At 66.7% G+C, this 103,708-nt stretch carries 110 protein-coding genes and 1 pseudogene (1 of these 111 running past the window's edge); 57 read left to right on the top strand and 54 right to left on the bottom strand.

Features of this window, described 5'->3' with window-relative positions; genetic code table 11:
• Nucleotides 1-4 precede the first annotated feature (4 nt).
• From OXR00_RS08945 to OXR00_RS08920, 6 genes are all read left to right on the top strand, one after another.
• On the top strand, nt 5-1,120 hold the full coding sequence (locus OXR00_RS08945; RefSeq protein WP_267387929.1) for a peptidoglycan DD-metalloendopeptidase family protein: 1,116 nt from the start codon (nt 5-7) through the stop codon (nt 1,118-1,120).
• 124 nt (nt 1,121-1,244) lie between these two features.
• A complete protein-coding gene (locus tag OXR00_RS08940; RefSeq protein ID WP_267387891.1) occupies nt 1,245-2,585 on the top strand; it encodes a S41 family peptidase in 1,341 nt (446 codons plus the stop codon).
• Nucleotides 2,586-2,592: 7 nt separating this feature from the next.
• Nucleotides 2,593-3,078 carry a disulfide bond formation protein B gene (locus tag OXR00_RS08935; protein ID WP_267387890.1) on the top strand — a complete coding sequence of 162 codons (486 nt, stop codon included), beginning with the start codon at nt 2,593-2,595 and terminating at the stop codon, nt 3,076-3,078.
• Nucleotides 3,075-3,608 (top strand): demethoxyubiquinone hydroxylase family protein, encoded by a 534-nt coding sequence (locus OXR00_RS08930; RefSeq protein ID WP_242147936.1) that lies wholly within the window; start codon nt 3,075-3,077, stop codon nt 3,606-3,608. Before OXR00_RS08935 ends, OXR00_RS08930 begins: the two co-directional genes overlap by 4 nt.
• Before the next feature lie 29 nt (nt 3,609-3,637).
• Nucleotides 3,638-4,051 (top strand): hypothetical protein, encoded by a 414-nt coding sequence (locus tag OXR00_RS08925; RefSeq protein ID WP_267387889.1) that lies wholly within the window; start codon nt 3,638-3,640, stop codon nt 4,049-4,051.
• Between the two features lie 150 nt (nt 4,052-4,201).
• Nucleotides 4,202-5,662, top strand: a complete 1,461-nt coding sequence (locus OXR00_RS08920; protein WP_267387928.1) for a hypothetical protein — start codon at nt 4,202-4,204, stop codon at nt 5,660-5,662.
• Here the strand turns inward: OXR00_RS08920 and OXR00_RS08915 are convergent.
• The gene (locus OXR00_RS08915; protein ID WP_267387887.1) at nt 5,659-6,288 is read right to left on the bottom strand and encodes a DedA family protein; all 630 of its coding nucleotides are present in this window, start codon (nt 6,286-6,288) and stop codon (nt 5,659-5,661) included. The genes OXR00_RS08920 and OXR00_RS08915 overlap by 4 nt on opposite strands.
• 125 nt (nt 6,289-6,413) lie before the next feature.
• Here OXR00_RS08915 and rpiA point away from each other — a divergent pair, with 125 nt between their 5' ends.
• The 5 genes from rpiA (at nt 6,414) to OXR00_RS08890 (ending at nt 12,304) form a co-directional block, all read left to right on the top strand.
• The gene (rpiA, locus tag OXR00_RS08910) at nt 6,414-7,094 is read left to right on the top strand and encodes a ribose-5-phosphate isomerase RpiA (RefSeq protein WP_267387886.1); all 681 of its coding nucleotides are present in this window, start codon (nt 6,414-6,416) and stop codon (nt 7,092-7,094) included.
• A gap of 108 nt (nt 7,095-7,202) precedes the next feature.
• Nucleotides 7,203-9,290: a transketolase gene (gene tkt, locus OXR00_RS08905; RefSeq protein ID WP_267387885.1), complete on the top strand. Its 2,088-nt coding sequence runs from the start codon at nt 7,203-7,205 to the stop codon at nt 9,288-9,290.
• Nucleotides 9,290-10,414, top strand: coding sequence for a transaldolase (gene tal, locus OXR00_RS08900; RefSeq protein WP_267387884.1), 1,125 nt, complete (start codon nt 9,290-9,292; stop codon nt 10,412-10,414). The genes tkt and tal overlap by 1 nt, the downstream gene beginning before the upstream one ends.
• 94 nt (nt 10,415-10,508) lie before the next feature.
• Nucleotides 10,509-11,492 carry a phosphogluconate dehydrogenase (NAD(+)-dependent, decarboxylating) gene (gene gnd / locus OXR00_RS08895; RefSeq protein WP_267387883.1) on the top strand — a complete coding sequence of 328 codons (984 nt, stop codon included), beginning with the start codon at nt 10,509-10,511 and terminating at the stop codon, nt 11,490-11,492.
• Complete coding sequence (locus OXR00_RS08890; protein ID WP_267387881.1) at nt 11,489-12,304, top strand: Cof-type HAD-IIB family hydrolase; 816 nt, start codon at nt 11,489-11,491, stop codon at nt 12,302-12,304. The genes gnd and OXR00_RS08890 overlap by 4 nt, the downstream gene beginning before the upstream one ends.
• A gap of 96 nt (nt 12,305-12,400) precedes the next feature.
• Here the strand turns inward: OXR00_RS08890 and OXR00_RS08885 are convergent, their stop codons facing one another.
• Complete coding sequence (locus tag OXR00_RS08885) at nt 12,401-13,606, bottom strand: PQQ-dependent sugar dehydrogenase (protein ID WP_267387879.1); 1,206 nt, start codon at nt 13,604-13,606, stop codon at nt 12,401-12,403.
• Between the two features lie 165 nt (nt 13,607-13,771).
• On the opposite strand from OXR00_RS08885, the gene rimP reads away from it, so the two are divergent.
• The 13 genes from rimP (at nt 13,772) to OXR00_RS08820 (ending at nt 26,286) form a co-directional block, all read left to right on the top strand.
• On the top strand, nt 13,772-14,386 hold the full coding sequence (gene rimP / locus OXR00_RS08880) for a ribosome maturation protein RimP (RefSeq protein WP_267387877.1): 615 nt from the start codon (nt 13,772-13,774) through the stop codon (nt 14,384-14,386).
• Complete coding sequence (nusA, locus tag OXR00_RS08875; RefSeq protein ID WP_267387875.1) at nt 14,386-15,999, top strand: transcription termination factor NusA; 1,614 nt, start codon at nt 14,386-14,388, stop codon at nt 15,997-15,999. The genes rimP and nusA overlap by 1 nt, the downstream gene beginning before the upstream one ends.
• Nucleotides 16,000-16,004: 5 nt before the next feature.
• Nucleotides 16,005-16,250: a 4-oxalocrotonate tautomerase family protein gene (locus OXR00_RS08870; protein ID WP_242147915.1), complete on the top strand. Its 246-nt coding sequence runs from the start codon at nt 16,005-16,007 to the stop codon at nt 16,248-16,250.
• A complete protein-coding gene (locus OXR00_RS08865; RefSeq protein WP_267387873.1) occupies nt 16,231-17,034 on the top strand; it encodes a DUF448 domain-containing protein in 804 nt (267 codons plus the stop codon). The genes OXR00_RS08870 and OXR00_RS08865 overlap by 20 nt, the downstream gene beginning before the upstream one ends.
• Nucleotides 17,035-19,824, top strand: coding sequence for a translation initiation factor IF-2 (infB, locus tag OXR00_RS08860; RefSeq protein ID WP_267387872.1), 2,790 nt, complete (start codon nt 17,035-17,037; stop codon nt 19,822-19,824).
• Between the two features lie 134 nt (nt 19,825-19,958).
• Entirely contained in the window at nt 19,959-20,237 is a 279-nt protein-coding gene (locus OXR00_RS08855) for an HNH endonuclease (RefSeq protein WP_267387927.1), read from the top strand.
• Between the two features lie 4 nt (nt 20,238-20,241).
• Nucleotides 20,242-20,640, top strand: a complete 399-nt coding sequence (gene rbfA / locus OXR00_RS08850) for a 30S ribosome-binding factor RbfA (protein WP_267387871.1) — start codon at nt 20,242-20,244, stop codon at nt 20,638-20,640.
• A 17-nt stretch (nt 20,641-20,657) separates the two neighbouring features.
• Nucleotides 20,658-21,236: a thymidine kinase gene (locus tag OXR00_RS08845; RefSeq protein ID WP_267387870.1), complete on the top strand. Its 579-nt coding sequence runs from the start codon at nt 20,658-20,660 to the stop codon at nt 21,234-21,236.
• A 30-nt stretch (nt 21,237-21,266) separates the two neighbouring features.
• Nucleotides 21,267-21,689, top strand: coding sequence for a DUF6491 family protein (locus tag OXR00_RS08840; RefSeq protein ID WP_267387869.1), 423 nt, complete (start codon nt 21,267-21,269; stop codon nt 21,687-21,689).
• 31 nt (nt 21,690-21,720) lie between these two features.
• Nucleotides 21,721-22,614 carry a tRNA pseudouridine(55) synthase TruB gene (gene truB, locus OXR00_RS08835; protein WP_267387868.1) on the top strand — a complete coding sequence of 298 codons (894 nt, stop codon included), beginning with the start codon at nt 21,721-21,723 and terminating at the stop codon, nt 22,612-22,614.
• 19 nt (nt 22,615-22,633) lie between these two features.
• Nucleotides 22,634-22,903, top strand: a complete 270-nt coding sequence (rpsO, locus tag OXR00_RS08830) for a 30S ribosomal protein S15 (protein ID WP_242147901.1) — start codon at nt 22,634-22,636, stop codon at nt 22,901-22,903.
• Between the two features lie 253 nt (nt 22,904-23,156).
• Nucleotides 23,157-25,508, top strand: coding sequence for a polyribonucleotide nucleotidyltransferase (gene pnp, locus OXR00_RS08825; protein WP_267387867.1), 2,352 nt, complete (start codon nt 23,157-23,159; stop codon nt 25,506-25,508).
• Between the two features lie 202 nt (nt 25,509-25,710).
• Nucleotides 25,711-26,286 (top strand): hypothetical protein, encoded by a 576-nt coding sequence (locus OXR00_RS08820; RefSeq protein WP_267387866.1) that lies wholly within the window; start codon nt 25,711-25,713, stop codon nt 26,284-26,286.
• A 43-nt stretch (nt 26,287-26,329) separates the two neighbouring features.
• Here the strand turns inward: OXR00_RS08820 and OXR00_RS08815 are convergent, their stop codons facing one another.
• Genes OXR00_RS08815 through OXR00_RS08805 form a run of 3 tightly spaced genes read right to left on the bottom strand, consistent with a single transcriptional unit; the run spans nt 26,330 to nt 27,584 of the window.
• Nucleotides 26,330-26,776 carry a hypothetical protein gene (locus OXR00_RS08815; RefSeq protein ID WP_242147895.1) on the bottom strand — a complete coding sequence of 149 codons (447 nt, stop codon included), beginning with the start codon at nt 26,774-26,776 and terminating at the stop codon, nt 26,330-26,332.
• Nucleotides 26,773-27,150 (bottom strand): PaaI family thioesterase, encoded by a 378-nt coding sequence (locus OXR00_RS08810; protein ID WP_267387865.1) that lies wholly within the window; start codon nt 27,148-27,150, stop codon nt 26,773-26,775. The genes OXR00_RS08815 and OXR00_RS08810 overlap by 4 nt, the downstream gene beginning before the upstream one ends.
• Nucleotides 27,150-27,584 carry a PaaI family thioesterase gene (locus tag OXR00_RS08805; RefSeq protein ID WP_267387864.1) on the bottom strand — a complete coding sequence of 145 codons (435 nt, stop codon included), beginning with the start codon at nt 27,582-27,584 and terminating at the stop codon, nt 27,150-27,152. Before OXR00_RS08805 ends, OXR00_RS08810 begins: the two co-directional genes overlap by 1 nt.
• A gap of 124 nt (nt 27,585-27,708) precedes the next feature.
• Here OXR00_RS08805 and OXR00_RS08800 point away from each other — a divergent pair, with 124 nt between their 5' ends.
• The 4 genes from OXR00_RS08800 to OXR00_RS19765 are packed head-to-tail and all read left to right on the top strand — an operon-like array spanning nt 27,709 to nt 30,356.
• The gene (locus OXR00_RS08800; RefSeq protein WP_267387863.1) at nt 27,709-27,858 is read left to right on the top strand and encodes a hypothetical protein; all 150 of its coding nucleotides are present in this window, start codon (nt 27,709-27,711) and stop codon (nt 27,856-27,858) included.
• Nucleotides 27,858-28,793 carry a hypothetical protein gene (locus OXR00_RS08795; protein WP_267387862.1) on the top strand — a complete coding sequence of 312 codons (936 nt, stop codon included), beginning with the start codon at nt 27,858-27,860 and terminating at the stop codon, nt 28,791-28,793. The genes OXR00_RS08800 and OXR00_RS08795 overlap by 1 nt, the downstream gene beginning before the upstream one ends.
• Complete coding sequence (locus OXR00_RS08790; protein WP_267387860.1) at nt 28,781-29,704, top strand: transposase; 924 nt, start codon at nt 28,781-28,783, stop codon at nt 29,702-29,704. Before OXR00_RS08795 ends, OXR00_RS08790 begins: the two co-directional genes overlap by 13 nt.
• A gap of 43 nt (nt 29,705-29,747) precedes the next feature.
• Nucleotides 29,748-30,356 carry a winged helix-turn-helix domain-containing protein gene (locus OXR00_RS19765; RefSeq protein ID WP_267387859.1) on the top strand — a complete coding sequence of 203 codons (609 nt, stop codon included), beginning with the start codon at nt 29,748-29,750 and terminating at the stop codon, nt 30,354-30,356.
• A gap of 61 nt (nt 30,357-30,417) precedes the next feature.
• Here OXR00_RS19765 and OXR00_RS08780 read toward each other — a convergent pair whose 3' ends face one another.
• Complete coding sequence (locus tag OXR00_RS08780) at nt 30,418-31,821, bottom strand: DEAD/DEAH box helicase (protein WP_267387858.1); 1,404 nt, start codon at nt 31,819-31,821, stop codon at nt 30,418-30,420.
• Between the two features lie 271 nt (nt 31,822-32,092).
• On the opposite strand from OXR00_RS08780, the gene OXR00_RS08775 reads away from it, so the two are divergent.
• On the top strand, nt 32,093-32,449 hold the full coding sequence (locus OXR00_RS08775) for a response regulator (protein ID WP_267387857.1): 357 nt from the start codon (nt 32,093-32,095) through the stop codon (nt 32,447-32,449).
• A 3-nt stretch (nt 32,450-32,452) separates the two neighbouring features.
• Here OXR00_RS08775 and OXR00_RS08770 read toward each other — a convergent pair whose 3' ends face one another.
• Both OXR00_RS08770 and thiL read right to left on the bottom strand, forming a co-directional pair.
• Complete coding sequence (locus OXR00_RS08770; protein ID WP_267387856.1) at nt 32,453-34,570, bottom strand: sodium-translocating pyrophosphatase; 2,118 nt, start codon at nt 34,568-34,570, stop codon at nt 32,453-32,455.
• A 150-nt stretch (nt 34,571-34,720) separates the two neighbouring features.
• Complete coding sequence (gene thiL, locus OXR00_RS08765; RefSeq protein ID WP_267387855.1) at nt 34,721-35,635, bottom strand: thiamine-phosphate kinase; 915 nt, start codon at nt 35,633-35,635, stop codon at nt 34,721-34,723.
• Nucleotides 35,636-35,736: 101 nt separating this feature from the next.
• Here thiL and OXR00_RS08760 point away from each other — a divergent pair, with 101 nt between their 5' ends.
• Nucleotides 35,737-37,761: an EAL domain-containing protein gene (locus OXR00_RS08760; RefSeq protein ID WP_267387854.1), complete on the top strand. Its 2,025-nt coding sequence runs from the start codon at nt 35,737-35,739 to the stop codon at nt 37,759-37,761.
• Nucleotides 37,762-37,770: 9 nt separating this feature from the next.
• Here the strand turns inward: OXR00_RS08760 and nusB are convergent, their stop codons facing one another.
• From nusB to OXR00_RS08730, 6 genes are all read right to left on the bottom strand, one after another.
• Nucleotides 37,771-38,235 carry a transcription antitermination factor NusB gene (gene nusB, locus OXR00_RS08755; RefSeq protein WP_267387852.1) on the bottom strand — a complete coding sequence of 155 codons (465 nt, stop codon included), beginning with the start codon at nt 38,233-38,235 and terminating at the stop codon, nt 37,771-37,773.
• Nucleotides 38,236-38,282: 47 nt separating this feature from the next.
• A complete protein-coding gene (gene hisD, locus OXR00_RS08750) occupies nt 38,283-39,566 on the bottom strand; it encodes a histidinol dehydrogenase (RefSeq protein ID WP_267387850.1) in 1,284 nt (427 codons plus the stop codon).
• Nucleotides 39,563-40,225, bottom strand: coding sequence for an ATP phosphoribosyltransferase (gene hisG / locus OXR00_RS08745; protein WP_267387849.1), 663 nt, complete (start codon nt 40,223-40,225; stop codon nt 39,563-39,565). Before hisG ends, hisD begins: the two co-directional genes overlap by 4 nt.
• A gap of 58 nt (nt 40,226-40,283) precedes the next feature.
• Nucleotides 40,284-41,369 (bottom strand): class A beta-lactamase, encoded by a 1,086-nt coding sequence (gene bla / locus OXR00_RS08740; protein WP_267387847.1) that lies wholly within the window; start codon nt 41,367-41,369, stop codon nt 40,284-40,286.
• Nucleotides 41,370-41,505: 136 nt separating this feature from the next.
• Complete coding sequence (nadB, locus tag OXR00_RS08735) at nt 41,506-43,092, bottom strand: L-aspartate oxidase (protein WP_267387846.1); 1,587 nt, start codon at nt 43,090-43,092, stop codon at nt 41,506-41,508.
• 38 nt (nt 43,093-43,130) lie between these two features.
• Nucleotides 43,131-44,063, bottom strand: coding sequence for an ABC transporter ATP-binding protein (locus tag OXR00_RS08730; RefSeq protein ID WP_267387845.1), 933 nt, complete (start codon nt 44,061-44,063; stop codon nt 43,131-43,133).
• 103 nt (nt 44,064-44,166) lie between these two features.
• Here OXR00_RS08730 and OXR00_RS08725 point away from each other — a divergent pair, with 103 nt between their 5' ends.
• Entirely contained in the window at nt 44,167-44,400 is a 234-nt protein-coding gene (locus tag OXR00_RS08725; RefSeq protein ID WP_242148285.1) for a zinc-finger domain-containing protein, read from the top strand.
• Between the two features lie 51 nt (nt 44,401-44,451).
• Nucleotides 44,452-45,882, top strand: coding sequence for a metalloprotease TldD (gene tldD / locus OXR00_RS08720; protein WP_267387844.1), 1,431 nt, complete (start codon nt 44,452-44,454; stop codon nt 45,880-45,882).
• A 95-nt stretch (nt 45,883-45,977) separates the two neighbouring features.
• Here the strand turns inward: tldD and OXR00_RS08715 are convergent, their stop codons facing one another.
• The gene (locus OXR00_RS08715; protein WP_276592992.1) at nt 45,978-46,232 is read right to left on the bottom strand and encodes a CcdB family protein; all 255 of its coding nucleotides are present in this window, start codon (nt 46,230-46,232) and stop codon (nt 45,978-45,980) included.
• Between the two features lie 40 nt (nt 46,233-46,272).
• On the bottom strand, nt 46,273-46,524 hold the full coding sequence (locus OXR00_RS08710; RefSeq protein WP_267387843.1) for a type II toxin-antitoxin system CcdA family antitoxin: 252 nt from the start codon (nt 46,522-46,524) through the stop codon (nt 46,273-46,275).
• 41 nt (nt 46,525-46,565) lie between these two features.
• Here OXR00_RS08710 and OXR00_RS08705 point away from each other — a divergent pair, with 41 nt between their 5' ends.
• The 4 genes from OXR00_RS08705 to OXR00_RS08690 all read left to right on the top strand — a co-directional run bounded on the left by OXR00_RS08705 (nt 46,566) and on the right by OXR00_RS08690 (nt 49,523).
• Entirely contained in the window at nt 46,566-47,501 is a 936-nt protein-coding gene (locus tag OXR00_RS08705; protein WP_267387841.1) for a DUF5996 family protein, read from the top strand.
• Nucleotides 47,501-47,704 carry a DUF2007 domain-containing protein gene (locus OXR00_RS08700; protein ID WP_267387840.1) on the top strand — a complete coding sequence of 68 codons (204 nt, stop codon included), beginning with the start codon at nt 47,501-47,503 and terminating at the stop codon, nt 47,702-47,704. The genes OXR00_RS08705 and OXR00_RS08700 overlap by 1 nt, the downstream gene beginning before the upstream one ends.
• 143 nt (nt 47,705-47,847) lie before the next feature.
• Complete coding sequence (locus tag OXR00_RS08695) at nt 47,848-48,186, top strand: P-II family nitrogen regulator (protein ID WP_242147852.1); 339 nt, start codon at nt 47,848-47,850, stop codon at nt 48,184-48,186.
• 11 nt (nt 48,187-48,197) lie between these two features.
• The gene (locus tag OXR00_RS08690) at nt 48,198-49,523 is read left to right on the top strand and encodes an ammonium transporter (protein WP_267387838.1); all 1,326 of its coding nucleotides are present in this window, start codon (nt 48,198-48,200) and stop codon (nt 49,521-49,523) included.
• Between the two features lie 429 nt (nt 49,524-49,952).
• Here OXR00_RS08690 and OXR00_RS08685 read toward each other — a convergent pair whose 3' ends face one another.
• On the bottom strand, nt 49,953-51,302 hold the full coding sequence (locus OXR00_RS08685) for a nucleoside transporter C-terminal domain-containing protein (RefSeq protein ID WP_267387837.1): 1,350 nt from the start codon (nt 51,300-51,302) through the stop codon (nt 49,953-49,955).
• A 168-nt stretch (nt 51,303-51,470) separates the two neighbouring features.
• Here OXR00_RS08685 and OXR00_RS08680 point away from each other — a divergent pair, with 168 nt between their 5' ends.
• The 7 genes from OXR00_RS08680 (at nt 51,471) to OXR00_RS08650 (ending at nt 55,520) form a co-directional block, all read left to right on the top strand.
• Nucleotides 51,471-52,142, top strand: coding sequence for a queuosine precursor transporter (locus OXR00_RS08680; RefSeq protein WP_267387836.1), 672 nt, complete (start codon nt 51,471-51,473; stop codon nt 52,140-52,142).
• A 61-nt stretch (nt 52,143-52,203) separates the two neighbouring features.
• Nucleotides 52,204-53,103: an acetylglutamate kinase gene (argB, locus tag OXR00_RS08675; RefSeq protein ID WP_242147844.1), complete on the top strand. Its 900-nt coding sequence runs from the start codon at nt 52,204-52,206 to the stop codon at nt 53,101-53,103.
• Between the two features lie 60 nt (nt 53,104-53,163).
• Nucleotides 53,164-53,466 (top strand): YggT family protein, encoded by a 303-nt coding sequence (locus OXR00_RS08670; protein ID WP_267387835.1) that lies wholly within the window; start codon nt 53,164-53,166, stop codon nt 53,464-53,466.
• The gene (locus tag OXR00_RS08665) at nt 53,463-53,771 is read left to right on the top strand and encodes a DUF167 family protein (protein WP_267387834.1); all 309 of its coding nucleotides are present in this window, start codon (nt 53,463-53,465) and stop codon (nt 53,769-53,771) included. Before OXR00_RS08670 ends, OXR00_RS08665 begins: the two co-directional genes overlap by 4 nt.
• Complete coding sequence (gene folD / locus OXR00_RS08660; RefSeq protein WP_267387833.1) at nt 53,768-54,643, top strand: bifunctional methylenetetrahydrofolate dehydrogenase/methenyltetrahydrofolate cyclohydrolase FolD; 876 nt, start codon at nt 53,768-53,770, stop codon at nt 54,641-54,643. Before OXR00_RS08665 ends, folD begins: the two co-directional genes overlap by 4 nt.
• On the top strand, nt 54,640-54,903 hold the full coding sequence (locus tag OXR00_RS08655) for a hypothetical protein (protein WP_267387832.1): 264 nt from the start codon (nt 54,640-54,642) through the stop codon (nt 54,901-54,903). The genes folD and OXR00_RS08655 overlap by 4 nt, the downstream gene beginning before the upstream one ends.
• Entirely contained in the window at nt 54,900-55,520 is a 621-nt protein-coding gene (locus tag OXR00_RS08650; protein WP_267387831.1) for a MarC family protein, read from the top strand. The genes OXR00_RS08655 and OXR00_RS08650 overlap by 4 nt, the downstream gene beginning before the upstream one ends.
• Nucleotides 55,521-55,550: 30 nt before the next feature.
• Here the strand turns inward: OXR00_RS08650 and OXR00_RS08645 are convergent, their stop codons facing one another.
• A complete protein-coding gene (locus OXR00_RS08645; RefSeq protein ID WP_267387830.1) occupies nt 55,551-57,326 on the bottom strand; it encodes an AcrB/AcrD/AcrF family protein in 1,776 nt (591 codons plus the stop codon).
• Between the two features lie 65 nt (nt 57,327-57,391).
• On the opposite strand from OXR00_RS08645, the gene OXR00_RS08640 reads away from it, so the two are divergent.
• The 7 genes from OXR00_RS08640 (at nt 57,392) to OXR00_RS08610 (ending at nt 65,013) form a co-directional block, all read left to right on the top strand.
• Nucleotides 57,392-57,817 carry a GtrA family protein gene (locus OXR00_RS08640; protein WP_267387828.1) on the top strand — a complete coding sequence of 142 codons (426 nt, stop codon included), beginning with the start codon at nt 57,392-57,394 and terminating at the stop codon, nt 57,815-57,817.
• On the top strand, nt 57,817-58,545 hold the full coding sequence (locus tag OXR00_RS08635; RefSeq protein WP_267387827.1) for a class I SAM-dependent methyltransferase: 729 nt from the start codon (nt 57,817-57,819) through the stop codon (nt 58,543-58,545). The genes OXR00_RS08640 and OXR00_RS08635 overlap by 1 nt, the downstream gene beginning before the upstream one ends.
• A 69-nt stretch (nt 58,546-58,614) precedes the next feature.
• A complete protein-coding gene (gene era, locus OXR00_RS08630) occupies nt 58,615-59,511 on the top strand; it encodes a GTPase Era (RefSeq protein WP_267387825.1) in 897 nt (298 codons plus the stop codon).
• Nucleotides 59,512-59,564: 53 nt separating this feature from the next.
• Complete coding sequence (tgt, locus tag OXR00_RS08625) at nt 59,565-60,710, top strand: tRNA guanosine(34) transglycosylase Tgt (protein WP_267387824.1); 1,146 nt, start codon at nt 59,565-59,567, stop codon at nt 60,708-60,710.
• Nucleotides 60,707-60,898 (top strand): hypothetical protein, encoded by a 192-nt coding sequence (locus tag OXR00_RS08620; protein ID WP_242147822.1) that lies wholly within the window; start codon nt 60,707-60,709, stop codon nt 60,896-60,898. Before tgt ends, OXR00_RS08620 begins: the two co-directional genes overlap by 4 nt.
• A gap of 67 nt (nt 60,899-60,965) precedes the next feature.
• Nucleotides 60,966-63,815, top strand: coding sequence for a pitrilysin family protein (locus OXR00_RS08615; protein ID WP_267387823.1), 2,850 nt, complete (start codon nt 60,966-60,968; stop codon nt 63,813-63,815).
• 130 nt (nt 63,816-63,945) lie between these two features.
• Nucleotides 63,946-65,013 (top strand): cell wall hydrolase, encoded by a 1,068-nt coding sequence (locus tag OXR00_RS08610; protein WP_267387821.1) that lies wholly within the window; start codon nt 63,946-63,948, stop codon nt 65,011-65,013.
• 28 nt (nt 65,014-65,041) lie between these two features.
• On the opposite strand, the gene OXR00_RS08605 is transcribed toward OXR00_RS08610, so the two are convergent.
• The 10 genes from OXR00_RS08605 to OXR00_RS08560 form a co-directional block, all read right to left on the bottom strand.
• Entirely contained in the window at nt 65,042-65,725 is a 684-nt protein-coding gene (locus tag OXR00_RS08605; RefSeq protein ID WP_267387819.1) for an ATP12 family protein, read from the bottom strand.
• Nucleotides 65,722-65,913 (bottom strand): hypothetical protein, encoded by a 192-nt coding sequence (locus OXR00_RS08600; RefSeq protein ID WP_267387925.1) that lies wholly within the window; start codon nt 65,911-65,913, stop codon nt 65,722-65,724. The genes OXR00_RS08605 and OXR00_RS08600 overlap by 4 nt, the downstream gene beginning before the upstream one ends.
• A 23-nt stretch (nt 65,914-65,936) precedes the next feature.
• Nucleotides 65,937-66,593, bottom strand: coding sequence for an HAD-IA family hydrolase (locus tag OXR00_RS08595; RefSeq protein WP_267387818.1), 657 nt, complete (start codon nt 66,591-66,593; stop codon nt 65,937-65,939).
• 16 nt (nt 66,594-66,609) lie between these two features.
• Nucleotides 66,610-67,053 carry a MaoC/PaaZ C-terminal domain-containing protein gene (locus OXR00_RS08590; RefSeq protein ID WP_267387817.1) on the bottom strand — a complete coding sequence of 148 codons (444 nt, stop codon included), beginning with the start codon at nt 67,051-67,053 and terminating at the stop codon, nt 66,610-66,612.
• Nucleotides 67,050-68,174: an RluA family pseudouridine synthase gene (locus tag OXR00_RS08585; RefSeq protein WP_267387816.1), complete on the bottom strand. Its 1,125-nt coding sequence runs from the start codon at nt 68,172-68,174 to the stop codon at nt 67,050-67,052. Before OXR00_RS08585 ends, OXR00_RS08590 begins: the two co-directional genes overlap by 4 nt.
• Entirely contained in the window at nt 68,171-68,548 is a 378-nt protein-coding gene (gene crcB / locus OXR00_RS08580; RefSeq protein WP_267387815.1) for a fluoride efflux transporter CrcB, read from the bottom strand. The genes OXR00_RS08585 and crcB overlap by 4 nt, the downstream gene beginning before the upstream one ends.
• A gap of 57 nt (nt 68,549-68,605) precedes the next feature.
• Nucleotides 68,606-70,513 carry a S9 family peptidase gene (locus OXR00_RS08575; RefSeq protein WP_267387814.1) on the bottom strand — a complete coding sequence of 636 codons (1,908 nt, stop codon included), beginning with the start codon at nt 70,511-70,513 and terminating at the stop codon, nt 68,606-68,608.
• A 106-nt stretch (nt 70,514-70,619) separates the two neighbouring features.
• Nucleotides 70,620-74,792, bottom strand: a complete 4,173-nt coding sequence (locus tag OXR00_RS08570) for a translocation/assembly module TamB (RefSeq protein WP_267387813.1) — start codon at nt 74,790-74,792, stop codon at nt 70,620-70,622.
• Entirely contained in the window at nt 74,789-76,747 is a 1,959-nt protein-coding gene (locus OXR00_RS08565) for a BamA/TamA family outer membrane protein (protein ID WP_267387811.1), read from the bottom strand. The genes OXR00_RS08570 and OXR00_RS08565 overlap by 4 nt, the downstream gene beginning before the upstream one ends.
• Before the next feature lie 64 nt (nt 76,748-76,811).
• Nucleotides 76,812-77,024: a hypothetical protein gene (locus OXR00_RS08560; RefSeq protein ID WP_242147801.1), complete on the bottom strand. Its 213-nt coding sequence runs from the start codon at nt 77,022-77,024 to the stop codon at nt 76,812-76,814.
• On the opposite strand from OXR00_RS08560, the gene OXR00_RS08555 reads away from it, so the two are divergent.
• Nucleotides 77,009-77,374 carry a hypothetical protein gene (locus tag OXR00_RS08555; protein ID WP_267387810.1) on the top strand — a complete coding sequence of 122 codons (366 nt, stop codon included), beginning with the start codon at nt 77,009-77,011 and terminating at the stop codon, nt 77,372-77,374. The genes OXR00_RS08560 and OXR00_RS08555 overlap by 16 nt on opposite strands.
• Nucleotide 77,375: 1 nt before the next feature.
• Here OXR00_RS08555 and OXR00_RS08550 read toward each other — a convergent pair whose 3' ends face one another.
• Nucleotides 77,376-78,002, bottom strand: a complete 627-nt coding sequence (locus tag OXR00_RS08550) for a S24 family peptidase (RefSeq protein WP_267387809.1) — start codon at nt 78,000-78,002, stop codon at nt 77,376-77,378.
• Nucleotides 78,003-78,091: 89 nt separating this feature from the next.
• Here OXR00_RS08550 and OXR00_RS08545 point away from each other — a divergent pair, with 89 nt between their 5' ends.
• Nucleotides 78,092-78,271 carry a hypothetical protein gene (locus OXR00_RS08545; RefSeq protein ID WP_267387931.1) on the top strand — a complete coding sequence of 60 codons (180 nt, stop codon included), beginning with the start codon at nt 78,092-78,094 and terminating at the stop codon, nt 78,269-78,271.
• A complete protein-coding gene (locus tag OXR00_RS08540; protein WP_267387808.1) occupies nt 78,268-78,579 on the top strand; it encodes a hypothetical protein in 312 nt (103 codons plus the stop codon). Before OXR00_RS08545 ends, OXR00_RS08540 begins: the two co-directional genes overlap by 4 nt.
• Before the next feature lie 2 nt (nt 78,580-78,581).
• On the opposite strand, the gene OXR00_RS08535 is transcribed toward OXR00_RS08540, so the two are convergent.
• The 17 genes and pseudogenes from OXR00_RS08535 to OXR00_RS08455 all read right to left on the bottom strand — a co-directional run bounded on the left by OXR00_RS08535 (nt 78,582) and on the right by OXR00_RS08455 (nt 90,901).
• Nucleotides 78,582-79,034, bottom strand: a complete 453-nt coding sequence (locus tag OXR00_RS08535) for a hypothetical protein (RefSeq protein ID WP_267387807.1) — start codon at nt 79,032-79,034, stop codon at nt 78,582-78,584.
• 221 nt (nt 79,035-79,255) lie between these two features.
• A complete protein-coding gene (locus tag OXR00_RS08530; protein WP_267387924.1) occupies nt 79,256-80,587 on the bottom strand; it encodes a sorbosone dehydrogenase family protein in 1,332 nt (443 codons plus the stop codon).
• Nucleotides 80,588-80,671: 84 nt separating this feature from the next.
• Nucleotides 80,672-81,238, bottom strand: a pseudogene (locus OXR00_RS08525) (peroxidase family protein); the annotation flags it as partial.
• Between the two features lie 24 nt (nt 81,239-81,262).
• Nucleotides 81,263-82,231 (bottom strand): hemolysin family protein, encoded by a 969-nt coding sequence (locus tag OXR00_RS08520; RefSeq protein WP_267387806.1) that lies wholly within the window; start codon nt 82,229-82,231, stop codon nt 81,263-81,265.
• Between the two features lie 10 nt (nt 82,232-82,241).
• Nucleotides 82,242-82,751 (bottom strand): rRNA maturation RNase YbeY, encoded by a 510-nt coding sequence (gene ybeY, locus OXR00_RS08515; protein ID WP_267387804.1) that lies wholly within the window; start codon nt 82,749-82,751, stop codon nt 82,242-82,244.
• Complete coding sequence (locus tag OXR00_RS08510; RefSeq protein WP_267387803.1) at nt 82,751-83,752, bottom strand: PhoH family protein; 1,002 nt, start codon at nt 83,750-83,752, stop codon at nt 82,751-82,753. Before OXR00_RS08510 ends, ybeY begins: the two co-directional genes overlap by 1 nt.
• Nucleotides 83,753-83,970: 218 nt before the next feature.
• Entirely contained in the window at nt 83,971-84,165 is a 195-nt protein-coding gene (locus tag OXR00_RS08505; RefSeq protein WP_267387802.1) for a hypothetical protein, read from the bottom strand.
• Nucleotides 84,165-84,317 carry a hypothetical protein gene (locus OXR00_RS08500; protein ID WP_267387801.1) on the bottom strand — a complete coding sequence of 51 codons (153 nt, stop codon included), beginning with the start codon at nt 84,315-84,317 and terminating at the stop codon, nt 84,165-84,167. Before OXR00_RS08500 ends, OXR00_RS08505 begins: the two co-directional genes overlap by 1 nt.
• The gene (gene miaB, locus OXR00_RS08495; protein ID WP_267387799.1) at nt 84,304-85,665 is read right to left on the bottom strand and encodes a tRNA (N6-isopentenyl adenosine(37)-C2)-methylthiotransferase MiaB; all 1,362 of its coding nucleotides are present in this window, start codon (nt 85,663-85,665) and stop codon (nt 84,304-84,306) included. The genes OXR00_RS08500 and miaB overlap by 14 nt, the downstream gene beginning before the upstream one ends.
• 39 nt (nt 85,666-85,704) lie before the next feature.
• On the bottom strand, nt 85,705-86,472 hold the full coding sequence (locus tag OXR00_RS08490) for a lysophospholipid acyltransferase family protein (RefSeq protein ID WP_267387923.1): 768 nt from the start codon (nt 86,470-86,472) through the stop codon (nt 85,705-85,707).
• A 95-nt stretch (nt 86,473-86,567) separates the two neighbouring features.
• Nucleotides 86,568-86,990 carry a Fur family transcriptional regulator gene (locus OXR00_RS08485; RefSeq protein WP_242147781.1) on the bottom strand — a complete coding sequence of 141 codons (423 nt, stop codon included), beginning with the start codon at nt 86,988-86,990 and terminating at the stop codon, nt 86,568-86,570.
• A gap of 104 nt (nt 86,991-87,094) precedes the next feature.
• Nucleotides 87,095-87,517 (bottom strand): MucR family transcriptional regulator, encoded by a 423-nt coding sequence (locus OXR00_RS08480; protein WP_267387798.1) that lies wholly within the window; start codon nt 87,515-87,517, stop codon nt 87,095-87,097.
• 109 nt (nt 87,518-87,626) lie between these two features.
• Nucleotides 87,627-88,103, bottom strand: a complete 477-nt coding sequence (locus OXR00_RS08475) for a GNAT family N-acetyltransferase (protein ID WP_267387797.1) — start codon at nt 88,101-88,103, stop codon at nt 87,627-87,629.
• Nucleotides 88,100-88,717: a tRNA (adenosine(37)-N6)-threonylcarbamoyltransferase complex dimerization subunit type 1 TsaB gene (tsaB, locus tag OXR00_RS08470; RefSeq protein WP_267387795.1), complete on the bottom strand. Its 618-nt coding sequence runs from the start codon at nt 88,715-88,717 to the stop codon at nt 88,100-88,102. Before tsaB ends, OXR00_RS08475 begins: the two co-directional genes overlap by 4 nt.
• A 7-nt stretch (nt 88,718-88,724) precedes the next feature.
• Nucleotides 88,725-89,324: a malonic semialdehyde reductase gene (locus OXR00_RS08465; RefSeq protein WP_267387794.1), complete on the bottom strand. Its 600-nt coding sequence runs from the start codon at nt 89,322-89,324 to the stop codon at nt 88,725-88,727.
• Nucleotides 89,325-89,363: 39 nt separating this feature from the next.
• Nucleotides 89,364-89,936 carry a NifU family protein gene (locus OXR00_RS08460; RefSeq protein ID WP_267387922.1) on the bottom strand — a complete coding sequence of 191 codons (573 nt, stop codon included), beginning with the start codon at nt 89,934-89,936 and terminating at the stop codon, nt 89,364-89,366.
• Between the two features lie 83 nt (nt 89,937-90,019).
• The gene (locus OXR00_RS08455; RefSeq protein ID WP_267387793.1) at nt 90,020-90,901 is read right to left on the bottom strand and encodes an aspartyl/asparaginyl beta-hydroxylase domain-containing protein; all 882 of its coding nucleotides are present in this window, start codon (nt 90,899-90,901) and stop codon (nt 90,020-90,022) included.
• A gap of 159 nt (nt 90,902-91,060) precedes the next feature.
• Between OXR00_RS08455 and OXR00_RS08450 the strand changes: the two genes are divergently transcribed.
• Nucleotides 91,061-93,997: a M16 family metallopeptidase gene (locus OXR00_RS08450; protein ID WP_267387791.1), complete on the top strand. Its 2,937-nt coding sequence runs from the start codon at nt 91,061-91,063 to the stop codon at nt 93,995-93,997.
• Nucleotides 93,998-94,164: 167 nt separating this feature from the next.
• On the opposite strand, the gene OXR00_RS08445 is transcribed toward OXR00_RS08450, so the two are convergent.
• From OXR00_RS08445 to OXR00_RS08410, 8 genes are all read right to left on the bottom strand, one after another.
• Entirely contained in the window at nt 94,165-94,518 is a 354-nt protein-coding gene (locus tag OXR00_RS08445) for an iron-sulfur cluster assembly accessory protein (protein ID WP_267387790.1), read from the bottom strand.
• Nucleotides 94,518-94,979: an SUF system Fe-S cluster assembly protein gene (locus OXR00_RS08440; protein ID WP_267387789.1), complete on the bottom strand. Its 462-nt coding sequence runs from the start codon at nt 94,977-94,979 to the stop codon at nt 94,518-94,520. The genes OXR00_RS08445 and OXR00_RS08440 overlap by 1 nt, the downstream gene beginning before the upstream one ends.
• Before the next feature lie 10 nt (nt 94,980-94,989).
• Nucleotides 94,990-96,201, bottom strand: a complete 1,212-nt coding sequence (locus OXR00_RS08435) for a cysteine desulfurase (protein ID WP_267387788.1) — start codon at nt 96,199-96,201, stop codon at nt 94,990-94,992.
• Nucleotides 96,198-96,950 carry a SufD family Fe-S cluster assembly protein gene (locus OXR00_RS08430; protein ID WP_267387787.1) on the bottom strand — a complete coding sequence of 251 codons (753 nt, stop codon included), beginning with the start codon at nt 96,948-96,950 and terminating at the stop codon, nt 96,198-96,200. Before OXR00_RS08430 ends, OXR00_RS08435 begins: the two co-directional genes overlap by 4 nt.
• Nucleotides 96,950-97,693, bottom strand: coding sequence for a Fe-S cluster assembly ATPase SufC (sufC, locus tag OXR00_RS08425; RefSeq protein WP_267387786.1), 744 nt, complete (start codon nt 97,691-97,693; stop codon nt 96,950-96,952). Before sufC ends, OXR00_RS08430 begins: the two co-directional genes overlap by 1 nt.
• Nucleotides 97,694-97,762: 69 nt before the next feature.
• Entirely contained in the window at nt 97,763-98,053 is a 291-nt protein-coding gene (locus OXR00_RS08420) for a hypothetical protein (protein WP_267387785.1), read from the bottom strand.
• Nucleotides 98,050-99,522 carry a Fe-S cluster assembly protein SufB gene (sufB, locus tag OXR00_RS08415; RefSeq protein WP_267387783.1) on the bottom strand — a complete coding sequence of 491 codons (1,473 nt, stop codon included), beginning with the start codon at nt 99,520-99,522 and terminating at the stop codon, nt 98,050-98,052. Before sufB ends, OXR00_RS08420 begins: the two co-directional genes overlap by 4 nt.
• Nucleotides 99,522-99,986 carry an SUF system Fe-S cluster assembly regulator gene (locus OXR00_RS08410; protein WP_242148276.1) on the bottom strand — a complete coding sequence of 155 codons (465 nt, stop codon included), beginning with the start codon at nt 99,984-99,986 and terminating at the stop codon, nt 99,522-99,524. The genes sufB and OXR00_RS08410 overlap by 1 nt, the downstream gene beginning before the upstream one ends.
• A gap of 446 nt (nt 99,987-100,432) precedes the next feature.
• Here OXR00_RS08410 and OXR00_RS08405 point away from each other — a divergent pair, with 446 nt between their 5' ends.
• From OXR00_RS08405 to OXR00_RS08395, 3 genes are all read left to right on the top strand, one after another.
• Nucleotides 100,433-101,482, top strand: coding sequence for a quinone-dependent dihydroorotate dehydrogenase (locus OXR00_RS08405; protein WP_267387781.1), 1,050 nt, complete (start codon nt 100,433-100,435; stop codon nt 101,480-101,482).
• A 44-nt stretch (nt 101,483-101,526) separates the two neighbouring features.
• Nucleotides 101,527-103,275 carry a gamma-glutamyltransferase gene (gene ggt, locus OXR00_RS08400; RefSeq protein ID WP_267387780.1) on the top strand — a complete coding sequence of 583 codons (1,749 nt, stop codon included), beginning with the start codon at nt 101,527-101,529 and terminating at the stop codon, nt 103,273-103,275.
• Nucleotides 103,276-103,355: 80 nt separating this feature from the next.
• Nucleotides 103,356-103,708, top strand: partial view of an AMP-dependent synthetase/ligase gene (locus tag OXR00_RS08395; RefSeq protein ID WP_267387779.1) — the start only. 1,432 nt of this gene lie beyond the right edge of the window; the window shows 353 of its 1,785 coding nt (coding positions 1-353); it begins with the start codon at nt 103,356-103,358; its stop codon lies beyond the right edge, outside the window.

Below are 103,708 nucleotides of genomic sequence, written 5' to 3'. Positions count from 1 at the left end.
GACAGTGCCCGCCGATCAGGTTCGCCGGCTTGAGGAGGCCAAGGCGCAGTCCGCCGCCGCCGCCGCACGCTCGGCCGCGCTGGAGGCGCGCGCCGCCCACGAAAAGGACGAGGCCGCGCAGGCCAGCGCGCAGGAGGCGGCGGTGGCCGCGCGCGTCCAGCAGGCGCAGGCCGACATCGCAGCCGGGCAGGCGCGCGCCGCGATCACCGCTCGGCTGCTCGCGGACCAGCGCGCGCGCCTCGCGGTGCAGCAGGGGCCGATCGCGCGGCTGATCGCGGCGTTGCAATCGCTTGCCGCCCGCCCGGCGATGATCAGCCTCGTACAGCCCGGCTCGGTCGACGATCTCGTCCATGTCCGCGCGGTGCTGGCGAGCGCAATGCCGGTGGTGCGCGCCCGCACCGCCGCGCTCCGCACCGATCTCGACCGCACCCGCGCGCTTCAGGCCAGCGCCGCACTCGCCGCCACCGCCCTCGCCGAAAGCCGTACCCGACTCGAGACGCAGCGCCTTGCGCTCACCCGATTGGAGGCGGAGCACCGCCTAAAATCGCAGGCGCTCGGCCGTGATGCGCTGTTCGAATCGGACCGCGCCATCGCACTCGGCGAGCAGGCGCGCGACATCGTCGATCTGATGAGCAAGCTCGGCGACGCGGCGACTACCCGTGCGAGCCTGGCCGCGCTGCCCGGCCCGCTGCCGCGCCCGCCACGGCCCGGCGAAGTTGCCTCCGCGCTTGACGCGCCGGTCTGGTCCGCCGCATCGCCGCCATACAAGTTGCCGGTCGCGGGAAAGGTGGTGACCGGCCTTGGTGAACTGTCGGACGCCGGTGTGCGCTCGCGCGGGCTGACGTTCGCGGTCGCATCCGGCGCCAGCGTCGTCGCACCGGCGGCGGGCCGCGTCGCCTATGCGGGGCCTTTCCGCAGCTACGGCACGATCGTCATTCTCGATCACGGCGGCGGCTGGACCACCCTCGTCACCGGCCTCGGCGCGGCGTCGGTCGCGGTCGGCGCGCAAGTTCCGCAAGGTGCTGCGATCGGCGTGGCGGCGAAGCGCGACGATCCGCAAGTCACGATCGAACTGCGCCGTCGCGATCGCCCGGTCGATATGGTGCCGCTGATCGGGTGAGCATCGGCGTCGCGAACGCAACGCTCGCTCACCCGGCGTTCAGCCGCGAGCGCGCTATGATCGCGCTGGGAATCCCGCTACGGTGGGCGGTAGCCCCTTTGCGACCGATGGAATTGCCTGCCTGATGTCCCGTCTGTTTCCGCGTGCCCTGCTTCAAGCCACCGCAATCGCGGCCGTCCTCGCGATCGTGCCGATCGGCACCGGTGCGATGGCGGCGGTCGATACCGGCACCTACAAAGAAATCGCGATCTTCATGGACGTGTTCAACCGCGTGAAGGCCGAATATGTCGACAAGGTCGATGACAAGACGCTGGTAAAGGGCGCGATCGACGGGATGCTCGCCGCACTCGATCCGCACAGCAGCTACGAAACGGGGTTGGATTACGACAACCTCCGCATTCAGACCAGCGGCAGCTACGGCGGCCTCGGCCTCACCGTCACGATGGAGGACGGCGCGGTCAAGGTGATCGCCCCGCAGGAGGATACGCCGGGCTGGCGCGCTGGGATCAAGTCGGGCGATTACATCACGCATATCGACGGCAAGCTGATCTTCGGCATGACGCTGGACGAGGCGATCCAGCAGATGCGGGGCAAGCCCGGAAGCAAGATCACGCTGACGCTGCAGCGCCCCGGCGTGTCCGATCCGCTCGTCAAGACGATGGTGCGCGAGCAGATCGTGCAGAAGCCGGTCAAATGGTCGGTGAAGGGCAATGTCGGCATCATCAACATCAACACCTTCTCCGAACATACCGGCGACGCAGTGAATGCGGCGATCCGGGGTATCGACAAGCAGCTCGGGCATCTCCCGACCGGCTATGTCGTCGATCTGCGTGACAATGGCGGTGGTCTTCGCGACGAGGCGATCGCGGTCGCCGACAATTTCCTGTCATCGGGGGTGATCGTTTCGCAGCGCGGGCGCGACCGCTCGGACGTCGAGACCTTCTATGCGGAGAGCTACTTCAAGGGCGATCCGTCGCACGGCCTGCCGGTGATCGTGCTGAGCAACGCCGGCACCGCCTCCGCGTCCGAGATCGTCGCGGGCGCTTTGCAGGATCATCACCGCGCGCTCATCATGGGGGAGCGGTCGTTCGGCAAGGGTTCGGTGCAGACCGTGATCGACCTCGGCGACAACGCCGCGCTGCGGCTCACCACCTCGCGCTATTACACGCCGTCGGACCGATCGGTGCAGGAGGGCGGGATCGAGCCGGACGTGCTCGTGCCGCAGATTTCCGACGCCGATTACAAGAAGCGTCCCGTGTTCCGCGAGGACGATCTGCGCCGCCATCTCATCAACGAGATCAAGAACGACGATTCGGTTATCGAGTCGGACAGCAAGCCCGATCCGCGCTTCTCCGCCACCCCCGAGCAGTTGAAGGCGAAGGGGATCGACGATTTCCAGCTCGATTATGCGATAAAGACGCTCGCGCGGCTCGGCCCGGCAGCGCAAGTCGCTGCGAAGCGTTGAGGGGCACATGACCAACCAGACCCACCTCGCGCGCTGGATTGCGCTGATCGTTCCGCTCGCGCTGTTCGGCGGCGCACTCGGCTTCCAGTATATCGGCGGGCTGTATCCGTGTGAGATGTGCTGGTGGCAGCGCTATCCGCATATCGTCGCGATTCTGCTCGCGCTGGTCGCGTTCGTCTTTCCGGACCGGCGCTTCCGCAAGGCGCTGATCGCGTTCGCGGGCGTATCGATCATCGTCAGCGGACTGATCGGCGTCTATCACGCGGGTGTCGAATATCACTGGTGGGAAGGTATCACCGCGTGCAGCTCGACCATGAGCGGGCATGGCGGCTCGGCGAGCGACATGCTTGCCCGCATCATGAAGGCGCCGGTGGTGCGCTGCGACGTGCCGCAGTGGACGTTGTTCGGCATTTCGCTCGCCGGGTTCAACGCGCTGATCTCGATCCCCGCCGGGGTGATCGTACTGGCGCTGCTGCCGAAGGGACGCCGATGAGCTGGAAACCGGGTGACGCGCGGCGCGATACGCGCTCGATGGTGCGGGTCGATCAGGCCGGCGAATATGGCGCGACCCGCATCTACGCCGGGCAACTCGCGATTATGGGCGATCGCACCCCCGCCGCGCGCGCGATCGCCGGGATGGCAGGGCAGGAGGAGCGCCACCGCGCGTTCTTCGACGCGATGATGGCGGAGCGTCGCGTCCGCCCCACGCTGCTGCAACCGTTCTGGAACGTCGCGGGCTTCCTGCTGGGCGCCGGCACCGCGGCGCTCGGCCCCGAGGCGGCGATGGCGTGCACCGCCGCGGTCGAGACCGAGATCGACAAACATTACGAGGACCAGCTCGTCGCGCTTGGCGATAGCGATCCGGAACTGTCGGCAGCGATCCTCGATTTCCAGGCCGAGGAGGTCGAGCATCGCGAGACCGCGATGGCATCGGGGGCGGAATCGGCACCCGGCTACCTGCTGCTCAGCGGCGCGATCCGGCTCGGCTGCCGCGTCGTGATCGAGGCGGCGAAACGCATTTGAACCGGCTTGGCCGGGACAGGAGTAAGGCAATGAGGAAGCAGGTTTCGCAGGTCTTCATGGCGCTCGGCGCGGCGGCTGCGCTGCTGCCGGCCCCGGTGATGGCGCAGGGCAAGCAGGTGCCGACGCTGGTGATCTACGGCGAGCAGAAATGCCCGACCGATACCGACGGCAACGAGGTGGTCGTCTGCGTTCGCCGGCCGGCGAGCGAGCAATTCCGCATTCCCAAGGAACTGCGCGAATTCAAAGTGACGCCGGAGAACGAAAGCTGGGCGGCCAAGGTCGTCGCCAACGATCATGTCGCCGATACCGGGATCGGCAGTTGCAGCAACGTCGGCGCGGGCGGCGCGACCGGCTGCTTCCTGCAACAGTCGGAGATCAACCGTGCCACCAACAAGGAACGCGCCAAGGACCAGCGCGTGCTGCAATCTACGATCGATCAGTAAAGTCACGGCCGGGGGCGCTATGACGGGAACGACAGCGGCCGCGTGTCGGCCGGCACCGCTTGCCGGGGAGGCTTGTGAGACGGGGCTTGTGGTCGCGACAGCTGTGCAGCTGTCGTCAACGCGGTCGCTCGATCGCAGACTGTTCGGGTGATGCAGGGTAAGACGATGGTGCGCGGGCCACACGGCGTCGCGCTGGCGCTGTTCGCGCTGGTGTGGTTTTCCTGCGTGTGGTTCGGATCGTGGGAACTGAACCCCAACAATGCGACGCGTCTGTTCGCCGCCTTCGCCATCGCAGAGCGCGGCGAGGCGAAGATCGATCGGTACCAGTCGCTGACGATCGACAAGGCGCAGTTCGGCGACCATTATTACATGGACAAGGCGCCGGGCATGACGCTGATGGCGGTGCCGGCGGTCTGGGGGCTGGAAAAGCTCACCGGCGTGCGATCGAGCGATCAGGTGATCGACGCGACCAACCCGCGGCTCGCCAGCTTCATGCGGCTGCGGCTTCGCGTGGCGGTGGCAGTAGGGGCGGCGATCCTCACCGCCTTTGCCAGCGTGCTGCTGCTCGACATGGCGACCGGCGTGACCGGCAGCCCGGCGGCGGGGCTGTACGCGGCGCTGGCCTATGCGCTCGGCTCGATCGTGTGGGGCTGGTCGACGACGATGCTCGGCCACGCGCCCGTCGCCGCACTGCTGCTGATCGCGACCTGGGCGATCTGGCGTGGGACCAGCAGCCCGCGCGACCTCACGCGCTGGCGCTATCCGGTGATGGCGGGGCTGGCGCTCGGCTGGGCGGTGGTGATCGAGTTTCCGGCGGCGCTTGGCGGCGTGGCGCTCGGCGGGTGGGCGATCTGGCGGACGCGCGAGGTCGCCTGGAGTGCGCGCCGTAGCATCCTCGGGATCGCGCTGTGTGGCGGCGTAGCGGCGCTCTTGCCGCTGTTAGCCTATAACCTGTTCGCGTTCGGCACGCTGTTTCGGCTCGGATATCAGGGCGTCGTCGGCTTCAACGGCATGCAGCAAGGGCTGTTCGGCCTGACCTATCCAAAGCCCGCCGCGTTGTTCGGCATCCTGTTCGGGGTGCGACGCGGCTTGGTGTGGGTGTCGCCGGTCATATTGTTGGGTGCGTTCGGATTGATAAGGATGGTCCGCGCCCGCGAAACTCGCGACATCGGCATCGCGGCGGCAGTGGTGATCGCCATCGTGCTGACCGTCAACGCTTCCTACATCTATTGGGACGGCGGTGCCTCGATCGGCCCGCGCCACTCGGTGCCGGCGATCCCATTCCTGGCGCTCGGGCTTGCGGTGCTGTGGCGGCAGTGGGAGCGGCCGGGGCGGCGCATCGTGCTGGTGGCGCTGCTGACGGTCTCGGTCGCGATCAACCTGATGATCGCCTCCACCGACGTGTTTGGATCGGAGGCCTACGCCAATCCGCTTTGGCAACGCACCATCAAGGCGATGTTTTTGCCAGGAAACCTCAGCACGATCCCGAACGATTTCTTCGGCTGGTCGGCGTGGCGCGGATTGTTCCTGTACATCGACGTCGCGGTGCCGCTGCTGGTGCTGATGCTGGTGTGGACGCGCACGGCGGAGCGGCGGGTGCGATCGGCCTAGCGCTTCTTCATGCCGTGCATGCGGTGCCAGACGAAGAACGCCACCGCGACCAGCAACATGCCCGCGATCGCCACGTCCGCGCTGTGGAAGGCAGCCTTTACGCGCGGATCGCTATCCCATTTTTCGCCGAGCGTCATACCGAGCCACGCCAGCGCGAAGCACCACGGCCACGAGCCGAGGAACGTGTACAGGTGGAACGGCACCAGCGGCATCCGCGCCACGCCGGCGGGGAAGGCGATGAACGAGCGGATCAGCGGCAGCAACCGCGCGATCAGCACGGCCGGGCCACCGAAGCGGGCGAAGAAACGGTCGGCGGTATCGAGTTCGCCCGGCCCGACCAGCACATAGCGGCCCCAGCGTTCCGCGAGCGGGCGACCGCCGCGCTTGCCGACCTCGTAGGCGACGATCGAGCCGAGATTGCAGCCGATCGCGCCGGCGGTTGCCACCAGCAGCAGGTGAAGCTCGCCCTTCCACACGAGATACCCCGCAAATGGCATGATGATCTCCGACGGCAGCGGGATGCACGCCGATTCGATCGCCATCAGAAAAGCGATGCCGAGATAGCCGCCGCTGGAGATGATGTGGATGATGATGCCGGCGAGGACACTCAGTATCTTTTCGATCATCCGTGCGCTCTGCCCTGAACTGGCCGCAAATCACCAGAGCAAAAGCAGGCAAATACGATGCTACGCATGGAAAAGCGGTGGCTGTCGCCCTATTTCTATAAGGCATGAACTTCGGAAAGGCCGCGATGACCGCCGATGACGACAAACGCGCCGCCGCTCATGCCGCGGCTGAGGACGTGGCAGACGGGATGCTCGTCGGCCTCGGCACCGGATCGACCGCCGCGTTCCTGATCGCGCGGTTGGGCGAGCGCGTGCGATCCGGGTTGAAGATCCGCGCGGTCGCAACCTCGCAGCGGAGCGCCGATCTGGCGCGCGAGGTCGGCATCAAGGTGCTCGACTTCGCCGATGTCGCGGCGGTCGATCTCGTCATCGATGGCGCGGACGAGATCGACGACCGGCTTTATGCGATCAAGGGCGCGGGCGGGGCGATGCTGCGCGAGAAGATCGTCGCGGCGTCGGCGGCGCGGATGATCGTGATTGCCGACGGGTCCAAGCGCGTCGACCGGATCGGCGCGGCCAAGCTGCCGGTCGAGGTGTTGCCGTTCGCCTACCGTTTCGTGCGCCGTATGTTGGGTAATCTCGGCGCGGAGGTGGTGCTGCGTGGCGGCGCCGAGCTGCCGTATCGCACCGATCAAGGCAATCTCGTCCTCGATTGCCACTTCGGCGCGATTGCGGACCCGCAGGCCCTTGACGCCGCTCTGTCGGCAATACCCGGGGGGCTTGGCCACGGCCTCTTCCTTCGGGAAGTTGGTAGCGCTATCATCGCAGAGCACGGGCAGGTGACACGCGTCGACCGTCCCGTATAAAGAAGATCGTGACGCAGCTGCATCGTTTCCTGGTATTTTAGGACGGGTGCCACGCAACTACATCAGCGCGGTGGCGTTAGCCGTCGACGAGAAGAAAGGCCTTATTTCATGTCCGACGCCCCGACCATCAGCACCACGCCCGGCCTGCATGAGGACGGCTCGCCCGAGCGGTTGGCGATCGACACGATCCGCACGCTGTCGATGGATGCCGTGCAGGCCGCCAATTCGGGCCACCCCGGCACGCCGATGGCACTGGCCCCGGTCGGCCACACGCTTTGGACCAAGTTCCTGCGCTACGATCCGGCGACGCCCGATTGGCCGAACCGCGACCGCTTCGTGCTGTCGGTCGGCCATGCCTCGATGCTGCTGTATTCGCTGATCCACCTCGCCGGCATCGAGGAGATCGACAAGGACGGCAAGAAGAGCGGCAAGCCCGCGCTCAGCCTCGACGACCTCAAGGGTTTCCGTCAGCTGTCGTCCAAGACGCCGGGCCACCCGGAATATCGCCACACGACCGGCGTCGAGACCACCACCGGCCCGCTCGGCGCAGGCGTGAGCAACGCGGTCGGCATGGCGATCGCCGAGCGCTGGCTGGCGGCGCGCTACAACAAGCCGGGCTTCACGCTGTTCGACCATGACGTCTACGCGCTCGCCGGCGACGGTTGCATGATGGAAGGCGTGTCGTCGGAGGCTGCGTCGCTCGCCGGGCATCTCAAGCTCTCCAACCTGTGCTGGATCTACGACAGCAACCACATCTCGATCGAGGGCGACACCGCGCTCGCGTTCGACGAGGACGTGGGCAAGCGCTTCGAGGCGTATGGCTGGAACGTCATCCATGTGAACGACGCCAACGACACGGCAGCGCTCAGCGCCGCGTTCGACACGTTCCGCGCCACCACCGACAAGCCGACCTTCATCGTCGTCCATTCGATCATCGGCTGGGGTAGCCCGCGCGCCGGCAGCGAGAAGGCGCATGGCGAGCCGCTCGGCGAGGAGAACATCCGCCTCACCAAGCAGGCCTATGGCTGGCCGGAGGATGCCAAGTTCCTCGTGCCGGATGGCGTGGCCGAGCATTTCAAGAAGGCGATGACTGATCGCGGTGTGCCGCTGCGCGAGGCGTGGCAGGCGAACTTCGCGAAATATCACGACGCGCATCCCGAACTCGCCGCCGAACTCGACGATCTGTTCGCGAGCAAGCTGCCCAAGGGTTGGGAGGCGGCGCTGCCCACGTTCGACGCGGATCCCAAAGGCCTCGCCAGCCGCGATTCGGGTGGCAAGGTGCTCAACGCGCTTGCCAAGGAGATCCCGTGGCTAGTCGGCGGTGCCGCCGATCTTTCGCCGTCGACCAAGACCGACATCAAGGGCATGGCCTCGTTCGAGGCGGATAATTACGCCGGCAGCAACTTCCACTTTGGCGTGCGTGAGCACGGCATGGGCGGCGTGGTGAACGGCATGGCACTGTCGTACCTGCGTGCTTACGGTTCGACGTTCTTTGTCTTCACTGATTACATGCGCGCGCCGATCCGCCTCTCCGCGATCATGGAACTGGGTGTGGTGTGGGTGTTCACGCACGATTCGATCGGCGTCGGCGAGGACGGTCCGACCCATCAGCCGATCGAGCATCTCGCCATGCTGCGCGCAACGCCGGGGCTCGACACAATCCGACCGGGCGATGCCAATGAGGTGTCGGTAGCGTGGAAGGCTGCGCTGGAGTCCGGCAACAACCCGACCGCGCTGGTGCTGTCGCGTCAGGCCCTGCCGACGCTTGATCGCAGCAAATATGCGTCGGCCGAGGGGCTGATGAAGGGCGGTTATGTGATCGCCGATTCGGAAGGCGATCCCGAGCTGATCCTGATCGCCACCGGCAGCGAGCTGAGCCTCGCCATCGCCGCGCACGATAAGCTGGTCGAGCAGGGTGTCGCATCGCGTGTCGTCTCGCTGCCGAGCTGGCACCGTTACGAGATGCAGGACGCTGCCTATAAGGAGAGCGTGCTGCCCAAGGGCGTGCGCGCGCGCCTCGCGATCGAACAGGGCGGGGAGATCGGCTGGGATCGCTATGTCGGCCTTGATGGCGCGACAATCACCATGTCGACGTTCGGTGCATCGGCGCCGCTTGCCAAATTGCAGGACAAATACGGCTTCACCGTCGACAACGTCGTCAAGGTGTCGCGTGAATTGCTCGGAAAGGATGCATAATGAGTCTCCTCAAGGATCTCACCAGCCACGGTCAGGCGCTCTGGCTCGATTTCGTCGATCGCAAGTTTCTGGAGGCCGGCGGCCTTCAGAAACTGGTCGATGAGGACGGCCTGACGGGCGTGACCTCGAACCCGTCGATCTTCGAAAAGGCGATGGGCCACGGCGACGCCTATGACGAGACGCTCGCCGGCTATGACAAGGAGCATCCCGGCGCGGCGACGATGGACCGCTACGAGTATCTCGCGATCCAGGACATCAAGGCCGCGGCCGAGACGTTGGCGCCGGTATACGAGAAGCTCGATGCGAAGGACGGCTATGTCAGCCTCGAAGTGTCGCCGTATCTCGCCAACGATACCGACGCGACCATCGCCGAGGCGCAGAAGCTGTGGGACGCGGTCGACCGTTCCAACCTGATGATCAAGATCCCCGGCACCCCCGCCGGCGTGCCCGCGATTGCGGCGACGATCGCGGCAGGCATCAACGTCAACGTGACATTGCTGTTCTCGAACTCGGCCTATCAGGCGGTCGCGCTCGCCTATGTCGAGGGGCTGGAGCAGCGTGTCGCGCGCGGTGAACCGATCGACCGGATCGCCAGTGTGGCGAGCTTCTTCGTCAGCCGGATTGACAGCAAGATCGACGACAAGATCGACGCGCGCGTCAAGGACGGGGACCCCGAGAGCGAGGCGCTGAAGGCGATCCGCGGCAAGGTCGCGATCGCCAATGCCAAGCTCGCCTATGACTGGTTCCTGGAGTTTTCCAAGAGCGCACGCTGGCAGGCGCTTGCCGCCAAGGGCGCGCAGGTCCAGCGGCTGCTGTGGGCGTCGACCGGCGTGAAGAACCCGGATTATCGCGACACGCTGTATCTGGACGAGCTGATCGGGCCAGACACCGTCAACACCGTGCCGCCCAAGACGATGGACGCGTTCCGCGACCACGGCACGCCCGGCAACACGCTGGGCGAGGGCATTGCCGAGGCGCGGCATGTGCTATCGGAGACGGAGCGGCTCGGCCTCGACCTCGACGGCGTGACCGATGTTCTGGTCGAGGAGGCGGTCGCATCCTTCTCCAAGGCGTTCGACGATCTGCTCGGCGCGATTGCCGCGAAGCGGCCTGCAACCGCCTGACCGTTCGCCCGTTTCGTGTCGGCGATGTCGAGACACCTGAGCCAGTTACCGGCCCCTCGACGTCGCTCGGGCCGCAGCGCGTTGGAGGAATGACATGAAGATCGGTATCATCGGCCTTGGCCGGATGGGCGGCAACATCGCGCGGCGGCTGATGCGCGCGGGCCACGAGACGGTGGTGTTCGACCGGGACGAGAAGGCGGTGGCCGCGCTGGTTGGCGATGGCGCGGTGGGCGCGTCCTCGCTCGCGGACATGCAGGGCAAGCTCGCCGATCCGGCAATCTACTGGGTAATGCTGCCCGCAGGGGATCCGACCGAGCAGACCGTTGCCGCGATCGGCGAGCAGTGCGGCCCGGGCGGGATCATCATCGACGGCGGCAACAGTTTCTACAAGGACGATATCCGCCGTTCCAAGATGCTGGCGGAGAAGCAGGTTCATTACGTCGATGTCGGCACGTCGGGCGGCGTATGGGGCTTGGAGCGCGGCTATTGCATGATGGTCGGCGGCGACGACGCGACGATCAAGACGCTCGACCCGATCCTGGAGGCGCTCGCCCCCGGTCTCGGCACGATCCCGCGCACGCCCGGCCGCGATGGCGGTGGCATGGATTCGCGTGCGGAGCTGGGCTACATCCACGCCGGTCCGGCGGGTGCGGGCCACTTCGTCAAGATGGTGCACAACGGCATCGAGTATGGCCTGATGCAGGCCTATGCCGAGGGCTTCGATATCCTGAAAGGCAAGGCGTCTGAGCACGTCGCCGAGGACGAGCGGTTCGATCTCAACCTGACCGACATCGCCGAAGTATGGCGGCGTGGCAGCGTCATCTCGTCGTGGCTGCTCGACCTCACCGCGATCGGCCTGGCCAAGGATCAGATGCTCGAGCAGTTCTCCGGCAACGTCGCCGACTCGGGCGAGGGCCAGTGGACGATCGACGCGGCGATGGAGGAGAAGGTGCCGGCCAACGTCCTCACCGCCGCGCTGTATGCGCGCTATCGCAGCCGGGTCGAGCATACCTTTGGCGACAAGCTGCTGTCGGCGATGCGCTTCGGGTTCGGCGGCCACGTTGAAATGCCGCAATGAGCGCTGGTGCTAAGGGCGGTATCCGGCTGTTCATCTCCGATCTCGACGGCACGCTGGTCGACAAGAAGAAGCAGCTTACGCCCGGTACGATCGCGGCGGTGGCGCGGCTGAAGGCGGCGGGGATCGGCTTCACCGTGATCTCCGCGCGGCCGCGTTCGGGGGTGATGCCGATCGTCGAGACGCTGAAGCTGGACGTGCCGATCGGCGCGTTCAACGGCGGCACGATCTTCAAGCGCGACGGCACGGTGCTGAGCCAGCACCGCATCCCGCCCACCGTGGTGAAGGGCATCTTCGAAATGGCCAAGGGGCTTGAGGTGGCGCCGTGGCTGTTCGCGGACGATCGCTGGTTCGCGCTTGCCGAGGAAGGCCCGCATTTCGCCAGCGAGCGGGTGTCGTCGGATCAGGCGCCGGTCGTGGTGGAGGATTTTTCGGAATGGTACGACCATGCCGACAAGATCACCTTCGTCAGCGATGATCCGCCGGTGCTCGCCGGGCTGCTGGAGAAGGCGCAGGCGGCGTATGGCGATCAGGCGACGATCGGTCAGTCGCAGACCTATTATCTCGATGTGACCGCGACGTCCGCCAACAAGGGCGACGGGATTGTCGCACTGGCGGAGAGCTTCGGCGTGCCGCTCGACCAGGTCGCGGTGATCGGCGATCAGTTCAACGACTTGCCGATGTTTGCGCGTGCGGCGGTGTCGATCGCGATGGGGCAGGCGCCGGACGGCGTGAAGGCGAAGGCGCAGCACGTCACCGGCGCGAACGATGCGGACGGTGTAGCGCAGGCGATCGATTCGATCATCCTAGCCTGACATACTCCGGATTTTCAGCACTTCCCCACCGTTGCCGGTGGGGAAGTGCTGGCATCGGAGCATCACGCCGTGATGGGGATACCCCCGATAGCGCGGTCAGCGTGGCGTTAGTTTCATCAGCGCGCCGTCGTCCTGCAGCAGCCAGATCGCGCCGTCGGGGCCTTGCACTACGTCACGAATGCGCGTGTTCATCGGCCACTGGTCGGCCTTGGTCGCCTTGTCGCCGTCAAGTTTTACGCGGATCAGCGCCTCGCCCGACAGCGCGGCGATGAACGCCGAACCCTTCCACTGCGGGAACAGGTCGCCCGAATAGATCATCAACCCGCCGGGCGAGATCGACGGGTTCCAGAACGTCTTGGGTGGCTCGAAGCCGTCGCCGGGCTTGTGATCCGGAATATCGGTGCCGTCGTAATTGCTGCCGTTCGACGCCTTGGGCCAACCGTAGTTCTTGCCCGGCAGGATGACGTTCAGTTCGTCGCCACCCTTCGGCCCCATCTCGATCTCCCATAGGCGGCCACCTGTATCGAACGCGAGACCGTAAGGGTTGCGGTGGCCCATGCTCCAGATTTCCGCCGGAGCGGTGTTCGTGCCCTCGACAGCCTGCTGCGTGCCTTTCTCCTTTAACGCGGCGCCCGTGTTGTCGGGCGGATCGAACACGGTGACGGTCGGCGTGCCGACCTGCTGCGCGAAGGGGTTGCCCGGTGCGGGTTTGCCATCGAGCGTTAGGTGGAGGATCTTGCCGAGCTTCTGGTTGATATCCTGCGCTGGCGTGAAGCGCTGGCGCTCGCCCGAGGACAGGAACAGCGACTTGCCATCGGGCGCGAAGGCGATCACCGCGCCGAACTGCCCGCCCTTGCCGTTCGACCCCGACCGCCAGATGACGTTTAAGCCCTGCAACTGCGTACCCACCAGCGTGGCGCGGGCAAGCGCAAGTCCGACGCCGTTCGGGCGGTTTTCGGAATAGGTGAGGTAGAGCGCGTGGCTCGACGCGAAATCGGGCGCGAGCGCCACGCCAAGCAATCCGCCTTGTTCGACGTCGGCCACCTTAGGCACGCCGGCTACGTCGCGGATGTGGCCGCTCGGGTCGCGCAGCTTCAGCTTGCCGGCCTTCTCGGTGACGAGCAGGCTGCCATCCGGCAGGAACGCCATCGCGAAGGGCGAGTCGAACTGGCCCTGTTTTGTCGCCGTGAACGGCGGCCCGGACTGGGTGGACGCGACGCCGGTGCTGTTCCCTCCTGCGTTGGCGGAGGGAGGGGTGCAGGCCACGAGGGCGAGCAGCAACGCGGGGGCGAGGCGGATCATGCGAGCGATCCTAGCGTCATGGCCGCACCTGCCAAGCGCCAAATGCGGATATGCTTGCCAGCGTGCGGCTTTCGGCCTATATCCATGCCATATTCTCTACATCGTTATGGTGAAGAGGTCGGAGCCACCCGGTTCCGGCGGCAACCCTGCTTGTTTGGAGCAAAGATGGCGGACCCCGATCGGGCCAAGCTGACCGCATTGATCGAACCCGAGGCGAAGGCGCTTGGGTTCGACCTGGTGCGCGTGAAGCTGTTCGGCGGTTCGGGCGACCTGACGCTGCAGGTGATGGCCGAACGCCCCGATACGCGCCAGCTGACGATCGACGATTGCGCCGAACTGTCGCGTCGCATCTCGGAGCGGATGGACGAGCTGGAAGCGGAAGGCCGCGACCTGATCAACGAGGAATATCGCCTCGAAGTATCGTCGCCCGGCATTGACCGCCCGCTGACGCGGTTGCAGGATTTCACCGACTGGGCCGGGCATGACGCGCGTATCGTGCTGGCGCAGCCGGTCGAGGGTCGCAAGCAGATCACCGGTCCGATCAAGGGCGTCGATGGCGATCGCATCACCATCGAGGTGCGCAAGCAGGGCGACATGACGATCGGTTTCGCCGATGTGGGTGACGCCAAGCTGGTGTTCACCGACCGGCTGCTCGCTGCGACCCGGCCGCTTTCGATGGAAGGCGCCGACGAGGAAGAAGTGCTCGAAGACGATTCGGACGAAGACGTATCTGGCGAAGATGCGGCGCTGGAGAGCGCCAAGGATAAGGGACTGAACTGATGGCCACCGCCGTTTCCGCCAACAAGGCCGAGCTGATCGCGATCGCGAACTCGGTCGCCAGCGAGAAGATGATCGACAAGGGCATCGTCATCGAGGCGATGGAAGATGCAATCCAGCGCGCCGCCCGCGCGCGCTACGGCGCCGAGAACGACATTCGCGCCAAGCTCGACCCCAACAGCGGCGACCTGCGGCTGTGGCGCGTGGTCGAAGTGGTCGAGGCGGTCGACGATTTCTTCAAGCAGGTGAACCTCAAGGAAGCCGAGAAGCTCCAGAAGGGTGCTGAGATCGGCGACTATATCGTCGATCCGCTGCCCCCCATCGAGTTCGGCCGCATCGCCGCGCAGGCCGCCAAGCAGGTGATCTTCCAGAAGGTCCGCGATGCTGAGCGTGATCGCCAGTTCGAAGAGTTCAAAGATCGTCAGGGCGAGATCATCACCGGTGTGGTGAAGCGTGTCGAGTTCGGTCACGTCGTGGTCGATCTCGGCCGGGCGGAAGGCGTGATCCGCCGCGACCAGCAGATTCCGCGCGAAGTGGTGCGCGTCAACGACCGCATCCGTTCGCTGATCCTCAACGTGCGCCGTGAGAACCGCGGGCCGCAGATCTTCCTGAGCCGCGCGCATCCCGACTTCATGAAGAAGCTGTTCGCGCAGGAAGTGCCGGAAATCTATGACGGCATCATCGAGATCAAGGCAGCCGCGCGTGATCCGGGGTCGCGCGCGAAGATCGGCGTCATCAGCCACGATTCGAGCATCGACCCGGTCGGCGCGTGCGTCGGCATGAAGGGCAGCCGCGTGCAGGCCGTCGTGCAGGAGATGCAGGGCGAGAAGATCGATATCATCCCGTGGTCGCCCGATATCGCCACCTTCGTCGTCAACGCGCTGCAGCCGGCATCGGTCAGCCGCGTGGTGATCGACGAGGAAGAGGAGCGGATCGAGGTGGTCGTGCCCGACGATCAGCTGTCGCTGGCGATCGGCCGTCGCGGCCAGAACGTGCGGCTCGCCTCGCAGTTGACCGCCAAGGCGATCGACATTCTGACCGAGCAGGACGCATCCGAGAAGCGCCAGAAGGAATTCACCGAGCGGACCGAGATGTTCCAGGGTGAGCTCGACGTCGACGAGACGCTCGCGCAGTTGCTGGTCGCGGAGGGTTTCACCAATCTTGAGGAAGTCGCTTATGTCGAGGCGGACGAAATCGCCGCGATCGAGGGCTTCGACGAAGATCTCGCCGCCGAGCTGCAGAGCCGCGCGACCGAGGCGCTCGAGCGCCGTGAGGAAGCCAACCGGACGCTGCGCCGTGAACTCGGCGTCGAGGACGCTCTCGCGACGATGCCGTATCTGACCGAGGCGATGCTCGTCACGCTCGGCAAGGCGGGCATCAAGACGCTCGACGATCTCGCCGATCTCGCGACGGACGAACTGGTGCAGAAGAAGCGTCAGGAACAGCGCCGCCGCAATGAGGACGCGCCCAAGCGCGAAACCCGCAGCGAGGATCGTGCCGGCGTGCTCGGCGAATATGGTCTGTCGGACGAGCAGGGCAACGAGATCATCATGGCCGCCCGCGCGCACTGGTTCGATGATGAGCCTGCGGCGGACGCCACGAGCGAGGAAGCGTAAGCGCCGTGCCGTTCGTCAGCATCCGATTGGCCGGGTCCGCCACGCGCGAGCAGAAGGCGGGCGTCGTTGCCGACGTCACCGCCAGCCTCGTCGCGCGGCTCGGCAAGCCGGCGGCGGCGGTACAAGTGGTGATCGAGGAAGTCTCGACCGAGAACTACGGGGCCGGCGGTCAGTTGATCGCCGACCGGGACGCGGGCCAGAGTGTGCCCAAGCCAGTGCAGGAGGACGCGCATGCGGAATCCCCACGATGAGGCGCTAGGCTCGCCAACATCATCGGATCGTCGGGGCAAACGCGGAACCGCGTCTGCCGCCGATGAGCCCGTGCGGAAATGCATTCTGACCGGGGACCGGGCGCCGCGTGAGGCGTTGGTTAGGCTGGCGCTGTCTCCGGATGGCGCGGTGCTGCCCGATGTGCGTGCCAAGGCGCCGGGGCGGGGCGCTTGGGTCGGCGTGACGCGCGCCGAGCTTGAGACGGCGATCAAAAAGGGCAAGTTGAAGGGTGCGCTCGCGCGCGCCTTCAAGACCGGACCGATCGCGATCCCCGACGACCTGCCGGAGCGACTCGCCGATGCGCTGGAGCGCGCCGCGCTCGACCGGCTTGGGCTGGAGTCGCGATCGGGCACGTTGCTTACCGGTTCGGAAAAGATCGAGACGGCGGCGCGTTCCGGCCAGCTTCACCTGCTGCTCCACGCCTGCGATGCCGGCGCCGACGGAAACCGCAAGCTCGACCAGGCATGGCGCGTCGGGCGCGATGCCGAAGGCTCCGATCTCAGGGGCTTGGTTTTGCCGGTGCCGCGCACCATATTGGCCGTGGCGCTGGGACGGCAGAATGTGGTACATATCGGCCTGACGGAGCGTAATGCCGCTGCGCGCGTGGAAGAAGCGCTCCACCGCTGGCTGCATTTTCTCGGACCCGACCCCATCCTCTCGTCTTGCGAAACGGCCTCGCAGGGCGCATCGGCGTCGCAACACGACGCCGAGGCAGAGATTTCCGGGCCGGAGCCCGATGCCGATACGACGTTACGAGGAATTTGAGTGAGCGATACGGATAACGAAAAGCCGAAACTCGGCATGCGCCAACCTCTTGGGGTGAAGCGTACCGTCGAAACTGGCGTGGTCAAGCAGAGCTTCAGCCATGGGCGTTCGAACAACGTCGTGGTCGAGGTGAAGCGTGCGCGCACGTTGCGCCGCCCGGGTGAGCCCGAGCCGGCTGCCGCCGCGCCGGCACCCGCCACGCCGCCTGCTCCGGCGCCGAGCACGCCTGCACCGCAGGCGCGCGCGCCCGAGCCGCGTACCAGCCCGGTATCGCCAGCCAATTCGCTGCTGTCGCGGCAGGAGCTTCAGGCGAAGCTTCTGCGCGAGGCGGAAGAGGCGCGGATGACCGCGCTTGAAGAAAATCGCCGCCGTGACGAGCGCATCCGCCTCGACGCGATCGACGAGGAGCGCCGCCGCGCCGAGGAGCGCGCCCGCGCCGCCGAAGCGCCTGCACCCGCCCCCGAGCCTGCTCCGGCGCCTAAGCCGGAGCCGGTCGTCGAGGCACCGGCGCCCGCCGCTGCGCCGGTCGTCGAGGCGCCTGCTGCACCGGAACCGGTATCTGCGCCGACGCCAGCACCCGCTGTGGCGCCTGCCCCCGTACAGGCGAAGGCTCCGGTACGTGCGCCCGTCGCGCCGCCGGCACCGCCTGCTCCGCCGCCGCCGTTGACGATCACGCTCGATTCGAGCCTGCCCGCGCCGCGTCTGTTCACGCCGGTGCCGCGCCCCGAGCGGCCGCGTCCGGCCCCGGCACCCGCGCCGCCGCCCGCCGCCGCAGCAGCCACGCCGGCCAGCACGAATACGACCGCTGCTACGCCATCGGGTGGTCTTGCGCCGAAGCGCCCGGGCAGCGAACCGCCGCGTCCGACGCAGCGTGACCGCAAGGGTGACGATCGCCGCACCGCCGGCAAGCTCACCGTCAACCGCGCGCTTGGCGATGGTGACGGCGCGCGTGCCCGCAGCCTCGCCGCGCTGAAGCGTGCGCGCGAGAAGGAGCATCGCCGCATGGGCGGCCCGCGCGAGGCGCAGGCCAAGCAGGTCCGCGACGTGCAGGTGCCCGAGACGATCACCGTGCAGGAACTCGCCAACCGTATGGCCGAGAAGGGCGCGGATCTGGTCAAGACGCTGTTCAAGATGGGCATGCCCGTCACGATGACGCAGACGATCGACCAGGATACCGCCGAGCTGCTCGTCACCGAGTTCGGCCACAATATCGTGCGTGTGAGCGATTCGGATATCGATCTCGCGATCGAGACCGAGGGCGATGCAGAGGCGACGCTGAAGGCGCGTCCGCCGGTCGTCACGATCATGGGCCATGTCGATCACGGCAAGACCAGCCTGCTCGACGCGCTGCGCGGCACGGACGTGGTGCGCGGCGAAGCTGGCGGCATCACCCAGCACATCGGTGCGTACCAGGTGACGCTCAAGGACAAGTCGAAGGTGACGTTCCTTGATACGCCGGGCCATGAAGCGTTCAGCGAAATGCGCGCACGTGGCGCCAACGTGACCGACATCGTCGTGCTCGTGGTCGCGGCGGACGACAGCATCAAGCCGCAGACGGTGGAGGCGATCAACCACACCAAGGCGGCCGGCGTGCCGATGATCGTGGCGATCAACAAGGTCGACAAGCACGAGGCCAACCCGCAGAAGGTCCGCGAGGCGTTGCTTCAGTACGAAGTTGTCGTTGAGGAGATGTCGGGCGACGTGCAGGACGTCGAAGTGTCGGCGATGAAGAAGACCGGGCTCGATACGCTGATCGAGAAGATCCAGCTTCAGGCCGAACTGCTCGAACTCCGCGCCAACCCCGACCGTATGGCCGAGGGCGCGGTGATCGAGGCGAAGCTCGACAAGGGTCGGGGTCCGGTCGCGACGATCCTCGTCAGCCGGGGCACGCTCAAGGTCGGCGACGTGTTCGTCGTCGGCGCTGAGAGCGGCAAGGTCCGGGCGATGACCAACGACAAGGGCCAGCAGATCAAGGAAGCCGGTCCGTCGATGCCGGTCGAGGTGCTCGGCCTGTCGGGCGTTCCACGCGCGGGCGATCTGCTGTCGGTGGTGGAGAACGAGGCGCGTGCCCGTGAAGTCGCCGAATATCGTCAGAGCGTCATCACCAACAAGCGTACCACGTCGACCCCGGCAAGCCTGGAGAGCATGTTCTCCGCGCTGAAGGACAAGCAGGCGATCGAATATCCGCTCGTCGTCAAGGCCGACACGCAAGGTTCGGTCGAGGCGATCGTGTCGTCGATCAACAAGATCTCGACCGATGACATCAAGGCACGGGTGCTGCACTCGGGCGTCGGTGGCATCACCGAAAGCGACGTGACGCTGGCCGGGGCTTCGGGGGCGCCGATCATCGGCTTCAACGTCCGCCCGAATGCCAAGGCGCGAGAGATCGCCGAGCGTCAGAAGGTCGCGTTTAAATACTATGACGTGATCTACGACCTGATCGACGAGATCCGCGCGGGCATGGCGGGCGAGCTTGGGCCGGAGGCGTTCGAGACGGTGGTCGGCCGCGCCGAAATCCGCGACGTGTTCTCCGCCGGCAAGCACGGCAAGGCGGCGGGTCTGCTCGTTACCGAGGGCAACATCCGCAAGGCGCTCAAGGCACGCATCACGCGCAACGACGTCATCATCTACCAGGGCGAAATCGCTTCGCTGCGCCGGTTCAAGGATGACGTTGCCGAAGTCCGGGCTGGTCTGGAATGCGGTGTGACGTTCACGTCGAACTTCGTCGACATCAAGGCGGGTGACTTCCTCGAAACCTTCGAGGTCGAACTGCGCGAACGCACGCTGTGATCGACGCGGGCGAGGGGCGGGTAATGCGCCGTTCGCCTGCATCGGCGCGCGTTGGTGCGGTGGTCGCATTGCAACGGCAAGGCTGAACGGTGCGGCGTTCGCGCCGGACCGCCCGTGAGCCGGTGGCGCGGGTGATCGTGCCACCCCCGACCACGTGCTGGCTCTGTGGCCGACCTTTGGGCCGCAAAATCGAACAGCATCATCCGTTGCCGAAAAGTCGCGGCGGGCGTGAGACGGTGGCGGTGCATCCGATCTGCCACCGTGCGATCCACACCGCCTTCACTAACGCCGAACTTGCGCAGCCTAGTGTTGCGGCGGCGGTCGCAACGGACCCGCGACTGACGAAGTTTCTCACGTGGATCGCCGACAAACCTCCCGACTTCCATGCGCCGACTGCGCGTCGTACAAAGTGACATCATGAGACCAGCCGAAACCCCCGAAACCCGTTCCGTCCGCCTGCTCCGCGTCGGCGAACAGGTGCGCCATGCGCTGTCCGACATCCTGATGCGCGGCGACGTGCATGACGAGACGCTCGCCAGCCATGCGGTGACGATCACCGAGGTGCGGATGTCGCCCGATCTGCGCCATGCGACGTGCTTCGTGAAGGCGCTGCTCGGCAAGGACGAGGAGGCGGTGCTCAAGGCGCTGCGCACCAACACCGCCTATCTCCAGCGTGAGGTCGCCGGGCGCGTGCAGACGCGGTACGCCGCCAAGCTGAAGTTCGTCGCCGACGAAAGCTTCGACGAAGGCAGCCATATCGACCAGTTGTTGCGCGCGCCGCATGTCGCGCAGGATCTCGGCGACGGCGAAGACTGACCCGCGAAAGTCGTCCGATGGCCAAGCTCTATTTCTATTATGCGTCGATGAACGCGGGTAAATCAACCAACCTGCTGCAGGCCGATTTCAACTACCGCGAGCGGGGCATGCGCACGTTGCTGTTCACCGCCGCGATCGACGATCGCTTTGCGGCGGGGACGATCACGTCGCGGATCGGTCTGGTGGCGCCGGCGCTGGCGTTCGACGCGGCGACAGACCTCGCAGCAATTGCATTGGCACAGTCGGAACCCCCGGCCTGCGTGATGGTCGACGAGGCGCAATTCCTGACAGCGGATCAGGTCGATCAGCTTGCCTCGCTCGCAGACCGGCATGGAATCCCGGTGCTGGCGTACGGCTTGCGAACCGATTTTCGCGGGAATTTGTTCGCGGGGTCGGCGCGGCTGCTGGCGTTGGCCGATACGCTCATCGAGATCAAATCGGTGTGCGAGTGCGGGCGCAAGGCGACGATGAACCTGCGAGTCGATGCGGAGGGACGCGCGGTGACACGCGGTACGCAGACCGAAATCGGCGGCAACGATCGCTACATCGCGCTGTGCCGCCGGCATTTCAGCGAGCGTTCAGCCGGCGTGCGGTAACGACCCGAACAGCACCTTCGGAGGTTTCGCATGCTTAGACCCATGATCCTCGCCACCATGCTGCTGGCGCTGCCGGCAATGGCGGTTGCCGATGTGAAAGGCGATGCCAGGACGGGCGGCTGGCCGCCTGAGCAGGTCGGCAAGGAAACCAGCATCCCGTTGCTCCGCAGCCAGAACCTCTACACTTTCGAGACGGATGGCGATCGCGGCGCCTGGCTGCAGGATCAGCAGCGGCGCTGGTACTACGCCAAGGTGCTGGGGCCGTGCCTTGGCCTCAGCTTTGCGACGCGGATCGGGGTGGACACACGCTTCAACGGCGGGTCGCTCGATCGCACCGGTACGTTGCTGGTCGATGGCCAGCGCTGCCCGATCGACAGCCTGACCGCGAGCGCGGGGCCGCCGCCGAAGCCTGGCAAGCTCAAGCCCGGCCTCAATCGTATCAAGCGGGGCTGACGGCACGACGTTCCGCCGCTAGGCGCGGCGGATGCATGGCTGGATCATTCTCGACAAACCGCTTGGGCTGGGATCGACGCAAGGCGTCTCGGCGGTAAAGCGCGCGCTCAGGCAGGGCGGCTACGGCAAGTGGAAGGTCGGGCATGGCGGCACGCTCGATCCGCTCGCCACCGGCGTACTGCCGATCGCGGTGGGGGAGGCGACCAAGCTTGCCGGGCGGATGCTCGACAGCGACAAGGTGTACGACTTCACGATCCGCTTCGGCGAACAGACCGATACGCTCGATGCAGAGGGCAAGGGTGTAGCCACCAGCGACGTGCGGCCGACGCGGGCGGCGCTCGAGGCGGTGCTGCCGCGCTTCACCGGGCCGATCGAGCAGGTGCCGCCGGCCTATTCCGCGTTGAAGGTGGATGGCGAGCGCGCCTATGATCTCGCGCGGGCAGGCGCGGAGGTGGTGCTGGCCACGCGCGCGGTGACGATCCACGCGCTGACGGTCGCGGCCGTCGCCGATGCCGGGCCGCTGGAGGAGGTGACGCTCAGCGCGCACGTCTCCAAGGGCACGTATATCCGCAGCCTTGCGCGCGACATTGCGCTGGCGCTTGGCACCGTCGGCTATGTCACCATGCTGCGACGGACCAAGGCGGGGCCGTTCGATCTGTCGCAGGCGATATCGCTGGACAATCTCGACCAACACGCTATGGCGCGCACCCTTGAACAGATACTCCTGCCGTTGAGGGCGGGGCTGGACGACATCCCGGCTCTATCCCTCACCCCCGACCAGGCAGGGGCGCTCCGACAGGGGCGTGTGCTGGCCGGGATAGCCGCTGATGATGGCCTCCATTTCGCGCTGCTGGGTGATGCACCCGTCGCGCTGGTCGAGGTTACGGATGGTAACGTCCGGGTCGAACGCGGCTTCAACCTGTAACGATGTCGAAGGAAACGATATGACGATCACCGCAGAGAAGCGCCAGGAACTCATCAAGACCCACGGTCGCGCCGAAGGCGACACCGGCAGCACCGAAGTGCAGGTCGCGATCCTCACCGAGCGCATCCGCAACCTGACCGAGCATTTCAAGGGCCACGCCAAGGACAACCATTCGCGTCGCGGCCTGCTGATGATGGTCAACAAGCGTCGTTCGCTGCTCGACTATCTCCGTCATAAGGATGGTCAGCGGTATCTCGATCTCATCGCGAAGCTTGGTCTTCGCAAGTAATCGAAACGGCGCCTCCGGGCGCCGTTTTTTTGTCTCCGCCTGACGCGGGGACTTGGCAAACACTCTAACGCTGCGCGCCGGAATACGGTACGCAGCACCTGAGCCCCGGCAGACCGCCGGGGAACACCTTGGGCGGCGGCAATTCGGCTCGCCTCCCACGTCGGGGCCAAGACAGGCTCCACCCCGCGCGGACCGGTCAAGTCCGCAGATAGGCCCCGACCGGCATCTGGCCGGCGGTGTTGAAGGAAATCCCATGTTCGATACCAAAACCAGCAGCATCCAGTGGGGCGGCAAGACCCTCACGCTGGAAACGGGCCGCGTTGCCCGCCAGGCTGACGGCGCGATTATCGCGACGCTCGGCGAAACCGTCGTTCTCTGCGCCGTCACGGCGGCGCGTTCGGTGAAGGAGGGGCAGGACTTCTTCCCGCTCACCGTACACTATCAGGAAAAGTATTCGGCGGCCGGCCGCATCCCCGGCGGCTTCTTCAAGCGTGAGCGCGGCGCCACCGAAAAGGAAACGCTGACCAGCCGCCTGATCGATCGCCCGATCCGCCCGCTGTTCCCGGAAGGGTTCTACAACGAGATCAACGTGATTGCCCAAGTTCTCAGCTATGATGGCGAGAACGAGCCGGACATCCTCGCGATGGTTGCGGCATCGGCTGCGCTGACCATCTCGGGCGTGCCGTTCATGGGCCCGATCGGCGCCGCGCGCGTCGGTTACATCGACGGCGAGTACATCCTCAACCCGACCAACGAGCAGATCAAGGCGGGTGACCTCGACCTCGTCGTCGCCGCCACCGGCGATGCCGTGATGATGGTCGAATCGGAAGCCAAGGAGCTTTCCGAAGAGGTCATGCTCGGCGCGGTGCAGTTCGCGCACAAGGCATGCCGTGAAGTCGTCAACGGGATCATCGATCTCGCCGAGCAGGCTGCCAAGGACCCGTGGGAAATGGCCCCGCAGGCCGACCTGTCGGCTGCCAAGGACAAGCTCAAGAAGCTGATCGGCAAGGACATCGCCGCCGCCTACAAGGTGACCGACAAGTCCAAGCGTTCGGGCCTGCTCAACGAGGCACGCGCCAAGGGCAAGGCTGCCTTTGCCGATGCCGCGCCGCAGGACCAGATGGCTGCCGGCAAGCTGATGAAGAAGCTGGAAGCGGAAATCGTTCGCGGCGCCATCCTCAAGGACGGCCAGCGCATCGACGGCCGCAACACCAAGCAGATCCGTCCGATCGAGGCGATGGTCCACTTCCTGCCGCGCACGCACGGTTCGGCGCTGTTCACGCGTGGCGAGACGCAGGCGATCTGCACCACCACGCTCGGCACCAAGGATGCGGAGCAGATGATCGACGGGCTGACCGGCCTGTCGTACGAAAACTTCATGCTGCACTACAACTTCCCGCCCTACTCGGTCGGTGAAGTCGGCCGCTTCGGTGCGCCGGGGCGTCGTGAAGTCGGCCACGGCAAGCTCGCCTGGCGCGCGCTGCATCCGGTGCTGCCGTCGAAGGACGAGTTCCCCTATACGATCCGCGTTCTGTCGGACATCACCGAGTCGAACGGCTCGTCGTCGATGGCGACGGTGTGCGGCGGTTCGCTGTCGATGATGGACGCGGGCGTTCCGCTCAAGCGTCCGGTGTCGGGCATCGCGATGGGCCTGATCCTCGAAGGCAAGGACTTTGCGGTTCTGTCGGACATCCTTGGCGACGAGGATCACCTCGGCGACATGGACTTTAAGGTCGCAGGCACCGAGGCCGGCATCACCACGATGCAGATGGACATCAAGATCGCCGGTATCACCGAGGAGATCATGAAGGTCGCGCTCAATCAGGCCAAGGAAGGCCGTGCGCACATCCTCGGCGAAATGTCGAAGGCGCTGTCGTCGACCCGCAATGAGCTGTCGGCACACGCACCGCGTATCGAGAGCTTCCAGATCGACAAGTCGAAGATCCGTGAAGTGATCGGCACCGGCGGCAAGGTGATCCGCGAGATCGTCGCCACCACCGGCGCCAAGGTCGACATCGACGACGAGGGCGTCATCAAGGTGTCGTCGTCCGATCCGGCGCAGATCGAAGCCGCGATCAAGTGGATCAAGGGCCTCGTCGAGGAAGCCGAAGTCGGCAAGGTCTATGACGGCAAGGTCGTCAACCTGGTGGACTTCGGTGCGTTCGTGAACTTCATGGGCGGCAAGGACGGCCTCGTCCACGTCTCGGAGATCAAGAACGAGCGTGTCGAGAAGGTCTCGGACGTCCTCAAGGAGGGCCAGGAGGTCAAGGTCAAGGTTCTCGAGATCGACCCGCGCGGCAAGGTTCGCCTGTCGATGCGCGTCGTCGATCAGGAAACCGGCGCCGAGCTGGAAGACTCGCGCCCCGCACGCGAGCCGCGTGAGGGTGGCGACCGTGGTCCGCGCGGGCCCCGTCGTGACGGCGACGGTGGTCGTGGCGCCCCGCGTGGTGAAGGTGGTCGTGGTGGCGAAGGTCGCGGCGAGCGTGGTGAGGGCCGCGGCCCCCGCCGCGAAGGCCGTGGCCCCAAGCGCGAGTCGCAGGGCGAGAACGGCGAGGGTCCAGCGCCGGAGTTCGCGCCGGCCTTCTTGACCGGTGATCGCGACTGATCTCTCGTGGTCTAGCGACGAACGAAAGAGGCTCGGGGGCAACCCTGAGCCTTTTTTGTTGGGGGCATCGGCAAAGCGGATGACCGCGATGACGTGTCGGTGGTGCGCACAATGCAGATTTCGGGTGTTAGCCTTTGTCAGCACTCAACCATGGGTTAGACGTGCACAACCGGCAGCCGGGCTGCTAGGGCGGAGCAGGGCTATGGGAATCGGGCGAGCAGGCGCTTTCATCGCACTCTTTGCGGTCACCGCTCCGGCTTTCGGGCAAACAACGCCTTATCCGCTTGAGCGCTATCGCGTCACGCTCAAGGGTGGCGGACTAGGGGTAGACATAGACGAGACCGTCATCGTTTCGATCGTGGTGCACGATGGCAAGCGAGAACGCTGGATCGCCGAACGACGGCGGCGCGATCACAATTGGTGCGCCAGCCAAGTCAACGGACAATGCTCGGCAGGCGACAAGACCGTTCACGACTGGATCGACGGCAATTCCTGTCCCGCCTTGACCGCTGCATTGGAGGATCTTGCGCGGCTGAAGGTCGGCGGGTTCGCTCCGCCTGCCCGTTCGGGCAGTATCATGATCACCGATACGCCGTTGCTGACGGTGAGCGGTACGCCCGACGGGATGACCGGCTACGGCGCTCATATGGCGTTGGCGGGGTTTACCGGACCAGTGGTCGATTGGTGGTCTCGTTCGGAGCGCTCCCTCGCCCAATGCTGGACCCCCAACAGGCTGACAAGCAACGGACGGCAACTCGACGCTCAACGCACGCTGTAATCAGCCACACGATCATATGACGCTGTGATGGATGGCAGGCGAGCTACTCGCCGCCGAGCGCCTCGATCCGCGCAGTGGCTTCCGCCACGCCGGGATTGGCCGCGCTCCCGGTCATCGCTTCGAACATGTCGGTCAGCTTGGCGTAGCGGGTGCGCGCCTCGCGCCATAGGGCGATCGCGCCAGACACATCGCCGACCGCTTCGGCCTGCGTCGCGGCGCAACGCACCGCGTTCGCCACGTCGAGCGGCGGCGCATCGGGCACCTGCGCGTAGAACCACAGCGCCTGTGCGACATCCGCTTCCGCGTCGCCGGCGCGGTCGCCTTCGATCAGCATGTCGGCGCGGTGGCGCAGCGCCTGAGCGAGCGCGAGCGGGTTGCTGCCGCCGCGCAGCATCTCCACCGCGACGGTCTGGTGGTCGATCGCCGCCGCCAGATCGCCCGATTGGCGCGCAGCCTGTGCGGTGCCAAGCAAAGCTTCGATCTGGTTCATGCGCGTTCGATCAGATAGTTCATGCGCGCCGCTGCGATCGGCCGGGCGGGATCGTCCTGCCACGCGCTAGCATCCACGTTGGCGACACGGGTGCCGAGCCGGGTAACGACCCCGCGCGCGAAGGTCGGTTTGTCGCGCCCGCCACGCATGAAATCGACGGTGAGGTTGATCGGTTTGATGCGCGCGTCGCTCTCGATGCCGAGCGCGTGGCGCAACGCAATGATCGACGCGACTTCGAGGAAACCGCCGATCGCGCCACCGTGCAGGAAGCCGGGGCGCCCGACCACGCTGTCGGCATACGGCAGGCTGAGCAGCGTAGGGTCGCCGTCCACAGCTGTTACGCCGAGGAAGCGCGCATAAGGGATGTCGTCCATCACAAATCCGTGAACATGAAGGTGCCGGCGACATTGGCGATCGGATCGGCCGGGTCGCCGTCATGCGCGACGCCGCGCACGAACGATATCGCACGGGTGACGCGGTAGCATTCGCCGCGCCCGATCACGGTCCGTCCCGGCGTGGCGGGCCGCACGTAATCGATGCGCAGATCGAGCGTGGCGTGCGGCCGCGCAACGCCGACCTTCATGCGCACCGCGAAACTGGTCGCGCTGTCCATCAGCGCGAGGATCGGCCCGGAGGCAAGCACCCCGCGCGAAAGATCGCCTATCAACGCTTCACGATACGGCAGCGCCAGTTCTGCCCAATCGGGACCGTGCGCGCGATATTCGATGCCGAGATGGCCGCCATGATGCCCCTCCATCATGTCGGCGAAATCTTCCGGGACGAAGCTGCTGGGATCGGGAAGCGCCATGCGGCCTCCCTACCGCATCGCGGCGGCGCTGCAAGTCTGCGCGGGATTACAGCGATGTAACTGTCCGGCACGGCCGGCGCCGACCTACCGATCCCGCAGCGCAATCGTGCGCGAGGAGACGAACATGGCAGAGTTGAGCATCGACATCGATCAGATCGCGCATCTGGAGACACAGGTCGGCACGTTCGGGAGCATCGGCGGACTCGAGTCGGGTGGCGACGATATGTTCGAATATCTGGTCAGCATCGCGAAGCTGACCCGGCCACAGAGCTGATGACGCTGGACCGCGCAGCGCTGGACGCGGCGGCGGCGCGGTCTTCGCGTTTCGCCGCGTCCTTTGCCGATCATCCAGTCACCCGCATGCTGGAGCATGCCTTCGCTGGTGACGATGCCGAACAGCTTGCCGATGCGGCCGAGTTGCTGCTGGCGCGTGGGGACTGGCTGGCGGAACTGCTCGCGCCGATGGTCGCCGAGCTACGTGCCGACCCGCTGTTCGAGCCGCCGTTCGAGGCGCAACGTGACACGGTCCGGTTCAGCACGGTGCTGTTCGAACGACCGGCCGTCACGCTCACCGCCACGATCGTCTCCGCCGATGCGTTGGCGGTGGCGCCGCCTGTGCGCTCCGTTACGATTGCGGGCAGGCTCAGCGTGATCCGGTTTGTTCGTGGCGGCGGCGCGCGCCGCCAGGTCTGGACGGCCGACCCGGCCGATGCGGACTTCCGCGCGGCCGGCGCGGGTCCGTGCGCCCTCACGCGCGACCAGCCACTCGCGGATGATATGGTGGTGCGGCTCGACGGTCGCACCCAGGGGCAGGTGATCGCGGGCGCGACATCCGATCTGGTGACCGTCACCGCGACGATCCGGCCCGGTGCCTCGCCGTATGTGCGGGAATACGCCCTTGCGGACGGTGCGCTGCTGCGCTGTGCGATGCTCGACGAGCAGCCGGCGCGTACGCAGATGTTGCTTGCCTATCTGCGCCTGGCGGGGCGCAAGGATTCCGGCGCGTGTTTCGCCGCTGCGGCAGGAGACGCGGCGTTCTTCCTGCGCTGGCCGGCGATGCGCGAGTGGCTGGCGCTCGATGCGCCGGCCGCGCTGCCGCACTTGCACGCGATGGCCGAGGCCGATCCGCACCACGAGGTGCGCACCGCTGCACGCGCGACGCTGGCGGCGATCACGATGAGACAGGGAGCAGCGGCATGCCACGGGTGATCGCAACCGACCGCGCGCCGGGGATCGGGCTCGACGATCTCGCCGAGGCGCTCGACACCGCGCGCTTCGATGTCCGCGACGAGGAGTCCCTCGTTACGCTTGGCCCGCTGCTGGCACGTCTCGGGCGCAACCCGCACTTCCTGGGCGATCTGGTGATCGCCGAACTGGAGCGACGCTGTGTCGGTCAGGCTGCCGATAATGCTTATGGCGCGCAGGTGTTCATGCTCAAGCCGCCCAACGGCCGCTACCTGTTGCGCGCGAATTTCTGGCCCGCGCGCGGCGATGCGGTGGTACGCGCGAGCGGCACCGCGTCGTTCTTCTACGATCTGCCACACGATCATAACTTCCCGTTCCTGACCTATGGGTACGAAGGCCCGGGCTATTGGAGCGATTATTACGACTATGACGTGACGGCGGTGGCGGGGCTACCCGGCGAGCACGCCGGGCTCCGCTTCGTCGGGCGGTCGCGCCTCGAACCGGGCAAACTGATGCTCTACCGTGCGCGGCGCGACGTGCACGTGCAATTGCCGCCGGACAGCTTTTCCGTGTCGCTGAACATCCTGTTCTACGATGTGGCGCAACCGTGGCTGGAGCAGTTCCAGTTCGACGTGGCGCAAGGGACGATCGCCACCGGGCTGACCACCGCGCCGGCGGAGGGGCTGGTCACGTTGGCGGCGCAACTCGGTGGGCCGACTGGCATTGCGCTCTGTGAAGAGTTTGCCGCGCGCCATCCAGTGCCACGGATGCGCGCGACCGCCTATGCGGCGCTCGCTTCGGCGTTGCCGGACCGCGACGCGCGCGCAGCACTACTTGCCACCGCTGCGGGTGATGCCGATCGTTATGTGGCAGGGCATGCCAGGCTGCGGCTGGCGCGGATCGAGCAGGCTGCAAACCAATCCATAACGGAGTGAACCTCCCTCAATTGCGATTTCAACACGGTAGCATGGCACCGTAGTGGACGAAGCTCTGGTCTTTGGCGGCGTGCGGGCCGGTTTGGCGGCAGAGGCGATCGCGCGTGGGGTGCGCTTGATTGCAGCCGGCGGGCGTGTCGCGGTGGCCGGGGTGGCGCTCCGCTATCCAGGCGTGGCTTGCCCCGTGCAACTGCCGACGCTGCATGTCGTGGAGGGCGGGGAGGGTGCGGTAACGGAGGCGCTCGATGCCGGCGCGCACGACGCGGTGCCGGCGGCAGCAAGCGACGCGTTGATCGCGGCGCGACTGGCGGCGTTGCTGCGGCGCACCGGGACGGTGGCGCCGGTGCGTCTCGGCCCGCTCACCATCGACCGGCTCGAACGCAAGGCGACACGCGATGGCCGGCAGCTTGGTCTGCGTCCACGGGAATATGCGATCCTGCTGTACCTGGCCGGCTCGGTCGGCACGATCGTCCCACGCGAAACCTTGCGGGAGGCGGTGTGGAACATGCGATTCCACCCGGGCACCAACGCGCTGGAAGTGCAGGTCTCGCGATTGCGCGAGAAGCTCGACAAGGGGTTCGCCACGCCGATGCTGCACACCGAGAAAGGTGTCGGTTACGGGCTGATCGTGCCGGTGGGCGATCCCCCATAGCAAAAGGGCAGGTCCGCTACTGCGAACCTGCCTTTCACATCTTTACGTCAAGCTTGCGCGATCAGCCCGCTGCGGGCGACCGGCGACCGCCGCCGCCCGACGACTGGCGACGCGGGCCACCGGGACGGCCACCGCCGCCACCCGGACGGCCCTGACCACCGGGCCGGCCCGCGCCACCGGCGGGACGGCCTGCGCCACCTGCCGGACGCTCGCCGGTCGGGCGCGCCGAATGCGTCGCGCGTGGCCCTTGGCGGTGACGGCCGGAATCATCGACGCGGCGCTCGGGCGTGTCCGAACCGGCCGGGCGTGCCGCCTTGATGCGGGCCTGCTCGGCACTGAAATCGGCCGGAAGCGGCAGTGGCGTCGGCTTGACCTTGGTCAGCCGCTCGATGTCGCGCAGGAACGGCTTCTCGTCATCCGCGCAGAAGCTGATCGCCACGCCCGACGCGCCCGCGCGCGCGGTGCGCCCGATACGGTGTACATATTGCTCCGGCACGTTGGGCAGCTCGAAGTTGAACACATGGGAAACGCCCGACACGTCGATGCCGCGCGCGGCGATATCGGTCGCGATCAGCACGTTGACCTTGCCGGCCTTGAACTCGCCGAGTGCGCGCTCACGCTGCGGCTGGCTCTTGTTGCCGTGGATCGCGTTGGAGGCGATGCCGTTGGCGGCAAGCAGCTTCACGACGCGGTCGGCGCCATGCTTGGTGCGGGTGAAGACGAGGCAACGCTCGATCTCCGGGTTGCGCAGGTGGATGGTCAGCAGCGCCTGCTTCTCGGACTGGTTCACCAGCGTGACGAACTGGTCGACGCGTTCCGCCGTGGAGGCGATCGGTGCGACCTTGACGGTGGCGGGATCGGTCAGGAATTGATCGGCAAGATCGCGGATCGCGGCGGGCATCGTCGCCGAAAAGAACAACGTCTGGCGCTGCTTGGGGAGCATGCGCACGATCTTCTTGAGAGCATGAATGAAGCCGAGGTCCATCATCTGGTCGGCTTCGTCGAGGACGAGGATTTCCAGCGTGGCGAGGCTGACGAAACGCTGCTCGATCAGGTCGAGCAGGCGGCCCGGCGTGGCGACGAGGATGTCGACGCCGCGCATCATGTCCTGACGGTTCTTGTTGATGCTGACGCCGCCGAACACGGTAGCGACCGACATCTTGGAGAACTTGCCGTAGTCGCGCGCACTCTCGGCGATCTGGCTGGCGAGTTCGCGGGTCGGCGCGAGCACCAGCATGCGGCAATGCGTCGGCAGGATACGCTTGTCGTTGGCGATCAGGTTCTGGATCGAGGGCAGCACGAACGCGGCGGTCTTGCCGGTGCCGGTCTGCGCGATGCCGAGCAGATCGCGGCCTTCAAGCAGCATCGGGATCGACTGCTGCTGAATCGGGGTAGGGGCGGAATAGCCCTTTGCCTCGAGCGCGCGGACGAGCGGTTCGGCAAGGCCGAGTTTGACGAAAGACATGGGGAGAATATCCAATATCAGGCCATGCCCGCGCGCGCCAAGGCGAACGGGTGGCGGGGGAAACCGACACCCCGCGTGAATAGGGAAGCCTTGCGAAAACAACCGGGGCGGAGCTTCGAACCTCTCGGTTCGATCACGCTGCAATACGCCTCGATGGCGGCGATATGTCTGCTGCAACGCGGAAAGTCAATGCCGACGCCGAAAATCTACCCGCGGGGCGGGTCCGATCTGACTTAACCTGCGTTAGAGTACGTGCCAGGGAGTTACAGTTATGTGTCATGTACTGATTATCGAGGACGAACCATTACTCGCGTTCGACCTGCAGGACATGCTGTCAACGGTCGGTGCCACCAGTTTCGCGTTTGCCGAAACCGAGAATCAGGCGGTGAGCGAGGCCCGGCTACGACGGCCTGACGTCATCACCTCGGACGTGATGTTGCGCGAGGGGACCGGCCCGTGTGCGGTCCAGACGATCCTCAGCGAGATGGGGCCGTTGCCGGTGATCTATATCACGGCCACGCCGGATCAGTGCGAACCATGTGAGCCGTCTTCGGCGATCCTGGCGAAGCCGGTGCTGGGCGTGGTGGTGCGCGACGCGTTCCGGGCCGTCGCGCCACACAGCGATTGACGATCACAACCCGCCGCCGGCCAGTGCGGCGAGCAGCAACAGCGCGACGATATTGGTGATCTTTATCATCGGGTTCACGGCTGGCCCTGCCGTGTCCTTGTAGGGATCACCCACGGTGTCGCCGGTCACCGCCGCCTTGTGCGCCTCGCTGCCCTTGCCGCCGTGGTTGCCGTCCTCGATGAACTTCTTGGCATTGTCCCATGCGCCGCCGCCCGACGTCATTGAGATCGCGACGAACAGGCCGGAGACGATCACCCCGAGCAGCATCGCACCGAGTGCCGCAAAACCCGACGCCTGACCCGCTACCAGCGTGACGATGCAATACACCGCGATCGGGCTGAGCACCGGCAGCAGCGATGGGACGATCATCTCGCGGATCGCAGCGCGGGTGACGAGATCGACGGTGCGCGCGTAGTTCGGGCGGCTGGTGCCGGCCATGATGCCGGGATTGGTGCGGAACTGCTCGCGCACCTCTTCCACCACCGCGCCCGCCGCGCGCCCCACCGCCGTCATCCCCATCGCACCGAACAGATAGGGCAATAGCGCGCCGAGCAGCAGCCCGACGATGACATACGGGTTGGAGAGCGTGAAATCGACGGTCAGGCCGCTGAAATATTCCTTCAGGTCGCTGGTATAGGCGCCGAACAGTACCAGCGCCGCCAGTGCCGCCGAGCCGATCGCATAGCCTTTCGTCACCGCCTTGGTGGTGTTGCCGACCGCATCGAGCGCGTCGGTGCGGGTACGAACGTCGTCCGGCAGCCCGGCCATTTCCGCGATGCCGCCCGCATTGTCGGTGACCGGGCCATAAGCGTCGAGCGCCACCACCATGCCGGCCTGGCTGAGCATCGCCGTCGCCGCGAAGGCGATGCCGATCACGCCGGCAAGCTGGAACGCGGCAACCACCGCGACGACGATCACGATCGTCGGCATGGCAGTCGATTCGAGGCTGATGGCGAGGCCCTGGATGACGTTGGTACCGTGGCCGGTTTCGGAAGCCTTGGCGATGCTGCGCACCGGGCGGTAGTTGGTGCCGGTGTAATATTCGGTGATCCACACCAGCAAGCCGGTGACGGCAAGGCCGATCATCATCGACCAGAACAGGCTCATGCCCGTGATGCCGCCGGTCGCGTTCGGATCGAGGAAGCCGTTCGTGCCAAGCGGTGCCGACAGGTCGCCGAGCGTGTAGCGTGTGACGAGATAGATCGCCGGCACGGACAGCAAGGCCGAGGTCCAGAACCCCTTGTACAGCGCACCCATGATCGTTCCGCCGCCGAGGCGTACCGCATAGGTACCGAGAATCGAGGTGATGATGCACACGCCGCCGACGATGAGCGGTAGCGTCATCAGCGCGAGGAGCTGGTCGGCGGATTTGAAGGCAAGCGCGATAGAGATCATCGTCACGCCGAGCGTCACCACGTACGTTTCGAATAGATCGGCGGCCATGCCCGCACAATCACCGACATTGTCGCCGACGTTGTCCGCGATCACGGCGGGGTTGCGCGGATCGTCTTCGGGAATACCGGCCTCGACCTTGCCGACGAGATCCGCGCCGACGTCGGCTGCCTTGGTAAAGATGCCGCCGCCCAGCCGCGCGAAGATCGAGATCAACGATGCGCCGAACGCCAACGCGGTGAGCGCCTCGATAATAACACGGTCCGCCGGGGCATGATGCGCGACCGCGACCAGATACCAGAAGAAGCCCGAGATCGACAGCAGACCCAGCCCCGCCACCAGCATCCCCGTCACCGCGCCGGATCGAAAGGCGAGGGTGAGGCCGCCCTGCAGGCTGGTCCGCGCGGCCTCGGCGGTACGGACGTTGGCGCGGACCGATATGTTCATGCCGACATAGCCCGCCGCGCCGGACAATACCGCGCCGATGAGGAAGCCGATCGTGGAGACGAAGCCCAGCGTCACCGCCAGGATGATCGCCACCACCAGCCCGACGATCGCGATGGTGCGGTACTGCCGGCCGAGATACGCCTTGGCGCCTTCCTGGATGGCGGCGGCGATATCCTGCATCTTATCGTTGCCGGGCGGTGCGCGCAGCACCTGCCCGCTGGTAAAGGCGCCGTAGATCACGGCAATCAGGCCACAGATGATGGCGGCATAGACGATCGTCATGCTGATCCTTCCCCTAAATGCCAGGGGCGGATGGTCGGCTGCGTGGCCGCCTCCGTCCTCTATAACGGCAAAGTATAGGCGTGCGATCTGCGTTGGCAACCGGCTTGCCATGATGCGGCAAAGCCGGTTTGGCGGATGGCTACTGCCGGGCTACGATGCGTGGAGATAGCCTAATCTTGCCGGCAGCGGCACCGCGTCGTCGCCATCGACCAGCGTCAGCCCCGATCCGGCGCCAAACCGCCCGATGCGGGTCGCGGCGACGGGCAGGGAGGCAGCCATCGGGAGCGCGAACAGCAGTTCGTAATCGTCGCCCGCCGTCGCGGCGGTGAGCCGGTCGGCGCGCGCGGTGCCGAGCGCCTTCAACGCAGGCGATAGCGGTACGGCGGCAAGGTCGATCTCGACTGCGACACCGCTGGCCGCCGCCATCCGCTCGGCATCGATGAGCAGGCCGTCCGACACGTCCATCATCGCGCTGACGACCGGGCCGAGCGCGCGGCCCTCGGGCAAGCGGGGATTGGGACGACGATAGGCGGCGAGCAGCGCCGCCGCACCGTCGCCACCCCGCGCGACCGCTAGGCCGGCGCCGGCATCGCCGATGGTGCCGGTGACGTACAGCGCGTCGCCCGCGCGTGCGCCACTCCGGCCTGGCACCACCGCGCCGCCGCTGCCGATCGCGGTGAGGCCGAGCACGCGCGCATCGCCCGCCGGCTGTGCGACCGTATCGCCGCCCAACAGCGGCACGCCGAACGCGGACAGCGCATCGCCCAGCCCGGCGACGAACGCCGCATCCCACGCCGCATCGCCGGTGAGGCCGTACCCCATCAGCACGCCGAGCGGCGTCGCCCCCTTCGCCGCAAGATCGGACAAATTCACCGCGAGCAGCTTCCATGCGACATCGGCGGGCGGATCGCCGGCGAGGAAGTGCACGCCCTCGACCAGCATGTCGTGGGTCAGCACCAACGGGCCGGGCGGCGGTGTCAGCACGGCGGCATCATCGAGGAGAGCACGCGCGGCGGGATCGCGGACGAGACCGCGCAACGCCGCGATGAAGGCGCGTTCACTCATGCGCTTGCTTTCCATGCCGTCCACCGAAGCCCCGTAAAGTTTTCTATAACGGAAAGGAATGCCGCTCCGGCCGCGACGAGAGAGGAAAAGTACCGCACGCGATGATGGCAGTATTGACCTGTATTGGCGGCAAGCACGACCACGGCTTGCTGATACTCGCCGCCGTGCTGTGCATCGCCGGATCGCTGGCGGCGCTGCGCCTGTTCGGCCGTGCCATGATGAACGAGGCCGGGTCGGAGCGGCACGCGTGGTTGTTGCTCGCCGCGGTGGTCGCCGGCTTCGCGATCTGGTGCACGCATTATGTCGCGACCCTCGCCTATATCGGCACCGATCCCGATGCGCGGGGCGCGGCGCTCGCGGCGGTGTCGCTGCTGGTCGCGATCGCCGGCGCCTACACCGGCTTCGCGATCGCCGCGATGCGCACCGGCCGCCGTGCGAGCTGGGCCGGCGGTGCCGTGCTCGGGTTGGCGATCGGCATGACGCATTATCTTGGCGCGTTCCTGGCCGAAAGCGAGCGGGCCGCCTCGTGGCACGCCGACTCAATTGCCGCATCGCTGCTGATGGTGCTGCTGTTCGGCGCGCTTGCGCTCGCCGCTGCCCGAGGCACCATGCGCGGGTTGCCGTCGCGCGCGGCCGCACCGTTGCTGGTTGCGGCGATCTCCAGCCTCCATCTCACCAGCGTCGTCGCGGTCGAGACGCTGCATCGCCTCCCGGTCAAGGCGTCCGAGGGGACCGAGGTGCTGGCGATCGCCGCCGCGCTGGTCGGGCTGGTGGTGATCGCGGCCGGCGCGATGAGCTGGCTGATCGATTCGCGGCTGCGCCGCACGCTCGGCGATCAGTTGAGCCTGATGGCGCTGACCGATCCGCTCACCGGCCTGCCCAACCGCGCCGGGTTCGAGGCGCATCTTGCCGGCGAGATCGCTTGGGCGGAGCGCGCTCAGGCGCGCTTCGCGGTGGTGTCGATCGACATGGACCGGTTCGATACGATCAACGACGCCTATGGCCATCTGTTCGGCGATCTCGTGCTGCGCGCGGTGGCGGCGCGGCTGAACGATGGCGCAGATGAGGGCGAGCGGGTCGCGCGGCTTGGCGGCGACGAATTCGGCGCGCTCAAGCGGTTCGCCACCCCCGCCGAACTGACCGGCTTCCTCGCGCGGCTCCGCGAAGCCTGTTCGCGCGCGATCGAGATCGAGGGCGTCCGCGTCGAGATTGCCGCATCGTTAGGTGTGGCGATCTACCCCGAGGATTCGGCCTCCGCCGACATGCTCGTCAACAATGCGGCGCTGGCCCGGCACCGTTCGACCAGCGAGGAGCCGTTGTGCTTCTACAACGGCTGCGTCGACGATGTGGTGCGCAGGCAGCGCGCGATCGCCTCCGATCTCAAGATGGCGATCCAGCGCGGGCAGTTGCAACTCTACTATCAGCCGCAGACCAGCCTCACCGACGGTGCGCTTGTCGGGTATGAATCGCTGGCCCGCTGGAACCACCCGGTGCGGGGGCCGATCTCGCCCGCCGAGTTCATTCCGGCGGCGGAGAAGCACGGACTGATCGGCGTGCTGGGCGACTGGGCGCTGCGGCAGGCGTGCGAGGATGTGGCGCGGTGGAGCGGATCGACCAAGGTCGCGGTCAACGTATCGCCGAGCCAGTTGTCCGATCCCGATCTGCCGCGCCGCATCCACGAGGCGCTGATCGCGTCTCGGCTCGCGCCCTGGCGGCTGGAGATCGAGCTGACCGAATCGGCGATCATGGCGGACCGGACGCAGGCGCTGCACGCGCTGCGGCAGATCAAGGCGCTCGGCGTTGCGGTCGCGCTCGACGATTTCGGTACCGGCTATTCCTCGCTGGAGGTGTTGGGCTCGTTCCCGTTCGACAAGATCAAGCTCGACCGCTGTTTCGTGATGCGGCTCGAACAGAGCGCCCAGGCGCTGGGTATCGTACGCGCGGTGCTGGCGATCGGGCGGACGTTCGGCATCCCGGTGCTGGCCGAGGGGATCGAGACGCCCGCGCAATATTCGATCCTACGCGCCGAAGGCTGCGCGCTGGGGCAGGGCTATCTGATGGGCCGCCCGATGCCGCAGCCGCAGATGGAAGGCTATACCCCCGGCGAGATGCGGCGGGCGGGATAGTTCTCGCGCTCAGCTCGCGCGGCGCACGTCCTTGGAAATGGCGTCGAGCAGGCCGTTGACGAAACCCGTCTCGCGGCGCTCGAAAAAGGCGTGCGCGACATCGACATATTCGCTGATGACCGTTGCGGTCGGCACGTCGACGCGGGCGAGCAGTTCGTAGGTGCCCGCACGCAGGATCGCACGCATCGACTTGTCGAGCCGTTCCAGCGTCCAGCCGCTGGCGAGCTTGCCCCGGATCGCGGCGTCGATCTCCTCGCCACGCGCGGTCGCGCCGGTTACGACGTCGTCGAAGAAGGCGACGTCGGCCTCGGCATATTCGGCATCCTCGATCGTCGCGCCCAGACGGTGCGCGTGGAATTCGTGGAGCAGGCGGGGCACCGGCGTGCCCTCCATCTCATGCTGGTAGAGGGCCTGGGTGGCGGCGAGGCGCGCGGCGGCGCGGGCCTTGGAACGGGCGGCGGTACGGGAGGACATTCGCGCGCCTTAGCGAAGACGCACGAAAAATCCCACCCCGTTCGTACCTACAGCCGCAGCGCCACCGACCTGGCATGTGCGGGCAGCCCCTCGGTTTCTGCCAGCGCCACCGCCGCCGGGCCAATGGCGGCAAGGCTGGCGGGGTCGAGTTGCAGGAAGCTGGTGCGCTTCATGAAATCGAGCACCGACAGGCCGCTGGCAAAGCGCGCACGCCGCCCCGTCGGCAGGACGTGGTTCGGGCCGGCGACGTAATCGCCGATCGCCTCCGGGGTATGCCGGCCGAGGAACACCGAACCGGCATGGCGGACGCGATCGAACAGCGGCTGCGGGTCGTCGCAGGCCAGTTCGAGATGTTCGGGCGCAAGCCGGTCGACCAGCGGGATCGCCTCGGCAAGGCTGGCGGTGACGATGATCGCGCCGTTCGCGTCCCAGCTCTGCCGCGCGGTGTCGGCGGTGGAAAGCTCGCCGATCTGGAGATCGACCGCCTCGGCCACGGCATCGCCAAAGGCGGCATCGTCGGTGAACAGGATCGACTGGCTGGTCGGATCATGCTCGGCCTGGCTGAGCAGATCGGCGGCGATCCATGTCGGATCGTTGCGACCGTCCGCAACGACGACGATCTCGCTCGGGCCTGCCACCATGTCGATGCCGACCATGCCGTAGACCTGCCGCTTGGCCTCCGCCACCCAGGCGTTGCCGGGGCCGGTGATGACGTCGACCGCCGGAATCCGCTGTGTACCGTAGGCGAGTGCGGCGATCGCCTGCGCGCCACCGATCCGCCACACCTCGTCCACGCCCGCGATATGCGCGGCGGCAAGCACCAGCGGATTGACCTCGCCATTGGGTGTCGGCGTGACCATCACCAGCCGCTCGACCCCGGCGACGCGCGCGGGGATCGCGTTCATCAGCACCGAGGAGGGGTAGGCCGCGCGCCCGCCCGGGATGTAGATGCCCGCCGCTTGTATCGCGTTCCAGCGCGCGCCGAGCCGGACGCCGGCATCGTCGGTGGCGTCGCTGTCGGTGGGTTTCTGCTTCTCGTGATAGGTCGCGATCCGCGCGGCGGCGAGATCGAGCGCGGCGCGCAGATCGGGCGCGAGCCCTTCATAGGCGGCGATCCATTCCGATTTCTCGATCCGCCAGCCGGTCGCATTGAGATCGTGGCGGTCGAACTTCTCGGTGAATGCGGCGACGGCGGCATCACCCTCGTCGCGCACGCTGGCAAGGATCGTACGCACGTCGCGCGCGACGTCGGCGTCGCTCTCGCGGCGGGCGTTGACGAGCGCCGCGAAGTCCCGCTCGAACGCGGGGTCGGACGTGGTGAGGCGGATCATGCGGCCAACTCCATCGTCACGGCCTGACGGAAGCGTTCGACCAGCGGCACGATTTCCGCGCGGGTCTTGAAGGCGGCGCGGTTGACGACGAGGCGGGACGACACTTCGGCGATCACCTCCACCTCGACCAGCCCATTTTCCTTCAGCGTGCGGCCCGACGAGACCAGATCGACGATGCGCGGCGCAAGGCCGAGCAGCGGCGCCAGCTCCATCGCGCCGTTCAGCTTGACGCATTCGGCCTGCACGCCGCGCGCCTCGAAATGCTGTGCCGTCACGTGCGGATATTTGGTGGCGATGCGGATGTGGCTCCAACCGCGCGGATCGTCGCCCGCCGCCATCTGTGCGGGTTCGGCCACCGACAGCCGGCAATGACCGATGCCGAGATCGACCGGCGCGTACAGTTCGGAATAGTCGAACTCGGCGAGTACGTCCGACCCGACGATGCCGAGTTGCGCCGCACCATGCGCGACGAAGGTCGCCACGTCGAACGCGCGCACGCGGATCAGGTCGATGCCGGGCGTTTCGGTGTGGAAGCGAAGCGCGCGGCTGTTCTCGTCGCTGAACGCGGCTTCGGGTACGATGCCGGCACGCTTCAGCAGCGGCACCGCCTCTTCGAGGATGCGGCCCTTGGGCACGGCGATGATGATAGGATCGGTCATGTCGGCGTGGCTCTACCGGCGCGCCCGCGCCGGTGCAACACGCGGTGGCGGCGAAGCCCTACGAGTTCGCCACCACCGCTTCCACCACCGATTGCATCAACTGCTGGCGTTGCGGGATGGTACGCGGCGTATCGCCGATCATCACCGCGATCGCATAAGTGCGCCCGTCCGGCGCCATCAGCAACCCGACATCGTTGTAGCCGGCGGTGCGCCCGGCCAAGTCCTGGCCGGTGCCGGTCTTGTGGCCGAAGCTCCACCCGGACGGCACCGCGCCGCGCATCCGCTGCTTGCCGGTCTTGGAGGATTTCATCGTGTCGATCAGCAGCGCAGTCGACGCCGGTGACAGCAGATCGCCCTTCTTGAGCCGGGCGAGCGCTCTGGCGATCGCGCGCGGGGCGGCACCGTCAGGCGGATCGGCGACGTACCGCTCGAACGCGGCGACCCGCTCCGCTTGCGGCAGCCGCGATCGCGCTACTGCGAAGGTATTGCCGTAGGAATATTCCGGCTTCCACGTCAGGCCGGCGGTGCCGCTTTGCAGCAGCTTCTCGCCGGGGCCGAAGCGGATGTTGCCAAGGCCCTTGCGCGCGATGAAGTCACGCACCGCGCTCGGCCCGCCGACGTAGCGCAGCAGCCGGTCGTTACAGGTGTTGTCGCTCATCGTGAGCGCGCGGCGGAGCAGTTCGCCGACCGTGGTCTGATATCCGCCGTTCTTGAGCAGTGCGGCGATCGGCTGGTGGAACAGCGTGAGGTCGGCCTCGGTGAGCGTGATCGGATCGTCGAGCGTGAGGCGACCGCGATCGCGGAAATCGAGCACGGTCATCGCCACCCACAGCTTGCTTACGCTTTGCTGCGGCAGGCGCAGGTCGCCGTTGCTCTCGACCGTCCAGCCTTTATCGACGCTGTGCACCGCCACGCCGACGCGGCCGTCGAAGCTTTGCGCGACCGCGTTAATCGATCGGGCCAGCGCAGCGGGCGCCGCGACCGGCAGCGGGACCGAGGGCGGCACTGCCATCACCACTTGCGTGGTCTGCTTCTCCGGCGTCTGCGTTGCGGTGCGAGCATCATGGACACAGGCGCACAGCGCCAAGGCTAGCAGGATGCCGGAATACGGCCGGGAGGATTCGAACGCCACTGTCTCGGTCACTTCATGGTTGCCTGCCGGCCCCTTCTCGCAGGAAAGGCAAAAATGCTGAAACTCTCGTATGTTGCAATATCGCATTGGTACCCAACCGCATAAATGCGCGGTGAAGCGCGCCGATACGGCGGCAGGGCGAGTCGGCTTAGGGAACCAACACGGTATCAATCGCGTCCGGCAGCATTTCGGGATAGTCGAGCGTATAGTGCAACCCGCGCGATTCCTTGCGATGCAGCGCCGAGCGCACGATCAGCTCGGCGGTCTGGAGCAGGTTGCGCAGCTCGATCAGGTCGGGCGTGACGCGGAAGTGGCCGTAATAATCGTTCACCTCGTCGGTGAGCATGCGGATGCGGTGCTGCGCGCGTTCCAGTCGCTTGGTGGTGCGCACGATCCCGACGTAATTCCACATGAAGCGCCGGATCTCGGTCCAGTTCTGCTTGATGACGACTTCCTCGTCCGAATCGGTGACGCGGCTTTCGTCCCAGGCGCGGATGCTCGGCGGCGGGGGCAGGTCCTCCCAATGCTCGGTAATGTGGCGCGCACACGCCTCGCCGAACACGAAACATTCGAGCAGCGAGTTCGACGCCAGCCGGTTGGCGCCGTGCAGCCCGCTTTCCGAACATTCGCCCGCCGCGTACAGACCGGGCAGATCGGTGCGCCCGTCGAGATCGATCACCACGCCGCCGCAGGTGTAATGCTGCGCTGGCACGACCGGGATCGGCTCCTTGGTCATGTCGATGCCGAGGCCGAGCAGCTTCTCGTAAATGTTGGGGAAATGCTCGCGGATGAAGTCCGCCCCCCGGTGGCTGATGTCGAGATGGACGTAATCGAGGCCGAGCCGCTTGATCTCATGGTCGATCGCGCGCGCCACCACGTCGCGCGGCGCGAGTTCGGCGCGGGGGTCGAAATCGGGCATGAAGCGATAGCCCGTATCCGGCAGCAGCAGGTGGCCACCTTCGCCGCGCACGGCTTCGGTGATGAGGAAGTTCTTGACGTCGAGATTGTACAGGCAGGTCGGGTGGAACTGCATCATCTCCATGTTGGAGACGCGCGCCCCCGCCCGCCACGCCATCGCGATGCCATCACCGGTCGCACCGCGTGGGGCGGTCGAGAACAGATAGGTGCGGCCAGCACCACCGGTCGCGAGGATCGTCGCGCGCGCGGTGAACAGCTCGACCCGACCCGTTTCGCGGTTGACCGCATACACCCCCCAGACATGGCCGGCGCCCGAATAGCGTTGCTCATGCTTGCTGGTGGCAAGATCGACGCACACCATATCGGGCAGCAGGCGGATGTTGGGATGCGCCTCCGCCGCAGTCTGTAACGCGACCTGCACCGCGTGGCCGGTCGCGTCGGCGACATGGACGATGCGGCGGTGGGAGTGGCCGCCCTCGCGCGTCAGGTGCGGCGCGTTCCCGTCCATGTTGAACGGGACGCCGAGTTCGGTCAGCCGCGCGATCGCCTTCGGCGCGTTCTCCACGACGAACTCGACCGTGGCGCGATCGTTGAGACCGGCGCCGGCGATCATCGTGTCCTCGATATGGCTCTCGAAGGTGTCGCCCGGTTCCAGCACGGCGGCGATACCGCCCTGCGCCCATGCGGTCGAACCTTCGTTGAGCTTGCCCTTGGCGAGCACCGTCACCTTAAACCGATCGGCGAGGTTGAGCGCGGCGGTCAGTCCAGCCGCGCCCGAGCCGATGATGAGGATGTCGGAGGTTTGCGCTTCAGCCATCGGCTATCATTCCGTTCGGGGGCAGGCGGCGCGTCGGGTCAGGCCGCGTGCGCGTTGGCGGCGCGGGTCAGGTTGAGGAACACGTCCTCAAGATCAGCCTCGCGCGTGCTGACGTCGACGATGCCGAACCCGTCGGACTGAATTGCCGCGAGCACGCCGCCCGCGTTCACCCGGTCCTTGCGGTAGGTGATCTCCAGCGTGCGATCACCCTTCAGTGTGATCTTCTCGAAACTGTCGTGCACCGGCACGGTGGCAACATCGCGATCGACCGTGACCGCGACGATCTTCTCCTGCGCCATGCCGACCAATTCGCGCGTCGGCTGGTTGGTGATGAGACGGCCGTGGTTGATGATGGCGATGCGGTCGCACAACTCCTCGGCCTCTTCGAGATAGTGCGTGGTCAGCACCACCGTCACGCCCTGTTCGTTGAGGCTCTTCACATAGGCCCACAATTGCTGGCGAAGCTCGATATCGACACCGGCGGTCGGCTCGTCGAGCACCAGCACGGGCGGCGAATGCACCATCGCCTTGGCGACCATCAGCCGCCGCTTCATCCCGCCGGACAGCGTGCGGGCGTAAGCATTGGCCTTGTCCTCGAGATGCACCGCGCGCAGCAGCTCCATGGATCGACGCTCACGCTTGGGCACGCCGTACAGCCCGGCGGCGATCTCCAGCGTCTCGACGGGCGAGAAGAACGGGTCGAACAGGATCTCCTGGTTGACGATGCCGATCGACACTTTCGCGTTGCGCGGGTGCTGGTCGATGTCAAAACCCCAGATCGTCGCCGATCCGCTGGTCTTGTTGACGAGGCCGGCGAGGATGTTGATGAGCGTCGACTTGCCCGCGCCGTTCGGGCCCAGCAGCCCGAAGATCTGACCGCGCGGCACATCGAATGTCACCCCATCGAGCGCGCGCTTGCCGCCCTGATAGGTCTTGCACAGATCGGTGATGGAGATGGCGGCTTCGCTCATGGCTCCCGCGCATACGCCCTCAATCGGCCGGTGCAACCCTAAAGGACGTGCGCACCCCGAAAGGCGATTGAGTGCGGCCGCGTGGCTTGCTATCCGCGTGGACATGATCGCACCGCCCGAAACCTCCCGCGTCTCCCAGCCCCGCGTTGCCTGTGACGGCGCCAGCGACATTCCCGGCGGCGCCGCGCTCGGCCACCCGCGCGTGTTCCTCGAAATCGACGAGAAGGGTTACGTCGATTGCGGCTATTGTGACCGTCGCTTCATCCTGATCGGCGGGCCGGCGGATGGCGTGGACCAGTCGACGCTGCCGGATATTTCCGAGGGCGCCAGCCACTGATCCGGTATCGTCGTGTGGTGACATCGCTTTCGCGGTGCCTATATTGACGTGATGACCAGTCCAACCGATCCGCGCGCCTTCCTGTATCACGATGGCCAGCTTTCCCCCGATGCGGCGCTCGCGCTGACCGAAAGCGCGTTGTCGCGTGCCGATGACGGCGAACTCTACCTGCAATATCGCAAGTCCGAGGCGTTCGGCTTCGATGACGGGCGGTTGAAGACGGCGAGCTACGACACGCATTCAGGCTTCGGCCTGCGCGCCGTCTCGGGTGAAACCACCGCGTTCGCGCACGCCAACGAACTCTCCGCCGACGCAATCCGCCGTGCATCCGAGACGATGGCGCTGATCGACCCCGCCACCGGCCCCAAGGCGGCCGCGCCGCGCGCGACCAATCGCCACCTTTACACCGCCGCCGATCCGCTCGACCTCGTGCCGTTCGCGGACAAGGTGAACCTGTGCCAGACGATCGACGCCGCCGCCCGTGCGCGCGATCCGCGCGTGGCGCAGGTGTCGGTGTCGCTGATGGGAAGCTGGCAGGTGGTCGAGATCGTGCGGCCCGACGGTTTCGTTGCGACCGACGTGCGGCCGCTGGTGCGCCTCAACGTCTCGATCGTGGTCGAGCAGAACGGCCGTCGCGAGACCGGTAATCACGGGCTTGGCGGGCGCTATCTCTACGCCGATCTGTTCGAGCCGGCGACGTGGAATCGCGCGATCGACATGGCGCTGGCGCAGGCGTTAGTGAACCTCGATTCGGTTGCCGCTCCCGCTGGCGAAATGACCGTGCTGCTCGGGCCGGGCTGGCCCGGCATCCTGCTGCACGAGGCGATCGGCCACGGCCTCGAGGGCGATTTCAACCGCAAGGGCACCTCGGCGTTCTCCGGCCGCATCGGCGAGCGGGTTGCGGCTCCGGGCGTGACGGTGGTGGACGACGGTTCGATCATGGACCGGCGCGGTTCGCTGTCGATCGACGACGAGGGTACGCCCACGCAGGAAAACGTGCTGATCGAGGACGGCATCCTCAAGGGGTATATCCAGGATCGCCTCAACGCCCGCCTGATGGGGGTGGCGCCGACCGGTAACGGTCGCCGCGAGTCGTTCGCGCACGCGCCGATGCCGCGCATGACCAACACCTTCATGCGTGGCGGCAACGACGATCCCGCCGAACTGCTGTCCCGCGTGAAGACCGGCATTTTCGCCAAGTCGTTCGGCGGCGGGCAGGTCGATATCGTCTCGGGCAAGTTCGTGTTCTCCTGCACCGAGGCGTATCGGATCGAGAACGGCAAGATCGGCGCGCCGATCAAGGGTGCGACGCTGATCGGTGACGGGCCATCGTGCCTCACCAAGGTCAAGGGCATCGGCAACGACTTCGCGCTCGACGAGGGTGTCGGCATGTGCGGCAAGGGCGGGCAGTCGGTGCCGGCCGGCGTCGGCCAGCCGACCTTGCTGGTCGAGGGGCTGACGGTCGGCGGCACGGCGGTCTAGTCTAGCGGCACGCAGTGGCGTAGCCGCTACGACCGTGCGCCGCTCGGCCGGCCTCGCGCGAGCGAGGACGTGGCTCCGCCACGACGTGCCAGATGTCAAATTCCCGAGATCAACATATCAAGCGCGGTCTTGATCTCATACTCTTGCGCGGCGAGCGTTGCCACGCGGCGACCGATCGAGCGTGCCGGGATCGCGCCCGCCAGCTCGGTGATCATCATCATGACTGTGCCTTCAATCGTGAAAAGCGGATGAAGTCGGTCGATCGCGTTGCGCCTGTTGTCTATCGCAATCAGCGGAACGGTAAAACGCGATTCGAGATTTGATAGCAGATCGGACTGACAGTCGATCAGATATTGCTTGGCCTGACTTCATGCACATCGAATTGCGCCATCACCAAAGACGCAAATCGGCATAGGGCAACCCGTTCTCTTCGACCCAGCGGTTGTTCGCCTCGATCGCTTCGCGGTTCTCGTCCTGCCAGCGACGCCAGCGTTCCGCCTTGACGGCTTTGGCAAGCGCCTCCTCACTGGTGCGCGACAGGCTGATGCCGTATTCCCTGGTTTCGGCCAGCACCGTCGCGTCGATCGAGAGATTGACCGAGCAGCGCTTTGACGGTGGACTGGGTCTTTCGAGCACGCGCATGTGTTATGCGCATGGCATATGATGGTCAATCGGAGGCACGGATGAGCAACTGGCCCGAGCTCGACTGGTCCGCCTGGCGCGAAACCGCGATCGCGCTGCAACTGCGCACGCAGATCATCGGCAAGGTCCGGCTCGCGCTGACGCCGTGGCTCAACCATAGCTGGCACGTGCCGCTGTATGTCTCGGCGCGGGGGCTGACCACCTCGGCGATTCCGGTCGGCAACCGCATCCTCGAGATCGACTTCGATTTCCTGCACGACCGGCTGGTCTTCATGACCAGCGACGGGCGCAGTCGCGGCATTGGGTTGCACGCCGGCAGCATCGCCGAATTCCACAAAGCGGTGATCGCCTGCCTCGACGATCTCGACGTGCCGAGCACGTTTGACGCCACGCCCAGCGAAATGCCCGAGGCCATCCCCTTCGCCGAGGATCACGCCGAACGGCCGTATGACGCGCAAGCGGCGCGGGCGTTCTGGCAGGCGCTGATCCGCATCGCGCGCGTGTTCGGCGAATTCCGCACCGGCTTCCTCGGCAAGGCGAGCCCGGTACACTTCTTCTGGGGCAGCTTCGATCTTGCCGTGACCCGCTTTTCCGGGCGCGACGCGCCGCGCCATCCCGGCGGCCTTCCGGGCCTGCCCGATGCGGTGACGAGCGAAGCGTACAGCCACGAGGAGGCGAGCGTCGGTTTCTGGCCGGGCAGCGACGCCTATCCGACCGCCGCCTTCTACGCCTATGCCTATCCCGCGCCGGATGGCTTCGCCGCGGCGCGGATCGGACCAAAGGCGGCGGCCTGGGACGCGACGCTCGGCGAATTCATCCTGCCCTATGATGCGGTCCGCGCCGCGCCCGACCCCGACAAGGCGATCCTCGCCTTCTGTCAGTCGACCTACGATGCCGCCGCCGATCTCGCCGGATGGGACCGGGACAGTCTCGAATGTCCCCTCGGTCGGCGCCGCGTGCCGCGCGTGGTCGCCTGATGGCGATTGTCGAAATCGGCCGCTTCAACCGCAACGAAGCGCATATCGTGATCGGACGGCTCGATTCCGAGGGGATCCCCGCGTTCGCGCTCGACGCCAATGCGAGCATCGCCGATGGCAGCTACCTGTTCATCCCGGTGCGGGTGATGGTGGACGAGGATGACGCCGAGGCTGCACGCCGGATCATCGCCGACGCTGCCTGAATTTCGGGCAGTCGCCCGGATCTGCTCAAAATTTACCTGTCGGTAAGCTTTTGTTCCCGTCGCGGGCCGCAAAAATCCGTCGGTTCAACTTGGCATGGGGATTGCGAGGCTCTGTTTGGAATACAGCGAACAGGGGGCGTCGGGTGAAGCTCGTTATTGCCATCATCAAACCATTCAAGCTCGACGAGGTGCGCGAGGCGCTTACCGAGATCGGGGTGGCCGGCATGACCGTCAGCGAAGTAAAGGGGTTCGGCCGCCAGAAGGGCCAGACCGAAATTTATCGCGGTGCCGAGTACAGCACCAACATGGTGCCGAAGATCAAGATCGAGATCGTCTGCGCGTCCGACCTCGCCGACAAGGTGGTCGAATCGATCCAGGCATCGGCCAACACCGGCGCGATCGGTGACGGCAAGATCTTCGTGCTCGATGTCGGCCAGGCGGTGCGGATCCGCACCGGCGAGACCGACGAGACCGCATTGTGAAGGGGGCAGTGATGAAACAAGGATTGAAGATCGCCGGCGCCGCCGGCATCGCCGCGCTGGCATTTGCAGCACTTCCCGCCTGGGCACAGGCGGCGGCCCCGGCGCCGACCGTCAACAAGGGCGATACCGCGTGGATGATGACGTCCACGCTGCTGGTGCTGATGATGATCGTGCCCGGCCTCGCACTGTTCTACGGCGGCCTCACCCGCGCCAAGAACATGCTGTCGACGATGACGCAGATCGGCGCGGTCGCCTGCCTCGCGATGCTGATCTGGGTGATGTACGGCTACACGATGGCGTTCGGTGACGGTGGCAACGCGTTCGTCTCTGGCTTCGGCAAGGCGTTCCTCGCCGGCATCACGCCGGATTCGACCGCCGCGACCTTTACCGCCGGTGTCGCCATTCCCGAATATGTCTTCATCTGTTTCCAGATGACGTTCGCCGCGATCACCGTCGCACTGGTGCTCGGCTCGGTGGTGGAGCGCATGAAGTTCTCCGCCGTGATGGTGTTCGGCGCGGTGTGGCTGACGATCGTGTATTTCCCGGTCGCGCACATGGTCTGGGCATCGGGCGGCCTGTTCTTCAAGATGGGCGCGCTGGATTTCGCGGGCGGCACCGTGGTGCACATCAACGCCGGCGTGTCGGCCTTGGTCGCCGCGCTGATCCTCGGCAAGCGTATCGGCTATCCGACCGAGCGCATGGCGCCGCACTCACTGACGATGACCGGTATCGGCACCGGGCTGCTGTGGGTGGGCTGGTTCGGCTTCAACGCCGGCTCCGCACTGGAGGCGAACGGTTCGGCGGCACTTGCCATGATCAACACCTTCGTCGCCACCGCTGCCGCGGCGCTCGCCTGGATGCTGGTCGAGCGGGCCAACGGCCACAAGGGTTCGGCGCTGGGCTTCTGCTCAGGCATCGTCGCCGGCCTGGTCGCGGTCACGCCGGCGGCAGGCAATTCCGGCCCGTTCGGGGCGATCATCCTCGGCGCCGTCGCGTCGGTGGTGTGTTACTATGCGGTTTCGTTCCTCAAGCCCAAGCTCGGCTATGACGACGCGCTCGATGCGTTCGGCGTGCACGGCATCGGCGGCATGATCGGTGCGGTCGGCACCGGCATCGTCTACGCGCCGACGCTCGGCGGCCCAGGCAAGCCCGATTTCAACATGGGCCACCAGTTGCTCGTCCAGATCGAGGCGGTCGCCACCACGATCGTCTGGGCCTCGGTCGGCACGGTGATCGCGATCTACGTCGCCAAGGCGGTGACCGGGCTCAGGGTTTCGCCAGGCGTCGAACGCGAAGGCCTCGACATCGGCGAACACGGCGAGCGCGCCTACAATTGATCCAGTTCGGGGCCGGCGTTCCCGGCCCCCCAGCTCGTTCCTCCTGCGGACGACCTTTGGCCGGTGCGGCGACGCACCGGCCTTTTTTTGGCAGGCGATGCGGTCGGCGGCAGGAGCGATGCGCTGATCCATCGGCGTGATGGCGTGGCGGTGGGCGTGGCGACAACGCCACTGCCGCCGCTCTTCATCGGTGGTCACGCTCATATGTGGGCGAGTCGCTCAGGTCCTCGGCATCATCAGCCGTGTGTTGCGGCTTCTCGCGTCGCGGGGGCTGACCCTGTTCATGGCCACGAACAGGGCCCCGCGCGGGCGCGCAGGCCCAGTGCGATCGATGAGGCTACAGCAGTGATGGGTTGAATATTGATGCAGATGCTCCGCGCCGCGCGCGGGGAAGCCCTGCGGCTGGCTCGGCAGCCACCATGTCGGCTGTTATGCGATCAGCAGGCCCGCCAGCGCCGCCGACATCAGATTGGCAAGGCTGCCGGCGGCAAGTGCGCGCAGCCCGAGCTTGGCGATCATCGGGCGCTGGTTGGGGGCGAGGCTGCCGGTCGACGCCATCTGGATCGCGATCGAGCTGAAATTGGCGAAGCCGCACAACGCGAAGGTGACGATCGCGACGGTGTGCTTGCTGAGACCGGGCATCTTGCCGAGCTGATCGAACGCCACGAATTCGTTCAGCACCACCTTGGTGCCGAGCAGCCCGCCCGCCGCCTGCGCTTCGCTCCACGGGATGTTGAGCAGCCACGCGACCGGCGCCAGCACGGTGCCGAGGATCTCCTGAAAGCTCAGCTCCGGATGACCGAACAGCCCGCCTATCGCGCCGAGGATGCCGTTGGCGAGCGCCACCAGCGATACGAACGCCAGCACCATCGCCCCCACCGCCACCGCGATCTGAACGCCGGTGCGTGCGCCCTCGGCAGCGGCCTGGATGACGTTGGCGGCGCGCTCCTCGCGCGGGGCCTCGATCGCGCGGATGGTCTGATCCTGAAGATCGATCGGCGCGCCGCTGTCGAGCGGCAACTCGCCTTCGATCAGCACGGGCGGGTCGGGCATGATGATCTTCGCCATCAGCAGGCCGCCGGGCGCGGACATGAACGACGCCGCGAGCAGGTACGGCAGCGCGCCCGGCCCGAGGAACAGCGCATAGGCGGCGAGGATGGTGCCCGCCACGCCCGCCATGCCCACCGTCATCACTGCGAACAGCTGCGATGGCGCGAGGCTGGCGAGATAGGGGCGGATCACCAGCGGCGCCTCGCTCTGCCCGACGAAGATGTTGGCGGCGGCGCACAGCGACTCGACCTTGCTGACGCCGACCACACGCTCGATCGCGCCGCCGATCCAGCGCACGATGAGCTGCATAACGCCGATATGGTACAGCACCGACACCAGCGCCGCGAAGAAGATGATGACCGGCAGCGCGCCAAGCGCGAACGCGTGCGCGGGGTAGATGCAGTGCGCGGCGGCGGCGTCGAGTGGTTGGTGCACCGCCCCGCCGAGCGGCTGCGCGGTGGTCATCACGCAGGCCGGGTTGGTGAGATCGCCGAAGATCACGCGCGTGCCCTCGCCGGCATAGCCGAGCAGCGCGGTGACGCCGTTGGCCATGCTCTGGATGACGACCCGACCGACCGGCACGTACAGCACCAGCACCGCGATCGCGATCTGCAACCCAAATGCCGCGCCGACCACGCGCGGGCGGATCGCACGCCGGTTGGTGGAGAGCGCGAACGCGATCAGGAGGATGACGACGATACCGGCGATGCCGATCAGGAATTTGGTCATGCGGTTCGTTCGCGCCCAGTCGTGCGGTGCCGCCCCCGGGCACCTTTTTCGCGCGCACCATACAGGGCGAGGGCCGCCGCGCCAGAGAGAACGTCGCACGGCCGCCATGCGTAAGCACCGGATATTGGCCGCTTTGACGAAACCGTGAAACGGGCTAGCGTGCAGCGGATGCAAAAGCCGCCCCTCGTCATCCCGCGTTCGCTGTTCTTCTTCTCCATCTTCTACGGCGGCATGGTGTGTATCGCCGGCGTGCTCGGCAACAAACAGGTTTCGCTCGGCCCGGTGTCGGCGTTGGGGCCGATGTTGGGGCTCGGGCCGCTCGCGATCGAGGCCGGGATTGCCGCGTTCCTGCTGCTCGTCATCACCTCCAGCGCGGTGGCGGAACTGCATGGCGGCGTGACCGCGACGCGGCTGGTGCGGTTCGGGTTCGTGCCGCTGGTGGTATCGGTGCTGCTGTCGCTGCTGGTGCTGGCGCTTCCGGCCGCGCCCGACATGGCGCCCGACCGGCAGGCGGCGTTCGCGATGATGATGGGCGGCACGCCGCGCATATGGCTCGGCGGCATTATCTCCTACGGCATCTCGCAGACGCTCAACGTGACGATTTTTTCGATGCTGAAAGGGCGCGAGGGCGGCCGGATGCTGTGGCTGCGCGCTGGCGTGGCGAGCATCCTCAGCCAGATCGTCGATACCTTGCTGTTCGTGACGATAGCGTTCGCAGGTGTGTTCCCGATCGGCGAGCTGCTGATCGGGCAGATGATCGTCAAGGTGCTGTTGTCGGCAGTGCTGGTGCCGCCGCTGATCTACCTGTTCGTAGCGTTCGGGCGCCGGCTGGACGCCTGAGCCGAACGGCACGTGCGCGGAAGGCTACTAATCCCCACCGGAAATCGCTAAGGGCGCGCGCATGACCGATCATTCGCCCTTTCCCGCGCTGCTCGCCAAGGCCGAAACGCTTGTCGAGGCGTTGCCGTATATGCAGCTTCACGCCGGCGCGACCTTTGTCGTCAAATACGGCGGCCACGCGATGGGCGATCCCGAGGCAGCGCGCGATTTTGCCGAGGATGTGGTGCTGATGAAGGCGGTCGGGATCAACCCGGTCGTCGTCCACGGCGGCGGTCCGCAGATCGGCGCGATGCTCAAGCGGCTCGGTGTCGAATCGCGCTTCGTCGATGGCCTGCGCGTCACCGACGCAGAGACCGCGCGGATCGCGGAGATGGTGCTGGCGGGATCGATCAACAAGGAAATCGTCGGCTGGATCGATCAGGCCGGCGGTCGTGCGGTCGGCATTTCGGGGCGCGACGCCAATTTCGTCACCGCCGAAAAGGTCGGTCGCTCCAAGCCGGACAAGTTGCAGGGCATCGAACGTCATGTCGATCTCGGCTTCGTGGGGGAACCCGTGCACGTCGACCGGCGCATCATCGACACGCTCTCCGATGCGGGCGTGATTCCGGTGATCGCGCCGATCGCGCACGGCAAGGACGGCCAGACCTACAACATCAACGCCGATACGATGGCGGGTGCGATCGCCGCCGCGCTCGGCGCGGAACGCTTCTTCCTGCTGACCGACGTGCCGGGCGTGCTCGACAAGAACAAGGACCTCGTCACCGATCTCGACCCCGCTGGCGTCGCTGCCTTGCGCGCGGACGGTACGATCACCGGTGGCATGATCCCCAAGCTCGAAACCTGCGTGATGGCGGTGGAGAATGGCGTCGAGGCGGCGGTGATCCTCGACGGACGCGTGCCGCATGCCATGCTGCTTGAAATCTTTACGAAGCGCGGCGCGGGTACGCTCGTCCATGCGTGATGCTGGTCGCGCAGCCGAAAAGCGGGTAGGCGTTGGCCCACGGTTTATCGGAGGCATGCGTTGATTACCCTGATTCAGATTCTGCAGGTACTCGTCCAGGTCGTCTGGTGGATCCTCATCATCCAATTCATCCTGTCGGTGCTGATCGCGTTCAACGTCGTCAACATGCAGAGCGAGTTCGTGCGGTCGGTCGCGATGGCGCTCGACCGATTGACGGAGCCAATGTACCGGCCGATCCGCCGCTACATGCCGCGCACCGGCGCGATCGACCTGTCGCCGATGGTGGTGATTGTGATCCTCATCATCCTCGACATCGTGCTCGGCAATCTCGCCAGCCACCTGCGCTACGGCACGCCGATGTGAACGGAGCGGCGTGGACGACGCGCGACGACGGCATCCAGATCGCCGTCCGTGTGACGCCGCGCGGCGGGCGTGAGGCGCTGGTGCCGGGTACCGCGGAGTATTTCGCCGCGCGGGTCGCCGCACCGCCCGTCGACGGCGCCGCCAATGCCGCGCTGGTCGTGCTGGTGGCGCGGACGTTCGGGGTGGCGAAGCGCGCGGTGAGCGTGATCGCGGGCGAGAGCGCGCGGCTCAAGCGGCTGCGTATCCTTGGCGATCCGGTCGCGCTGGCGGCACGCGCAAACACGCTGTACGGGGTAGCACCATGAGCGCGAACATCATCGACGGCAAAGCTTTTGCCTTGGCCCTACGCGAACGCATCGCGGTACAGGTCGCCGACTTCGTGACTGCGGCGGGGCGCAAGCCCGGCCTTGCGGTGGTGCTGGTCGGCGAGGATCCGGCCTCCTCGGTCTATGTCCGCTCCAAGGGCAAGGCGACGCTTGCGGCGGGCATGGAAAGTTTCGAGCACAAGCTACCGGTCAATGTGTCGCAGGACGATCTGCTCGCGCTGGTCGACCGGCTCAATGCCGATCCGGCGGTGGACGGGATCCTCGTGCAATTGCCGCTGCCGGCGCATCTCGACGAACTGGCGGTGACGACGCGGATCGACCCGGACAAGGATGTCGACGGCTTCCACCCGGTCAACGCCGGGCGGCTCGCCACCGGGCTTGCGGGCTTCGTGCCGTGTACGCCGCTCGGCTGCGTGATGCTGCTCAAGGATCAGCTCGGCGATCTGACCGGCCTCGATGCGGTGGTGATCGGCCGGTCGAACATCGTCGGCAAGCCGATGGCGCAGCTGCTGCTCAAGGAAAGCTGCACCGTCACCGTGGCGCATTCGCGCACGCGCGATCTGTCGAGTGTGGTCAAGCGTGCCGACATCGTCGTCGCGGCGGTGGGCCGGGCGGAGATGGTCAAGGGCGAGTGGATCAAACCCGGCGCGACCGTGATCGACGTCGGCATCAACCGCACCGCGACCGGGCTGGTCGGCGATGTCGATTTCGCCGGCGCGGCGAGCGTGGCGGGCGCGATCACGCCGGTGCCGGGTGGGGTCGGGCCGATGACGATCGCGGTGCTGTTGCGCAACACGCTGGTCTCCGCGGCGCGGCGCGAGGGTGTGGCGATCGACGAGGCGGCGTTGTGACCCTGGCACCGCCGCTGCTCGGTTCGTCGGGGCCGAAGACCGCAAGGGATGCGGAGATCGCCTTTTCGCAAGCCGCGCAGACGGCCGGGCAATGGGCAACGGGGATCAACGTGCGCGCGGGCAATGGCTTCGGCGCGTCCGGTGGCGAGACGCTGCGCTGGCATGTCGCCGCCCGTAACGATCGCACGCTCTCCGTCGAGGTGCGGGATGGCAAGCGCTATACCCGCGTGATCGCCGATGTCGTGGTGGCGCCGCGATGATCGAGCTGTTCATCTCCACGCTCATCACGCTGTTCGTGGTGATCGATCCGTTTGGTTGTGCGCCGATCTACGCCGGCCTTACCGCCAACGCGACGCCGGTACATGCGCGTGCGATGGCGATCCGCGCGGTGGTGGTCGCGGCCGCCATTCTGGTGACGTTCGCGCTGTTCGGTGAGGCGTTGTTGCGCGGGCTCGGCATCAGCCTTGCCTCGTTCCGCATCGCTGGCGGGATCATGCTGTTCCTGATCGCGCTGGAAATGGTGTTCGAGAAGCGCACCGAACGCCGCGAAGACCGCGCCGCCAAGGTCGCGGCCTCACCCGAGGTGGAGGATGTGTCGATCTTCCCCATGGCGATGCCGATGCTGGCCGGGCCGGGTTCGATCGCATCGGTGATGCTGCTGATGAGCCGTAACGAGGGCATCGAGCGGACCCTGGTGATCCTTGCGGCGCTTGGTACGATCCTGTTGCTGACGCTTGCCGCGCTGCTCGCGGCGGGGCCGCTGATGCGCGTGCTGGGCGCCAAGATCGAGGCGGTGGTGACGCGGATCCTCGGCGTGCTGCTCGCGGCGCTGGCGGTGCAGTTCGTGATCGACGGGGTGAAGATCAGCATGGGCTGAGGGCGCGAAAGAGCCGCCCTCACCGCGCCCTCAATACGTGATCCGCCAGAGCCGCAGCGGCGATTTCGCCGGCAGCGGCAGTTGCTCCAGCCACGCCGGCACTTTGTTGTGCGCCAACTGGTCGTAGAACCCGCCGCGCGCCCGCGCGCGGTACACGGTTGATTCCGCCATGTTCGGGCACACCAGCAGCAGGGTCGCGCCGTGACGCTTGGCGATCGCGCGGAACGTGGCGGGGCTGCGCGTAAAGGCGTGCTGCACGTCGAGGATGGCATCGCCGTTGCGGTGGTATGGCCCGGCAACGGCATCGTGATGCGTCAGCACGATCAGCCGTGGCCCGAGATCGACGAAGGTGAAGATCGTCGCGGCCGGATAGCGGTCGAGCGGGCGCAGCGCGTAGTTGCTGCTGCACGATCCGCCCGCGCGGTTCACCCTAGTGTAGCGCGCCGAAGGCTTGGCGATCGGCAGGTAGTTGATGAGATAGCCCGCGAACGTGCCCGATACGATCAGGAACGCCGCCACCGTGCCGGCCACCCGCACCAGCACCCAGCGGCTGCCGAGCAGATGCGGGAAGATCAGCCAGCCCAACGCCACCGCGCCCGGTACCGCGAGCAGCTGGGCGCCCGGCCCGGCGCGCGCCTGCCACAGCAGCATCAGCGCGGCGAAGGTGGTGAACAGCAGCACCGTTACCCAATTGACCAGCTTGCGGTCCCGCCGCGCCAGCCATGTTGCGACGATCGCGCCGATCACGCCGATGATCGGCAGCGTGACGACGGTGATCGCGTTGCGGAGCGGATGCTGGTAGATCGGCTTGGCCTCGCGAACATTGGCGAGCCAGGTCCGCGCCAGTTCGGGCGAGACCTGTTCGGGCCGGCCGAGGCATTGCGGGAATACCAGCGCGAAGCCGGCGGCGATCACCAGCGCGGCGACGATCGCCATCGCCAGCCGCGCCGCACGGTTTTGCGGGGAGACCCGCGCGAGCAGGAACAGCAAGGCGCCCGCGACGATCATCACCGACAGCCATACCGGCGTCAGCGCGTCGCAGCGCAGTACGCTGTTGGCATAGGAGGCAAACCCGGCATAGCCGAGCGCGGAGCCGCCCGACAGGCCTAGCGCATAGGTCGCCATGCGTGGCGCCTCGGCGCGATCCCACACCCAGCGCAGCGCGATGATGCCGCCCGCGCCCGCGCAGAATGGCAGCATCTCCAGCCCGATCGTCAGCGACACCGCGCTGGCGAGGCCGACGATCAGCCCCCCGCGCGGCCCCTTCGGGTCGGACAGGCCGGCCACCGTCAGACTCAGCATCGCGAGTTGCCAGCCGTGATGGTCGATGCGTTCGGGCATGAACATCAGCATGGTCGCCGGGCAGCACAGCAGGAACACGATCGCCAGCGGCCACGCCAGCGGGCTGACCAGCCGGCGCACAGTGGCGGCAAGCCCGAGCATCGCGATCGACAGCGGCAGCAGCGGCGCGATGCCGCAGGCCAGTTTCTCGGCAAAGGGCACGCCAAAGAATGGGCGGAACAGCAGGATCATCCCGGCGATCGGCAGATCGACGAGGCGGCTCCAGTGGATGTTGAAGCCCACCGGCGGGTTCATCCGGTACTGGCGCAGATCGTACCAGCCCTGGCCGTTGAGCAGCGCGCGCACCTGCATCAGCCGCATGTTGTCGTCGGTGTCGGGCAGCGACAGGAACTGCATCTGCGCCCATCGATCGTGCAGGAACCACAGGCTCGTCAGCACCCAGGCGAGCAGCGTCAGTCGCACCCAGTAGCGGTCGAGCAGAGTATCGGAGCGTGCGCTAACCATGCAAAAAGCTTTCCACGTCTATCTCTGCGCTCTACCGGGGGCGGCGCAAAGGGCAAGTGAACGTAATGACATTGGCAGGGCGGGTGGAAAGCGTGACGTCGAACCCGGTGTTCGGGCAGTTGATCCGCTTCGGCATCGCCGGGGCAGTATCGACGCTGATCTACTCGGCGGTGTACCTGCCGCTGACGCTGTACGTGTTCTCGCGCCACCATGCCGTCTACGCGGTGCCGTTTGCATTCGCCGTGGCGGTGACGGCGGGCTATTTCCTGCACAGCCGCTGGAGCTTCAAGGGGCATGGCAGCGGCGACGGCGGCCCGGCCAAGCAAGTCAAGTTCGTGATGGTACAGGGGTCTGGCGTTTTGCTCAACGCAGCTATCACCTGGATCGGCACCGCGTTGCTCGGTTATCCGGCGTGGGTGCCGTTGCTGCCGGCGGTCGCCTGTGCGACGGTCTTCACCTTCATTCTCAATCGCTGGCTGGTATTCGGATAATGGATCGCATTGTTTACGACCGCATGGCGGCGCATGATTCCACGCACTGGTGGTATCGGGCCAGGCGCGACATTCTCGCCGATTATCTGACACGCGAGGGTCAACTGCCGGCGCAGGCGCGCATCCTCGAGATCGGCTGCGGCACCGGGCACAATCTGCCGATGCTGGCCAAGTTCGGCATGGTCGAAGCGATCGAGATCGACCCCGCCGCGCGCGAGATCGCCAGCCAGCGGCTCGGACGTCCGGTCGGCTCGGCACCGCTCCCGGCGCTGACCGGCGTCGAGCGCGGCGCGTATGATCTGATCGCGGTGCTCGACGTGGTGGAGCATATCGAGGACGATGTGGCCGCGCTGAAGGCGATGGCGGAATGCCTCAAGCCCGGCGGCAAGATCCTCATCACCGTGCCCGCGCATCAATGGATGTGGAGCGCGCACGATACCGTCAACCACCACCACCGCCGCTATTCCAAGGCGACGCTGGAGAAGGCGATCGCGGCGGCGGGTCTGAAATCGCGCAAGCTCGGCTATTTCAACTCGCTGCTGTTCCCGCTCGCTGCCGCATCGCGGATCGCCGGGCGGCTGCGCGGCAAGGACGACAGCGACGATTCGCCGCCGCCCAAGCTGGTCAACGCCGTGTTCGAGACGATCTTCCGGTGGGAACGCCATCTCGTCGGGCGCGTGCCGCTGACGCCGGGCGTGTCGATCGTGACGCTCGCCTCGCCCAAGTAACATCGCCGCAATCGCGCCGCGCGACCGAATGTGGTAGGGCGGCGGATGATTCCAGAAAGCACGATGTCCATGACCGACCAAACCTGCGGCCTCGTTGCCGTGCTCGGCGCGCCCAATGCCGGCAAGTCCACGCTCGTCAACGCGCTGGTCGGGCAGAAGGTCGCGATTGTCAGCCCCAAGGCGCAGACCACGCGCACCCGGCTGATGGGCGTCGCGATCGAAGGCGATGCGCAGATCCTGCTGGTCGACACGCCCGGCATCTTCGAGCCGAAGCGTCGGCTAGACCGAGCAATGGTGAGCGCGGCATGGGGCGGCACCGAGGGCGCGGATATCCTCGCGCTGGTGGTCGATGCCAAGGGTGGGTTGAAGGACAAGGTGACCGAAATCGCCGAGGCGATCGCCACCCGGCCCGAGCCGAAATATCTGATCCTCAACAAGGTCGATCTCGCCGACAAGGCCAAGCTGCTGCTCCATGCCGAGCGCCTCAACGGCCTCGCCCCGTTCGCCGAGACGTTCTTCGTCAGCGCTTCGACCGGCGACGGGCTGCCGGAGTTGAAGGCGCATTTCGCCAAGGCGATGCCGGTCGGGCCGTGGCACTATCCGGAGGATCAGGTCTCCGACGCGACCGAACGCGCGCTCGCCGCCGAGGTGACGCGCGAGCAGCTTTACCTCCAGCTTCACGCCGAACTGCCCTACGCTAGCGCGATCGAGACCGAACAGTATAACGAGCGCGAGGACGGCTCGGTCGAGATCCACCAGCAGATCATGGTTGAACGCCCGACGCAGCGGGCGATCGTGCTCGGCAAGCAGGGCGCCCGCATCAAGGAGATCGGCGCGCGCGCGCGGGCGGAGCTGAGCAACATTATGGGCCGGCCGGTGCACCTGTACCTGCATGTCAAGGTCCGGCCGGGCTGGGACGACGAGCGCGACATGTACCGCGAGATGGGCCTCGACTGGGTGGAATGATCCAGACGGTTAGGGTGGTTCCACATCGGTCGGTTCCGCGCTAAACCCCTCAGATGACGGCCCCGCGTTTCGAGTTCACCATCAGCGCCACCGACGGCAAGGCGCGCACCGGCACCATCGCCATGCGGCGTGGCGAGGTCCGCACCCCCGCCTTCATGCCGGTCGGCACCGCCGCCACCGTGAAGGCGATGAAGCCCGCCGATGTGCGCGCGGCCGGTGCCGACATCATCCTCGGCAACACCTATCACCTGATGCTGCGCCCCGGCGCGGAGCGGGTCGCGCGGCTGGGCGGCCTGCACGGCTTCATGGGGTGGGACCGGCCGATCCTTACCGATTCGGGTGGTTATCAGGTGATGAGCCTGTCCGATCTCACCAAGCGCGATGAAAACGGCGTCACCTTCAAGAGCCACCTCGACGGCACGCGCCACACGCTCAGCCCGGAGCGGTCGATCGAGATCCAGCGGCTGCTCGGCTCGGATATCGTGATGGCGTTCGACGAGCTGGTGCCGACCACCTCGACGCCGGAGGTGCAGGCGGCGGCGATGGCGCGCTCGATGCGCTGGGCGAAACGCAGCCGTGACGCCTTCGACAGCGGCGGCGAACACGCCGAGAATGCCGCAATCTTCGGCATCCAGCAGGGTGCGCTCGACCAGACGTTGCGCGGCGACAGTGCGGCGGCGCTGATCGACATCGGTTTCGACGGCTATGCGGTCGGCGGTCTGGCGGTGGGGGAGGGGCAGGCGGCGATGTTCGGCTGCCTCGATTTCGCGCCCGATCAATTGCCGGTCGACAAGCCCCGCTACCTGATGGGCGTCGGCAAGCCCGACGATATCGTCGGCGCGGTCGAGCGCGGCATCGATATGTTCGATTGCGTGCTGCCGACGCGCTCCGGGCGGACGGGGCAGGCGTTCACGCGGGAAGGGCCAATCAACCTGCGCAACGCCAAGTTCGGCGAGGATCAGGGGCCGCTCGATCCCGCCTGCGGTTGCCCGGTGTGCGCGACGTGGAGCCGCGCCTATCTCCACCACCTCGTCCGCGCTGGCGAGATCCTCGGCGCGATGCTGATGACCGAGCATAACATCTGCTTCTATCAGGCGTTGATGGCCGATCTGCGCAGCGCGATCGCGGACGGACGGCTCAAGACCTTCGCTGATGCGTTCAGAGCGGCCTATAGCCGGCAAAGGGAGAGTGTGACATGACCGACGAATCCGAGGAACTCAACGAAATCGCCGCCGCCGCCCGCGATGCCAAGCGCGCCCGAGAAGCGGCGGCCGATGCGACCGTCTACAACCGCGACCACTGGCCGATCGTACCGATCGCGATCGGTGTCGGGTCCGCGGCGATGACGGCGGCGTTCCTGTACGTGAACCGCACCCGCAAGAAGTGATGCGGCGCCCCGATTGACAGAGCCGCGCGCCGGGCCAAGGGTGCGCGCCTGACTTTCGGAGATGTCGATGCGCCTGTTTCGTGCCGCCCTCATGCTGGGCGCCGCCCTGCTCCCGCTCGCCGCGCATGCTCAATCCGCCGGGGGCGAGAGCGCAAAACCGAACCCGCCCTCGGCGACGCTGAAGCCGCTCGACTTCACCGAACGCACGCTGCCCAATGGCCTCAAGGTCTACGCGATCCGCGATACCGGCACCTCCAACGTGTCGGTGCAGGTGTGGTACAACGTCGGCTCGAAGGACGATCCCGCCGGGCGCTCGGGCTTCGCGCATCTGTTCGAACACCTGATGTTCAAGGCGACACGCAACCTGCCGCCGGAAACATTCGACCGGCTGACCGAGGATGTCGGCGGCAACAACAACGCCTCGACCAGCGACGATTACACCGAGTATCACGAGACGGTGCCCGCCAACCACCTCCAGCGGCTGTTGTTCGCGGAAGCCGACCGGATGGCGAACCTCGTGGTCGATCCGACCAACTTCGCCTCCGAACGCGATGTGGTGAAGGAAGAGCTGCGCGGCGACTTCGCGCGGCCGTACGGCAAGCTGTTCTCCGCCTATACCGCGGCGGCGTCTTACAGCCGACACCCGTATGCGCGCTCGACGATCGGCAGCATCGCCAATCTCGACAGCGCCAGCATCGACGACGTGCGCGCCTTCCATGCGGTCTATTACCGGCCTGACAATGCCGTGCTGGTGGTGTCGGGCAATTTCGACCCGGCGCAGCTCAACGCCTGGGTGAACCAGTATTTTGCCCCCATCAAGCGCCCCGCCGGCAAAATCCCGCGCGTCACCGTCACCGAGCCGCCGCGCGCCCACGCGACGCGCTACACCGTGTACGAACCCAACACCCCGCTGCCGGCGGTGGTGATCGGCTATCCGGTGCCGGCGGACAACGACCCCGACAATCCGGCGCTGACCGTGATGAACGCAATCCTGTCGACCGGCGAAAGCTCGCGGCTCTACCAGAGCCTCGTCTATCGCGATCAGCTCGCCGCGCAGGCGCAGAGCTTCGTGGATACCAAGCAGGGGCCGGGCAATCTGTTCGTGTTCGCGATGATGGCGGGCGGCAAGCCGGTCGCGGCGGGCGAGGCGGCGCTGCGGGCGCAGATCGCCAAGCTGCGCGATGCGCCGGTTACGCCTGAGGAACTGACCGAGGCCAAGAACCAGATCCTCACCGCCGCCTTGCTTGGCCGCGAGACGGCGGAGGGCAAGGGCCGCGCGCTCGCCTCCTCGGCGATCATCGACGGCGATCCGCGCACGTCCGACCGGCAGCTCGCCGCGATCCAGAAAGTCACCGCCGCTGACGTGCAGCGGGTCGCGCGCAAATATCTGCGCGACGACGCGTCCGCGACGATCGTCTACGAATCGCCTGAGATGGCGCCCGCCGGTGCCAAGGGCGACACGATCGCCGTCGCGAATACGGTGCAGGTCACCAACCTCGTCCCGCCCGCACATATCGATACGCCCGAACTTGCCCCGCCCGCCGACCGCATCGCCCCGCCGAAGGCCGGCACGCCAGTCACCGCCGCGATTCCCAACCCGAACGAGTTCCGCCTCGCCAATGGGCTCCGCGTGGTGGTGGTCGAGCGGCATGCCCTGCCGCTGCTGAGTGCCGCACTGGTGACCACCGGCGGCGGCGCGGACGATCCCGCCACGCGCGCCGGCCTCGCCGATCTCACCGCCGACGTGATGACGAAAGGAACCACCACCCGCACCGCCACGCAGATCGCGCGCGAGATCGAGGCGCTGGGCGGCTCGATCTCCTCCGATGCGGGCTGGGACGGCTCGGACGTGGCGGTGACGATCAAGTCCGATCAGGCGGGACCGGCGCTCGCCATCCTGGCCGACGTCGCGCAGCATCCTGTGTTCGCGGCAGAGGAGGTCGAACGCGCGCGTGTGCAGGCGATCGACGGTGTCAGCGTGACGATGAAGGACCCCGGTGCGCTCTCCGGTCTGGTGTCGGCGCGCGCGGTGTTCGGGAATGCGCCCTATGGCCATCCGCTGTCCGGCACGCCCGGCTCGCTCAAGGCGATCACGCAGGGTGACATTCGGCAGGCCTATGCCAAGGCATGGCACCCCGACACGGCGACGCTGATCATGGTCGGCGACATCACGCCCGCACAGGCCAAGTCGCTCGCCGAGAGCAACTTCGCGGCATGGACGGCACCGGCGGCGGCGATCGCGCCCGCGCCGGTCGTGGGCGCATACCCCGCGCCGCGCGTCATCGTGGTCGACATGCCGGATGCGGGGCAGGCGGGCGTGGTGGTCGCACGGCCCGGCATCGCGCGCAGCGACCCGGAATATTATCCGGCAAGCGTCGCCAACGCGGTCTTGGGCGGCGGCTATTCGTCGCGATTGAACAGCGAGATCCGTATCAAGCGCGGCCTCGCCTACGGCGCGAGCAGCAGCCTCAACGCGCATCGCGGCCCCGGCACGCTGTCCGCCCGCACGCAGACTAAGAACCCGACCGCGCCCGAGACGGTGGCGATCATGATCGAGCAGATGAAGCGACTCGGTGCCGAGCCGGTGCCTGCCGCCGAACTGGAGACGCGCAAGGCGGTGCTGATCGGCGGGTTCGGCCGCGCCAGCGAAACCACCGGCGGTATCGCGTCGGTGCTCGGCCAATATGTGCTGGAGGGCGTGCCGCTCGATGAATTGAAGCGCTTTGTGCCGGCGGTGACGGCGGTCGATCCGGCGGCGGTGCAGAAGGCGGCGCAAGACGTGATCGACCCGGCGCGGGCGAGCGTCGTGGTGGTCGGCGATGCCAAGCTGTTCCTGCCGGCGCTGAAGAAGGCATACCCGCAGGTCGAGGTGATCCCCGCCAGCACGCTCGATCTCAGCAAGGCGGCGCTGAAATAGACGTTACGTCGTAATGGATGGGGCGGGAGCGATCCCGTCCCACCCTTACACGCACCATCCGGTGTTTCGCCACGGGACAGGCGCGAAATCGCAGCAGTCCGGTAACGCCTGATCGGCTAAGCGCCGCGGTGTGAAAGTTCGGCCCTTCCTCGATTCGCGGCGCGTGACGTGGGCGCATCTCGTCGGGGTGGTGCTGCTCGTGTGCCTGGCGGTGTCCGCGCATGCCGCCTACCGCGCGATCGCGGCGCAGGCCGCGCGGGCCGCACCGGCCACCGCCCGGCCGGCGGGATATGAGGCGGAGGATCACTTTCCCGGCGCCGCGCTGATTTACGCCGCCGACCCGGTGGCCGACACCGCCACCGCACTCGCCGCACCGGGGAAGGGCACCACCGGCACGATCGCTTTGCCCGACCTGCCGCTCCCGCCCGAGGCGGCCACCACCCCCGCGACCGACGGCACCATTCACCCCGCCGCGCCGTTCGACATGCGCCGTGCCACCGCACTCGATCGTGGCCGCGCGCTCGATTGCCTGACCACCGCGATCTATTACGAAGCCGCGACCGAGCCCGATGCCGGGCAGCAGGCGGTCGCGCAGGTGATCCTCAACCGCGTACGCCACCCCGCTTTCCCGGCGACGGTGTGCGGCGTGGTCTACCAGGGGTCCGAACATGCCGGCTGCCAGTTCAGCTTCGCCTGCGACGGCGCGATGCTGCGCGGGCAACCCTCGCGCAGCTACTGGTTGCGGGCGATGCGCGTGGCGGCGGCGGCGCTCGGCGGGTACGTCTGCGCGCCGGTCGGCCTCGCGACGCATTACCATACTTTCGCGGTGACGCCGGCGTGGAACCGCAGCATGGTGATGACGGCGGCGATCGGCGCGCATTTCTTCCACCGCTGGCAGGGCTGGTGGGGTACGCCCGCCGCGTTCCGGCAGATCTACGCGGGTGGCGAACCGGTGCCGGGGCCGCATCCGCGCACCGATCCGCTTCCGCTGCCAGGTGTCGCGGCGGCGATCACGCTTGCCACCGCGAGCGTGCCGTTACCGCTGGCGCCTACGCCGGTGCCGCGCACGCCCGCCGCCGTGATCCAGCCGGCCTATGCGCAGAGCGGAACCCCCGTCGCGCCGGTGCCGAAGGAGGCGCAGCCGGGCGATTCGCAGATCCTCGACAAGTGGAAGGATTCGGGCAAGCCGCTGCAATAGCGGTTGCGCGTGTCGTCCGACCGGACCGTCAGCCCAGCAATCCGAGCAGCCGCACGCCCGCATCGAAGTCCTGCCGCCGCACCGCCGCCGCCGCCTCGGCGAGCGGGTCGCGGCCCCAGCGATCCGCCTGAAAATCCTCGTCGACCAGCGCCGCGCTCCACACCGCCTCGGCGCTCGCCGCACCTTCGGCCAGCGCCAGCGCCGCCACCAGCGACCCGCCGATCGTCACGACCGGCGACAACGCGGCCAGCTCGAATGGCCCCCGCGCCGCCACTGCCTCGCCCAGCCGTGCCAGCGTGGCGAGCGGTTGCGCGCGGTGCATGATGCCGGTGACGATCTCGAAATGCACATCGTAGCGGTGCCGCGCCCAATCGAGCAGCGGGTCCCAAGCCGCCCGTTGCCGGTCGGCCAGCTCCTCCGGCGCGTCGGCGCGGTAACACAGCAGGTCGCTCTCCGCGTAAGCGGCAAGGCCGGCGGCGAAGGTGGCGGGGTCGGGCGCGATCCGGTCGATCGCGGCGTTGGACAGGCCGGTCAGCGGCATGCCGCGCGGGTCGACCGTCTCGCCGGACGCGCGCCATTCGTCCGCCACCGCGTCGGCGAGCGCACGCGTCGGTAGCAGCAACGGCGCGCGGCCGGGCGTGCGCAGCGGCTTGCCGTCGAGCCGCACGCCAAGCTCGGCATCGACCGATACGTCCTTCCAGAAGCGTTTCATCGCAGGTCGCCTTCCTCGGGCGGCGTGCGCCAGCGCCGCGCGAGCGCACGCGGTACCACCGCCATCATCAGCAGCGCCGACAGCACCAGCGCGGTGCCGATCACCTTCGGCGCTAGCGTCGTCGCGCGCGCGATCAGGATCAGGCCGAGCACCGCGCCTGCCGCGCCGGCGATGCGGGTGCCGACCATCGCGAAATACCGTGCCGCGACGCTCACGCCGTCATCATCCCGACCAGGTCCGGCACACGCAGCGCCACCGCATGTGCGCCGGCCGCGTGGAGATCGTCGGGTGTGTGATAGCCCCAGCCGACGCCCAGCGCGCGCGTGCCGGCGTTCCGCGCCATCAGCATGTCGTAGCTGGTGTCGCCGATCATCACCGTGGTCTCGGGCGCCGCGCCCGCCTCGGCCATCGCCTGCTCGATCATCGAGGGGTGTGGCTTGGAGGGATGGCGGTCGGCTGTCTGAAGCGTGAGGAAGCGTGGTGTGAGACCATGCGCGGCAAGGACATGGGCAAGGCCGCGATCGGATTTGCCGGTCGCGACGCCGAACAGCCAGCCATCCGCCTCAAGCTGGTCCAGCACGCCGACGATCCCCTCGAACAACGGCTCCTCGGCAAGCGTGCCGTCGCCACGCATCTTTTGGAAGGTGCGCTTGTAATCGGCGGCGAGCGTGTCGTGGTGCGCCGCCTCGGCCTGCGGCACCAGCGCCGCCATCGCCTCGACGAGGCTGAGGCCGACGATGCGCCGGATCGCGTCGCGGCTCGGAATGTCGAGCCGGTGCGTCGCGAACGTGTCCTCCACCGCGCGGCAGATATTGGCCTGGCTGTCGACCAAAGTCCCGTCGCAATCGAACAAGGCGAGCCGGTTCATGCGGGAAAATATCGCATCAGGGCCGCGCCGGAAACTGCATCAGCGTGGTCATCGTCAGGACCGGCTCGTCATGCTGGTTGGTGACGGAGGTGCGCATGGTAACCGTGCCCACCGGCTTGCTTGCCGAGCGGCGCACGGCGGCGATCTCCCGCCGCGCGAGCAGCGTATCGCCCGGCCGCACCGGGCGCAGCCAGCGCAATTCGTCGATGCCGATACCGAGCAGCGGCGTGTCCCCGAACGGATTGTTGGTTATGAAATCGCGCATCACCAGCGACGCGACGTGCCAGCCGCTGGCGATGATCCCGCCGAAGCGACCGGCGGCCGCAGCCGCCGGGTCGATGTGCATCGGCTGTGCGTCGTAGCTTTGCGCAAAGGCGATCACCTCCGCCTCGTCGATCCGGAACGGCGTGCCGGTCCAGCTGTCGCCGGGCGTCAGATCGTCAAGGTACAGGCCGCTCACTTCTCCGGGGCACCCCGGCGGCGGCGCTCGCCCTTGCGCTCCTTGCGGAAGGTCTTGGCGTGCTGCTTGGCCTGCTGCTTCTTCACCGCCTTGGAAGGTGGCGGCGGCGTGTCGAGCGGCATGTTGTCGCCAAGCATCTCCTCGAAGCCGAAATGCTTGAGGCTCTCGGCGAAGTGGCGTGGCAGTTCCGCCTTTACGTCGATCGCGCCGCCATCGGGATGGTCGATGCGGAGGTTACGCGAGTGGAGGTGCATCTTGCGGCTGACGCCACCGGTGAGGAACGCCGCCTGACCACCGTACTTGCCATCGCCGACGATCGGGTGGCCAATTGCCGCCATGTGGACGCGAAGCTGGTGGGTGCGGCCGGTATAGGGGATCAGTTCGACCCAGGCGCAGGTGGTGCCGGCCAGTTCGATCACGCGGTAACGCGAACGCGCCGGGCTGCCTTCCGCCTCGTCGACGTGCATCTTCTCGCCGCCGGTGCCGGGCTGCTTGCCGATCGGCAGGTCGATCGTGCCGTCCTCGATCGAGGGCACGCCGACCACCAGCGCCCAGTACGTCTTCTTGGCGGTGCGTGAGGAGAATGCCTTGGCGAAGAACGCCGCCGCGCGGCTGGTGCGCGCGATCAGCAGCGCGCCGCTGGTATCCTTGTCGAGCCGGTGGACCAGCTTCGGCCGCCCCTCGTAATCGTCCTGCAACGCGTCGAGCAGGCCGTCGACATGCTCGGTGGTCTTGGTCCCCCCTTGCGTGGCGAGGCCGGGCGGCTTGTTGAGGACGATCGCCTGCGCATCGCGGTGAATGACGAGTTCGCGCGCGAAGGCGATCTCGTCGTCGCTCAGCACCGGCCGTTCGCGCACCTTGGGCGCATCGGGCTTGGCCGCCTCGGCGGGCGGCACGCGGATCGCCTGACCGGCCTTGATGTGGTCGCCCGGCTTGGCACGCGCGCCGTCCAGGCGGAGCTGCCCGGTGCGCGCCCATTTGGCGACGGTGGTGAAGCTGGTGTCGGGGAGGTGGCGCTTGAACCAGCGGTCGAGCCGGATGCCATCGTCATCCGCGCCAATGCGGAAGGTGCGGACGTCGTTCTCGTACTTCGGGTTCGCAAGTTTCGGCGTATCGCTCATGCCACGGCCCTTACCAGATAAAGCCCCGCGAACAGCGCGCAGACCGAGCCGATCACCGACACCAAAGCATAGCCGAACGCGAGCGCCAGATCGCCGCGCTCGATCATCGTCACGGTATCGAGCGAGAAGCTCGAAAAGGTGGTGAACCCGCCCAGCACGCCGATCGCGACGAACAGCCGCAGATGATCGGTCGCGCCGCTCACCCGCGCGAGCATGGCGACGACCAGCCCCATCGCGAAGCCGCCGATCAGATTGACAGCGAGCGTGCCATACGGAAACCCCGCGCCGAACAGCGCGGTCATGCCGCGGCCGGTCAGCCACCGCCCGGCGCTACCGATTGCGCCGCCCGCCATTACCAGAAACACTTGTGTCATGGGCGTGCCGTTAGCGCGGATCGGCGGCAAAGAGAACCGTGGCGACAACAGCAGGCGTTATTTCAGATAGTGGTCGAACCACGCGACCGTGCGCTTGCGCAGATCGGTGACATGCGCGGGCAGGCGCACGCCGTGGCCTTCGTCCGGGTAGATGACGAGGCTGGTCGGCACATTGAGGTCCTTCAGCGCGTGCCAATATTCGGTGGATTGCGTCGGCGGCACCTCGATATCGCGCTCGCCCGCCCAGATGAACGTCGGCGTATGCGCGTTCTTTATGAAGTAGATCGCCGAGGCATCCTCATACGCCTTGTAATCCTGGTACAGCGTCTTGCCGAAGAACGGCAGCATCCACTGGTCGATGCCGTTGGTGCCGTAATAGCTCACCCAGTTCGACAGGCCGGCACCCGCGACGATCGCCTTGAAGCGGTTGGTCTGGGTGTTCGCCCACATCGACATGAAGCCGCCGTACGATCCGCCGGTCAGGCCGAGCCGCGCGTCGTCGACAGGCGCGACCTTCTCCACCGCGTCGATGCCGGTGAGGATGTCGCGCAAGTCGCCGCCGCCGAAGTCACGCTTGTTGGCGGCGGTAAACGCTTCGCCCTGGCCATAGCTGCCGCGCGGGTTGGGCAGGAACACGTAATAGCCGGCCGACAGCAGGTTGCCGGGGCCGCCGTCCGCTGTCTGGTAATAGGGCACGTTGGCGGCGGCCGGGCCGCCGTGGACGATCGTCACCATCGGCGCCTTTTTCTGCGGGTCGGCGCCGGCGGGGGCGAGCAGCCAGCCCTGTACGGTGAAGCCGTCGTTCTTCCACGTCACGCTGCGCACGGTGGCGATGGCGGGGGCGGCATCGTTATCGTGGGTGATCTGAACGGGTGCTGCGGCGGGGCCGGTGTAGATCGCGGGCGCGTGGGTGAAATCCTGTACGACCATAGCCACGGTGCGACCGTCCGCGCTGTAGGCGACCTTGGCGTCACCCGCGCTGAAGCTGGCCGGGCGTTTCCAGCCGATCGCGTCGGCGCGACTGCCGCCCACCGTCAGCAAGCCGAGGTCCGCGCCACGAAGCGCGGTGCCGCGCAGGCCCGCGGGGGTCGAAACCAGCGAGGTGACGGTGTAGTCGGTGCCGGCGGTTAGGTCGCGCGGGGTGCCGCCGGAGACGGGTACGCTCCAGACGTCACCACCGACCGAGCCAAAGTCGCTCATCAAGCCGCCAATGTATGAAACGGTGCGCCCGTCCGGCGAAACGCGCGGGTAATTGATCTGCGTGGTGGGATTGGCGATGTTGGTGACCGCGCCGGTCGAGGCGTCGACCCGGTCGAGCGTCGCCACCCACCAGTTGTTGTCGCCGTTGCCGATCGCACTGGTCACGACGAAGCCGCTGCCGTCCGGCATCCAGTCATATTCGTAGATGTACCGGTTTGCCGGCGACAGCGGCGTCACCGCCGTCGCCGCGACGGCCGGGCCGGCCACCTCGAACAGGGCGATACGCTGCTCATCGCTCTTTTCGCCGATCTCGCCGACCTGCCGCACGCCCGCCTGCGCCGCGCCGGTTTCCTTCTGCGCGCCGGGCGTGACGAGCAGCGCGATCCGCCTGCCATCGGGCGAGAAGCGCGGATGTCCGGCGATGCCGGCGATCGTCGCAACGGTGTGCGGCGTCGCGCCGCCCTCCACCGCCAGCGTCACGGTGCCAGCCTTCTTGTCGCGCGCCAGCCATGCCAGCGTGCCATTGGGTGCGAAGGCGAGGTCGGTATAGCTGCACGCCGGGCACGGATCGATCGTCCGCACCACCTTGCCGTCCTTTGTCGAACGGACCGTGATGACGCCGTGTGCATCGCCGACCGACTCGATCGACGCCACCCGGTCGCCGCGCGGTGCGAGCGCAAGGTCGGCATATTGATGGATCGGCGCAGCGGCGAACGCGGGGGTGGCGACGGAAGCCAGCAGGGCAGCGGCGAGAACAAGGCGCATGCGGAACTCCGGAAAGAACAAGGTTGAGCCAGCGGTGCAGGTGGCCGTAAGGCGGGGCGTTGGCAGCGATCGACCGTTTCGCGCCGACAATCAAGCGGGTAGCGCGCTAATAGTCCTTCGACACGCGTACGTTGCCGCTCTGCCGGCCAAGCGTCGAAATCGTGGAGAGCACCGACAGCCAGCGCGTCACCTGAAACTCGACCTGCGTGGCGCTATAGCCCTGGCCATCGGTGATGATCTCCGCGAACAGCCGCCGCGTCACGTACTTGCCCGCCGCGACCGAGGTGCCGGCACCCGTCTGCGGATCGGCGGGCAGGATACGCAACCGGTCCAGCCCCGCCACGCGGCGCACCGCGTTGATCGGGTCCAAACCGCCCTTGCCGTTCTGGAGCGCTGCCACGGCGGAGGCGAGTTGCAAGGCCTCGGGCGCGGAAAGGTTGGTAATCGACGTGCCAAACAGCAGGCGGGAGAGCAGTTCGTCCTCTGGCAGTGCCGGGTTGCTGGTGAACGAAATCTCCGGCTTCAGCGCCGGCCCGGTGACGCGGATCGTCGCCGACAGGCCGGTCGAATCGGCGTTGGCGGCGATGTCGAGCGCAGGATTGGCGGGCACTTCGCCCTGGAACAGGATCTTGCCGCGATCGAGCTGAAACTCGCGGCCGGCAAACTGGTAATCGCCGCGCACCAGATCGGCGCGACCAGTGATGGCGGGATTGTCGGGCGCACCGCCGATGTCGAGGTCGGCCGACCATTCGCTGCGCAGGCCGAGACCCGTCACCAGCAGGTTGTCGGCGGCATGGGCGTGCACCGCGAGCTTCCACGGCTTGGGCGGAGCGTCGTCCTCCTCGCCGCCGCCGGGCAGGTTGATCTCACGGATGTTGAGTTGCGGCACCGCGCTGGCGGCGGTCGCCTGTCCCAATCGGTAGCGGCTCTTGGTCAGCGTGACCTTGCCGGCGATGGTGCCGCCTGAGCCGTCCGACTTGAAGCTCAACGGGCCGGTGACAGTGGCGGCGATGTCGTCGCGGTTGATGAGCAGCGCGTTCTGCGCCTGCACCGCCAGATCGATGCCGAAGCCGTGGGCGGCGGCAAGATCGAAACTGCCGGTGCCGGTCACGTGCCCGCCCTTGCCGGCATCGGCGGTGAGTTTGTCGAGCACGAGGCGTGACCCGCCGAACCGCCCGCTCGCGACGACGTTGGTGAGCACGGTGCCGGTGGTCGCGCTCTCGATCTTGGCGCCGTTCGCCTGCACCACGCCGCGAATGCGCGGGCTGTCGAGCGTGCCGCCCACGTCCGCGCCGATCGCCACCGGTCCGCTGAGGTCGAACAGTTCGATTCCGGTCAGCCGCCACAAAGTATCGGCGGGGCCATCGTAGCGAAGTTGCGCGAACAGCGGCGCCCGCGCGATGCGGGCGGCGAGATCCGCGCCGGGGGCGAGCGTCAACTGCATCTGCGCGCGGCCGACCGTCTTGCCGCCGCTCGCCGCCACCGCGCGTGCCGCTGCCTTGCCGGGTTCGAGGATCCCGGCAATGCCGACATCGACCGGACGCGACGACAGGACGAGACCGGAGCGGGTGAGGCCGCGCACCGTCATGTTGATCTTACCCGTAGGCGCGGCACCGTTCGACTGCACGAACGACAGCTTGCCCGACGCCTCGCCGCCAAGGCCCAATCCCGGATAGCCGATGTCGAGCACCGACAGCGGCATCTTGGCGAGGGTGGCATCGACCGCGCTGCCGGTGCCGGTGAAAGTGCCGGACACATCCGCCGCGCCGCCGGCGAACGCGAGCTTCGTCGGCGCGAGCCGCCAGCCATCCTCCACGTGGGTGAACACGGCCGGGGTTACGAGTTGCAGCGGCTTGCGATCGACCGTGCCCTGCGCGGAGACGCTGTACCGATCGGGCGAGACCGCGATCACGCTCTGGATGCTGAACGCACGTCCGCGCGATCCGGCGATGGAGGCGCGGATCTCGCCGGTGCCGCCGCGCAACGCCGCGTGGATCGCGGTACGGCCGATCGTCAGCGCGCCGCGCCGGATGCCCGAAGCCGTCGCGGTCGCGTCGATCGAGGTGCCTGCGGGATCGAGCAGCGCGACGAGATCGAGGTGGCCGCGTCGCACGCTCACCGCCTGCGCCAGCCGGGCGGCGGTGGCGTCGAGATGCGCCTCGATACGCTGGTGCGTATCCTGCGGGCGGAACAGCAGGTCGCCGCCGATGCCGCCGCCGGTCACGCTCAGCTTGCCGTCGAACCCGCCATCGACGATCGCGAGATCGCCGTGCGCATGCGTGTTGCTGACGTTGAGCTGCGCGATCGAGATGACCGCCTGACCGCCTTGCGGCAGCAGGATCATGCCCGCGCCGTCGAACGGCCCGAGCCTCGATCCGCCATGCGCGGAAAACGCGAAGCCCGCCGGCACCGGATCGAGATGTGCGACGACGTTTGACAGCCCCATCGCGTCGTTAGGGCGTTGGAAGACGAGATCGAGCGTCGGCTTGTCGATCTTGCCGTCGAGCTTGAGCGTGAGCGGGCCGTAGCTGTCCTGTCTGCCGACGCCCTCGAAATGGAAGGTGCCGTCGCGCCGCCGGATGCCGGCGCCGGTAATGCGGATCTGCGGTCCGGTCAGCACCAGATTGGTGAAGTGCAGCACGCCGTCGGTGGTGCGTTCGAGGTTGGTGACGATGGTCGGCAAGCCCCCGGCCAACGAGCGGAAGAAGCCGTTATCGAGCCGCAGCACCCGTGCGGACCCCTTGCCGATCACGCGGGTGCCGTGGCCGTCCGGGCCGGGCACGACGTGCAGCATGGAATTGACCTCGACCAGGCCAAGGCCGGGAATGAGATAGCGCGACAGACCGCCGTTGAGGCCGATTTCGAAGTGGCCGTTGGTGAGATCCACCACCAGCGACGCGCGGCCGTTGAGCTTGTCGGAGACCAGCCGCAGATCGTCGCCGGTGACGAGCTTGGAAGTGACGCGCAGGATGCCTTCGATCGACAGGTTGCGCAGGATGCCGCCCGCCACGTCGCCAACCCCGGTGACGCGCGCCGCCGCGAGCCGGATCGGTACGATCACCGGTGCTTTCGAGAAGTGGCCCTTTCCGGCGGCGCGAACCTCTTCGAACCCGGTGTCGCCGAACACCATGCGCTCCGCCGTCAGGCGGTACTCGAACGCGGCGGTCGCGAACGCACCGTCGAGGATCATGCGCAATTCGATCGCACGGCCGGACATGTTGGCGAACAAGGCGGCGGGCTGCAGCAGCCGCGCCCGCACCCGCACGTCGCGGAACGCACTGGCCGCCAGGTCGAGCGCGCCCTCGCCGTGGATCGCAAGCGCGGCCGAGTGCAGGTCAAGCGCGCCGGTCAGCCGCCGGTCGGCGAGCGTGGCGGCGCCGTTGACGGCGATGCGTGGCGCTGTCAGCCGTTGCACCTTGCCGTGTGCTAGCGGCGCGACGGTAAGCGTGCCAGCCAGCGTATAGGCGCCGCTGCGATTGCCGAGCGTCAGGTCGGCCAGCCGCGTCGTACCGACATCGGCAACCGCGCGCCCGCGCCACGCGCTCCAGCGACCGGCCCCATGCACGTCCGCCGCGATCGGTTGCGCGAAACCGATAGCCTTGGCGAGCAATCCCTTGGCGGTGCCGCGCGCGTGGAGGTCCATGCCGAATCGGTCGCGGTCGGGTTGTGCGTCGAGTTTAAGTCGCAGCGTGTCGCTGCCCGCCACCACGGCATCGAGATCGACCAGCGCGCGGCCGCCGCGAATGTCCGCATGGCCGAGCAGACGGCCGCGCCGCGGCGTGCCGGTGATGGCGGGCGCGACGCTCAACCGATCGACGCGCAGCGTGCCGATGTGAATGTCGAAGCCCGGCAGGATCGGGCCGGTGCGTCCGGTCGGGGTCGGCTGCGGCAGCTTGAACAGGCGCGCCTGCGGGATGATGAGACTGGTGATGTCGAGCCGGTTGTGCAGCCAGGCGAGCGGCGTCCAGTTCAGCTCGGCGCGCGGCACGTAGAGTACCAGCCCTTTCGGGTCGCGCAGCCGGATATCGACCAACCGTGCGCGCCCGAACAGCGAGCCGTCGATCCGCCCGATGCTGTAGCGCAGCCCGTTGGCGGGGCGCAGCGCACCGATCCGGTTGACGACGAAGCGGTGGCCGATATCGGAATCGAGCGTGACCACGCCCAGCGTCAGCACCGCGAGCAGCAGCGCCAGCGCGGTCACGATCCGCCGCCGCCAGCTTTGCCGTGGGCGAGGGGCGGGGGGCTCGTCCGCCTCGCTCGGAACGCGATCTTCGCTCAAAACGCCTGTCCCAGCGAGACATACACCGCGATGCGTGGATCACCCTTCGCCGGGTTGACCGGCGTGCCGACGTCGATCCGGATCGGGCCGAAGTTGGAATAATAGCGCACGCCCAGGCCAGCGCCATAGCGGAAGCCGGTCAGCTTCGGCAGCGGCGTGGTGTAGATGTTGCCGCCATCGAAGAACGGCACCACGCCGAACGCGCCGAACGTCTTGACCCGTGCCTCAAGCGAAAACTCGCTGAGCGAGCGTCCGCCGATCGGATCGTTGTTGGGGTCGCGCGGGCCGATATCCTGATAGCCATAGCCGCGCACCGACGCGCCGCCGCCCGAATAGAAGCGCCGCGACGGCGCAATCGCATCGCGCGGCGCGCCCGCGATCGTGCCGAGCCGGATTCGCCCCGCCACCACCACGCCCTTGGTTGCCTGCTTGTACGCGCTCGCATCGAATTGCAGCCGCGCATAGCCGAACACGTGGTTCTCCAGCGACACCTCCGGCGACAACCGCCCGGCCAGCCGGAACCCGCGTGACGGATTGAGCAGATCGTCCGACCCGTCGTAACTGAGCGTCGTCGGCAATGCGCCGATGAAATAGGTGCGCCGGCGTGGTGCGCCGGTCGAGAGGATCACGTCGCGTTCGTCCGACGCGGTGAGTTCGGAGCCGATCGACCATGTCCATTTCTTCTGGAAGAAGATGTTGGTCTGCCGCTCCAGCGTGCCGGTCAGCGATAGCGCCTTTGCCTCATAGGCGGTGCGCTTGAGGTTGGAGGCGGTCGCCTGGAACGTCAGCACCCGGTCGCGGCCGTGGAAGTTGTTGCGGCGATAGGTCGCGCCCGCCAACTGCTCCTGCGTGCCGAGTACGCCGCGCAGGATCAGCGCGCCTTCCGGCGGGAACAGGTTGCGGTGCGTCCAGCTCACTTCCGCGCGCGCGCCTTCGCCGGTGCCGTAGCCGAGTTCGCCCGCAACCGTGCGCGGCGGCGCCGGCTCGGTCGCGACAGAGATGTCGACGAGCGCGGGATCGACGTCGTCGACCGGCTTGATCGTCACGCTCGACACCAGCGAGGTCTGGATCAGCGCGCGGCGCAGATCGGCGAGCGCGGTATCGTCGAAGGGTTTGCCGGGCTCGAACCGGGCGATCTCGGCAATATGTGCGGCGTCGAACACCTGTTTGCCTGGCGGCACCACAACCTTGCCGAACAGGCGCGACGTTCCGGGCGCGACCACCATCGCCAGCGTCGCGGTGTGGGCGGCATGATCCACCACGATCGCCGGATCGCCGACCACCGCGAACGGGAAGCCGCGTTTGCCGATGGTGGTCCGCAGCGCCGTTTCGCCCGCAGCGATCTTGTCGGCGTTGACCGGATCGCCCGCCTTGATGCCAAAGGCGGTTCGTAACGCTTCCGCCTTGTCGCCGGTCGCGTCCAGTCCGGTCAGGCTGACGCCCCCGAACGTGTAGAGCGCGCCGGGGTCGGCGTCGAGGATGACGAGCGGGCGGCTGCTTCCCGCTTCGACGCGGGTGGTGACGGCGGCGTCGTAATAGCCTTCGGCGCGCAGCAGACCCGTGAGCAACGCGGCATCCTCGCGCGCGCGCCGATCGAGTTGCGCGGCGTTGGCAGGCTGGCCGTCATGAGTGTTGAGCGTGGACAGCTGGTCGAAGCGTTGGTGGAGCAACGTCGAGGCGATGCCGTCGATGCCATCGATGCGGTACGTGTAGCGCGTATCGCCGGTCACCGCCTGTGGCTTGGCATTGCTGTCGCCGCTGCCCGCGCCGAGATCGGGCCAGTCGACGCCAAGCCCCGGCAAGGGCGCAAGCGGCGAATGCGGATCGAGCGTTGGATCAGTTGGCGGTGCCGGATTGGGCGGGGTTTGCTGCGCACGGGCGAGCGGGCAGGCAAGCACCAGCAAAAAGGCGGTAGCGCTACACGCCGCGCCCCGCTGCCCGAGCGACAACGTCATGTCGGTTGTCCTAGCCCGGCAATCGTCCGCCCAACAAGGGCTTATCGCCCCGGATCCGTCTGGATCAGTGGACCGTGCCGACGGCGCGTTCAACCGACATCAAAACGATCAAACGCTCAATCTGACGCCAGCGGCAGAAGTGGATGTGGTTGCCGAGATCGCGGCTGCGATCGGCACGCGCGGCCGCCTGAAACCCGGCATCGTCCCCGAACGCGGCGATCAGCGTTGCGGCATCGACGACATCGCGGCGATCCTCCAGCCATGGCAGATACGACATCGAAGATCCTTTTCGCAACCAACGCGTTGAACGCCCGTAACACGCGGCGTGCCAAGCGCGCTGAAACACGGCGGCGCGCGGGCGACGATGGTAAACGGCTCGATGCCGCGCCGTTCCGCCGGTCCCGCGACGAGACTCTGGCGTCCGGCGACGGGACATGGCAGGGCTGTGCGATGACACCGGAACCCTCCAACAATCCTGCGGCGGGCGGCGTGCTGATCGCGATCGGTGCGGTCGGGGGCGCGCTGGTCGGGTTGTTCCTGGGCGAGCCGACCAAAGGCTTTCTGCTCGGCATCGGTGCCGGGATCGGCATGGCGATCGCGATCTGGGTGATCGACCGTAGACGGTGAGCTAGCGTAACGCGCGCGATAGCCAGACGACGCGGCCGACAATGTCAATCCGGTCGCCAGCTTGGTAGGCGACCGTCGGCGCGTCCGGATTGTCGCTGGTGATGTGCAATATCGTGCCGACCCGAGCGACCCGTTTCACCATCAGTACGCCGTCGAGCCGGATGACGAACACCGCCGCTTGATCCTGCACGCGCCGATCGCGTTGGTCGACCAGCATCAGGTCACCATCCTGGATCAGCGGCGCCATGGATGTCCCGCGCGCCCGGATCTCGGCCGCGTCTTCCGCCCGCACGCCGAGTTGCGCGAGCAGCCGCGTGTCGAAATGTATCGCGCCGAGCGCGCGATCCTCCTCGACAAGCGCGCCCGGCCCGGCCGATGCCTCTACGTCGAGCCGCCGTACCGTCGTCGTCTTCACCGCAGGGGAGTGCCCGCCGAGTTCGGTCTCGTCGACCCGAAAGAACGCCGCGAGCCGGCGTCGGTCGCTCTCGGCCAGAACACGCGGCGTACCCCGTTTCACATATTGCTGGAGATATGCGTCGTTGCGCCGGAGCATCCGCGAGAGCGCGGTATAGCTCTGCCCGTGTTCGGCGACCAACGCTGCCAATCGCGTCCGGGGATCCGGCGTCATCATGCCCGACCATACCCTAGGAAATTCCCTAGACAAGTTGGAAATGCAAGAACAGAACAAGAACATAAGCTGAGTCCAGGAGGCGGGCAGTGATGATTTTGGGAAAGATCGATCGGTATCTCAAGGCGACGTCAATGGCGCCGACGCGGTTCGGACGCGAAGCGGTGCGGGACCCACGGCTGGTGCACGATCTGCGGCGTGGCCGCGAACCCGGCGCGCGTATGATCGCCCGGATCGAGGCCTATATCGCGCAAAGCGATGTACGATGAGCCGCGGCCCCGATGCAGGTGCGCGGCTCGAACGCGGGCTGCTCGCACACGCGGCCAGCGCCGGCTGCGCGATGACGATCGTCGATGCAACCTGGGTGCGCTGGGCGAGCGCGACCTTCGCGGGTGCGCGACACACACTGTGGTTACAGGCAGCGACGAGTGCCGCGCTCGATCGCTGGCTCGCAGATGTGCCGGAGGCAGAAATCGCGCTGCGCGATCATCTCCTCGCCGATCTGGTGGTAACGGACATTGTGCAGACCGACGGCGTGGCGCGGATCACCGTCGAGGCGCTGACCGTCGAGGCGTGACCCTAATCGTGCCGGATCGAGATTGCACCGGTCCGGCACAGCACCTCCATAGTGCGTGCGAATTCGGTCATCAGGCCTTCCAGGATCGGCTCGAAACCGCCGCTCGTGATGATATCGGGTTGCGGTGTGACCCCACCGCGCGGATCGTCCACCAGCAGGCCGCGCGCTATCATCTTGGCCACCTGGCGACGCACCGTCTCGCGCGGCAGGCCGGTCGCGGAGGCGATCGCGTTGCGTGAGATCGGCACGACCCATTCCCGCGGAAGCGGCTCAGTGCCGCACATTTGCGCCGGAATGGCGCGTTCTCGCATTAGGCGTTGCACGTTCGCGACGGAAATCGTAAGGAAAATCAACGTCTCCGTCGGACCAAGGCTGGCGACTTCGGACACGGCACGGTGCATTGTCAGGAACTGGTTGCACAGTGCCGTCATCGCCACACGCCAGTTCTCGGCCATTTTGGCCGCATTGGTCGTAACGGTCGTTCCCATATGTCCCCAGCTACGCATTTACGCCGGAGTACGTCCGGATCGGCCTAATTCCCCAGTCTGCGTAATCGTGATCGATTCGTAAACTAGGGGATTCTACGCAGCGTGTAACCTTGGCCAAGAACGGCAGGTGTCATCGGGACTCGCAAAGGACCGCAGCTGCCGGAAGGCACGCTGCGATCCTATGCGCATCATCTGGGCGTAGCCGCGCTCACGCGCCACACCGTGTTGCCGACATCGTCCGCCACCAGCAACGCGCCGGTCTGGTCGGTGATCACGCCAACCGGCCTGCCATGCGCACGACCTTTCGCGTCGAGGAAGCCGGTCAACAGATCGACCGGCCGTACGCCCTTGGCCGGGAAGCCGTTGTCGCCGAACGGCACGTAGACGACCTTGTAGCCCGACGGCGGCACGCGGTTCCACGAGCCATGTTCACCGACGAACGCGCCGTTGGCGAACTTCGCACCGAGCTTGGCATCCCCGGCGAAGGCGAGGCCGAGTGCCGCCACGTGCGGCCCAAGCGCATAATCCGGGCGCTTGGAATATTCCTGCAATGCCGGGTTCTCGGGCCGAACGCGCCGATCGGGATACCCGCCCCAATAATACCACGGCCAGCCAAAGTGATCGCCAAGTTCGATCTGGCTCATGTAATCGGGCGCCAAGTCGGACCCCATCATGTCGCGTTCGTTGACGACCACCCACAGGCCACCACCCTTCGGCTCGAATGCCATGCCCTGCGGGTTGCGCAGGCCGGCCGCGTAGATGCGGAATGCCTTGTGGACCGGATCAACCTGGAGGATGTTGGCGCGATTGGTTTCGGCGTCGATGCCGTTATCCGCGATGTTGCTCGATGATCCGACCGACACGTACAGCGATCCGTCCGGCGCGGCGAGCAGACCGCGTGCCCAGTGGTTGCCGCCGCCGGGGTAGGTGACGACCGTCTCCGGCTTCGCGGTGATCTTGCTCTGGCCGGGGGTGAACGGCACGCGCACCAGCGCATCCGTGTTCGCCACATAGAGATAGCCGCCGGCCAGTGCCATGCCGAGCGGCGAGTTCAGTCCCGACAGCAACACGCTGCGGCTGTCCGCCACGCCGTCGCCGTTGTTATCCCGCAAAAGGGTAATGCGGTTAGCCGAACCGCTGTCCGCGCCCGCCGATCCGATCAGGAGGCCCATGATCCAGCCCTTGATCCCGCCACCCTTACGCGGCGGCGAGTCCGTTTCCGCCACCAGCACGTCGCCGTTGGGCAACCGGTACAGCCAGCGGGGGTGTTTGAGGTCGCGCGCGAACGCCTGCACCTTCAGCCCCGCCGCCGGGGTCGGCATCGCGCCGTCGGTCCAGCCGATCGGCTTGGCGATGTCCGTCGTCGGGAACGTCTGGTTGCGCGGCGGCGTGATATCGGGCCGCCTGCCGGTCACCGCGTCGAGCGGCAGCTTGGCGACGTCGGGCCGGCTGATCCAATAGCCGACCGGGATCGCGACGACGATCAGGATCAGAACGATACGCAGGATGTGCTTGAGCATGGCCAATAGGTAAGCCGTGGGAGCGGCGCACGGAAGAGGCAAATCACCGCTTCCGTGCGCCGCCGCCCGCCCGGCATCCTGCGATCAGGTAAGGTCGAACCGATCGAGGTTCATCACCTTCGTCCAGGCCTTGACGAACGCCGCGACGAACGCACCCTCGGCATCGTCTGTCGCATAGGCTTCCGAAAGGCCGCGAAGCTGCGAGTTCGATGCGAAGATCAGGTCGGCCCGCGTCGCGGTGTAGGTCTCCGCACCGGTCGCGAGGTTGCGGCCGACGAATGTGCCGTCGCCGCCCACGCTCCACGTCAGTGTCGTGCTACTTTTGAGCAGATTGACGAAGAAGTCGCTGGTCAGCACGCCCGGCTGATTGGTGAATACGCCATGCGCGGCATCGCCGTGATTGGCGCCGACCACACGCAGACCGCCGACCAGCACGGTCATCTCCGGCGCGGTGAGGGTGAGCAGTTGCGCGCGATCGACCAGCAGTTCCTCGCTCGACTGGGGATGCGCCTCGCCGTCGTAGTTGCGGAACCCGTCGACCTTCGGCTCCAGTGGCATGAAGCTGTCGGCATCGGTCTGGGCTTCGCTCGCGTCGGTACGGCCCGGTGTGAAGGGAACGCTCACGGCATGGCCCGCCGCCTTCGCCGCCGCCGCGCAGGTAAGACCCGCTGCCGCTCAGGCGTCCTCATGTACCGGTTGCGGCGGATGCAATCGCAGCCGCTCGACCCGGCGCGTGTCCGCCTCGATCACTTCGATCGTCCAGCCGCTCGGGTGGGAAAGGCACGTCCCGACCTCTGGCACATGCCCTGCCAGCACCGCCGCCAGCCCGCCGATCGTGTCGATATCGCCATCGACCTCGGCCAGGCGCGGGTCGATCGTCTCGCCGACATCCTCCAGTTCGGCGCGCGCGTCCGCCTCCCAGCCGCCGCCGTCGATCGGCACCAGCAGCGCCGCGGGCGCCTCATCATGCTCGTCCTCGATATCGCCGACGATCTCCTCGATCAGATCCTCGATCGTCACCAGCCCCTCGGTCCCGAAATATTCGTCGAGCACGATGGCGAGATGCACCCGTTTGGTGCGCATATCAGCGAGCAGATCGAGCGCGCCGCGCGACATCGGCACGTACAGCGGTTCGCGCAGCAGGCCGGTGATCGTTTCCGGGTGGGGGGCGCCGGTGGCGAGGATGTTGAACACATCCTTGATGTGGATCATGCCGACGATCGTATCGAGTTCTGCCTTGTAGACGGGCAGGCGGCTGTGCCCAGCCTCGGCGAACAATTTTACCACATCGGCGAAGCTGGTGCCTTCCTCGACCGCGATGATATCGGCGCGCGGCACGCCGATGTCGCCCGCGTCACGCTCCCCGAAATGAAGCAGGTTGCGCACCATCTGGCGTTCCAGCGGCGAAAGATCGCCGCTCGCGTCGGGCGCGGGATCGTCCTCGTGCGCGTCGATCGCATCCTCAAGCTGCGCGCGCAGCGACTCGTCACCGGCATCGCCGAAGATCAGCGCCTTGAGGTTTTTCCATATGCTGCCCTCATGCTGGGCAGCGTCGCCGGCCTGCGCGCCGGTGCTGGTGCTACTATGGCCGGAACTGGGGCCGGAGCCGTTGGTACTTGAGCTGCTACTGGGGCCGTCAGCCATGGCGGTCGTTTCAGTCCTCGCGAATGAAATAGGGGTCGGCAAGGCCCAGCGACTTCAGCGCATCGATCTCGATCGCCTCCATCGCCTCGGCTTCGTCTTCCACCATGTGGTCATATCCTAGCAGATGCAGCGTGCCGTGCACGATCAAATGCGTGGCATGATCCGCCAGCGTAATGCCGCGTTCCGCCGCTTCCGCCGCGCAGACGCCGTGGGCAAGCACGATATCGCCGAGCAGCACCTCGCCATCGTCGCTGTTCTGCCCGACCGATCCGAGCAGATCGGCCTGTATCATCGGGAAGGACAGCACGTTGGTTGGCTTGTCCTTGTGCCGGTATTGCGCGTTGAGCTGCTGCACCTCGGCATCGTCGGTAAGGCGAACCGACACTTCGAACAACGCCGGGGTGGTGAGGATATCCCCATTGGGCGTGCGTTCGATCGCGGCGGTGGCGGCGCGCAGCGCGAGCGTCTCCCAATCCTGCGCAGGCCAGACATCCTCGGCGGAGAGTGCGACGTCGATCATCAGCCGTCCACGCCCTCATACGCCTCGACGATGCGGCCGACGATCGGGTGGCGCACCACGTCGCCCGCGCCGAAGCGCGAGATCGAGATGCCTTCCACGCCCTCCAGCCGCTTGACCGCGTCGTTCAGGCCACTCGCCGCCATGCCGCCGGGCAGATCGGTCTGCCGGGGATCGCCGCACACCACCATGCGACTGTTCTCGCCAAAACGGGTGAGGAACATCTTCATCTGCGCAGGCGTGGTGTTCTGCGCCTCGTCGAGGATGATGAACGCGTCGGCCAGCGTGCGGCCGCGCATAAAGGCGATCGGCGCGATCTCGATCTCGCCGGATGCGATGCGCCGCTCGACCTGTTCGGCGGGCAGACAGTCGTTCAGCGCATCGTACAACGGGCGCAGATACGGATCGACCTTCTCCTTCATGTCGCCGGGCAGGAAGCCCAATTTCTCGCCCGCCTCCACCGCCGGGCGCGACAGGATGAGGCGCTGCACACTGCCGGTGATGAGCTGCGCCACCGCCTGCGCGACGGCGATATAGGTCTTGCCGGTGCCTGCCGGCCCGAGCGCGAAGATGACATCGTTGTTCAGCAGTTCGCGCATGTAATGCGCCTGCGCGATGGTGCGCGGCACGATCGTCTTCTTGCGCGTGCGAATCATGATCTGCGGCGGGCTGCCGCGATCTTCGGCACGGATGATACCGGTGAGGGTGGGTTCCGCCGACATCGCGATCACCGCCTCGATCAGGCCGCTATCGACCATCTCGCCATGGGCGATGCGGTTGTAGAGCGCGTTCAGTACGTCGCGCGCGGAGGCAACCGATTCGGCGGTGCCCTCCAGCCCGACCTTGTTGCCGCGGGCGGTGATGTACACGCCAAGCCGGCTTTCCAGCAGCAGCAGGTTCTGGTCGAACTGGCCGAACAGTTGCGCCATCAGTTGCGGGCGGTCGAACACGACCTCCGCGCGGCTGCGTTCGCCGGCTTGGGCGGGGACTGGCTTTCGACTCATGCGGTTCCTTGGATTACGAGAGTGATGCGCGCGGTACGCCAGCGGGGGCGGCGATCGCTCAAGGCGGACCGGGGCTGGCGGCGGGGAGGGCGGTTACGCTGCATCCAGGCGGGAGTTTGGCAGATCGCGACGCGGGGCGACAGAGGGAAAGCGCTACAATCGCCGCTGTTCGTGTTGAGCGAAGGCAGCGTTCGCCAGGCCACTGCAGACGCGAACCGTTATTTGGGTGCTGCTGCCGGCATGTCTACCTTGACGGCTTGAGTCTTGATTGGGGTAAGCAGGAAGATCGCCGCGCTGCCGAGGCCGATCACCCCCGCCATATAGTTCTTGCGCCGGATGTCGCCGATCCCGCGAACGATGCAATATCCGGCGGCGATGATCGCGCCAATGCTCCACAGCGCAAACGCCAGCATCAGCGGCGGAGCAACACGATCGACATGCCCGACAGGATGATGCGCAGGCATCCCAACCCGGCATAGAACCACAGCCCGATCGGCGTGCGACGCCAGCCGGCACGGCCATCGTCGGCAAGGAACAGCGCCTGGCTGTCTTCAGGCGGCAACATCGAGCTTTGCCCGCTGGCCGGTTTCATTGGCACCCTCATCCTTCACAATGACGCCGGTCACAGAATTGGGCCAGGCGGCGGCGATTTCCACGTCGACGAGATCGCCGATCGCGGCATCGCCCACCACGTGAACCGATTGCAGCCACGGGCTCTTCCCGATCAACTGACCCGGTAGCTTGCCGTTGCGCTCCATCAGCACGGTGCAGCGTGCGCCGACGGTGGCGGCGTTGAACGCGGCCTGATCGCGACCTAGCGTAGTTTGCAGGCGCTGGAGCCGCTCGTCCATCACTTGCGGCGCGACCTGATCCGCCATCGTCGCGGCCGGCGTGCCGGGGCGGGGCGAGTATTTGAAGCTGAACGCCTGCGCATGGCGCACTTCGTCAAGCAAGCTGAGCGTGTCGGCGAAATCCGCCTCGCTCTCGCCCGGAAAACCGACGATGAAATCGCCCGACACCGCGATGTCCGGCCGCACCGCGCGCACCCGCTCGATCAGCCGCAGATACGATGCGCGGGTGTGGCTGCGGTTCATCGCGGCGAGGATGCGATCGCTGCCCGCCTGGACCGGCAGATGCAGGAACGGCATCAGCTTGGGGATGTCGCGGTGCGCCTCGATCAACCCCTGCGTCATGTCGTTGGGGTGGCTGGTCGTGTAGCGGATGCGGTGCAGCGCGGGCAGATCTGCGAGCGCGGCGATGAGATCGTGCAGACCCTTGCCATCGTCTTCCCAGGCGTTGACGTTCTGCCCCAACAGCGTGATCTCCTTGGCACCGGCATCAACCAGCGCCTTGGCCTCGTCCACCACCTGATTCCAGCCGCGCGACACTTCGGCGCCGCGCGTATAGGGCACCACGCAATAGGTGCAGAACTTGTCGCAGCCTTCCTGCACGGTGAGGAACGCGCTCGGCGGCACACGGCGGCGTGCCGGAAGGTGACCGAACTTGAGATCGACCGGCATGTCGGTGTCGAGCGCCGATTCGCCACGTGCCGCACGCGCCACCAGCCCCGGCAGGTTGTGATACGCCTGCGGGCCGACCACCACGTCGACATGCGCGCGCCGCACGATCTCCGCGCCCTCCGCCTGCGCGACGCAGCCAGCCACCGCGATCATCGGATCGCTACCGTGGTCGCGTAGTGCGTGTTTGCGGATGCGCCCGATGTCCGAATAGACCTTTTCGGTCGCCTTCTCGCGGATGTGGCAGGTGTTGAGCACGACGAGATCGGCGGCGCTGGCATCATCGGTCGCGGTCATGCCCTGTTCGGCCAGCGTTTCGGCCATGCGGTCGCCATCGTAGACGTTCATCTGGCAGCCGAACGACTTGACGTGGAAGGTCTTGGGTGGAGATTTCATGATGGCCGCTTCATACTCCTGCGCAGCCTTACGCACAAATCATGGCAGGACAGGGGCTTGCTCGGCGCGTTGCGCCCAGGCGTCGTGGCCGATGAACGCGGGCACCGGGCCGCCGATTATGCCGCTCAACGCGACCTCAATCCGCCGCCGGCTTTCCGCCGCGATCGCCTTGCGACCGGGAAAGTCGCGCGGGTGGAACGGTTCGAGGAAATGCACCACCACCGGGAAACTGCCGGCCCGCGCCAGCACGCGCGCGGCGTTGCTCTTGCCGCTTTCGTAGCCGAGCCAGCCGATCTCCTCGCCGACCGCGCCGTAGTCGATCAGCACCGGCTGCACCATAACACCAGGCGGCGGCGGTTCGAGCACCTTGAGCATCGAGGTCTTGAACGGCAGTAGCGACCGGCCATCCTCGGTGGTGCCTTCCGGGAACACCGTGACCGACCAGTTTTCCGCGAGCGTATCGCGCAGCGTGTTGATCTGCCCCGCCACGCCTAAGCGGTTCTCGCGCTCCACGAACACCGTGCGGTTGAGTGAGGACAGCCAGCCGACCACCGGCGCATCGCGGATCTCGGCCTTGGCGACGAAGGCGGTGCCGCTCGCCCCGGCGATGGCGGGAATGTCGATCCAACTGACGTGATTCGACACGTAGAACACGTCGCGTTTGAGCGGTACGCCCTGCACCGACACCCGCGCTCCGCTGATGCGCCCGGCGCCGCCCAGGAACAGGCGCGGCCACGGCGACGACAGCCGGAACAGCCGCCACAGATAATGCAGCGGCACGAACATCGTCGCCAGCCCAGTCAGCATCGTGATGCGCAGCCATAGCCGCAGCCTGCCGGTGGCGGTCAGTGCCGGCGGACGCCCGGCGGCGGCTGCAAGGCGGTCCTCACGCCGCAAGGCGGTCAGCCCTTGCGGTCGAGCGCGACGCCGTACAATTCCATGCGGTGATCGACCAGCCGGAAGCCCAAACGCTCGGCGATGGTCTTCTGGAGCAGTTCGAGCTCCGGATCGACGAACTCCAGCACCTTGCCGGTTTCCACGTCGATGAGGTGATCGTGATGCGCCTCGGGCGCGGGCTCGTAGCGCGATCGTCCGTCGCCGAAATCGTGCCGGTCGAGGATGCCCGCCTCCTCGAACAGACGCACGGTACGATACACGGTGGCGATCGAGATGCCGGAATCGATCGCGGAGGCGCGTTCGTACACGCGTTCGACATCGGGATGATCGTCAGCTTCGGAAAGAACGCGCGCGATAACACGGCGTTGTTCGGTGATGCGAAGGCCCTTTTCGTTGCAGAGGGCTTCGATATCAATCTTGCGCGGCATGCCAGTGTTCTACGCGCTTCACCGCCCGGGATAAAGGCGCTTCTTCCGCGCGCATATGAAAAGAGCGGCTCCGACCCATGCCGGTGCCGCCCGTTTCGGGTCGATCAGCGCGTCGCGGTCTTGCGACGCTTGGTGCCAAGACCGATCTTCTTCGCCAGCGAGCGGCGCTGTTCGGCATAGCTCGGCGCGACCATCGGATAGTCGGGGGGAAGATTCCACTTGGTCCGATACTGTTCGGGCGTCATCTGATAATGCGTCATCAGGTGACGCTTCAGCATCTTCAGCTTCTTACCGTCTTCAAGGCAGACGATATAGTCCGGCTTGATCGAAGAACGCACCGAAACAGCAGGCTCCTGCTTCACTTCCGGCGCCGGCGCAGTGCTGCCAAGACCGGTCAGCGCACCATGCACGTTCGCGATCAGGACCGGCAGATCCGATACGGCTACGCTATTGTTGCTGACGTGTGCCGCGACGATGTCTGCGGTGAGCGTGATGAGCGTTTCTTGAAGTTCCAATTGTGCGTCCATTAGTGACCTTTCGACCCTTATCTAAAGCTACTGTTGCCGTAGCCATCACAAATCTATTGACCCGTGCTCAAACGAGCGCAAGCAACAATTTGTTCATTAACTTCTCGTTTCAGGCCAATTCGCGACGGAAGGTAAAAGCATCAAAGGCTTGGCCGTCCGCGCCGCGATAGTATCGCTTGCGTTCCCCGACCTTGTTGAAGCCCGATTGGCTGTACAAAGCGATCGCGCCATTACCGTCGCGGACTTCGAGATGCAGGCTGATCGCGCCGCGCATGAGACTATCCGCCATCACCGACCGTAAGATCGCCGAACCAACCCCGCGGCGGCGCATCGTCGGCGCGGTGGCGAGCAACAGCAACTCGACCTCGTCGGCAACGATCCGCGCGATCGCAAAGCCGGCCGCTTCGCCGTCGACCGACGCGATCGTCAGCCACACGCCGGGCATGGCGAGAATGCCGAGACACTGGCTGCGCGTCCATGCCTCGCCAAAGCGTGGGTCGAATGCTGCCTGCATGACCGCGTCGACCGTGCCGAGATCGGCGGCGCCACCGCTGCGCAGGTCGATGCGGTTCAGCGTCGTACTCACGCGGCCGCCGGCTTTGCGTCGGGTGGGCGACCGTACAGCGGCACCGCTGCGAGCGCGGTGAACGCGGCGGGGAGCATCGGCGCGTCGGCGGCGCACGGCAGCGCTGCGCCATCCGCGTGCGCCGGATCAAGCCCGGCGATCAGCCGCACGCCGCTGCCGACCGCGAAACGCGAGTCGATCCGCGCGAGTGCGACGTCGGGACGCAGCGAGGCGAGTTGGCTGGTCGCGCACAGCGGCGCGTCGAAGGTCTGCATAAAGACCTCGCCATGCCCGCCCTCGATAACGCTCGCAAGTGTTGCAATACCCGAATTGGCCCGGAACGCAGCGGCGGCAAGCAACGACAAAGAAGAATAGCCGGCAATACTTGCAGTCCACCCAAACGCGAGTGCGCGCGCCGCCGCCAGCCCGACGCGCACGCCGGTAAAGCTGCCCGGCCCGCAATCGACCAGAATATGCTGTGCGCGTCCGCCGTCCGGCAGGCCGGCGATCATCGGCAGCAGGCGCTCGGCATGACCACGTCCGACCACTTCGTGCGCGGCGGCGACGACCGCGCCATCCTCGATCAGGGCCGCCGAACAGGCCGCGGTCGCGGTTTCGATGACGAGCGTACGCAAACCGGCTTCAGACAATCCGGTTGAAGGTATCGAACGGCGGGCGCGGCGACCGGCCATGCAACGTCGCCGGATCGCCTACGCCGAGCGTGGCGATGAAGTTCGAGGTAACGTTGGGGGTGTCGGCGAAGAACGCCTTATCGACGGCGGCGTTGTCGAAGCCGGACATCGGCCCGGTGTCGAAGCCGAGCGCGCGCGCGGCGATGATGAAATACGCGCCCTGCAACGAGGAATTGCGCAGCGCAGCGTCCCGACGTGCGGTCGCCTTGTCATCGCCTAGGAACCAGGCACGCGCATCGACATGCGGAAACAGCGTCGGCAGTTGCTCGTGCCATTCGGCATCCATGCCGATGACGACGGCCGCCGGCGCCTTGCGGATCTTGTCGGCATTGGTGCCGCTCGCCAGCGCCGCCAGCTTTTCCTTGGACGCGTCACTCAGGCACCAGACCATACGCCCAGGCAGCGAATTGACCGATGTCGGCCCGAACTTCATCAGATCCCAGATCGCGTGAAGATCGGCCTCGGTCACCGGTGTGTCGGTATAGCCGTTATAGCTGCGGCCCGACCGGAAGATCGTGTCCAGCGCTTCGTCGGACAGCTTGGCGGCCATGAGATTTCCTTTCAAACGCAACCGCAGATCACGTAGCGGTCAGACCGCGCGCACCTCGGTGACCTCGGGAACGTAATAGCGCAGCAGTTGCTCGATACCGTTCTTCAGCGTCGCCGAAGAGGACGGGCAGCCCGAGCATGCGCCCTGCATCTGGAGGAACACCTTGCCCTTGTCGAAGCCGCGATAGACGATGTCGCCACCATCGTTGGCGACGGCGGGGCGGACGCGCGTTTCGATCAGATCCTTGATCTGCGCGACGATGTCGGCGTCCTCCGGGTTCTCGGCGAAATCGTCTTCGGCCGGAACGGAGAAACCGGCGGTTCCGACGGCGCGGAACAGCGGCATGCCGGCGCTGAAATGGTCGAGCAGCAGCGCCAGCACGTCCGGCTTCAGCATCCCCCAGTCGCTGCCGGGGCCGGCGGTTACCGAAATGAAGTCACGGCCGAAGAACACGCCGGTCACATCGCCGAGATCGAACAAAGCTTCCGCAAGCGGCGAGGCTACCGCCTCTTCGGGCGTCGCGAAATCGCGCGTGCCGGCATCCATGACGACCCGGCCGGGCAGGAACTTCAGCGTGGCCGGATTGGGCGTCGTTTCGGTTTCGATCAACATGGGCGACATGTGGCGCTGCGTGATGGCGGGATCAAGGCGTATTCGGGAAAGCTTGTCTTTCGCGGAGATGCCTCAAGGCGGCATCAGCGCGCCGTGTGGCTGACCGTTTCGTTCCACATCCGAATGTTGTCTCGCGCGTCCTGAACGAATGCGGAGCGCCGGATCGCCCCCAGGCAGACGTCGGCGATGATCTTGCCCGGGTTGCGCAGCGGCCGGCGGAACTGGATCAGCAGCACGACCTGCGTGCCGCTCGTGTCGTTCCAGACTTCGTGGGGATAAGTGTCGTCGAACACCAGGGTCTCGCCTTCGGCCCAGCGCATCACCCGGCCGCCGACCCGCATCCGCACGTCGCCGTCGCGCGGCACGATCAGCGCGAGGTGGCAGGTGATCAGCCCCTTGGTGACGCCTCGGTGGTCGGGGATATGCGCGCCGGGCGCGAGGATCGAGAAGAAGGCGGTGGCGAGACCCGGGATTTGCCGCACCGCCGCCGCCGTGGCCGGGCAGCGCGCGATATTCTCCTCGATCGAGTAGCCATAGCCCCACAGGAAGAATGTCCGCCATATATTGGCGCGCGCGATCGCCCGGTGGTCCGGCGAAATCGCCGCGAGGCAGGGTGCGGCTTGCCCCTGAAGTGCTACGCCGAGGGCCTCGTCACGGATCGCCTGCCATTGATCGCGGAGATGCGCGGTCCAGGCGAAGTCGCGCACATCGAGCACGGCATCGTTCGACACCAGCGAGGACGCCGCGATCACCCGGTCGAATACGCCGCGCAGGCGTTTGCCGAGCCGGATGACGAGCGGTCGGTCGCGTTCGGCGCGAAGTGGGACATCGTTCGCCGGTGGCACGAGTGTCAGCACCCGCTCTCGGCGCGCCGGAATGGCATCGGCAGGATCGGCCATCGTCTGCCGCATCGCGTGACCGGGATCTGACTGTACGCGCACCACGCCTTCCGAAACCTCTCTCACGTATCCCGCCTGCGCGGCGCGGCTGCTTTGCCGCCGATAGCGTTGCGGGATATTGCCGTTGTGGGTCGAAATCATGGCGTAGCGGGTGATTTGCAGGGGCGATTATGGTGCAAACGGGGCCGCTGGCGGTGATGCGCGAACGGCGCTAGGATCACGCCCATGAAGTTGCTTACGCGCGCCTCGCGCCTTCCGCTGATCGCCAGCCCCGTCATCGCCGGCATCCTCCTCGGCCTTTCCCCGGTCCTCGCGGGCCAGACGCCACCTGCGGCGACGCCCGCTGCCGCCGGCATCGCGCCGGCAGTCGATCCCGCCAGCGCGATCGCCAGCCGCGATGCGTGGCTCTACAAGGGCAGCGATATCGCGCCCGATCCGGCATGGCATTTCGGCACGCTCAAGAACGGCCTGCGCTACGCGATCCGCCGCAACGGCGTACCGCCGGGCCAGATCTCGGTGCGGGTCCGCATCGACGCGGGTTCGCTGTACGAGACCGATGCCGAGCGCGGCTATGCGCATCTGATCGAGCACCTCTCGTTCCGCGGTTCCAAATACGTGCCGGACGGCGAAGCCAAGCGCATCTGGCAGCGGATGGGCACCACCTTCGGGTCGGACACCAACGCGCAGACCACCACCACCCAAACGGTGTTCAAGCTCGACCTGCCCTCCGCCACGCCCGCCGGCATCGACGAGAGCCTGAAGATCATGTCGGGCATGGTGTCCGCGCCCAATATCACGCCGGAAGCCCTCAATGCCGAGCGCCCCGCCGTGCTGGCCGAACAGCGCGAACAGCCCGGCGCGCAGGTGCGCTATATCGACGCGCTCAACCACACGCTGTTCGCCGGGCAGCCGCTCGCCGACCGCTCGCCGATCGGCAACATCAAGACGCTGGAGGCAGCGACCGCAGCCAGCGTGAAGGCGTTCCACGACCGCTGGTATCGCCCGAGCCGCGTGATGATCTCGGTCGCCGGCGATGCCGATCCCGCCATGATCGAGTCGCTGATCGCCAAATATTTCGGCGGCTGGCAGGGCATCGGCCCGGCGCCTGCCGACCCCGATTTCGGCAAGCCCGACCCCAAGCAGCCGACCACCGCCACCATCATCGAGCCGAGCCTGCCGCCGCGCATCACCATGGCGGTGGTGCGGCCGTGGGAGTTTCACGACGATACCATGCTGTTCAACCAGCAGCGCATGGTCGATCAGGTCGCGCTCGCCATCATCAACCGCCGGCTGGAGGCGCGTGCCCGCGCCGGTGGCAGCTATATCGCCGCGCAGGCGGGCCTCGACGACCCGTCGCGTTCCGCCAACGTGACGATCGTGTCGATCCTGCCGGTCGGCGCCGATTGGGAGGCGGCGTTGCGCGACGTTCGCTCCGTGATCGCCGCCGCACAGGACCATGCGCCGACCCAGGCCGAGATCGACCGCGAACTCGCCGATCTCGAGGTCAGCTTCCGCACCAGCGTCGACACCGCCCGCGCCGAAGCTGGATCGAAGGAAGCGGACGACATGGTGCAAGCGCTCGACATCCGCGAGACCACTACCGCGCCCGACACGATCCTCAAAGTGTATCACGATGCGGTCGCCAAGAAGATGTTCAATCCCGCAGCCGAACTCGCCTCCACCAAGAAGGTGTTTCAGGGCACCGCCACGCGCGCACTGCTAAGCCTGCAATCGCCTGACGATAGCGCCACTGCAAAACTCGCGACCGCGCTCAAGGCCAAGGTCTCGCCGGCTACTCTGGGGCGCGCCCAAGGGGCCGTGTCGTTCGACAAGCTGCCTGCGCCCGGCGGCAAGCCCTCCACCGTCGTGTCGCGCGAGAAGGTGACGCGGTTCGGGCCGGACATGGACCTGACCAGCGTGAGCTATTCCAACGGCTCCAAGCTGATGGTCTATTCGACCAATGCCGAGGACAATCGCATCTATGTACGGGTGCGCTTCGGGCGTGGCTATAACGCGCTCCCCGCCGACAAGGCGACGCCGGCGTGGGCGGCTGACCTTGCGCTGGTGGAAGGTGGCATCGGCAAGCTCAGGCAGGGCGATCTCGACCAGATGACCGCCGGACGGCGCATAGGCCTCGACTTCGATATCGAGGATGATGCTTTCTCGCTGTCCGGCCAAACCTCGCCGAGCGACTTTGCCGATCAGATGAAGCTGCTCGCCGCCGAACTGGCCGCGCCGGGGTGGGATCCGAACCCGGTGTTGCGCGCGAAAAGCGTCGCGCTCTCGGGCTATGCCGGCCTCGGCGCATCGCCGGGCGGCGTGCTGACGCGTGATCTCGAACGGTTGCTGCGCGATGGTGACAAGCGCTGGGGCTCGCCCAGCCGCGAGCAGATCATGGCGCTGACTCCGCAGAGCTTCCGCGCCTTCTGGGAACCGCTGATGAAGTCGGGCCCGGTCGAGGTGCAGGTGTTCGGCGATATCCCCGCTGACGTCGCGATCGCCACCGTCGGTAAGACGATCGGCGCGTTGCCACCGCGAACCGCCAGCACCGCGACCCCGCCGCCGGTGCGTTTCCCCGCGCACGATACAACGCCGGTGGTGCTGACGCACGACGGCCCCGCCAATCAGGCGGCGGCGGTGATCGCCTGGCCAACCGGCAGCGGTATCGAGGGGATGACCGACTCGCGCCGGCTCGACGTGCTGGCCGCGATCTTCAGCGACCGGTTGTTTGACCAGCTCCGCTCACAGGCAGGCGCGAGCTACAGCCCCAACGTGTCGAGCACCTGGCCGATCGGGCTGCCAGGCGGTGGTCGCATGGTCGCGATCGGGCAGGTCGCGCCGGAGAACGTGCCGCTGTTCTTCAAGCTGTCGCGGGAGATCGCCGCCGATCTCGTCGCCAAGCCGGTCAGTGATGACGAACTGAAACGCACGATCGGGCCGATGCTGGAGGCGATCAAGCGCCAGTCGACCGGCAACCAGTTCTGGATGCTGCAACTGACCGGTGCATCGTATGACCCGCGCCGGATCGACGCGCTGACGCATCTGTACGGCGACGTTACGCGGATGACGGCGGCGGATTTGCAGGCGACGGCGCAGAAGTATCTGGTGCCGGGCAAGGACTGGACGATGGACGTCGTGCCAAAGGCTGCGGCGGCGAAGTAAGGGCGGACGGACACCCGCGCTGCCTTCCCGTTCCTGGCCCCTCCGGCGCAGGGGGGGGGGGCTGTACCGCAGGTGCATGTTACGGGACGAAGCGCATACTGCCGACGTTGCGTAACTGATCCCGGCCTGCGGCGGGGAAGGCCTGATGACTAGGGGGGCGAGCGGTCTTAAACCGTAAAGCTCTCGCCACACCCGCACGCGCCCTTGGCGTTGGGGTTCTGAAATACGAAGCCGGCGGCGAAATCGTCTTCCACCCAGTCCATGCGGCTACCGATTAGGTAAAGGATCGAGCCGCCATCGACGAAAAGGGTGCCGCCCGGCGTGTCGATGCGTTCGTCGAACGGTTTGGCTTCCGTCACGTAATCGACCGAATAGGCGAGGCCCGAGCAGCCGCGCTTCGGTGTCGACAGCTTGACGCCGATCGCACCCTCGGGCGCCTTCGCCATCAGATCGGCGATGCGGCCCTCAGCGGACGGCGTGAGGTTGAGCGCGGCGGGGCGGGGGCGTGCGATCGTGGCCATTACAGCATCCCCAGTTCGAGCTTGGCGTCGTCGCTCATCTTCTGCGGGTCCCATGCCGGGTCCCACACCAGATTGACCTCGGCCGAGCCGACGCCCGGCACCGCGCCGACGCGCATCTCGACCTCGCCCGGCATCGATTCGGCGACCGGGCAGTTGGGCGTGGTCAGCGTCATCGTCACGACGGCGTGGCCCGCTTCGGTCACCTCGACGCCGTAGATCAGCCCGAGATCGTAGATGTTGACCGGGATTTCGGGATCGTAGATTTCCTTCAGCGCCTCGATCACGCCTTCATACAGCGCGCCGCCCGGCTCCCCCGGTGCGTCACCCTGCGGCTTCTGCGCAAGGAACCCGTCGAGGTAATCGCGCTCGCGCGGCGGAGGTGCTGCATCGTCGACACGCGCGCGCGGCGGCGTCTCGACCGCATCGACCTGTTCCACCGCAATGTTGCTCTGCTCGTTCATGCCGAAAACCTTACCCAAAAATCCGCGCAACACGCTCGATACCCTTCACCAGCGCCTCGATATCGGCCGCGCCGTTATAGACGCCGAAGCTCGCCCGCGCGGTGGCGGCAACGCCCAGCGTCTCCATCAGCGGCTGCGCGCAGTGATGCCCGGCGCGGATCGCCACCCGGCTCTCGTCCAAGATGGTGCCGATGTCGTGCGGATGCACCCCCTCGATGCTGAACGAGACGATCCCCGCCGCATCCTCCGGGCCGAACAGCGTCACCGAATTGATACCGCGCAGCGCGTCGCGCGTCTGCCGTACCAGCGCGGTTTCGTGCACGTGGATCGCGTCCAGCCCGATGCCGGCGACGTAATCGATCGCGGCATGCAGGCCTAGCGCGCCGACGATGTGCGGCGTACCCGCCTCGAACCGGGTCGGCGGCGGTGCGTAGGTGGTACGTTCGAACGATACGCGGTCGATCATCGAGCCGCCGCCCTGATACGGCGGCATCTCGCCCAGCAGCTCGGCGCGACCCCACAGCACGCCGATCCCGGTCGGGCCGTACAGCTTGTGGCCGGAGAACACGTAAAAGTCGCAACCGATCTCGCGCACGTCGACGGCGATGCGTGGCACCGCCTGACAGCCATCGATCAGGATCTTCGCGCCGACGCTGTGTGCGATCTCGGTGGCGCGCTTCGCGTCGAGCACCGAGCCGAGCACGTTGGAGACATGCGCGAGCGCGACCAGCTTGTGTTCGGGCCGGATCATCGCCGCCATCGCGTCGAGATCGATGCGGTGATCGTGGGTGAGCGGAATCACGTCGATCGCGGCGCCGACCGCCTCCGCCGCCATCTGCCACGGCACGATATTGCTGTGATGCTCCAGCATCGACAACAGGATGCGGTCGCCCGGCTTGAGTTGCTCGCGCGCCCAGCAGGTCGCGACAAGGTTGATCGCCTCGGTCGCGCCGCGCACGAACACGATCTCGCTTTCTGCCCCGCCGATGAAGCTGGCGACACGCCGCCGGGCTGCCTCATAGGCGAGCGTCATGTCGGCGCTGCGCTGGTACACGCCGCGATGCACGGTGGCGTAGCTGGTGTCGTAGCCGCGCGCGATCGCGTTGATAACCGCTTGCGGCTTCTGCGAGGTGGCGGCGGTGTCGAGATACGCCCAGCCCTCGGGGATCGCCGGGAAGTCGGCGACCACGTCGAGCGGCCGGGTGTCGGTAAGGACGCTCACAACATCCGCTCCAGTGCGGCCTGCGCGGCGGCCTCGACCGATTCGCGTTCGGCATCGTCGGCGATGCCGTCGAACACCGAGCCGATGAAGGCGCGCAACAGCAGCGCGGCGGCATCGGCGGGGGAGAGGCCACGGCTTTCGAGATAGAACAACGCGGTCTTGTCGAGCTCGCCGACGGTGGCGCCGTGCGCGCACTTCACGTCGTCGGCGAAGATCTCCAGCTCGGGCTTGGCGTTGGCGGTGGCGGTGCGGGTGAGCAGCATCGCCTTGACGCTCTGCGAGGCATCGGTCTTCTGCGCATGCCGCGCCACCGCGACCTTGCCGAGATAGCTGCCGGTCGCCTGCCCGCCCAGCACCGAGCGGACCGTCTGGTTCGATGTCGCGTCCGGCTCGATATGGTTGAGCGTGGTGACGATCTCGAGCGTCTGCTCGCCGGTGCCGAGCATCGCCGCGCCCAGTTCGAAGTGCGATCCTTCGTGAGTCGTCACGTCAATCGCCACGCGACCGAGCTTGCCGCCGGTGTTGAGGACGTGGAACGTCGCGGTCGCGCCGGCGCGCAGGATCACGCGGTAATCACGGATCGCGGCGACGTCGGTGGCGGCATCCTGCACGATGACGCGGGTGATGCTCTCACCGGCGGGCACGTCGATCACCTCGGGCGCGGGCAGCGGCCAGACCGTGGCGACTGCGGCGAGATCGCTATACCGCCAGGCTTCGTCGCGGCGGGTGGGGAGGGCAAGCGCGTCCACTATGCCGCAACCTCGGCATAGCCCGCCGCTTCGAGTTCGAGCGCCAGTTCCGGCCCGCCGGTCTTGACGATGCGGCCGCCGGCGAGAACGTGCACCACGTCCGGCTTCACGTAGTCGAGCAGCCGCTGGTAATGCGTGATGAGCAGCACCGCCTTGTCGGGTGCGCGCATGATGCGGTTGATGCCGTCGCCCACCGCGCGCAAAGCGTCGATGTCGAGGCCGCTATCGGTCTCGTCGAGGATCGCGAACTTGGGGTTGAGGATGCCCATCTGCACCATCTCGTTGCGCTTCTTCTCGCCGCCCGAAAAGCCGACGTTGACCGGGCGCTTGAGCATCTCGGCATCCATGCCGAGGCCCGCCGCCTGCGCCCGCGCGACCTTGAGGAACTCCGCGCCCGACAGCGGCGGCTCGCCGCGCCCCCGGCGTTGCGAATTGAGCGCCTCACGCAGGAACTGCACGTTGGACACGCCGGGGATCTCGACCGGATATTGGAAGCCGAGGAACAGGCCGGCGGCGGCGCGTTCATGCGGGGCGAGGTCGAGGAGGTCGACGCCGTTGAACGTCGCGGACCCCGCCGTCACCTCATAACCGGGCCGTCCGCCCAGCACATAGCCGAGCGTCGATTTGCCCGCGCCGTTCGGCCCCATGATCGCATGCACCTCGCCCGCCCCGACGGTGAGGCTGAGGCCCTTGAGGATTTCTTTGCCGTCGATCTCGGCGTGGAGGTTTTCAATTTTGAGCATGGGATTTCCGGTTAGCAATATCGTGAACGTCGGTTTCGACGGATGAAATGTTCGATACGGGGCAGGCCATCATCCCGCCGCTCCTGCACGCACGAAGGCGATCAGTTGCCCATCGACGCAGTTTGCAAGCGCTTCGCCAGCGCGCTGGCCGCTAGCCATGCAATCGCGCGTGCTGACGCACGCCTGCCGGTCGATCGCCGCGTCGCCGCCGGAGATCGTCACCTCGCAAGCGCGCAACCGGCCGTTGCGCGCGACTGCGGCGTGGACGCGCAACCGGCGCAACCGCTCGCCCGTCACCACCACATCGGCGGGTACGTCGGCAGCCTGCGCGGTAAGGAGCGCCACGGCGAGCATCATCACCCGACCGAGCCTTCGAGGCTGATGCCGAGCAGCTTCTGCGCCTCGACCGCGAATTCCATCGGCAGTTGCTGCAGCACTTCCTTGGCGAAGCCGTTGACGATCAGCGCCACCGCCGCCTCCTGATCCAGCCCGCGCTGCATCGTGTAGAACAGCTGGTCGTCGCTGATCTTGGAGGTGGTCGCCTCATGCTCGATCTGCGCGCTAGGGTTGCGCACCTCGATATACGGCACGGTATGCGCACCGCACTGATCGCCGAGCAGCAGCGAATCGCACTGGGTGAAGTTGCGCACACCTTCCGCGCCGGCGGCGACGCGCACCAGCCCGCGATAGGTGTTGTCCGACCGCCCCGCCGAGATGCCTTTCGACACGATCGTCGAGCGCGAACCCTTGCCGTTGTGGATCATCTTGGTGCCGGTATCGGCCTGCTGGCGGTTGTTGGTGACCGCCACCGAGTAGAATTCGCCGACCGAATTCTCGCCGTTGAGCACGCACGACGGGTATTTCCACGTCACCGCGCTGCCGGTCTCGACCTGCGTCCACGACACCTTGCTGCGCGCGCCCTGACACAGTGCGCGCTTGGTGACGAAATTGTAGATGCCGCCCTTGCCGTTCTCGTCACCGGGGTACCAGTTCTGCACGGTCGAATATTTGATCTCGGCATCGTCCAATGCGACGAGTTCGACCACAGCGGCGTGAAGCTGGTTCTCGTCGCGCATCGGCGCGGTGCAGCCTTCGAGATACGACACATACGCACCCTTGTCGGCGACGATCAGCGTGCGTTCGAACTGGCCGGTATTCTCGGCGTTGATGCGGAAATAGGTGCTCAATTCCATCGGGCAGCGCACGCCTTCGGGAATGTAGACGAACGTCCCGTCCGAGAAGACCGCGCAATTCAGCGCCGCGAAGTAATTGTCATGCATCGGCACGACCCGGCCGAGCCACTTCTTCACCAGCTCCGGATATTCGCGGATCGCCTCGCTGATCGAGCGGAAGATCACGCCCGCCGCCTCAAGCTCCTTGCGGAAGGTGGTGGCTACCGAAACCGAATCGAACACCGCATCCACTGCGACCCGGCGCGGCGGCGTGCCGCCCTCGACGCCCGCCAGCAGCTTCTGCTCCTCGATCGGGATACCGAGCTTCTCGTAGACCCGCAGGATCTCGGGATCGACCTCGTCGAGCGAGCCGAGCTTGGGCTTGGCCTTCGGCTCGGCGTAATAATAGGCGTCCTGATAATCGATCGGGGCGATGTCGAGCTTGGCCCAATCGGGCGACGGCATGGTCAGCCAATGGCGATAGGCCTTCAGCCGCCAGTCGAGCATCCACGCGGGCTCGTTCTTCTTGGCCGAGATGAAGCGCACGGTTGCCTCACTCAGCCCCTTGGGGGCGAATTCCTGCTCGATGTCCGAGCTGAAACCCCATTCGTAGGTCTTGTTTGCAGCGGCGAAGGCGTCTGCGTTGCGGGTGGCCATTATGCTTCGATCCTCAGGTCATTCGCGTCGGACGCTTCGGCAGCGGCCGTGCCTTGCGGCGGGTGTGTCAGGCTGGCGAGGCTGATGTTCGCCAGAGCGCCACGCACCGCGCCGTTCACGGCGTTCCAGTGCGGCTTCATCTTGCAACTGTCGTCGATCTGGCAGTCATGCGATCGCGATTCGACACAGGCGGTCATCGCGATCGGCCCTTCGATCGCCTCGACGACCTCGGCAAGCGTGATCGCAGATGGCGGGCGCGACAGGCGAAAGCCGCCACCGGTGCCGCGCGTGCTCTCGATCAGGCCGCCGGCGGAGAGCTTACTGACCAGCTTCTGCACGGTCGGCAGCGGCAGACCGGTCTCCTCGGCCAGTACGGTCGCGTTGAGACGACCCGCACCGCCACACCGACGCGCGGCGGCCGTCATCATCACGACGGCATAATCGGCAAGGCTGGAAAGGCGCATTTGCGAGCGGTTCTCAAATCGGAGCGGTTCGTTCCGATTGAGCATGTGGTCGCGAAGCGCCCTCACGTCAACCACCCGAAGAGAGTTCTTGGTTGGCTGATAGCCTGCGCGCGCGGACAACAAACGTCGCAGCGAAAAAGCTTGTCAGAAGTTGCGGGCATGGGTCAGGCGCGCGGGTTCGACCATGAACGCAGCGGCGGTGTGACACGACCTATAAAGAAAGTGGCCCGGACGGGGTCCGTCCAGGCCATGAAGGTGCGGAACCCTGGTCAGAGGGCCCCTTGGGTCGCGCTTTTCATTGAGCAGAACCGCGCGGCTGTGTCGCGGACGAAAGCGACGGTTTTGGTGACACCCGTCGTTCCGCAACAGCCCACCGCCGATAAAACCTCCATTTTGGTGAGATCTTCCGGCTTTGACGGTCGGTGCCGGCAGTGCCATCAGGCATTATGATCTTTTCCGCCACACGGCCCGTCCTGTTCGCGCTCGACGGCGAACGCGCGCATAATCTGACGATCGACGCCCTTGCCGCATGGGGTATGCTCGGTACTCCGTTCGGTGGCGCGCGCCGCGATCCACGCCTTGCCACGCGCATTGCCGGGCTCGATTTCGCCAACCCGCTCGGTCTCGCGGCGGGTGTCGACAAGAACGGGCGGGCGATCAACGGGTTCTTCGGGCTGGGCTTCGGCAGCGTCGAAATCGGTACGCTGACGCCGCTGCCGCAGGACGGCAACCCCAAGCCCCGCCTGTTCCGGCTGGTCGAGGACAAGGCGGTGGTCAACCGCATGGGCTTCAACAACGGCGGCATTGACGCGGCGCTGCCGCGTGCAGCCAAGGCGAAGCGGCGCGGCGTGCTCGGCATCAACGTCGGCGCCAACAAGGACGCGAGCGACCGCATCGCCGATTACGTCCTAGGCGTCGGCAAGTCGGCGGCGGTGGCGGACTACGTCACCATCAACATCAGCTCGCCCAACACGCCCGGCCTGCGCGATCTGCAACATGGGGCCGCGCTCGCCGAACTGCTCGCCGCCGCCGATGCGGCACGACGCTTGCCGGGACGACAGCCGCCATTGTTCCTGAAGGTCGCGCCCGATCTCGACCGGGCGGCGATCGACGCAATCGCGCGCGCCGCGATCGAGCACCGTATTGATGCGCTGATCGTCAGCAACACGACGATCGAGCGGCCTTTCGGGCTGACCTCATCCAATCGGGACGAGACCGGCGGGCTGTCGGGCGCGCCGCTCGCGCCGCTCGCGCGCACCCGGCTGGCGGATTTCCGCGCGGCGACCGGCGGGGCGCTGCCGCTGATCTCGGCAGGTGGTATCGCGACCGGGGCGGAGGCGTATCGCCGCATCCTGGCGGGTGCGAGCCTAGTGCAGCTCTATTCCGCGCTGGTGTACGAAGGACCGGGACTCGCACGCCGGCTGTGCCGCGAACTTTCGGCGATCCTCGCGCGCGACGGCTTCGCAAATGTCGCGGACGCGGTCGGCAAGGGCTGAAACCGGGTTGTGCGTACGCCCGAGTACGTTACGTTTCGTACCCGATGAAGAAAACACTGGTCGCGCTCGCCCTGCTCCTGCCTACGCCTTTGCTCGCGAAAGGCCCGGTTGCGCCGTCGCCCGCGCAGAAGCAGGGCATCGTCTCCGCCGCCGATCCGCGCGCTGCGCAGGCCGGGGCGGACATCCTCAAGCAAGGCGGCACCGCCACCGACGCGGCGATCGCGACGATGCTGGTGTTGAACGTGGTCGAGCCGCAGAACTCCGGCATCGCCGGTGGCAGCTTCATGGTCTATCACGATGCCAAAACCGGCAAGACCATCACGCTGGACGGGCGTGAGGCGGCGCCACACGCCGCCGATGCCAAATGGTTCTACGGCGACGACGGCAAACCGCTCAGCTTCAAGGATGCCTATCCGGGCGGGCGCAGTGTCGGCGTACCCGGCAACCTGCGCATGATGGCGGTCGCGCACCAACGCTACGGCAAGTTGCCGTGGGCGACGCTGTTCGCGCCAGCGATCAAATACGCGCGCGACGGCTTCATCGTGTCGGCGCGGATGCACAACGGCCTCGAACTCTACGGCCGCCATGTCGAGGCATGGGGCCGCGCGCACATGTTCGCCCCCGATGGTCATGCTGTGATGACCGGCTCGACGTTCAAGAACCCCGAGCAGGCGGCGTTGTTCGACACCATCGCGCGGCGCGGGGTGGAGAGTTTCTATACCGGCCCGGAGGCGCAGAAGATCGTCACCGCCGTCAACACCGCCGAGCGCAACCGCTCGAAGATGACGCTCGGCGATATGTCGACCTATCAGGTCAAGGATCGCGCGTCGGTGTGCGGCACCTATCGCGGCTACAAGATCTGCGGCATGGGGCCGCCCTCGTCGGGCGCGATCTCGGTGCTGATGATCCTGAAGCAGCTCGAACGCTTCGACCTTGCCCAACTCGGCCGGGCGTCGCCGGCGGCATGGCATCTCTTCGCCGAGTCCTCACGGCTCGCCTATGCCGACCGCGACATGTACGTTGCCGATCCCGATTATGTGCAGGTGCCGATCGCCGGGCTGCTCGCCGCGAAGTACATCGCACAGCGGTCCGCGCTGATCTCGCCCGATCACAGCCTCGCCACGATCGCGCCCGGCCTGCCCGCCGGCGCGCCAAAGCGTATCCGCGCGCCGTTGAGCGAAGTACCCGGCACCAGCGATCTCGCCACCGCCGACGCCGCCGGCAACGTCGTGGAGGTCACCACCACGATCGACGGCTATTTCGGATCAGGCATTTCGGTCGACGGTGTTTGGCTCAACAACGAACTGACCGACTTCGACATCGTGCCGGAGAAGGACGGCTATCTCGTCGCCAACCGGGTCGAGGGGGGTAAGCGGCCGCGCAGTTCGATGTCGCCGACCATCGTCTATGGTCCGGACGGCAAGGTCCGCCTCGCGATCGGCGCGGCCGGCGGTTCGACGATCATCGCGCAGGTGGCGAAGGCGATCATCGGCGTCATCGACTGGAAGATGTCCGCGCAGGAGGCGATCGCAACCGGACTGCTTTACGCGCCGGGCAAGAGCGCGGTCGCGGAAGCCGGCACCGAGCTAGAGGCGATGGTGCCCGCACTCCAGGCGCTCGGCGAGGATGTGAAGGTCGGGCCGCTCGGATTGAAGGCCAATGCGATCGAGCGGGTCGGTGGTGCCTGGGTGGGCGCGGCCGATCCGCGTAGCGAAGGCGTCGCGGTCACGACCGACGGCACCGTCACGCAGATCGCGCGGCGCAGCAACGAGCTGAACGGCGCGCACGAATAATGACGCCGGGGACGGAACGTCCCGGCGCGACAGGGGTAGGTATAAAAGCGGCCCGATCAAGCGGTCGCGGGGGAGCAGGGATGCGCAAGCTCGAACATTTTCCGAATGTCGTGGCGATGTTCCTCGCGCGGGTGTCGGAAAAGTCGGACGCGCCGTTTTTGTGGTACAAGCGCGATGGCGGCTGGATAGCGATCTCCTGGCGTGAGACGGCGGAGCAGGTCGCCAGCCTTGCCGCCGCGCTTAAAGGGATCGGGCTGAAGCCGGGTGACCGCGTGATGCTGGTCGCGGAAAACCGCCCCGAATGGTGCATCAGCGATCTCGCCATCATGGCGGCCGGCTGCATCACCGTGCCGACCTACACCACCAATACCGAACGCGATCACGCGCACATCATCGAAAACTCGGGTGCGAGCGCGGTGATCGTGTCGGGCGC

This window comes from Sphingomonas sp. GC_Shp_3, from assembly GCF_026540945.1.
Classification (GTDB): Bacteria; Pseudomonadota; Alphaproteobacteria; order Sphingomonadales; family Sphingomonadaceae; genus Sphingomonas.
Note: the sequence above shows the minus strand (reverse complement) of the source record. Positions and strands in the feature narration are given on the sequence as shown.

Coding starts and splice junctions, on each gene's coding strand:
- OXR00_RS08940 (WP_267387891.1), top strand. CDS start 1,245: ATGTCCCGTCTGTTTCCGCGTGCCCTGCTTCAAGCCACCGCAATCGCG.
- OXR00_RS08935 (WP_267387890.1), top strand. CDS start 2,593: ATGACCAACCAGACCCACCTCGCGCGCTGGATTGCGCTGATCGTTCCG.
- OXR00_RS08930 (WP_242147936.1), top strand. CDS start 3,075: ATGAGCTGGAAACCGGGTGACGCGCGGCGCGATACGCGCTCGATGGTG.
- OXR00_RS08925 (WP_267387889.1), top strand. CDS start 3,638: ATGAGGAAGCAGGTTTCGCAGGTCTTCATGGCGCTCGGCGCGGCGGCT.
- OXR00_RS08920 (WP_267387928.1), top strand. CDS start 4,202: ATGCAGGGTAAGACGATGGTGCGCGGGCCACACGGCGTCGCGCTGGCG.
- OXR00_RS08915 (WP_267387887.1), bottom strand. CDS start 6,288: ATGATCGAAAAGATACTGAGTGTCCTCGCCGGCATCATCATCCACATC.
- rpiA (WP_267387886.1), top strand. CDS start 6,414: ATGACCGCCGATGACGACAAACGCGCCGCCGCTCATGCCGCGGCTGAG.
- tkt (WP_267387885.1), top strand. CDS start 7,203: ATGTCCGACGCCCCGACCATCAGCACCACGCCCGGCCTGCATGAGGAC.
- tal (WP_267387884.1), top strand. CDS start 9,290: ATGAGTCTCCTCAAGGATCTCACCAGCCACGGTCAGGCGCTCTGGCTC.
- gnd (WP_267387883.1), top strand. CDS start 10,509: ATGAAGATCGGTATCATCGGCCTTGGCCGGATGGGCGGCAACATCGCG.
- OXR00_RS08890 (WP_267387881.1), top strand. CDS start 11,489: ATGAGCGCTGGTGCTAAGGGCGGTATCCGGCTGTTCATCTCCGATCTC.
- OXR00_RS08885 (WP_267387879.1), bottom strand. CDS start 13,606: ATGATCCGCCTCGCCCCCGCGTTGCTGCTCGCCCTCGTGGCCTGCACC.
- rimP (WP_267387877.1), top strand. CDS start 13,772: ATGGCGGACCCCGATCGGGCCAAGCTGACCGCATTGATCGAACCCGAG.
- nusA (WP_267387875.1), top strand. CDS start 14,386: ATGGCCACCGCCGTTTCCGCCAACAAGGCCGAGCTGATCGCGATCGCG.
- OXR00_RS08865 (WP_267387873.1), top strand. CDS start 16,231: ATGCGGAATCCCCACGATGAGGCGCTAGGCTCGCCAACATCATCGGAT.
- rbfA (WP_267387871.1), top strand. CDS start 20,242: ATGAGACCAGCCGAAACCCCCGAAACCCGTTCCGTCCGCCTGCTCCGC.
- OXR00_RS08845 (WP_267387870.1), top strand. CDS start 20,658: ATGGCCAAGCTCTATTTCTATTATGCGTCGATGAACGCGGGTAAATCA.
- OXR00_RS08840 (WP_267387869.1), top strand. CDS start 21,267: ATGCTTAGACCCATGATCCTCGCCACCATGCTGCTGGCGCTGCCGGCA.
- truB (WP_267387868.1), top strand. CDS start 21,721: ATGCATGGCTGGATCATTCTCGACAAACCGCTTGGGCTGGGATCGACG.
- rpsO (WP_242147901.1), top strand. CDS start 22,634: ATGACGATCACCGCAGAGAAGCGCCAGGAACTCATCAAGACCCACGGT.
- pnp (WP_267387867.1), top strand. CDS start 23,157: ATGTTCGATACCAAAACCAGCAGCATCCAGTGGGGCGGCAAGACCCTC.
- OXR00_RS08820 (WP_267387866.1), top strand. CDS start 25,711: ATGGGAATCGGGCGAGCAGGCGCTTTCATCGCACTCTTTGCGGTCACC.
- OXR00_RS08815 (WP_242147895.1), bottom strand. CDS start 26,776: ATGAACCAGATCGAAGCTTTGCTTGGCACCGCACAGGCTGCGCGCCAA.
- OXR00_RS08810 (WP_267387865.1), bottom strand. CDS start 27,150: ATGGACGACATCCCTTATGCGCGCTTCCTCGGCGTAACAGCTGTGGAC.
- OXR00_RS08805 (WP_267387864.1), bottom strand. CDS start 27,584: ATGGCGCTTCCCGATCCCAGCAGCTTCGTCCCGGAAGATTTCGCCGAC.
- OXR00_RS08800 (WP_267387863.1), top strand. CDS start 27,709: ATGGCAGAGTTGAGCATCGACATCGATCAGATCGCGCATCTGGAGACA.
- OXR00_RS08795 (WP_267387862.1), top strand. CDS start 27,858: ATGACGCTGGACCGCGCAGCGCTGGACGCGGCGGCGGCGCGGTCTTCG.
- OXR00_RS08790 (WP_267387860.1), top strand. CDS start 28,781: ATGCCACGGGTGATCGCAACCGACCGCGCGCCGGGGATCGGGCTCGAC.
- OXR00_RS08780 (WP_267387858.1), bottom strand. CDS start 31,821: ATGTCTTTCGTCAAACTCGGCCTTGCCGAACCGCTCGTCCGCGCGCTC.
- OXR00_RS08775 (WP_267387857.1), top strand. CDS start 32,093: ATGTGTCATGTACTGATTATCGAGGACGAACCATTACTCGCGTTCGAC.
- OXR00_RS08770 (WP_267387856.1), bottom strand. CDS start 34,570: ATGACGATCGTCTATGCCGCCATCATCTGTGGCCTGATTGCCGTGATC.
- thiL (WP_267387855.1), bottom strand. CDS start 35,635: ATGAGTGAACGCGCCTTCATCGCGGCGTTGCGCGGTCTCGTCCGCGAT.
- OXR00_RS08760 (WP_267387854.1), top strand. CDS start 35,737: ATGATGGCAGTATTGACCTGTATTGGCGGCAAGCACGACCACGGCTTG.
- nusB (WP_267387852.1), bottom strand. CDS start 38,235: ATGTCCTCCCGTACCGCCGCCCGTTCCAAGGCCCGCGCCGCCGCGCGC.
- hisD (WP_267387850.1), bottom strand. CDS start 39,566: ATGATCCGCCTCACCACGTCCGACCCCGCGTTCGAGCGGGACTTCGCG.
- hisG (WP_267387849.1), bottom strand. CDS start 40,225: ATGACCGATCCTATCATCATCGCCGTGCCCAAGGGCCGCATCCTCGAA.
- nadB (WP_267387846.1), bottom strand. CDS start 43,092: ATGGCTGAAGCGCAAACCTCCGACATCCTCATCATCGGCTCGGGCGCG.
- OXR00_RS08730 (WP_267387845.1), bottom strand. CDS start 44,063: ATGAGCGAAGCCGCCATCTCCATCACCGATCTGTGCAAGACCTATCAG.
- OXR00_RS08725 (WP_242148285.1), top strand. CDS start 44,167: ATGATCGCACCGCCCGAAACCTCCCGCGTCTCCCAGCCCCGCGTTGCC.
- tldD (WP_267387844.1), top strand. CDS start 44,452: ATGACCAGTCCAACCGATCCGCGCGCCTTCCTGTATCACGATGGCCAG.
- OXR00_RS08710 (WP_267387843.1), bottom strand. CDS start 46,524: ATGCGCGTGCTCGAAAGACCCAGTCCACCGTCAAAGCGCTGCTCGGTC.
- OXR00_RS08705 (WP_267387841.1), top strand. CDS start 46,566: ATGAGCAACTGGCCCGAGCTCGACTGGTCCGCCTGGCGCGAAACCGCG.
- OXR00_RS08700 (WP_267387840.1), top strand. CDS start 47,501: ATGGCGATTGTCGAAATCGGCCGCTTCAACCGCAACGAAGCGCATATC.
- OXR00_RS08690 (WP_267387838.1), top strand. CDS start 48,198: ATGAAACAAGGATTGAAGATCGCCGGCGCCGCCGGCATCGCCGCGCTG.
- OXR00_RS08685 (WP_267387837.1), bottom strand. CDS start 51,302: ATGACCAAATTCCTGATCGGCATCGCCGGTATCGTCGTCATCCTCCTG.
- OXR00_RS08680 (WP_267387836.1), top strand. CDS start 51,471: ATGCAAAAGCCGCCCCTCGTCATCCCGCGTTCGCTGTTCTTCTTCTCC.
- argB (WP_242147844.1), top strand. CDS start 52,204: ATGACCGATCATTCGCCCTTTCCCGCGCTGCTCGCCAAGGCCGAAACG.
- folD (WP_267387833.1), top strand. CDS start 53,768: ATGAGCGCGAACATCATCGACGGCAAAGCTTTTGCCTTGGCCCTACGC.
- OXR00_RS08650 (WP_267387831.1), top strand. CDS start 54,900: ATGATCGAGCTGTTCATCTCCACGCTCATCACGCTGTTCGTGGTGATC.
- OXR00_RS08645 (WP_267387830.1), bottom strand. CDS start 57,326: ATGGTTAGCGCACGCTCCGATACTCTGCTCGACCGCTACTGGGTGCGA.
- OXR00_RS08640 (WP_267387828.1), top strand. CDS start 57,392: ATGACATTGGCAGGGCGGGTGGAAAGCGTGACGTCGAACCCGGTGTTC.
- OXR00_RS08635 (WP_267387827.1), top strand. CDS start 57,817: ATGGATCGCATTGTTTACGACCGCATGGCGGCGCATGATTCCACGCAC.
- era (WP_267387825.1), top strand. CDS start 58,615: ATGACCGACCAAACCTGCGGCCTCGTTGCCGTGCTCGGCGCGCCCAAT.
- tgt (WP_267387824.1), top strand. CDS start 59,565: ATGACGGCCCCGCGTTTCGAGTTCACCATCAGCGCCACCGACGGCAAG.
- OXR00_RS08620 (WP_242147822.1), top strand. CDS start 60,707: ATGACCGACGAATCCGAGGAACTCAACGAAATCGCCGCCGCCGCCCGC.
- OXR00_RS08615 (WP_267387823.1), top strand. CDS start 60,966: ATGCGCCTGTTTCGTGCCGCCCTCATGCTGGGCGCCGCCCTGCTCCCG.
- OXR00_RS08605 (WP_267387819.1), bottom strand. CDS start 65,725: ATGAAACGCTTCTGGAAGGACGTATCGGTCGATGCCGAGCTTGGCGTG.
- OXR00_RS08600 (WP_267387925.1), bottom strand. CDS start 65,913: ATGGTCGGCACCCGCATCGCCGGCGCGGCAGGCGCGGTGCTCGGCCTG.
- OXR00_RS08595 (WP_267387818.1), bottom strand. CDS start 66,593: ATGAACCGGCTCGCCTTGTTCGATTGCGACGGGACTTTGGTCGACAGC.
- OXR00_RS08585 (WP_267387816.1), bottom strand. CDS start 68,174: ATGAGCGATACGCCGAAACTTGCGAACCCGAAGTACGAGAACGACGTC.
- crcB (WP_267387815.1), bottom strand. CDS start 68,548: ATGACACAAGTGTTTCTGGTAATGGCGGGCGGCGCAATCGGTAGCGCC.
- OXR00_RS08575 (WP_267387814.1), bottom strand. CDS start 70,513: ATGCGCCTTGTTCTCGCCGCTGCCCTGCTGGCTTCCGTCGCCACCCCC.
- OXR00_RS08565 (WP_267387811.1), bottom strand. CDS start 76,747: ATGACGTTGTCGCTCGGGCAGCGGGGCGCGGCGTGTAGCGCTACCGCC.
- OXR00_RS08555 (WP_267387810.1), top strand. CDS start 77,009: ATGGCAGATACGACATCGAAGATCCTTTTCGCAACCAACGCGTTGAAC.
- OXR00_RS08560 (WP_242147801.1), bottom strand. CDS start 77,024: ATGTCGTATCTGCCATGGCTGGAGGATCGCCGCGATGTCGTCGATGCC.
- OXR00_RS08550 (WP_267387809.1), bottom strand. CDS start 78,002: ATGACGCCGGATCCCCGGACGCGATTGGCAGCGTTGGTCGCCGAACAC.
- OXR00_RS08540 (WP_267387808.1), top strand. CDS start 78,268: ATGAGCCGCGGCCCCGATGCAGGTGCGCGGCTCGAACGCGGGCTGCTC.
- OXR00_RS08535 (WP_267387807.1), bottom strand. CDS start 79,034: ATGGCCGAGAACTGGCGTGTGGCGATGACGGCACTGTGCAACCAGTTC.
- OXR00_RS08530 (WP_267387924.1), bottom strand. CDS start 80,587: ATGCTCAAGCACATCCTGCGTATCGTTCTGATCCTGATCGTCGTCGCG.
- OXR00_RS08520 (WP_267387806.1), bottom strand. CDS start 82,231: ATGGCTGACGGCCCCAGTAGCAGCTCAAGTACCAACGGCTCCGGCCCC.
- ybeY (WP_267387804.1), bottom strand. CDS start 82,751: ATGATCGACGTCGCACTCTCCGCCGAGGATGTCTGGCCTGCGCAGGAT.
- OXR00_RS08510 (WP_267387803.1), bottom strand. CDS start 83,752: ATGAGTCGAAAGCCAGTCCCCGCCCAAGCCGGCGAACGCAGCCGCGCG.
- OXR00_RS08505 (WP_267387802.1), bottom strand. CDS start 84,165: ATGCTGGCGTTTGCGCTGTGGAGCATTGGCGCGATCATCGCCGCCGGA.
- OXR00_RS08500 (WP_267387801.1), bottom strand. CDS start 84,317: ATGTTGCCGCCTGAAGACAGCCAGGCGCTGTTCCTTGCCGACGATGGC.
- miaB (WP_267387799.1), bottom strand. CDS start 85,665: ATGAAATCTCCACCCAAGACCTTCCACGTCAAGTCGTTCGGCTGCCAG.
- OXR00_RS08490 (WP_267387923.1), bottom strand. CDS start 86,472: ATGCTGACTGGGCTGGCGACGATGTTCGTGCCGCTGCATTATCTGTGG.
- OXR00_RS08485 (WP_242147781.1), bottom strand. CDS start 86,990: ATGCCGCGCAAGATTGATATCGAAGCCCTCTGCAACGAAAAGGGCCTT.
- OXR00_RS08480 (WP_267387798.1), bottom strand. CDS start 87,517: ATGGACGCACAATTGGAACTTCAAGAAACGCTCATCACGCTCACCGCA.
- OXR00_RS08465 (WP_267387794.1), bottom strand. CDS start 89,324: ATGGCCGCCAAGCTGTCCGACGAAGCGCTGGACACGATCTTCCGGTCG.
- OXR00_RS08460 (WP_267387922.1), bottom strand. CDS start 89,936: ATGTTGATCGAAACCGAAACGACGCCCAATCCGGCCACGCTGAAGTTC.
- OXR00_RS08450 (WP_267387791.1), top strand. CDS start 91,061: ATGAAGTTGCTTACGCGCGCCTCGCGCCTTCCGCTGATCGCCAGCCCC.
- OXR00_RS08445 (WP_267387790.1), bottom strand. CDS start 94,518: ATGGCCACGATCGCACGCCCCCGCCCCGCCGCGCTCAACCTCACGCCG.
- OXR00_RS08440 (WP_267387789.1), bottom strand. CDS start 94,979: ATGAACGAGCAGAGCAACATTGCGGTGGAACAGGTCGATGCGGTCGAG.
- sufC (WP_267387786.1), bottom strand. CDS start 97,693: ATGCTCAAAATTGAAAACCTCCACGCCGAGATCGACGGCAAAGAAATC.
- sufB (WP_267387783.1), bottom strand. CDS start 99,522: ATGGCCACCCGCAACGCAGACGCCTTCGCCGCTGCAAACAAGACCTAC.
- OXR00_RS08410 (WP_242148276.1), bottom strand. CDS start 99,986: ATGCGCCTTTCCAGCCTTGCCGATTATGCCGTCGTGATGATGACGGCC.
- OXR00_RS08405 (WP_267387781.1), top strand. CDS start 100,433: ATGATCTTTTCCGCCACACGGCCCGTCCTGTTCGCGCTCGACGGCGAA.
- ggt (WP_267387780.1), top strand. CDS start 101,527: ATGAAGAAAACACTGGTCGCGCTCGCCCTGCTCCTGCCTACGCCTTTG.